Annotated in this window: 103 protein-coding genes and 3 tRNA genes (1 of these 106 running past the window's edge); 44 read left to right on the top strand and 62 right to left on the bottom strand. The window is 66.9% G+C overall.

Going from position 1 to position 115,343, the window contains the following annotated elements; genetic code table 11:
• Together mftB and mftA are read right to left on the bottom strand one after the other, a co-directional pair.
• On the bottom strand, positions 1-46 hold the start of the coding sequence (gene mftB, locus A5650_RS24880; protein ID WP_067298314.1) for a mycofactocin biosynthesis chaperone MftB. Its footprint begins 272 nt before the window's first position; 46 of the gene's 318 nt are visible here — the first part of the coding sequence; the start codon lies at positions 44-46; the stop codon falls past the left edge of the window.
• Positions 31-123 (bottom strand): mycofactocin precursor MftA, encoded by a 93-nt coding sequence (gene mftA / locus A5650_RS24875; protein WP_067090967.1) that lies wholly within the window; start codon positions 121-123, stop codon positions 31-33. Before mftA ends, mftB begins: the two co-directional genes overlap by 16 nt.
• Before the next feature lie 95 nt (positions 124-218).
• Between mftA and mftR the strand changes: the two genes are divergently transcribed.
• From mftR to A5650_RS24855, 4 genes are read left to right on the top strand one after another with little or no spacing between them, the layout of a single operon-like run.
• On the top strand, positions 219-818 hold the full coding sequence (gene mftR, locus A5650_RS24870; RefSeq protein WP_067298312.1) for a mycofactocin system transcriptional regulator MftR: 600 nt from the start codon (positions 219-221) through the stop codon (positions 816-818).
• Positions 819-876: 58 nt separating this feature from the next.
• Positions 877-2,532 (top strand): NAD-dependent malic enzyme, encoded by a 1,656-nt coding sequence (locus A5650_RS24865; RefSeq protein WP_067298310.1) that lies wholly within the window; start codon positions 877-879, stop codon positions 2,530-2,532.
• Between the two features lie 53 nt (positions 2,533-2,585).
• Positions 2,586-3,110 carry an RNA polymerase sigma factor gene (locus A5650_RS24860; protein WP_067298307.1) on the top strand — a complete coding sequence of 175 codons (525 nt, stop codon included), beginning with the start codon at positions 2,586-2,588 and terminating at the stop codon, positions 3,108-3,110.
• Positions 3,107-4,393 carry a VOC family protein gene (locus A5650_RS24855; RefSeq protein WP_067298305.1) on the top strand — a complete coding sequence of 429 codons (1,287 nt, stop codon included), beginning with the start codon at positions 3,107-3,109 and terminating at the stop codon, positions 4,391-4,393. Before A5650_RS24860 ends, A5650_RS24855 begins: the two co-directional genes overlap by 4 nt.
• Here A5650_RS24855 and A5650_RS24850 read toward each other — a convergent pair whose 3' ends face one another.
• Together A5650_RS24850 and A5650_RS24845 are read right to left on the bottom strand one after the other, a co-directional pair.
• Positions 4,394-5,569 (bottom strand): NAD(P)/FAD-dependent oxidoreductase, encoded by a 1,176-nt coding sequence (locus tag A5650_RS24850; RefSeq protein ID WP_067298303.1) that lies wholly within the window; start codon positions 5,567-5,569, stop codon positions 4,394-4,396.
• 57 nt (positions 5,570-5,626) lie between these two features.
• Entirely contained in the window at positions 5,627-6,073 is a 447-nt protein-coding gene (locus A5650_RS24845) for an Rv2324 family transcriptional regulator (protein ID WP_067298300.1), read from the bottom strand.
• Between the two features lie 114 nt (positions 6,074-6,187).
• On the opposite strand from A5650_RS24845, the gene ddaH reads away from it, so the two are divergent.
• Both ddaH and rocD read left to right on the top strand, forming a co-directional pair.
• Positions 6,188-7,039: a dimethylargininase gene (gene ddaH / locus A5650_RS24840; protein WP_067298297.1), complete on the top strand. Its 852-nt coding sequence runs from the start codon at positions 6,188-6,190 to the stop codon at positions 7,037-7,039.
• The gene (rocD, locus tag A5650_RS24835) at positions 7,012-8,241 is read left to right on the top strand and encodes an ornithine--oxo-acid transaminase (RefSeq protein ID WP_067298295.1); all 1,230 of its coding nucleotides are present in this window, start codon (positions 7,012-7,014) and stop codon (positions 8,239-8,241) included. Before ddaH ends, rocD begins: the two co-directional genes overlap by 28 nt.
• Before the next feature lie 16 nt (positions 8,242-8,257).
• Here rocD and A5650_RS24830 read toward each other — a convergent pair whose 3' ends face one another.
• The 5 genes from A5650_RS24830 to A5650_RS24810 all read right to left on the bottom strand — a co-directional run bounded on the left by A5650_RS24830 (position 8,258) and on the right by A5650_RS24810 (position 14,285).
• Positions 8,258-9,109: a mycofactocin-coupled SDR family oxidoreductase gene (locus tag A5650_RS24830; protein WP_197501979.1), complete on the bottom strand. Its 852-nt coding sequence runs from the start codon at positions 9,107-9,109 to the stop codon at positions 8,258-8,260.
• A gap of 66 nt (positions 9,110-9,175) precedes the next feature.
• Positions 9,176-10,420, bottom strand: coding sequence for an arginine deiminase (locus A5650_RS24825; protein WP_067298531.1), 1,245 nt, complete (start codon positions 10,418-10,420; stop codon positions 9,176-9,178).
• 20 nt (positions 10,421-10,440) lie between these two features.
• Complete coding sequence (locus A5650_RS24820) at positions 10,441-11,889, bottom strand: basic amino acid/polyamine antiporter (RefSeq protein ID WP_067298293.1); 1,449 nt, start codon at positions 11,887-11,889, stop codon at positions 10,441-10,443.
• Entirely contained in the window at positions 11,886-13,370 is a 1,485-nt protein-coding gene (gene nhaC, locus A5650_RS24815) for a Na+/H+ antiporter NhaC (RefSeq protein WP_067298290.1), read from the bottom strand. The genes A5650_RS24820 and nhaC overlap by 4 nt, the downstream gene beginning before the upstream one ends.
• Positions 13,371-13,445: 75 nt before the next feature.
• Positions 13,446-14,285: an SHOCT domain-containing protein gene (locus tag A5650_RS24810; protein WP_067298289.1), complete on the bottom strand. Its 840-nt coding sequence runs from the start codon at positions 14,283-14,285 to the stop codon at positions 13,446-13,448.
• Positions 14,286-14,533: 248 nt separating this feature from the next.
• On the opposite strand from A5650_RS24810, the gene A5650_RS24805 reads away from it, so the two are divergent.
• Positions 14,534-15,778, top strand: coding sequence for an MFS transporter (locus A5650_RS24805; protein ID WP_231992800.1), 1,245 nt, complete (start codon positions 14,534-14,536; stop codon positions 15,776-15,778).
• On the opposite strand, the gene A5650_RS24800 is transcribed toward A5650_RS24805, so the two are convergent.
• From A5650_RS24800 to A5650_RS24765, 8 genes are all read right to left on the bottom strand, one after another.
• A complete protein-coding gene (locus A5650_RS24800) occupies positions 15,726-16,598 on the bottom strand; it encodes a cutinase family protein (protein WP_067298287.1) in 873 nt (290 codons plus the stop codon). The two genes, A5650_RS24805 and A5650_RS24800, sit on opposite strands and share 53 nt — an antisense overlap.
• A gap of 207 nt (positions 16,599-16,805) precedes the next feature.
• Positions 16,806-17,996: an elongation factor Tu gene (gene tuf / locus A5650_RS24795; RefSeq protein WP_059165181.1), complete on the bottom strand. Its 1,191-nt coding sequence runs from the start codon at positions 17,994-17,996 to the stop codon at positions 16,806-16,808.
• A 164-nt stretch (positions 17,997-18,160) separates the two neighbouring features.
• Positions 18,161-20,266 (bottom strand): elongation factor G, encoded by a 2,106-nt coding sequence (gene fusA / locus A5650_RS24790; RefSeq protein WP_082950935.1) that lies wholly within the window; start codon positions 20,264-20,266, stop codon positions 18,161-18,163.
• Between the two features lie 73 nt (positions 20,267-20,339).
• Positions 20,340-20,810 (bottom strand): 30S ribosomal protein S7, encoded by a 471-nt coding sequence (gene rpsG / locus A5650_RS24785; RefSeq protein WP_067090928.1) that lies wholly within the window; start codon positions 20,808-20,810, stop codon positions 20,340-20,342.
• Positions 20,810-21,184, bottom strand: a complete 375-nt coding sequence (rpsL, locus tag A5650_RS24780; RefSeq protein ID WP_064345572.1) for a 30S ribosomal protein S12 — start codon at positions 21,182-21,184, stop codon at positions 20,810-20,812. Before rpsL ends, rpsG begins: the two co-directional genes overlap by 1 nt.
• Positions 21,185-21,518: 334 nt before the next feature.
• Positions 21,519-22,106, bottom strand: a complete 588-nt coding sequence (locus A5650_RS24775) for a TetR/AcrR family transcriptional regulator (RefSeq protein WP_067298285.1) — start codon at positions 22,104-22,106, stop codon at positions 21,519-21,521.
• Positions 22,107-22,183: 77 nt separating this feature from the next.
• Positions 22,184-22,711, bottom strand: coding sequence for a DUF3558 domain-containing protein (locus tag A5650_RS24770; protein WP_067298529.1), 528 nt, complete (start codon positions 22,709-22,711; stop codon positions 22,184-22,186).
• Between the two features lie 2 nt (positions 22,712-22,713).
• Positions 22,714-23,247, bottom strand: a complete 534-nt coding sequence (locus A5650_RS24765) for a DUF3558 domain-containing protein (protein ID WP_067298283.1) — start codon at positions 23,245-23,247, stop codon at positions 22,714-22,716.
• Positions 23,248-23,334: 87 nt separating this feature from the next.
• On the opposite strand from A5650_RS24765, the gene A5650_RS24760 reads away from it, so the two are divergent.
• Together A5650_RS24760 and A5650_RS24755 are read left to right on the top strand one after the other, a co-directional pair.
• Positions 23,335-23,769 carry a DUF3060 domain-containing protein gene (locus A5650_RS24760; protein ID WP_067298281.1) on the top strand — a complete coding sequence of 145 codons (435 nt, stop codon included), beginning with the start codon at positions 23,335-23,337 and terminating at the stop codon, positions 23,767-23,769.
• Between the two features lie 2 nt (positions 23,770-23,771).
• The gene (locus tag A5650_RS24755) at positions 23,772-24,179 is read left to right on the top strand and encodes a DUF3060 domain-containing protein (RefSeq protein ID WP_067298279.1); all 408 of its coding nucleotides are present in this window, start codon (positions 23,772-23,774) and stop codon (positions 24,177-24,179) included.
• A gap of 15 nt (positions 24,180-24,194) precedes the next feature.
• Here the strand turns inward: A5650_RS24755 and A5650_RS24750 are convergent, their stop codons facing one another.
• The 18 genes from A5650_RS24750 to A5650_RS24665 form a co-directional block, all read right to left on the bottom strand.
• Complete coding sequence (locus A5650_RS24750) at positions 24,195-24,959, bottom strand: crotonase/enoyl-CoA hydratase family protein (protein ID WP_197501978.1); 765 nt, start codon at positions 24,957-24,959, stop codon at positions 24,195-24,197.
• On the bottom strand, positions 24,956-25,693 hold the full coding sequence (locus tag A5650_RS24745; RefSeq protein ID WP_502687108.1) for a PaaX family transcriptional regulator C-terminal domain-containing protein: 738 nt from the start codon (positions 25,691-25,693) through the stop codon (positions 24,956-24,958). Before A5650_RS24745 ends, A5650_RS24750 begins: the two co-directional genes overlap by 4 nt.
• Positions 25,694-25,713: 20 nt before the next feature.
• On the bottom strand, positions 25,714-26,652 hold the full coding sequence (locus A5650_RS24740) for a crotonase/enoyl-CoA hydratase family protein (protein WP_067298275.1): 939 nt from the start codon (positions 26,650-26,652) through the stop codon (positions 25,714-25,716).
• Positions 26,653-26,764: 112 nt separating this feature from the next.
• The gene (locus A5650_RS24735; RefSeq protein ID WP_067298273.1) at positions 26,765-28,393 is read right to left on the bottom strand and encodes an acyl-CoA dehydrogenase family protein; all 1,629 of its coding nucleotides are present in this window, start codon (positions 28,391-28,393) and stop codon (positions 26,765-26,767) included.
• Positions 28,394-28,456: 63 nt separating this feature from the next.
• Positions 28,457-29,656, bottom strand: coding sequence for a phosphatase PAP2 family protein (locus tag A5650_RS24730; RefSeq protein WP_067298271.1), 1,200 nt, complete (start codon positions 29,654-29,656; stop codon positions 28,457-28,459).
• A gap of 74 nt (positions 29,657-29,730) precedes the next feature.
• The gene (locus tag A5650_RS24725; RefSeq protein ID WP_067298269.1) at positions 29,731-30,483 is read right to left on the bottom strand and encodes a deoxyribonuclease IV; all 753 of its coding nucleotides are present in this window, start codon (positions 30,481-30,483) and stop codon (positions 29,731-29,733) included.
• Between the two features lie 226 nt (positions 30,484-30,709).
• Complete coding sequence (locus A5650_RS24720) at positions 30,710-31,693, bottom strand: calcium/sodium antiporter (protein WP_067298527.1); 984 nt, start codon at positions 31,691-31,693, stop codon at positions 30,710-30,712.
• Positions 31,694-31,809: 116 nt separating this feature from the next.
• A complete protein-coding gene (locus tag A5650_RS24715) occupies positions 31,810-35,754 on the bottom strand; it encodes a DNA-directed RNA polymerase subunit beta' (protein WP_067298267.1) in 3,945 nt (1,314 codons plus the stop codon).
• Positions 35,755-35,802: 48 nt separating this feature from the next.
• The gene (gene rpoB / locus A5650_RS24710; protein WP_082950944.1) at positions 35,803-39,288 is read right to left on the bottom strand and encodes a DNA-directed RNA polymerase subunit beta; all 3,486 of its coding nucleotides are present in this window, start codon (positions 39,286-39,288) and stop codon (positions 35,803-35,805) included.
• A gap of 387 nt (positions 39,289-39,675) precedes the next feature.
• The gene (locus A5650_RS24705) at positions 39,676-41,661 is read right to left on the bottom strand and encodes an alpha/beta hydrolase (RefSeq protein ID WP_067298262.1); all 1,986 of its coding nucleotides are present in this window, start codon (positions 41,659-41,661) and stop codon (positions 39,676-39,678) included.
• A 58-nt stretch (positions 41,662-41,719) separates the two neighbouring features.
• Positions 41,720-44,041: a molybdopterin-containing oxidoreductase family protein gene (locus A5650_RS24700; RefSeq protein ID WP_286150404.1), complete on the bottom strand. Its 2,322-nt coding sequence runs from the start codon at positions 44,039-44,041 to the stop codon at positions 41,720-41,722.
• Positions 44,042-44,050: 9 nt separating this feature from the next.
• Complete coding sequence (locus A5650_RS24695; RefSeq protein ID WP_067298257.1) at positions 44,051-45,133, bottom strand: ABC transporter ATP-binding protein; 1,083 nt, start codon at positions 45,131-45,133, stop codon at positions 44,051-44,053.
• A 194-nt stretch (positions 45,134-45,327) separates the two neighbouring features.
• Positions 45,328-45,720 (bottom strand): 50S ribosomal protein L7/L12, encoded by a 393-nt coding sequence (rplL, locus tag A5650_RS24690; RefSeq protein WP_064345556.1) that lies wholly within the window; start codon positions 45,718-45,720, stop codon positions 45,328-45,330.
• Between the two features lie 66 nt (positions 45,721-45,786).
• Entirely contained in the window at positions 45,787-46,314 is a 528-nt protein-coding gene (rplJ, locus tag A5650_RS24685; RefSeq protein ID WP_059101516.1) for a 50S ribosomal protein L10, read from the bottom strand.
• A 345-nt stretch (positions 46,315-46,659) separates the two neighbouring features.
• Complete coding sequence (locus A5650_RS24680; protein WP_067298255.1) at positions 46,660-47,586, bottom strand: ROK family protein; 927 nt, start codon at positions 47,584-47,586, stop codon at positions 46,660-46,662.
• Positions 47,586-48,149, bottom strand: a complete 564-nt coding sequence (locus A5650_RS24675; protein WP_082950934.1) for a DUF7158 domain-containing protein — start codon at positions 48,147-48,149, stop codon at positions 47,586-47,588. The genes A5650_RS24680 and A5650_RS24675 overlap by 1 nt, the downstream gene beginning before the upstream one ends.
• The gene (locus A5650_RS24670) at positions 48,146-52,315 is read right to left on the bottom strand and encodes a glycoside hydrolase family 38 N-terminal domain-containing protein (protein ID WP_067298252.1); all 4,170 of its coding nucleotides are present in this window, start codon (positions 52,313-52,315) and stop codon (positions 48,146-48,148) included. Before A5650_RS24670 ends, A5650_RS24675 begins: the two co-directional genes overlap by 4 nt.
• Before the next feature lie 58 nt (positions 52,316-52,373).
• Positions 52,374-53,141: an endonuclease/exonuclease/phosphatase family protein gene (locus A5650_RS24665; RefSeq protein ID WP_067298525.1), complete on the bottom strand. Its 768-nt coding sequence runs from the start codon at positions 53,139-53,141 to the stop codon at positions 52,374-52,376.
• Positions 53,142-53,201: 60 nt separating this feature from the next.
• Here A5650_RS24665 and A5650_RS24660 point away from each other — a divergent pair, with 60 nt between their 5' ends.
• Positions 53,202-53,753, top strand: a complete 552-nt coding sequence (locus A5650_RS24660) for a hypothetical protein (RefSeq protein ID WP_156614132.1) — start codon at positions 53,202-53,204, stop codon at positions 53,751-53,753.
• Here A5650_RS24660 and A5650_RS24655 read toward each other — a convergent pair.
• Positions 53,743-54,699, bottom strand: a complete 957-nt coding sequence (locus tag A5650_RS24655) for a helix-turn-helix transcriptional regulator (protein ID WP_067298244.1) — start codon at positions 54,697-54,699, stop codon at positions 53,743-53,745. The genes A5650_RS24660 and A5650_RS24655 overlap by 11 nt on opposite strands.
• A 61-nt stretch (positions 54,700-54,760) precedes the next feature.
• On the opposite strand from A5650_RS24655, the gene A5650_RS24650 reads away from it, so the two are divergent.
• From A5650_RS24650 to A5650_RS24640, 3 genes are read left to right on the top strand one after another with little or no spacing between them, the layout of a single operon-like run.
• On the top strand, positions 54,761-55,291 hold the full coding sequence (locus tag A5650_RS24650) for a DinB family protein (RefSeq protein ID WP_067298242.1): 531 nt from the start codon (positions 54,761-54,763) through the stop codon (positions 55,289-55,291).
• 2 nt (positions 55,292-55,293) lie between these two features.
• Entirely contained in the window at positions 55,294-55,905 is a 612-nt protein-coding gene (locus A5650_RS24645) for a DinB family protein (protein ID WP_067298240.1), read from the top strand.
• Between the two features lie 10 nt (positions 55,906-55,915).
• The gene (locus A5650_RS24640) at positions 55,916-56,836 is read left to right on the top strand and encodes an alpha/beta fold hydrolase (RefSeq protein WP_067298238.1); all 921 of its coding nucleotides are present in this window, start codon (positions 55,916-55,918) and stop codon (positions 56,834-56,836) included.
• On the opposite strand, the gene A5650_RS24635 is transcribed toward A5650_RS24640, so the two are convergent.
• Entirely contained in the window at positions 56,817-57,413 is a 597-nt protein-coding gene (locus A5650_RS24635; RefSeq protein ID WP_067298236.1) for a TetR/AcrR family transcriptional regulator, read from the bottom strand. The genes A5650_RS24640 and A5650_RS24635 overlap by 20 nt on opposite strands.
• 104 nt (positions 57,414-57,517) lie before the next feature.
• Between A5650_RS24635 and A5650_RS24630 the strand changes: the two genes are divergently transcribed.
• The 5 genes from A5650_RS24630 to A5650_RS24610 all read left to right on the top strand — a co-directional run bounded on the left by A5650_RS24630 (position 57,518) and on the right by A5650_RS24610 (position 62,906).
• Entirely contained in the window at positions 57,518-58,513 is a 996-nt protein-coding gene (locus A5650_RS24630) for an oxygenase MpaB family protein (RefSeq protein WP_067298524.1), read from the top strand.
• Between the two features lie 61 nt (positions 58,514-58,574).
• Positions 58,575-59,975: an ABC1 kinase family protein gene (locus A5650_RS24625; RefSeq protein WP_067298234.1), complete on the top strand. Its 1,401-nt coding sequence runs from the start codon at positions 58,575-58,577 to the stop codon at positions 59,973-59,975.
• Complete coding sequence (locus tag A5650_RS24620; protein WP_067298232.1) at positions 59,976-60,878, top strand: alpha/beta fold hydrolase; 903 nt, start codon at positions 59,976-59,978, stop codon at positions 60,876-60,878. It abuts the gene before it with no gap.
• 121 nt (positions 60,879-60,999) lie between these two features.
• Complete coding sequence (locus A5650_RS24615) at positions 61,000-61,869, top strand: cyclopropane mycolic acid synthase family methyltransferase (protein WP_067298230.1); 870 nt, start codon at positions 61,000-61,002, stop codon at positions 61,867-61,869.
• Positions 61,870-62,009: 140 nt separating this feature from the next.
• Entirely contained in the window at positions 62,010-62,906 is an 897-nt protein-coding gene (locus A5650_RS24610) for a cyclopropane mycolic acid synthase family methyltransferase (RefSeq protein ID WP_067298228.1), read from the top strand.
• Position 62,907: 1 nt separating this feature from the next.
• Here A5650_RS24610 and A5650_RS24605 read toward each other — a convergent pair whose 3' ends face one another.
• Positions 62,908-64,764, bottom strand: coding sequence for a PE-PPE domain-containing protein (locus A5650_RS24605; RefSeq protein ID WP_067298226.1), 1,857 nt, complete (start codon positions 64,762-64,764; stop codon positions 62,908-62,910).
• 171 nt (positions 64,765-64,935) lie between these two features.
• Between A5650_RS24605 and A5650_RS24600 the strand changes: the two genes are divergently transcribed.
• Complete coding sequence (locus A5650_RS24600; RefSeq protein WP_067298225.1) at positions 64,936-65,232, top strand: hypothetical protein; 297 nt, start codon at positions 64,936-64,938, stop codon at positions 65,230-65,232.
• A 137-nt stretch (positions 65,233-65,369) separates the two neighbouring features.
• Positions 65,370-68,117: a helix-turn-helix transcriptional regulator gene (locus tag A5650_RS24595; RefSeq protein WP_067298523.1), complete on the top strand. Its 2,748-nt coding sequence runs from the start codon at positions 65,370-65,372 to the stop codon at positions 68,115-68,117.
• 3 nt (positions 68,118-68,120) lie between these two features.
• On the opposite strand, the gene A5650_RS24590 is transcribed toward A5650_RS24595, so the two are convergent.
• The 14 genes from A5650_RS24590 to A5650_RS24525 all read right to left on the bottom strand — a co-directional run bounded on the left by A5650_RS24590 (position 68,121) and on the right by A5650_RS24525 (position 76,385).
• Positions 68,121-69,488, bottom strand: coding sequence for a sugar nucleotide-binding protein (locus A5650_RS24590; RefSeq protein WP_231992805.1), 1,368 nt, complete (start codon positions 69,486-69,488; stop codon positions 68,121-68,123).
• Between the two features lie 71 nt (positions 69,489-69,559).
• Positions 69,560-70,558, bottom strand: coding sequence for a dTDP-glucose 4,6-dehydratase (gene rfbB, locus A5650_RS24585; RefSeq protein WP_067298220.1), 999 nt, complete (start codon positions 70,556-70,558; stop codon positions 69,560-69,562).
• Positions 70,558-71,427 (bottom strand): glucose-1-phosphate thymidylyltransferase RfbA, encoded by an 870-nt coding sequence (gene rfbA, locus A5650_RS24580; protein ID WP_067298219.1) that lies wholly within the window; start codon positions 71,425-71,427, stop codon positions 70,558-70,560. The genes rfbB and rfbA overlap by 1 nt, the downstream gene beginning before the upstream one ends.
• A gap of 139 nt (positions 71,428-71,566) precedes the next feature.
• A complete protein-coding gene (gene rplA, locus A5650_RS24575; RefSeq protein ID WP_064400457.1) occupies positions 71,567-72,274 on the bottom strand; it encodes a 50S ribosomal protein L1 in 708 nt (235 codons plus the stop codon).
• A 100-nt stretch (positions 72,275-72,374) separates the two neighbouring features.
• Positions 72,375-72,803 (bottom strand): 50S ribosomal protein L11, encoded by a 429-nt coding sequence (gene rplK / locus A5650_RS24570; RefSeq protein ID WP_059101294.1) that lies wholly within the window; start codon positions 72,801-72,803, stop codon positions 72,375-72,377.
• Between the two features lie 81 nt (positions 72,804-72,884).
• On the bottom strand, positions 72,885-73,715 hold the full coding sequence (nusG, locus tag A5650_RS24565) for a transcription termination/antitermination protein NusG (protein ID WP_067298217.1): 831 nt from the start codon (positions 73,713-73,715) through the stop codon (positions 72,885-72,887).
• 41 nt (positions 73,716-73,756) lie between these two features.
• The gene (gene secE / locus A5650_RS24560; protein ID WP_067298215.1) at positions 73,757-74,170 is read right to left on the bottom strand and encodes a preprotein translocase subunit SecE; all 414 of its coding nucleotides are present in this window, start codon (positions 74,168-74,170) and stop codon (positions 73,757-73,759) included.
• Between the two features lie 76 nt (positions 74,171-74,246).
• Positions 74,247-74,319, bottom strand: a tRNA-Trp gene (locus tag A5650_RS24555).
• Positions 74,320-74,498: 179 nt separating this feature from the next.
• Positions 74,499-75,059: a (3R)-hydroxyacyl-ACP dehydratase subunit HadC gene (hadC, locus tag A5650_RS24550; RefSeq protein WP_067298213.1), complete on the bottom strand. Its 561-nt coding sequence runs from the start codon at positions 75,057-75,059 to the stop codon at positions 74,499-74,501.
• 2 nt (positions 75,060-75,061) lie between these two features.
• Complete coding sequence (gene hadB / locus A5650_RS24545) at positions 75,062-75,490, bottom strand: (3R)-hydroxyacyl-ACP dehydratase subunit HadB (protein WP_064345531.1); 429 nt, start codon at positions 75,488-75,490, stop codon at positions 75,062-75,064.
• Complete coding sequence (hadA, locus tag A5650_RS24540) at positions 75,477-75,953, bottom strand: (3R)-hydroxyacyl-ACP dehydratase subunit HadA (protein WP_067298211.1); 477 nt, start codon at positions 75,951-75,953, stop codon at positions 75,477-75,479. The genes hadB and hadA overlap by 14 nt, the downstream gene beginning before the upstream one ends.
• Before the next feature lie 49 nt (positions 75,954-76,002).
• Positions 76,003-76,170 (bottom strand): 50S ribosomal protein L33, encoded by a 168-nt coding sequence (gene rpmG / locus A5650_RS24535; RefSeq protein WP_059101288.1) that lies wholly within the window; start codon positions 76,168-76,170, stop codon positions 76,003-76,005.
• A 35-nt stretch (positions 76,171-76,205) separates the two neighbouring features.
• Positions 76,206-76,279, bottom strand: a tRNA-Met gene (locus A5650_RS24530).
• Between the two features lie 33 nt (positions 76,280-76,312).
• Positions 76,313-76,385 (bottom strand) — tRNA-Thr (locus A5650_RS24525).
• A 132-nt stretch (positions 76,386-76,517) separates the two neighbouring features.
• Between A5650_RS24525 and A5650_RS24520 the strand changes: the two genes are divergently transcribed.
• The 10 genes from A5650_RS24520 to A5650_RS24475 all read left to right on the top strand — a co-directional run bounded on the left by A5650_RS24520 (position 76,518) and on the right by A5650_RS24475 (position 85,595).
• Positions 76,518-77,378 carry an NYN domain-containing protein gene (locus A5650_RS24520; protein WP_067298209.1) on the top strand — a complete coding sequence of 287 codons (861 nt, stop codon included), beginning with the start codon at positions 76,518-76,520 and terminating at the stop codon, positions 77,376-77,378.
• Positions 77,379-77,398: 20 nt separating this feature from the next.
• Positions 77,399-78,112: an MBL fold metallo-hydrolase gene (locus A5650_RS24515; RefSeq protein WP_067298206.1), complete on the top strand. Its 714-nt coding sequence runs from the start codon at positions 77,399-77,401 to the stop codon at positions 78,110-78,112.
• Positions 78,113-78,222: 110 nt separating this feature from the next.
• Positions 78,223-78,951, top strand: a complete 729-nt coding sequence (locus A5650_RS24510; RefSeq protein WP_067298201.1) for a DUF2510 domain-containing protein — start codon at positions 78,223-78,225, stop codon at positions 78,949-78,951.
• A 21-nt stretch (positions 78,952-78,972) separates the two neighbouring features.
• The gene (locus A5650_RS24505) at positions 78,973-79,647 is read left to right on the top strand and encodes a glycoside hydrolase family 25 domain-containing protein (RefSeq protein WP_067298199.1); all 675 of its coding nucleotides are present in this window, start codon (positions 78,973-78,975) and stop codon (positions 79,645-79,647) included.
• 28 nt (positions 79,648-79,675) lie between these two features.
• Entirely contained in the window at positions 79,676-80,725 is a 1,050-nt protein-coding gene (locus tag A5650_RS24500; RefSeq protein ID WP_067298198.1) for a phospholipase effector Tle1 domain-containing protein, read from the top strand.
• 140 nt (positions 80,726-80,865) lie between these two features.
• Positions 80,866-81,684 (top strand): DUF8453 domain-containing protein, encoded by an 819-nt coding sequence (locus A5650_RS24495; protein ID WP_082950943.1) that lies wholly within the window; start codon positions 80,866-80,868, stop codon positions 81,682-81,684.
• Positions 81,685-81,847: 163 nt separating this feature from the next.
• A complete protein-coding gene (locus A5650_RS24490) occupies positions 81,848-82,549 on the top strand; it encodes a crotonase/enoyl-CoA hydratase family protein (protein ID WP_067298194.1) in 702 nt (233 codons plus the stop codon).
• Between the two features lie 9 nt (positions 82,550-82,558).
• A complete protein-coding gene (locus A5650_RS24485) occupies positions 82,559-83,158 on the top strand; it encodes a TetR/AcrR family transcriptional regulator (RefSeq protein WP_067298192.1) in 600 nt (199 codons plus the stop codon).
• A 108-nt stretch (positions 83,159-83,266) separates the two neighbouring features.
• Complete coding sequence (locus A5650_RS24480; protein WP_502687107.1) at positions 83,267-84,004, top strand: hypothetical protein; 738 nt, start codon at positions 83,267-83,269, stop codon at positions 84,002-84,004.
• 31 nt (positions 84,005-84,035) lie between these two features.
• Positions 84,036-85,595 carry an HD domain-containing phosphohydrolase gene (locus A5650_RS24475; protein ID WP_231992798.1) on the top strand — a complete coding sequence of 520 codons (1,560 nt, stop codon included), beginning with the start codon at positions 84,036-84,038 and terminating at the stop codon, positions 85,593-85,595.
• On the opposite strand, the gene A5650_RS24470 is transcribed toward A5650_RS24475, so the two are convergent.
• Positions 85,587-86,723 (bottom strand): NAD(P)/FAD-dependent oxidoreductase, encoded by a 1,137-nt coding sequence (locus A5650_RS24470; RefSeq protein WP_067298179.1) that lies wholly within the window; start codon positions 86,721-86,723, stop codon positions 85,587-85,589. The genes A5650_RS24475 and A5650_RS24470 overlap by 9 nt on opposite strands.
• Before the next feature lie 60 nt (positions 86,724-86,783).
• Complete coding sequence (locus A5650_RS24465) at positions 86,784-87,185, bottom strand: VOC family protein (protein WP_502687106.1); 402 nt, start codon at positions 87,183-87,185, stop codon at positions 86,784-86,786.
• Between the two features lie 24 nt (positions 87,186-87,209).
• Between A5650_RS24465 and A5650_RS24460 the strand changes: the two genes are divergently transcribed.
• The gene (locus A5650_RS24460; protein WP_067298173.1) at positions 87,210-87,944 is read left to right on the top strand and encodes a DUF3060 domain-containing protein; all 735 of its coding nucleotides are present in this window, start codon (positions 87,210-87,212) and stop codon (positions 87,942-87,944) included.
• On the opposite strand, the gene A5650_RS24455 is transcribed toward A5650_RS24460, so the two are convergent.
• The gene (locus A5650_RS24455) at positions 87,941-88,837 is read right to left on the bottom strand and encodes a haloalkane dehalogenase (protein WP_067298172.1); all 897 of its coding nucleotides are present in this window, start codon (positions 88,835-88,837) and stop codon (positions 87,941-87,943) included. The two genes, A5650_RS24460 and A5650_RS24455, sit on opposite strands and share 4 nt — an antisense overlap.
• Positions 88,838-89,014: 177 nt before the next feature.
• Here A5650_RS24455 and A5650_RS24450 point away from each other — a divergent pair, with 177 nt between their 5' ends.
• Entirely contained in the window at positions 89,015-89,257 is a 243-nt protein-coding gene (locus A5650_RS24450) for a hypothetical protein (RefSeq protein ID WP_067298170.1), read from the top strand.
• Positions 89,258-89,330: 73 nt separating this feature from the next.
• Here the strand turns inward: A5650_RS24450 and A5650_RS24445 are convergent, their stop codons facing one another.
• The 3 genes from A5650_RS24445 to A5650_RS24435 are packed head-to-tail and all read right to left on the bottom strand — an operon-like array spanning position 89,331 to position 91,282.
• Positions 89,331-90,164, bottom strand: a complete 834-nt coding sequence (locus A5650_RS24445) for a sulfurtransferase (RefSeq protein ID WP_067298168.1) — start codon at positions 90,162-90,164, stop codon at positions 89,331-89,333.
• Positions 90,165-90,167: 3 nt separating this feature from the next.
• Complete coding sequence (locus A5650_RS24440; protein WP_067298166.1) at positions 90,168-90,776, bottom strand: HD domain-containing protein; 609 nt, start codon at positions 90,774-90,776, stop codon at positions 90,168-90,170.
• 14 nt (positions 90,777-90,790) lie between these two features.
• Positions 90,791-91,282: an LppP/LprE family lipoprotein gene (locus A5650_RS24435; RefSeq protein WP_156744328.1), complete on the bottom strand. Its 492-nt coding sequence runs from the start codon at positions 91,280-91,282 to the stop codon at positions 90,791-90,793.
• A 95-nt stretch (positions 91,283-91,377) separates the two neighbouring features.
• Here A5650_RS24435 and recC point away from each other — a divergent pair, with 95 nt between their 5' ends.
• The 7 genes from recC to A5650_RS24400 all read left to right on the top strand — a co-directional run bounded on the left by recC (position 91,378) and on the right by A5650_RS24400 (position 105,140).
• A complete protein-coding gene (gene recC / locus A5650_RS24430) occupies positions 91,378-94,647 on the top strand; it encodes an exodeoxyribonuclease V subunit gamma (protein WP_067298163.1) in 3,270 nt (1,089 codons plus the stop codon).
• Positions 94,647-97,934, top strand: coding sequence for an exodeoxyribonuclease V subunit beta (gene recB, locus A5650_RS24425; RefSeq protein WP_067298161.1), 3,288 nt, complete (start codon positions 94,647-94,649; stop codon positions 97,932-97,934). Before recC ends, recB begins: the two co-directional genes overlap by 1 nt.
• A 5-nt stretch (positions 97,935-97,939) precedes the next feature.
• The gene (gene recD, locus A5650_RS24420) at positions 97,940-99,628 is read left to right on the top strand and encodes an exodeoxyribonuclease V subunit alpha (RefSeq protein WP_231992804.1); all 1,689 of its coding nucleotides are present in this window, start codon (positions 97,940-97,942) and stop codon (positions 99,626-99,628) included.
• Positions 99,629-99,719: 91 nt separating this feature from the next.
• Positions 99,720-101,324 (top strand): SLC13 family permease, encoded by a 1,605-nt coding sequence (locus A5650_RS24415; protein WP_067298160.1) that lies wholly within the window; start codon positions 99,720-99,722, stop codon positions 101,322-101,324.
• Positions 101,321-102,400 (top strand): tartrate dehydrogenase, encoded by a 1,080-nt coding sequence (locus A5650_RS24410; RefSeq protein WP_067298159.1) that lies wholly within the window; start codon positions 101,321-101,323, stop codon positions 102,398-102,400. Before A5650_RS24415 ends, A5650_RS24410 begins: the two co-directional genes overlap by 4 nt.
• A gap of 124 nt (positions 102,401-102,524) precedes the next feature.
• On the top strand, positions 102,525-102,848 hold the full coding sequence (locus tag A5650_RS24405; protein ID WP_067090768.1) for a WXG100 family type VII secretion target: 324 nt from the start codon (positions 102,525-102,527) through the stop codon (positions 102,846-102,848).
• A gap of 9 nt (positions 102,849-102,857) precedes the next feature.
• Positions 102,858-105,140, top strand: a complete 2,283-nt coding sequence (locus tag A5650_RS24400) for a TPR repeat domain-containing protein (protein ID WP_067298156.1) — start codon at positions 102,858-102,860, stop codon at positions 105,138-105,140.
• A 55-nt stretch (positions 105,141-105,195) separates the two neighbouring features.
• Here the strand turns inward: A5650_RS24400 and A5650_RS24395 are convergent, their stop codons facing one another.
• Positions 105,196-106,149 carry a 2-hydroxyacid dehydrogenase gene (locus tag A5650_RS24395; protein WP_067298152.1) on the bottom strand — a complete coding sequence of 318 codons (954 nt, stop codon included), beginning with the start codon at positions 106,147-106,149 and terminating at the stop codon, positions 105,196-105,198.
• A gap of 182 nt (positions 106,150-106,331) precedes the next feature.
• Between A5650_RS24395 and A5650_RS24390 the strand changes: the two genes are divergently transcribed.
• A complete protein-coding gene (locus tag A5650_RS24390; protein ID WP_067298150.1) occupies positions 106,332-106,778 on the top strand; it encodes an SRPBCC family protein in 447 nt (148 codons plus the stop codon).
• Complete coding sequence (locus A5650_RS24385; protein WP_067298146.1) at positions 106,775-108,568, top strand: sulfatase family protein; 1,794 nt, start codon at positions 106,775-106,777, stop codon at positions 108,566-108,568. Before A5650_RS24390 ends, A5650_RS24385 begins: the two co-directional genes overlap by 4 nt.
• A gap of 4 nt (positions 108,569-108,572) precedes the next feature.
• Here the strand turns inward: A5650_RS24385 and A5650_RS24380 are convergent, their stop codons facing one another.
• The 3 genes from A5650_RS24380 to A5650_RS24370 all read right to left on the bottom strand — a co-directional run bounded on the left by A5650_RS24380 (position 108,573) and on the right by A5650_RS24370 (position 110,946).
• Positions 108,573-109,715 (bottom strand): fatty acid desaturase family protein, encoded by a 1,143-nt coding sequence (locus tag A5650_RS24380; RefSeq protein WP_067298143.1) that lies wholly within the window; start codon positions 109,713-109,715, stop codon positions 108,573-108,575.
• Positions 109,716-109,868: 153 nt separating this feature from the next.
• A complete protein-coding gene (locus A5650_RS24375) occupies positions 109,869-110,672 on the bottom strand; it encodes a transglutaminase-like domain-containing protein (RefSeq protein WP_067298140.1) in 804 nt (267 codons plus the stop codon).
• A gap of 70 nt (positions 110,673-110,742) precedes the next feature.
• Positions 110,743-110,946 (bottom strand): cold-shock protein, encoded by a 204-nt coding sequence (locus tag A5650_RS24370; protein ID WP_067298137.1) that lies wholly within the window; start codon positions 110,944-110,946, stop codon positions 110,743-110,745.
• 294 nt (positions 110,947-111,240) lie between these two features.
• Between A5650_RS24370 and A5650_RS24365 the strand changes: the two genes are divergently transcribed.
• Genes A5650_RS24365 through A5650_RS24355 form a run of 3 tightly spaced genes read left to right on the top strand, consistent with a single transcriptional unit; the run spans position 111,241 to position 115,069 of the window.
• Positions 111,241-112,692, top strand: coding sequence for an LLM class flavin-dependent oxidoreductase (locus tag A5650_RS24365; protein ID WP_067298521.1), 1,452 nt, complete (start codon positions 111,241-111,243; stop codon positions 112,690-112,692).
• Positions 112,693-112,703: 11 nt separating this feature from the next.
• Positions 112,704-113,873 carry an LLM class flavin-dependent oxidoreductase gene (locus A5650_RS24360; protein ID WP_067298135.1) on the top strand — a complete coding sequence of 390 codons (1,170 nt, stop codon included), beginning with the start codon at positions 112,704-112,706 and terminating at the stop codon, positions 113,871-113,873.
• The gene (locus tag A5650_RS24355) at positions 113,870-115,069 is read left to right on the top strand and encodes an SfnB family sulfur acquisition oxidoreductase (protein WP_067298131.1); all 1,200 of its coding nucleotides are present in this window, start codon (positions 113,870-113,872) and stop codon (positions 115,067-115,069) included. Before A5650_RS24360 ends, A5650_RS24355 begins: the two co-directional genes overlap by 4 nt.
• Positions 115,070-115,343: the final 274 nt, after the last annotated feature.

Here is a 115,343-nt window from a genome sequence, read left to right as displayed (position 1 = left end):
GCTCAGACGCCGCCGACGACGAGGTCACGATCAGTAGACCCCGCACATCCCGTCGATCGACACCTCTTCGACGAGCGTCTCGGTAACCAGCTCGTCGTTCTCCACCTGCTGCTTCGGTTCCATCTCGCTCCGCCTTTCAATATCACCGGTTCTCGACAACTGTGATCGAGGTCGCAATAATATGGCATCGAGTGCCTAAATGGAAAGGGGACCCCCACATGGGGCCGGACCAGCACCGGGCGGGCCGCCGGCGCTCGACGACGTGGGACCACATCAGCAATGTGGCGATCGATCTGTTCGCCGCGCGCGGTTTCGACGACGTCAGCGTCGATGACATCGCCGAGGCCGCAGGGATCGCCCGGCGCACGCTGTTCCGCTACTACCCGTCGAAGAACGCGCTGCCCTGGGGGGACTTCGACGCGCATCTGGCCCACATGCGGGATCTGCTCGCCGATCTCGACCCAGAGGTGCCGATCGGTGAGGCGTTGCGCAAGGCGTTGCTGGCCTTCAACAGCTTCGATGAGGCGGAGACCGCGCGGCACCGCATGCGCATGCGCGTCATCCTCGAGACGGCCGCGTTACAGGCCTATTCGATGACCATGTACGCCGGCTGGCGCGGCGTGGTCGCCGACTTCGTCGCCAAGCGCCTCGACGCCACCGCCGGCGACCTCGTCCCGCAGACGGTGGCGTGGACGATGCTCGGCGTGGCCCTCTCCGCCTACGAACACTGGCTGGCCGACGAGGCGGAGCCATTGTCAGTGGCGCTCGGCGCGGCATTCGACACCGTCGCCGACGGCCTGTGGGTCCTCGATCGCTGAATCACCGCGGCGTATTCGGTCACCGCGATAGCTTGGGGCCGTCGCGGAAAGGACACCGATGGCCGACGATCGCTTGGACAAGACGGGTCACGACCTGTTGTTCGACTCGCTGTGGACGAAGGGTACCGCCTTCACCCACCACGAGCGCCGCGAATTCGGTTTACTGGGGCTGCTTCCCACCGCTGAGAAGACTCTCGAGCAGCAGACCGAACATTCGTGGCGAGAGTTCAGCAGGCGTCGCGAGCCGCTCGACAAGCACATCTACCTACGAAACCTGCAGGACCGCAACGAGACGTTGTTCTATCGGCTGTTGCGCGACCACATCGCCGAAACCATGCCGATCGTCTACACGCCAACTGTCGGCGAGGCGTGCCAACGCTTCAGCGAGATCTACCAACGTCCGCGGGGGTTGTTCGTCTCCTATCCCGACCGCGAATATCTGCGCGAGGTGCTGCGCAACCGTCCGCGCCGGGAGGTCGACGTCATCGTCGTCACCGACGGACAGCGCATCCTGGGGCTCGGCGATCAAGGCATCGGCGGCATGGGCATCCCGATCGGCAAGCTTTCTCTGTACACCCTCATCGGCGGCATCGACCCGGCCCGCACACTGCCGATCGTGCTCGACGTGGGCACCGACAACGTCGAGCTGCTCGAGGACCCGCAGTACCTCGGCTGGCGTCACCGCCGGATAAGCGACGACGAATACTATTCCTTCATAGACGATTTCGTCGCCACGGTGCGTGATGAGCTGCCCGATGTGCTTCTGCAGTGGGAGGATTTCGCCACCGCGCATGCACTGCCGATCCTGCAGCGCTATCGCGATCAGGTGCTGACTTTCAACGACGACATCCAGGGCACCGCCGCGGTGACGCTGGGCGCGCTGCACGGCGCGGCCAAGGTGGCGGGACGCCCGCTGTCGGAGCAGGAGGTGGTGATGCTGGGCGCCGGCTCGGCCGGCATCGGGGTCCTCGGGATGGTGCACCGTCAGATGGTCACCGAGGGCCTGTCCGCGCACCAGGCGTACGAGCGGATCTGGGTGGTCGACATCAACGGACTGCTCACCGACGATCGCACGGATCTGTCGGCTGGTCAGCGCATGTTCGCGCAACCGGCCGATCGGGTCGCGGGCTGGGGATTGTCCGGACCCGCCCAGCTGGCCGAGGTCATCTCTCACGTCGACGCCGGTGTACTCCTCGGATTGTCCACCGCCACAGGGGCGTTCACCGAGGACATCGTGCGCGAGATGGCCGCCAAGGTCGACCATCCGATCATCTTCCCGTTGTCGAACCCGACCAGCCGCGCGGAGGCTCACCCGGCCGAGCTCGACGCCTGGACCGACGGACGCGCATTGGTGGCGACAGGTTCTCCGTTCGCGCCGTTGCAGCGCGACGGCGTCGAGCGGCCCATCGCGCAATGCAACAACGCGTACATCTTCCCCGCGATGGGGCTAGCCGTCACCGCCGCACAGGCGACCCGGGTGACCGACGAGATGATGCGCGCAGCGGCGGCCGCGCTCGGCGAGTCCTCCCCCGCCCTCGGCGATCCTTCAGCACCTCTACTGCCCGCGTGGTCGGACGTCCCGCAAGTGGCGGTGCGGATTGCCCAGGCCGTCGCCGAACAAGCCGTCGCCGACGGCGTCGCTCCCGCGCGCAACTCCGCGGAGCTGGCCCAGCGGATCGCGGACGTCCGGTGGACGCCCGAATACCGGGACTGAAAAAGTTTCGGCAAGACCGTCGGAGTTCGGCGCGCAATGGCGACGATAAGGGTGTGAGCGCCGAACCGCACGGCACCGACGCTCCACGGCAACTGCTGACGCTGTACGACGAAGCGTTACCGGTGGTGTACGGATACTTCGTCCGCCGCTGTGGTGACCGTGGAACCGCCGAAGACCTGACGTCGGAAACCCTTCTGGCGGCGATGGATGCCGCCAGGAAGACCGCTCCGCCGCCGATCACCGTGCCGTGGTTGCTCGGGGTGGCGCGCCACAAGCTGGCCGACCACTACCGGCGCCGCCACGACCGGTTCAGCACCCCGGTCGCCGACCTGCCCGAACCGGTCGAGCCGACGGACGACTGGGATGTCGAGCTCGACCGCATCGTCGCCGAGAGCGTGCTGGCCAAGCTGCCCGAACAGCACCGCACGGTCCTGGCGCTGCGCTACATGGACGACTGCTCGGTGCCCGAGTGCGCCGAACTGATCGGCCGCACGGTGCATGCCACCGAGGCGCTGCTGGTGCGGGCCCGCAGGGCGTTTCGCGCTCACTACCCGGCACCGGAAGGGAGGCAGCCGTGAACAACAGCCACGATCCGCTGGACGTGCTGCGCGGCGACGAGCTTCCGGTCGCCCCCGACCCGGCGTTCGCCGCCCGCCTGCGCGCGCGGCTGGAGTCGGCGCTTTCGCTGCCCAATCGAACCCAGGAGGTTGTCATGAGCGGCACGGACACCGCACTCGCCGAACTGTCCGACACCCCATCGATCACGCCGGACGCACGGCCTCGCTCCGCTGCGCTGCCGTACCTGGCCGTCGCCGATGCGCGCCGCGCCATCGCCTGGTACGGCGACGTGTTCGGCGCGACGGTGGTCGGCGAGCCCGTCGAGATGGACGACGGCCGCATCGGCCATGCCGAGTTGGCGGTCGGCGACGGGGTGTTCTACCTCGCCGATGAGTATCCCGAGATCGGCCTGAAAGCACCGTCACCGCAGTCGGTTTCGGTGAGCTTGCAGCTGAACGTCGGCGATACCGACGCGACTCTGGATCGCGCCCGGCGGCACGGCGCGCAGGTACAACGCGAACCGTACGAGAACTACGGGGCCCGTAACGCGGCGATCATCGATCCGTTCGGCCACCGCTGGATGCTCAGCGGGCCGGTGACGGGCACGGCCGTCCCGATTCAGCACGGCGACGTCGGCTACGTCTCGGTGTGGGTGCCCGACGCCGAGCGGGCCGCGGCGTTCTACGGTCACGTGCTCGGTTGGCGCTACGACCCGTCGACCCACCGGGTGACCAACACCGATCAGCGGATCGGCATCTTCAGCGTCGACAGTCCACAGGGCATGCTGTGCTGCTACGCGGTAACCGATCTCGACGGCGCACGGCGCTCGATCGTCGACGGCGGCGGCACGGTCGGCACCATCGGTGAGTTCGACTTCGGGACCGTGCTCGACGCCACTGACGCCGCCGGTACGGCGTTCGCGGTGTTCCGGCCGGCACCCGGAACGCCGCGCCCGGCGCTCAACGGCACTGGGCCGGGCGAACTTTCGTACATCACCTATCAGGTGCCGGACTCCGCGGCGTTCAAGGCGTTCTACAGCAGGGTGCTGTTCTGGACGTTCGAGCCCGGGCGCATCGACGACGGCTGGGGGGTGCGCGAGACGCACCCGATGTCCGGTGTCGCCGGCGGCAACTCCGAGGCGGTGACCGTGCCGATGTGGACCGTCGCCGACGTCGACGCCGCGGTGGCGCGGGTGCGCGAGGCGGGCGGCACCGTCATCGACGAGCCGTCACAGCAGCCCTACGGGAAGTCAGCGCTGTGTGCCGACGACCAGGGCATCCGGTTCTACCTCGGTGAGCACTAGTCACCCGAGAAGGTCGGCGATGGGCGCGCGCGCCGCGATCTTGGCGCGCGCTTTCATCACCTTGCCCGGCATGCCGCCGCCCACGACTCCTGCGACCAGGCCGTCACGCTCGTAGTAGGCGAGAAACTTGCGCCCGTCGTCCTCGACGATGTGGACGACGTCTCCGGCCTCCGGTTCGCCCAGACACTGGATCTTGACGTCGTACTGATCGCTCCAGAAGTACGGTACCGAGACCGCGGTCGGGGGTTCCTGCCCCAGCATGGTGGGCACCAGAACACGGGCCTGGTCGGCGACGTTGCTCCAATGCTCAACGCGCACTTGATGTCCGAGGTTGTGCCGCCACGAGGCGACGTCTCCGATGGCCCATACGTGCGGTGCGCTGGCGCGGCCGTGGTCGTCGCAGACGACGCCGTTGTCGAGCTTGATGCCGCTACCCTCGAGCCACTCGATCGCCGGATGCGAGCCGATGCCGACGACCACCAGATCGGCGTCGAGTTCGGTGCCGTCGCCGAGCATGACCTTTTCGACGCGATCCGCACCGCGCACCTCCGCGACGCTCACGCCGCAGCGGACGTCGACGCCCTCGGCGCGGTGCACCCGTGCCACCAGCTCGCCGATCTGCTCGCCGAGCACGGCCGCCAGCGGCGTCGGCTGCGGCTCCACGAGCGCCACCTCGACGCCGAGCTTGCGCAGGCTCGCCGCGACCTCGCAGCCGATGAACCCGGCCCCGACGACCACGGCACGCCGAGCCGACCCCGCCTCCTGGCGCAGGGCCACGCTCTCGTCGTAGTTGCGCAGGACGTGGATGCCCGCGAGGTCGGGGAAGGACGGAATCCGCTTGGGCACCAGGCCGGTAGCGATGATGAGCTCGCCGTAACCCAGCTCGGAACCGTCGGCGAGCGTGACCGTCTGCGCGGCCGTGTCGAGAGACCGTGCGCCGTTGCCGAGCCGCACGGTGATGTTGTTCTCCTCGTAGAACTCTGCGGGCTTGAGGGTGACGTCGTCGGTCTCGGCGCGCAGCACCTCCTTCGACAGCGGGGGCCGGTCGTACGGCAGATGGTCCTCGTCGCTGACGATCGTGACCGGGCCGGTGTACTCCGATCGCCGCAGCTGCTCGGCGGTACGGGCGGCCGCGAGTCCGCCGCCGACGATGACGATGCCCGCTGATGTGGTCATGGGCAGTTTCTTACACGATCCCTACGGCGATTTGTCCGCCACCCCGGCCAATGGTGCTCAGCCTCGATCGCGGTCGATCACGTTCGTCAACACCACGATGCTCTCGCTGCGCTCGACCTCCGCGGCCGAGCGGATCCGTTCCAGCGCCTCCTCGAGGTGCCGCATGTCGCGCGCGACGACGTGCAGGATCGCGTCGGCTGTTCCGGTGACGGTGGCGGCGCTGATCACCTCCGGGATGTCGATCCAGGCCGCCCGCAACCGTTCTGGGGCAATGGTTCCGTGACGGAACACCTGCACGTAGGCCTCGGTGGTCCAGCCCAGGGCGGTCCGGTCGACGACGGTGGTGAAGCCTCGGATGACTCCGGTATCGAGCATGCGGTCGACCCGGCGCTTCACTGCGGGCGCGGAGAGGTTGACCCGCTCCCCGATCTCGGCGTAGGTGGCGCGTGCGTCGTCCGTGAGGGCGGCGAGAATCTGCTCGTCGGTCGCGTCGAGGCGGTTCATACAACACCTTCGCACAATGAATCGCTGATTCAGCCGATTGTACGCAATGTTTCACTGGTAGACACGCAACAGACAACGATTGATTGCGCCAATGGCTGTCCCTACCGTGGATTCATGACGGTTATCGATGTCGCCACGGCACGTCAGCCGGATCGGCCCTCCCGGCGGCGGGCGCGCGTGCGTCACTACGTCATGACCCCGCCGACCTACTTCGCGGTCGTGTACGTGATCAACCCGTGGATGGATACCGCGACGGCCGTCGACACCGAGCTGGCCGTCGCCCAGTGGGAGACGTTGTGCCGGACGTACAAGGAGCTCGGGCACGTGGTCGACATCGTCGACCCGGTGCCGGGTCTGCCCGACATGGTCTACGCCGCCAACGGCGGCCTGATGGCAAGCGGCGTCGCGGTCGTCGCGAGGTTCGCCTACCCGCAGCGCGCGCCCGAAGCGTCCGCGTACGCAGACTGGATGACCCAGCACGGCTATCAGCCCGTGCAGACCCGCCACACCAACGAGGGCCAGGGTGACCTGCTCATCGCCGGTTCGATCCTGTTGGCGGGCTACGGATTCCGGACCGATCGCCGAGCCCACGACGAGATCGCGCAGTTGTTGGGACTAGCCACGTACAGCTTCGAACTGATCGACCCGCGGTTCTACCACCTCGACACCGCGCTCGCTGTGCTCGACGACACGACGGTCGCGTACTACCCGCCCGCGTTCAGCGACACCTCGCGGGTGAGCCTGCGGACACTGTTCCCCGACGCGATCGAGGTGGCAAGTTCCGACGCCTACGTCCTCGGCCTCAACGTGGTCTCCGATGGGTACAACGTCGTGCTGCCCGCCGCGGCCACCGGCTTCGCCGCCCAACTCCGCGAGGCCGGATTCAACCCCGTCGGCGTCGATCTCTCCGAACTGATCAAGGGCGGGGGATCGATCAAATGCTGCACATTGGAGGTGCATCTGTGACCACGCTGGAGGCGACGGGCGCCGCGATCGATGACCGCTGTGTGGCGCACAACTACGCGCCGCTGCCGGTGGTAGCCATCAGCGCCGAGGGCGCGTGGATCACCGATGTGTCGGGCCGTCGCTACCTGGACTGTCTCGCGGCGTACTCGGCGGTGAACTTCGGGCACCGCAACCCCGAGATCACCGCCGTCGCGCATGCCCAACTGGACACCGTGACGTTGGTCAGCCGAGCGTTCCACTCCGAGCGTCTGGCACCTTTCTGCGCGGCGTTGGCCGACCTGTGCGGCAAGGACATGGTGCTGCCGATGAACAGCGGCGCCGAGGCCGTCGAGAGCGGCATCAAGGTCGCCCGCAAATGGGGCGCCGACGTCAAGGGCGTTCCGGCACATGCCGCGAATATCGTGGTGGCGCACAACAACTTCCACGGCCGCACCACCACGATCATCAGCTTCTCCGACGACGAGACGGCCCGCCGCGGGTTTGGCCCGTACACCCCCGGATTCCGCGTCGCGCCGTTCGGCGTCGCCGATGCCTTCGCCGACGCGATCGACGAGAACACGGTCGCGGTGCTGATCGAACCGATCCAGGGCGAGGCGGGGATCATCGTTCCGCCCGACGACTTCCTGCCGCGGCTCCGATCGCTGTGCACGCAGCGCAACGTGCTGTTGATCGCCGACGAGATCCAGTCCGGCCTGGCACGCACCGGCAAGACGTTCGCCTGCGAGCACTGGGATGTGGTGCCCGACGTCTACCTGCTCGGAAAGGCCCTCGGCGGAGGCGTGTTGCCGGTATCGGCGGTGGTCGCCGACTCCGACGTCCTCGGCGTGTTGCATCCCGGAGAGCACGGCTCGACGTTCGGAGGCAATCCGCTGGCCGCGGCGATCGGCTCGACCGTGGTGGCGATTCTGCGGCGTGGCGAATTCCAGCGCCGCTCAGCCGAACTCGGCACACATCTGCACCGGCGACTGCGGTCGCTGATCGGTCACGGCGTCGTGGCGGTGCGCGGTAAGGGTTTGTGGGCCGGCGTCGACATCGACCCCCTGTCGGGTACCGCCAAACAAGTCAGCCTGCGCTTGGCGAAGCGCGGCGTCCTCGTCAAGGACACCCACGGTTCGACGCTGAGGTTCGCGCCTCCGCTGGTGATCACCGAGGCCGAAATCGACTGGGCCATCGACCAGTTCGCCGCTGTGCTGGTCCCCTGACCCGGCGAGAGAAAAGTCAGTGCTTCATGGCGCCGCGGTCGACGGCGATCTGGCTGCCGGAGAGCGTCTTCGAGCCGTCACCGGCGAGCCACGCGACGACGTCGGCCACCTCTTCGGGCTCCATGAACCCCTGAAGCCCCTTGTTCTCCTCGTCGAGCGGTTGGTACGGCATCGGAGCGAAGCTGTGCAAATAGCTCGGGTGCTTGGCGAAGATCGCCATCATCGCGTCCTTCTCGACCATCGGCGTCTCGATCGAGTAGGGGTGGATGGAGTTCACCCGGATCCCGAACTCGCCGGCCTCGATGGCCAGCGCGTTGGTCAGCGCGGTCAGTCCGTGCTTGGACGCCGCATAGTGCGCGTTGCCGGGCGTGGCCTTCAACCCGGCCGAGGAACTGACGATGATGACCGATCCGCCGTTGCCCGCGGCGATCATCGCCGGCAGGGCGGCGCGGATGGTGCGCCACGTCCCGTTGAGGTTGACGTCGATGACGGTGTCCCACTGCTCTTCCGACATCTCCCAGATGCGGCCCCAGCTGAGCACGCCCGCGTTGGCCACCAGGATGTCGAGCCTGCCGAATTGCTCGACGCCCTCGGCCACCACCTGCTGCAGGGCGGTCAGGTCGCGAATGTCGACCTCGCGGGCGAGCACCTTGCGGCCCGTCGCTTCGACCGCGCGAACCGTCTCGGCCAGATCCTCCGACGTCGCCATCGGGTAGGTGATGGTCTCTGATATCGGGGCGCAGACGTCGATCGCGATGATGTCGGCACCCTCGCCGGCCAGCCGCACCGCGTGCGCTCGACCCTGGCCGCGCGCGGCTCCGGTGATGAATGCCACTCGGCCTTCCAGGGGTCGGTCGATCGCCGTCACCGCTGCTCCTTCCGGGATCCTGCGGACAGGCTAACAGCCGAACTGGAACGTGTTCTAGCGGCTGATTCACTCAATGGGATCACGGATGATCGGGCAGGTCATGCAGTGCCCGCCGCCGCGGCCACGCCCCAGTTCGGCACCGACGATGGTGATGACCTCGATGCCGGCACGGCGCAGCAGTGTATTGGTGTGGGTGTTGCGGTCGTAGGCGAACACGACGCCGGGTTCGACGGCGACCAGGTTGTTGCCGCTGTCCCACTGCTGACGTTCCGAGTCGTAAGCCGTTCCGCCCGTCTCGACGACCCGTAGTTCACTCAACCCGAGGGCCGATGCCACGACCTCGACGAAGGGCTTGTGCGCCTCGACCACCTCGACACCCGCGGCGGTGTCGCTGGGGTAGAGCGTGAATATCTCCATGGCGTCTACGATTTCGGGATAGATGGTCACCACATCCCGGTCAGCGAACGTGAAGATGGTGTCCAGGTGCATGGCCGACCGCAGCTTGGGCATACCGGCGACGATCACCTGCGTCGCCGCGCCCTCGTCGAACAGCGTCGCAGCCACCTGCGTGATGGCCTGCCGCGACGTTCGCTCGCTCATGCCGATGATGACGACGCCGTGTCCGGGCACCAGCACGTCGCCCCCTTCGAGCGTGGCCAGGCCCCACGACTGCTCCGGATCACCCCACCACACCCGCGAGCCGACGAAGTCGGGATGGAACTCATAGATTGCCTTCATCAACAGCGTCTCGTCGTGGCGTGCAGGCCAGAACAGCGGGTTGAGCGTCAATCCGCCATAGATCCAGCAGGTGGTGTCGCGGGTGTACAGCGTGTTGGGCAGGGGCGGCATCAAATATTCGGTGATCCCGGCGTTTTCGCGGGCCAGGGACCGGTAGCCCGAGTGCAGTTCTCTCGGCAGGTCGCGGATCGACATACCGCCGATCAGCAACTCCGCAAGCCGTTGGGGCTTCAGCTCGTCGAGGAACCCGCGTGTGTCGTCGACCAAGCCGAGTCCCACTTCGTTGGCCACGATCTTGCGGTCCAGCAGCCATGCCTTGGCTTCCGGGATAGCCATCGTCTCGGCGAGCAACTCGTGCAGTTCGACGACCTCGACGTCGCGCTCGCGCATCTTGTCGACGAAGTCGAAATGGTCGCGCCGGGCGTTCTGCACCCACAACACGTCGTCGAACAGCAACGCGTCGCAGTTGGTCGGGGTCAGGCGCTCGTGGGCGAGGCCGGGCGAGCAGACCAGCACCTTGCGCAGCTTGCCCACCTCGGAGCGGACGCCGTAATCAGCAGATCGATTGGACACTTCGATTCCTCTCGTGCGCACTAGATTTCGATCGCGCCGGTTGACAGCGACACCACGGCGATGACCGCGCCGAGCACGATCACGCCGAAGAGGATGGTCTCAGCGGGACGGAAGACGCGCAGGCCCCGTTCCCTGCGGGCCTTGAAGTAGAGCACGGCGGCCGGGGCGTAGAGGATGCACGACAGCAGCAGCTTGTCCATGCCCGCGGCGTAGATCAGGAATAGGGTGTACGCGGTCGCGATCGCGGCGATGCTCATATCGCCGACGGGTGACCTGCCGTCCTCGTATGTTTCGCGCGTGGTGGTGAGCTTCAACGCGTACGCCGCCGCCAGCAGATACGGGATCAGCGACAGCGCGGCGGTGAGGTCCAACATGAAATCGAGTGCGTCCGCGGCGAACAGCAGCGCGATCAGCAGGAGGGTGATCAGAGCCGCGGCCATGATCAGCGCGGTGACGGGGGCGTCGTGGCTGTTGGTCCGGGCCAGGAACCGCGGCATGTCGTCCGATTTGGCGGGGATGAACAGCACCTCCGCGGCCATCAATGTCCATGCGAGGTAGGCCCCTAGCACCGAGACGATCACCCCGACCTTGATGAAGACAGAACCCCAGGGGCCGACGATGGATTCCAGTACCGCCGCCATGGACGGTTGGGCGACGTTCGCCAACTCGTTCTGCGGCAGCACGCCGTAGGACACCAGCGTCACCATCGCGAACACGCTGAGAACGCCGAGAAAACCGAACACCGTTGCCCGCCCGACGTCTTCGCGCCTGCGCGCCATGCGCGAGTACACCGCGGCGCCCTCGATGCCCAGGAACACGAAGACAGTGATCAGCATCGTGCCCGTGGCCTGATCCCAGATCGCGGAGAAGGAGTATCCCCCCGCGTCGCCCCAGAAGTTGTCCGCGAATACGCCGGCCTCGAACGCGACGATCGCGATCACGATGAACACCAGGATCGGTAGCACCTTGGCGACGGTGACGATGTAGTTGATCACCGCGGCGTCCTTGACTCCACGCATGACCAGCGCGGCAAAGAGCCACACTCCCACGGCCGACACCACCACCGCGAGCACGGTGTCACCCGCGCCGAACGCCGGAACCACCGCGCTGAGCGTCGTCGTGATCAGCACCCAGTACGACACGTTGCCCGCACAGGCCGACGCCCAATAGCCGATGGCCGAGTTGAACCCGACGTAATCACCGAAACCGGCCTTGGCGTACGTGAAGATGCCCGCATTGAGTTCCGGCTTGCGCACAGCCAGCCGCTGAAAGACGAAGGCCAGCATCAGCATTCCGGAACCCGCGATGGTCCAGGCGATGATCGCGCCAAGCACGCCGGTCTCGGTGCCGAAGCGCCTCGGCAGCAGGAAGACGCCCGAGCCGATCATCGACCCGACCACCATCGCGGTCAGGGTCGGCAGGCTGACTTTCTGTCCAGCCTGTTCGGTGCGGGTTTCGGCTGAGGTCATGTCGCTTCCGCTTCCTGGGTGGATGACGCCTTGACGATCTTGAAGCCGGTGTAGCCGTACGCCACGCTGAGCAGGGGGCTGGCGATGTTGAAGACCGCGAACGGCAGGTACGCCAATGTCGACACTCCGAGCACCGCGCTCATGAACGCGCCGCATGAGTTCCACGGCACGAGCGCCGACGTCACGGTTCCGCTGTCCGCGGCCAGCCGCGACAGATTCTGCGGGGCAAGCCCGCGTTTCTCGAACTCGAGGCGGAAGACACGGCTGGGCAGCACGAGCGCGATGTACTGATCGCCGGCGACGATGTTGAGCCCGATACCGGTTGCGAACACCGAAAGATAGAGTCGGCCCGTTGATTTCGCGGCGGCGATCAACGGATGCACCAGCCGGTCGATTAACCCGAACTGCTCCAACAGTGCGCCGAACGTCACCGCGCCGATGATCAGCCATATGGTGAGCAGCATGCTGTCCATACCGCCGCGTGACAGCAACCGGTCGATCTCACCGATCCCCGAGTTGATCGTGAAGCCGTTGGCCATCGCACGCCAGACCGCCTGTATAGATCCGACGATCACATTGGCGCTGCCGTGCATCTCGCGCACGAATCCGTCGACCACATCGCGTTGCAGGACGGCAGCCTGCGCACCGGCCCATAACGAAGCCGCCAGCAGGGCCAACGACGCAGGCGCCTTGCGGACGGACAAGAAGACGAGGATCGCCAGCGGTAGGAGGTTCAACGGCGTGATCGAGAAGATCTCGCTCAGCTTGGCGAGTTCGACCTCTTCGCCGACAGTGGCCAGCGGCGGTGGGCCGGCGACACCCAGGATCGCGAACACGATCGCCGCGATCACGAACGCCGGCACCGACGTCCACGCCTGATGACGAATGTGCGTATAGAGGTCGACCTCGACCATTTGCGCGGTCAGGATGGTCGTCTCCGATAACGGTGAGAGCTTGTCCCCCAGGTAGGCCCCGGAGATGACGGCGCCAGCGGTGATGGCCGATGACACCCCGAGCATCGTCGCGATGCCGACCAGGCCCACGCCCACCGTTCCCGCTGTCGTCCACGAACTTCCGATCGACATCGCCACGACTCCACAGATGACCGCGGTGGCAACGTAGAAGTAACCCGGCGAGAGCACTTGAATTCCGTAATAGACCAACGTCGGGATGGTGCCGGACAGATTCCACGTCCCGATCAATGCGCCGACAGCAAGCAGGATGAACAACGCGCTGGTGATCGACGACAGGGCGCCTTGCCCAGCCTCTTGCACTGCGCTCCAACGATGCCCGTTCTTCAGCGCTATCAGGGCCGCGACCGCGCAGCACAACACGAGTGCCACCTGAATGGGCCCGTCGAGGGCGTCGAGTCCGAAAAGCGCTATGGAGCTGCCGATCAGGACGGTCAGCGCGACTAGCGGAATGATGGCATCGCCCAGCGACGGACCTCGGATCGCCCTCTGCTCCAGCGAGTCCGTCATGGCTACACCCCCACGGGGGCGCGACACGGCACGACGAAACGGTATCAGCCCGCGGCGGGGCTGAAGGCCGAAAGGCTACAGGTCAGCGATTATCTGCTGGCGCTTCGCCGTGTATTCGTCCTCGGAGATCGAACCCATAGCGCGCAACGTCTCGAGTTCCTGGAGGCGCTGGGCGGTCGACGGTTCCGGGGGCGCGACCGAAGGGGCGGCGGTCGGTGCCGCGGCAGGTGACGGGGCGGTGCCGGCCGGTGCCTGATGTGCGGCCGCCGCCCGGCGCACAACCTGCTGAACCTGCTGAAGTGCAACGGGATTCGACCTCAGGTCGATCATGTTGTTGAGCCCTATGCTGTTCGCCTTGAGGATGTGCAGGATCTCCATCAGCGGCTCCGTCTGGCCGGTCAGGTCATATGTACGGTTGTCCTCGGCGATGGTGAAGTTGGCGGGCATCATCCCGCTCACCAGACTGCTTCGCTCCCAATCGATCTGATACTCGTTGGTCATCGGGTCGACCAGCGCGACCAGCTTGCGGTTGGTGATCATCGGCAGCCTCGAGATCGAGGCGATCACCCGGTCCTGGCTGGCGAACGGCGCGATGCCGGGCCCGGAGATTTGCAGGTCGAGTTTCACCAGCGGCTGTTCGTTGATCCGCGTGCCGGTTTCGTGAATTCCGGTGACCTGAGCCAGCGCCAGTACTCCGGTCTGTTCGAGGGCGGCGGTCTTGGCCGCCGACCGGGCTCCTCCGGCGGTGATCGCCAGCGCGATCAGCACGTCGGCGGCGGTGATCAGCAGGCCCGCCCAGAACATCCACTTCATCATCGGATCGGCGCCCGAGGCGAAGTAGATGACCAAGAAGATCGGCCCGACGATGCCACACAGCAGCACGAAGGCTTGAACCTTGATGTAACGCCACAACATGCCAGTCCGCTCCCGTCATCCCCGCCTGACCTGCGTGTCAGATTAGCGCCATTCGCCCGTCGGTGAGCCGTATCGTCGTGCGATGGCATCGGTGGCGAAGTCACGGTCGGGGTGGACCTTGGCCGCCGTCGCACTGGCGTTGTTCTGTGTGCAGATCGACTACTTCGCGATGAACCTCGCGGTCCCGCGCATGGCGGTCGAGTTGGGGCAGCAGTGCAACCGACCTGCAGTGGATCGTCAGCGTCTACATGCTGGCTCTGGGCGCGTTCATGGTGCCCGCGGGCCGCATCGGTGACATCTTCGGTCGTCGCCGCACGCTGCTCACCGGGGTCGCATTGTTCGGCGCGGCTTCGGTGGCGTGTGCGGTAGCGCCGACCCTCGGCGTGCTGATCGCCTTCCGGGTGGCGCAGGGTTTGGGTGCGGCGTTGGTCTTTCCGGTGTCGGTGAGTGTGCTGACCAACGCGTACGGCGTTGCGAGGGCCGGACGGTCGATCGGATTGGCTTACGGCATAGCAGCTTTGGGCAATGCAGCCGGTCCACTCGTCGGCGGGTTGCTGACCGACACCGTTGGCTGGCGATGGATCTTCTGGCTGAACATGCCACTCGCTGCGGCGTCGCTCGCCATCGGGGCGCGCGTCGTCACCGAATCATTCGACGAGTCGGCGCCCCGGCGCATCGATACGGCGGGGCTGGCGCTGATCAGCGTCGGGATCGGACTGTTCACGTTGACCTTCGATCGCGCGCCCGGCTGGGGCTGGCTGTCGGTGTCGACTTTCGTCGCGTTCGCCGGTTCGCTGCTCGCACTGGGCGCGTTCGTCGTCGTCGAGACCAGGGTTCGGTGGCCGCTGGTCGACCTGTCCCTCGTCCGCAACGCGAGGTTCACGATCCTGGTGGTGGCGGGCGCCGTCGCGAACATCGCTTACGCGGTGACCATCTTCTTGTCGACGGTGTTCCTGCAGACAGTCCGGGGACTCGACCCCTTGACCGCGGGACTGGCGTTCCTCGGCCCATCGGCGGGCGCGGCGATCGGCGGTGTGCTGGCGGGCAGGCTCGGCACTCGACGCTCGCCGGCGGCGGTGATGGGTGCGACGACGGTCGCCGCCGCGCTGGGCCTCGCCGCCGTCGCGGCATCGCGAGACTGGGCGCCCTACCTCGTCGCCCTCAGTGTGTGCGGGCTGACGCTGGGTCTGGTCTATGCATTCACCACCGTCGCGACGCAGGCGGTGGTGCGTCCGGAGCGGGCCGGCGAGGCCGCCGGGGTCACGCTGACGGTGTTGGTGTCGATGGCCGGCGTCGGCGTGGCGGTCGCGTCGACCGTGCTGGAGATGTTGCAGCACAACGGAACACCGGCCGCGGAGGCGATCGACGCGATCCTTGCGGTGCTGGCGATGGCACTGCTCGGCGCCGGAGCGGTCGTGCTGTGGGTCGCCCGGCGGGCGGCTACTCGGTCGGAGCCGTCGCTTCCGTCGGTGTCGCTGCGGCCAGCGGACTGATCGGAAGCGCCTCGGGCGCCTGCGGTGTCACCGTTGCGGGTCCGATGAGCTGATACAACGGCTGAGTCCAGCGGTACCCGCTCGAGGCCTTCGTGTAGCCGGTGTGGATGAGCGTCGAAACCTTCGACACTTCCTCGGCGTCGGGGTCATAGTCACAGACCGCATCGTTGAGTTCGCACACGCTGATCGTGCGGGCACCGATCGCGGGCGGAAGCGGTGCCGGTGCATGCGCGAGGATCGGCCAGTCCTGAGCCACGCCCTTTCCGGCGCCCGGGACGCTGGTGACCGAGCCGATGTTGATGGTCGGGTCGGCGGGCAGGCGGTCACCATCGGCGATGAGCAGCGCGGCGACCACGTTCGGGTTGGTTCCGGCCGCGTGCAGATTGCGGTGCACCACCATCGCGCCCTGCGAGTAGCCGGCGAGCACGACCTTCGACTCCGGGCAACGTTGGGTGAACGCCGTGTACTGCGACTCGAGCGCGGATGCGCCGGCGTCGACGCTGCCCATGAAGCCGAGCCACTCCCCGACGCCGCCGTCGTCATCGGGCACCGGGACGGCGGGGTACTCGACGGCCTCAGCCGTCATCGTGCGACCGTCGGCGGTCACCAAACGCTGCACGTCACGGTAGGACTGGTAGATGTCGTCGCCCATTCCGGCGTTCGCGGTCAGGTCGCCGTCACGCTGTCCCGATCCCGCCGCTCCGAACCAGTGCACATCCGGGCAACCGGGGGCGGCTTGAGCCGTGGCTGTGGACAGACCCGCGAATGTGGCACCCGCGATTGCGGCGGCGCTGGCGAGCGTGGTGAGACGACCGAACATGAAACCCTTACCCTTCTTCGCCCGACCAGGGCATACGCGAAGTACATCGCCCCGGCGGGCGCGGACGTTACCGGCCGAAACTTCGCGAGACGTACACCGGGGTCGCGGGCGCTGGGAAAATAACGACCCTCTTGTACGTTTCGCGAATAAAACGCGAAAGCGGCGCCCACCCGAAGGTGAGCGCCGCAATCGCGTACAGAGACTAGATCACTTGATGATCTTGGTGACCCGGCCGGCGCCGACGGTACGGCCGCCCTCGCGAATCGCGAAGCGCAGACCTTCGTCCATGGCGACGGGCTGGATGAGCTTGACGGAGATGTCGGTGTTGTCACCGGGCATCACCATCTCGGTGCCCTCCGGCAGCGTCACCACGCCGGTCACGTCGGTGGTACGGAAGTAGAACTGCGGACGGTAGTTGTTGAAGAACGGTGTGTGCCGGCCGCCCTCGTCCTTGGACAGGATGTAGACCTGGCCCTCGAACTCGGTGTGCGGCGTGGTGGTGCCGGGCTTCACGACGACCTGACCGCGCTCGACGTCCTCGCGCTTGATGCCGCGCAGCAGCAGACCGACGTTGTCGCCGGCCTGGCCCTGGTCGAGCAGCTTCCGGAACATCTCGACACCAGTGACCGTGGTCTTGGTGGTGTCGGGGCGGATGCCGACGATCTCGACTTCCTCGTTCACGTTGATCACGCCACGCTCGACGCGACCGGTGACCACGGTGCCGCGGCCGGTGATCGTGAAGACGTCCTCGACGGGCATCAGGAACGGCTTGTCGGTCTCGCGGACCGGATCCGGGATCGACTCGTCGACGGCCTCCATGAGCTCCTCGACGGACTTGACCCACTTCTCGTCACCCTCGAGCGCCTTGAGCGCCGACACGCGGATGACCGGGGCGTCCTCGTCGAACTCCTGGGCGGCCAGCAGCTCGCGGACCTCCATCTCGACGAGCTCGATGAGCTCCTCGTCGTCGACCGCGTCGGCCTTGTTCAACGCGACCAGGATGTAAGGCACGCCCACCTGGCGGGCGAGCAGCACGTGCTCACGCGTCTGCGGCATCGGGCCGTCGGTCGCCGCGACCACCAGGATCGCGCCGTCCATCTGGGCGGCGCCGGTGATCATGTTCTTGATGTAGTCGGCGTGACCGGGGGCATCGACGTGCGCGTAGTGGCGCTTGTCGGTCTGGTACTCCACGTGGGAGATGTTGATCGTGATGCCGCGCTGACGCTCCTCAGGCGCATTGTCGATCTGGTCGAATGCGCGCGACTCGTTCAATTCGGGAAACTTGTCGTGCAGCACCTTGGTGATTGCTGCGGTCAGCGTCGTCTTGCCGTGGTCAACGTGACCAATGGTCCCGATGTTGACGTGCGGCTTCGTCCGCTCGAACTTCGCCTTCGCCACTGTGTGGTCCTCCTGGACTGTGTTGGTGCTTGTCTAAAGCAGTGTTGATCTTTGCAGTTGTTTCTCGCCGCAGAACAACCGGGGCTACTGCCCGGTTGCTTTAGCGCCATTCATGGCTCGGCTCCGGATCAGCTCCGCACCTCCGGCCTGACGGCCGTCGATGCTCACTGACCCGTCGCCTTCGCGATGATCTCCTTCGACACGGCCGCCGGAACCTCGGCGTACGAGTCGAACACCATGGAGTAGTTTGCCCGGCCCTGGGTCTTCGACCGAAGGTCTCCGACGTAGCCGAACATCTCCGACAGCGGTACCTGCGCCTTGACGACGCGGGCACCCGATCGCTCCTCCATGGCCTGGATCTGACCACGGCGGGAGTTCAGGTCACCGATCACGTCACCCATGTAGTCCTCGGGTGTGGTCACTTCGACCGCCATGATCGGCTCGAGGATCACGGGCTGGGCCGCCTGCGCGGCCTTCTTCAGCACCTGTGAACCCGCAACTTTGAACGCCATTTCCGACGAGTCCACCTCGTGGTAGGCACCGTCGAGCAGAGTCACCTTGAGGTTCACCAGCGGATAGCCCGCCAGCACGCCGTACTGCATGGCGTCCTGGGCGCCGGCATCAACCGACGGGATGTATTCGCGCGGGATGCGGCCGCCGGTGACCTTGTTCTCGAATTCGTAGGTCGCCCCGTCCTCGCCGGTGAACGGCTCGAGGTCGATGAGCACCTTGGCGAACTGGCCGGAGCCACCCGTCTGCTTCTTGTGGGTGTACTCGACCTTTTCGACCTTGCGCTTGATCGTCTCGCGGTAAGCCACCTGCGGCTTGCCGACGTTGGCCTCGACCTTGAACTCGCGCTTCATCCGGTCGACAAGGATGTCGAGGTGAAGCTCGCCCATGCCGCCGATGACGGTCTGGCCGGTCTCCTGGTCCAGGTGGACCTTGAACGTCGGGTCCTCCTCGGCCAGCTTCTGGATCGCTGTGCCGAGCTTCTCCTGGTCGCTCTTGGTCTTCGGCTCGATGGCCACCTCGATGACCGGGTCCGGGAACGTCATCGACTCGAGCACGATCTGCTCGTTGGCGTCGGACAGGGTGTCGCCGGTGGTGGTGTCCTTCAGGCCGATTACGGCGTAGATGTGCCCCGCGGAGGCCCGCTCCACCGGGTTCTCCTTGTTGGCGTGCATCTGGAACAGCTTGCCCAGCCGCTCCTTCTTGCCCTTGGTGGAGTTGATCACCTGCGAGCCGGACTCAACGGTGCCGGAGTAGACGCGCACGTAGGTCAGCTTGCCGAAGAACGGGTGCACGGCGATCTTGAAGGCCAGCGCCGAGAAGGGCTCGTCGACCGACGGCTTGCGGCTGATCGCCTCGTCTTCCTTGCCGGGCACGTGACCCTGCACGGACTCGACGTCCAGCGGCGACGGCAGGTAGTCGATGACCGCGTCGAGCATGGGCTGCACGCCCTTGTTCTTGAACGCGCTCCCGCACAGCACCGGGTACAGCTCGGAATTGACGGTCAGTTTGCGGATCGCGGCCTTGATCTCGGCAACGGTGAGCTCCTCGCCGCCGACGTACTTGTCCAGCAGCTCCTCGTCGGTCTCGGCGACCGTCTCGAGCAGCGTGGTCCGGTACTCCTCGGCCTTCTCGGCGAGCTCGGCCGGAATGTCCTCGACCTCGTACTTCTCGCCGAGGGCGGTCTCGCCGCGCCATACCTTGGCCTTCATCTCGACCAGGTCGACGATGCCGATGAAGTCGTTCTCCGCGCCGATCGGCAGCTGGATCACTAAGGGAGTCGCACCCAGCCTTTCTTGGATGGTGCGCACGGTGAAGTAGAAGTCCGCACCGAGCTTGTCCATCTTGTTGACGAAGCAGATGCGCGGCACGTCGTACTTGTCGGCCTGGCGCCAGACCTGCTCGGACTGCGGCTCGACACCTTCCTTGCCGTCGAAGACGGCCACGGCACCGTCGAGCACGCGCAGGCTGCGCTCCACCTCGACGGTGAAGTCGACGTGGCCGGGGGTGTCGATGATGTTGATCTGGTTGTCGTTCCAGAAACACGTGACCGCCGCGGAGGTGATGGTGATCCCCCGCTCCTGCTCCTGCTCCATCCAGTCCGTGGTCGAAGCGCCGTCGTGCGTCTCACCGATCTTGTAGTTGACGCCGGTGTAGTACAGGATGCGTTCGGTCGTCGTCGTCTTGCCGGCATCGATGTGGGCCATGATGCCGATGTTGCGGACCTTGTTCAGGTCGGTAAGCACGTCCTTCTGTGCCACAGAAGTCTTCTCTCTCGCTTGGTAGTTGCTGTGTGGTCATTGCGCCGGCGGCAACACTGCACGCCGGCGGCTATCACCAGCGGTAGTGCGCGAAGGCGCGGTTTGCCTCGGCCATCTTGTGGGTGTCCTCACGCCGCTTCACGGCGGCACCCAGGCCATTGCTGGCATCGAGGATCTCGTTCGCCAGGCGCTCGATCATGGTCTTCTCGCGGCGGGCCTTGGAGAAGCTGACCAGCCAGCGCAGTGCCAGCGTGACCGAGCGATCCGGACGCACCTCCACGGGAACCTGATAGGTGGCGCCGCCGACGCGACGGCTGCGAACCTCGAGTGCCGGCTTGACGTTGTCCAGAGCGCGCTTGAGGGTGACCACCGGATCGGTGCCGGTCTTCTCGCGGGCCTGTTCGAGCGCACCATAAACAATGCGTTCGGCCAGCGATTTCTTCCCGTCCAGCAGAACCTTGTTGACCAGCTGGGTGACCAGCTGCGACCCGTAGACCGGATCGTTGACCAACGGACGCTTGGGTGCCGGTCCCTTGCGCGGCATCAGCTCTTCTCCTTCTTCGCGCCGTAACGGCTACGCGCCTGCTTGCGGTTCTTCACGCCCTGGGTGTCCAGGGAGCCGCGGATGATCTTGTAGCGCACACCCGGCAGGTCCTTCACACGGCCGCCGCGCACCAGCACCATCGAGTGCTCCTGCAGGTTGTGGCCCTCGCCCGGGATGTAGGCGGTGACCTCGACCGCGCTGGTCAGCTTGACGCGCGCGACCTTCCGAAGTGCCGAGTTCGGCTTCTTCGGGGTGGTCGTGTACACGCGGGTGCACACTCCGCGACGCTGCGGGCTGCCCTTGAGGGCCGCGGTCTTCGCCTTCGCGGGCTTGTCGTGGCGACCCTTGCGGACCAGCTGCTGGATGGTTGGCATCTACCGGCTTTCTGTGTTGCTACTTCTTAAGTTCTGGTCAAGTCTCTGTACTGCTGTTTTGCCCCGGTTGCGTACCCCGCGACCGGGTGTGTCGCACGCGCCCGCCCGAAGCAACTCGAAGGCATTGCCTCAATTCTCAGAGCATGGCGACATGCGAATTGGCCCGGCGTGCAGGCACGCTCCGCGGGTCCCTTCGGTAAACGCACCCGCAAAGCGCCTTATCTGCCAGGCACGATCGTCCACAATACCAGCACAGGAGCAGCGCTCCAAACCCGTCGGCTGCGCCCTAACCGCAGGTCAGGTTACCTTCTCCCGGAGGGGCCGACATGCGCAGCTACCGACGCTCCATCCCGGACGCCAGCCGCATCACCATGTCGCTGTACACGACGTCGGTGTCGATACCCTCCATCGCCCCGGTCATCTCCAGCAGCACGAATCCGTGCATCGCCGACCAGAACTCCAGCGCCGCATAGAACGCGTTCTCACCCTCGAGTCCATAGGACGCCAGGACCGCGATGACAGGCGCGGCGGCCGCGCGGGTGGCCTCGGTGAATTCGGGGTCGTCACCGCCCAGCGGCATCCGGGTGAACGCCGAATAGCGCCCCGGATGGTGATGGGCATAGCTGCGGTAGGCGCTGGCCATCGCGGTCACGGCATCGTCGCGGGTGCGGCCCTCAGCGACGTTGGTGAGCATGCCGATGATGTCGCCGACGACGCGCATCCGCACCGTTCTGCGCAGGTCCTCGAGGCTGTTGACGTGGTTGTAGAGCGACGGCCCCTTGGTGCCGAGCTGGGTGGCGAGCGCGTTGATCGTCAGCGCGTCCCAGCCTTCACGGTCCAGGAAGGTCAGCGCGGCGTTGACGATCGATTCGCGACTGAGCCGGGGCGCTCTCCTGGCCGGCGTGCTCGAGGGCTGGGCCATGCGCGCTTCGCCCCCTTGCCGTCGTCGATTTCGTCGTTGATTCCCGGAGAAAACTAACACCTCTAGTTCCCTTCGAGTCAGTTGACGCGCTCCTGGCTGAGCTCGGCGAGTTGTTCGGTGATCGAGCACAGATCCGCCAGCGTCGCGGGATTCATCGTCTGGATGGACCATGTGATGACGTCGCCGCCCTTGGCCACATAGAAACTGCAGGCGTTCGCGTCGAACGCCTTGAAGCCCTTGTTGCCGTCGACGGACAGTTCGGTCAGCGTGCGACCGGCCTGTTGTTCGAGCGTCCGCTCGGTGTCCATGTCGCTGCCGCGGTACCACCACGTCGAGATGCCCATCCCGGCGCCCACGGTGCCGAACACGGTGTTCTCCTGCCAGAAGCAACCCGCGTCGCTGACGACCGCCTTGGTGAACTCCTCCGAGCCGACCGCCGCGGCGATGTCGGCGTCGGTGATGCCGTTGCAGTCGCCGCTGCGAAATCCGCCGCCGGGTTTGGCGGTCGGTGAGGACGTCGGTGATTCGTCGGGCGATCCGCACGCCGTGAGCAGGGCGGCGCACGCGGCCAACGCGGCCAGTCGGCGACTCCACCGGGCGGGCACGGTCACATCTCCGATTTCAGCGTGGCTGACAACAGCTTTTGCGCCTCCTGGCACGGATCGCCCGCGCGTTGATCGCGGAACTGCACCCACCAGCTGAGGACCCCGCTGCCCGCCGCGGCGGTGACCGAGCACGCCGCGCCGGTGATGTCGCGCCGAGCCGTGAAGGCCGGGTGGCGCTCGATGTCGGCCTCGGTGATCTGCGCGCCACGCTCGTCGGCGAGCGCGCGCTCCCGATCGAGGCTTCCGTTCTCGAACCAGGAGTACGTCGCGTCGATCGTCACGTCGCCGCGGAAGAGGACGTACTGACAGACCGCACCGCTGTAGGGCCGCACGACGTTCTCGGCGGCCAGGATCTCCTGGATGGTCTGGTCGTCGAGCAACCCGCAGCGGTCGTCGACGTAGCCGTAGTCGCGGTCGGGATCGGGGACGCCGGGAGTGGCGCGTTGCGCGGTTCCGTTGACGGTCTCAGCACACCCCGCCACCGCCACCACCGCTACGACCGCCGCGACAGCAATCGGACCGAACCGCGAATGCATCGCCGCTCACGCTACCCAGCGCAACCGTTAATAGCGACTCGGGTGAACCATCCCACCAGCGGAACGCGGCAACGTACGCTCTTGTCCATGATGTGGACTGTTGCAGCCCGTTCACTTGCGGCATCGGCCACGGCGTTTCCGCTGATCCTCGCCGCTCCCGTCGCGCAGGCGGAGCCTGTGGTCTGCAACCCGTTGTTGCGTCAGTGTGCCGACAACAGCGTCGTCGGCGCGCACCGGGGAACCGACACCACTATCACCGGCATCGGCGTCGTCGAGACGATCGACTGCGCCGACTCCACGCTGCTCGTCAACGGCGCGAACAATCGAATCACCACATTGGGGAACTGTTGGGCGGTGACGATGCAGGGCAATGGCAACGTCGTCGTCGCCGACAACGTGATCAACGACATCACGGTGTACGGCTGGGATCAGACGGTGTTGTACAAAAACGGCAACCCGCTCATCTTGGACCGTGGACGCGAATTGGGGATGACCAACCGCATCAACCGGGTACCCGCATGAGCATGCGTGCCACATCCGTCGCCTATCCCCTCGTCGGTGCTGCCGTCGCCGCGCTTCTGCTCGCCGGCTGCGGATCGGAGAGTTCCGACACCAACACCCCGACCGCGACGGCGGGCTCGTCGGGCGCTCAGGTCGAAGTCGGCAACACAATCAACTACGGCTCGTTCGGCACGACGGCCGACATCGACTGCGCCGACGGCAAATCGCTGAACATCGGCGGGTCGAACAACACGCTGACCGTCAAGGGCATCTGCGCGAACGTGAACATCGGCGGCGCCGACAACAAGGTCACCTTCGAGAAGATCGACAAGGAGATCAGCGTCGTCGGCCTCAACAACACGGTGACCTATAAGGACGGCGACCCGAAGGTCAACGACACCGGCAACAACAACAAGATCTCCAAGGGCTGACGGAGCGCTCACCCACTAGGCGCTCGCGCCGTGTCTGCCCGCGCCGGCCGCGAAACGGGCGGCCCCTTCCAGGGATTCGGCGGCGACGCGGGACATGCTGCCGAACTCGAAGTCCATCGCCTCGGCCTCCGATCGGCCCCACTGGTTGAGCGCCGAGATTCGGTCGGCGCGCATGCACTGCTGCGGCAACCCCGCCAGTTCGGCCGCCAGTTCCTCGGCCCGTTGGCGCGCTTCACCTTTGGGCACCACGCGATTGGCCAGGCCCATTGCCAGTGCCTCGGGCGCGTCGACGGCGCGGCCGGTCAGGATGAGATCCATTGCCCGGCTGTGGCCGACGAGTCGTGGCAGCCGCACGGTTCCGCCGTCGATCAGCGGTACGCCCCAGCGTCGGCAGAACACACCCATGATCGCGTCCTCCTCAACGACGCGCAGATCGCACCACAACGCGAGCTCCAGGCCGCCGGCCACGGCATATCCGCTCACGGCGGCGATCACCGGTTTGGACAACACCATTCGACTCGGACCCATGGGCCCCGGACCGGTGCGATGAACCGGATTGGCGTCCGGCGTTCCGAACGCCTTGAGATCGGCTCCTGCGCAGAATGTTCCGTTGTCACCCCACAACACCGCGACGGCGGCCGACTCGTCCTTGTCGAACTCGTCGAACGCCGCGTACAACTCCGCGGCCGCCGGACCGTTGACGGCGTTGCGTGCTTCCGGGCGATTCATGATCACCGTCGTGACGGCACCGTTCTTCTCGACCCGCACTCCACCGGTCATGTCGCCTCCATCAGTTGGTCGCGTCGCGTGAGCGACGATCCAGTACTGTCGCGCCGCGCGGACAGCTCCGCGGCGAAGTCGTTGTAGGCCTGACGCAACGCGGCGCCGGGCCAGTCGTCGGGCAGCAGTTCTTCCGGCAGCACCGGGTCGGTGAGCAGGTGGCGGACGATCGCGGCCGCGACGGCGAACCGCGCGGGTATGTCGGGCGCCGAGGCGATTTCGTCGAGCAACCCCCAACCCGTGTGCGCCCACGCGGATAGATCCCACAACCGCGCCGCCAGCTCTGCGGGCTCGGTGTCGCGGGCCACGAGCACGCGCACGCGTTGCCCGACCTCCGGCGGCAGCGCCGTGTCCAGGTTGTCGGGCCGCAGCCACACTCCCTCGCGCAGTTCGGCGAACCGGCCGTCGTGCAACGTGCTTCGCAAGCCTGCCCTGGCCCGGGCGTCGGTGCCGACGCTGGTGATCACGACGGTGGTCCAGTCACCCTCCCATGGGTGCAGCCGCGGATTGATCGCGTCGTCCTGACGGCGTTGACGCGCCATCAGACGGTCCGACAATCGGTAGCCGTCCGCGGACCGCACCAAATCGCCTGCACTGACCATCCGCGTCAGCGCGACACGCACCGTCGACTCCCTGATGCCGAAATCGGCTGTGAGCCTGATGAGCTCGCTTGCGGTGGCCCAGGCCGGATGTGCGCCGAGCAGCACGCTCAGCACGACGGAGCGAGCGGGCATCCGCGACACCGACTTCGGCATCAGACCCCAGAAGCCTTGCGGCCGTAGTCGCCGAACGGTTCGTCGCGCTGGCGAACGGCTTCGCGGAACCCCTGCTCGCGCGACAGCGCGACGAACGCGTGCCCTTCCGGTGTGTGCCGAGCGATCCCGTCGAACACAGTGGAGATCATCGCGCTGTTCGCGGTGCCCTGGTTGTACAGCGCCGAATTCATTGCCAGCTTGACCATGATGAGCTGGTTGATCGGAACCCGCGCGATCCGCTCGACCAGCCGTTCGGTGCGCTCGTCGAGGTCTTCGGGCGCCGGCGCCTCCACCGCGAGCCCCCATTCGGCGGCCTGCGCTCCGGTGATCGAATCGCCGGTCAACAGAAGGCGTTTGGCTCGCTGATCCCCGAGCCGATGTGCCCACATCCCGGCCGCGGGCACACCCCAGACGCGGGTGGGCGGGTAGCCGATCTTGGCGTCGGCGGCGGCGATCACCTGGTCGGCGTGCAGAGCGATGTCGGTGCCGCCGGCGATGCAGTAGCCGTGAATCTTCACCACCGTCGGCTTGTCGCAACGCATCAGGCTGGAGAAGCCGCGGACGAACCGGCTCATCATCTGGTAGTCGATCATCGGATCCCACGGCTGGTCGGGCCGGCTGTTCTCCCCCTGCGTCCTGCCGGACAGCACCGTGTCACGGTAGGGGCTGCCGCCGCCCGCCGACGACGAACCCTCCGCGTACGCCGAGAGGTCGAAACCGCCGCAGAAGCCGTCTCCCCGACCGGAAACGAGGATCACGTGCACATTCGGGTCGAGGTCGGCCCGCTCCACCAACGCCGACAGTTCCAGCGGCGTGTCCGCGACGATCGCGTTGCCCTTCTCCGGACGGTTGAACGTGATGCGGGCGACCCGGTCCGTGACCTCGTAGGTCATCGTCTTGAGATTGTCGAAGTCGACCGGCCTGATCGCGTGCGTCATCGTTGCGTCACCTCACCCTCGCGAGCAGACGCAAACGTGACCAAAAGCCGCCCAAAATGGACAGTGTCGCCTTCCCCTGCTGGCGCGTGGGCCCAGCTCGCCGGAAAAAAAGTCATCCCTTGACCAACGCGCGCTCGATGATCGGCGCGAGGTCGAGCCCTGTGGGAAGCGTTCCGAACGCGCCGCCCCAGGCCCCACCCATCCGGGTGGCGAGGAACGCCTCCGCGACCGCCGGGTGTCCGTGGCGCACCAACAGAGAGCCCTGCAGTGCGAGGCTGATGTCCTCGGCGACCTTCCGAGCGCGGTACTGGATGGTCTCGAGATCGCCCAGCGCGGGGCGCAGCGCCTGGACGTGGGCGTCGAGACGCGGATCGGCACCCGCCGTCTGACCGAGTTCATCGAACAGCACGTCGATGCATTCCGGACGAGTGGCCATGGCGCGCAACGTATCCAGCGCACTGACGTTGCCGGACCCCTCCCAGATTCCCATCAGCGGCGCTTCGCGGTACAGCCGCGGCATACCCGACTCCTCGACATAGCCGTTGCCGCCCAGACATTCCATGGCCTCGGCGGCGTGCGGGGTCGCGCGCTTGCACACCCAGTACTTGCTGGCCGCCAGGCCGATGCGCCGCAGCAGTGCCTCCCGCGTGTCGCCGCGCACGGCGGCATCGGTCGCCCCCGCCATTCGCATCGCGACGATCGTTGCCGCCTCGGCCTCGACCGCGAGATCGGCCAGCACGTTACGCATCAGCGGCTGATCAATCAGATACTCGCCGAACGCCTTTCGGTGCTGGGCGTGATGGATCGCCCGCGCGAGACCGTTGCGCATGCTCGTGGCGCTGCCGAGCGTGCAGTCCAGGCGCGTCAGGTTGACCATCTCGATGATGGTCGGCACGCCACGGCCCTCCTCGCCGACCAGCCACGCGATCGCACCGTCGTACTCGACCTCGGATGACGCGTTGGCGTGATTGCCGAGCTTGTCCTTGAGGCGCTGCAGGAACATCCGGTTGCGGGTGCCGTCGGGCAGCACTCGCGGCAGCATGAAGCACGACAGCCCGCCGGGCGCCTGCGCGAGTACCAGGAAGATGTCGCACATCGGCGCTGAGGTGAACCACTTGTGTCCGCGAAGTGAGTAACTGCCGTCGCCGTTCGGCGTCGCCTCGGTGGTACCCGCACGCACGTCCGACCCACCCTGCTTCTCGGTCATCGACATGCCGGCGGTGATGCCGGCCTTGGTGGTGGCCACCTTGAGCTCGGGCTCGTACTCGCGGCTGACGAGCAACGGCTCGTACACCGCCGCGAGTTCGGGGTTGTGCCGCAATGCCGGTACGACGGCGTAGGTCATCGAGATCGGACAGATGTGGCCGGGCTCGGGGGTCCACACCGAAGTCTTGGCGGCGCGCACGACGTGGGCACCCGGCCGATCGTCGGCCCACGGCGCGGCGTGCAGCCCGTGCCCGATGGCCACCGTCATCAGGGAGTGGTAGGCGGGGTCGTACTCGACCTCATCGACGCGGTGGCCGTAGCGGTCGTGTGTGCGAAGGATCGGTTGGTTGCGGTCGGCCAACTCGCCCCAGCGCTGTGCCTGCTGCGAGCCCGACAGCGCGCCCAGTTCGGTGACCTCCTCGAGGCCCCATTCGCCGCCCTCGCGGATCAGCGCCTCGGTGAGCACCGGCGACGTGGCCGGGTTGTAGTCCTCCAGCGGCGGGACCTGGTTGGTGACGACATGCGTATCTGGCATGACACCACTATTACACTTTCACCAACAGCTGCACAATAGCTGTAATACTGCTGTGGTCATCGGTCAGCGGCTGTCGAGTTCGGCCACCACACGACGGCTCGGCTCGGACTCGACGAGGGTGTCGGCCTGGACGGGTTCGGGCACGACGGGCTCCTCCGCTGCGTCGGGTTCCTCGGGGCCGACGACTGCCGACGGGTCCGGCGACTGCGAGGTCCTGGCCCGGCGACGTTTCCCGAAACGATTGAGGACGGTGATCACCGCGGCGGCGAGCGCCCAACCCAACAGGATGTCGATGACGTAGTGCTCGGCGGTGTACACCAGCGTGAAGGCCATCACGAGTACATAAGCGGCGAGCAGTGGACGCCAGGCTCCGTGGACGCGGTGCCACAGGAAGGCAGCGATGGCCGCGGTCATCGCCGCATGCAGAGACGGGATCGCCGCCACCAAGTTGACGCTGGCTTGGCCCGCGTCGAGCAACGCGGTCGCCGAGTGCAGGTTCAGGTTGCCCCAGCCCCGTCCGACGATTCGCTCGATCCATGGGTTCGCGCCGTCCTGACTGGACTGCATCGCCCCGAGCACACCACCGTCGGGTACTCCGCGCGCGGAGCGGAACATGCAGCGGGCGTCGGCTGGTCCGCCCTCGATCTCGGCCGGAGTGCAGCGGGCCGCCGCCCACGGCGGGGCGGCGGGCACCAGGGCGTAGATGAGCAGGCCTGCGAAGTTCAACCCGACGAACAGCCGCACGAAAGCCTTCCACTCGTCCCGATTGCGCAGCCACAGCACCCCGGCGACCACGTAAGGAAGGATGAAGAAGGACATGTACACGCAGCTGCCCACGACCTCCCACCATGGGGGATGAGCCTGTTTGAGCTGCTCCTGCAGCCACACCGTGGGCACGGTGCCGCTGAACAGCCAACGGTCCACGTCGGCCGGCCACTCCCATAGCGTCGGTCTACCGACCATGTCCGCCGCGCCCCTGCTCAGGTCGTAGGCGATGAGTATCAGCGCGAACGGCAGCCAGTCCCAGACGACGTAGAGCATGCGGCGTCCCTGCCCGATGCTCGCGGCCAGCAGCCCGGTCGCGATGTAGAGCAGGACGAGTTCGCGGTTGAAGGCGAATCCCGAGGTAATGGTCCGGTAGACGATGACGGTGGCCCAGGTCAGAATGGCTACCCACCGCACGAGGGCGAGCCGACGTGCGCGGGCGTCGGACCGCTCAGCAGCGCTCGACACCGCGACAGATGACTGGTCGACCGCGGCCACCCGGATGAATCTAGTTCACCCCGAGGTCACCCACGGTTCGAGGACCGTTCGGTTAGCGGATCGTGACCAGCCAGCTAGTCGAGGTGTTCGCGCAGAAATGCGATGTCATCCTTGCGCCCCTCGTCCGCGGTCTCGCAGATCACCGGGGCTCCGGCGGCCTTGACGACCGCTACGAGCAGCTGAGGGTCGATCTGACCGGTGCCGAAGTTGGCGTGCCGGTCTGCGCCGGAACCGGCGGCGTCCCGCGAGTCGTTGCAGTGCACCAGGTCGATGCGCCCGGTGATGGCCTTGATGCGGTCGACGGCGTCGACCAGCGCCTCACCGGCGGCCCAGGCGTGGCAGGTGTCCAGGCAGAAGCCGATGCCTTTGTCTCCGATGTGGTCCCACAACCGGGCGATGACGTCGAAGTGCCTGGCCATCGCGTGGTCGCCGCCCGCGGTGTTCTCCAGGTACACCGGCACCTCGGTCTCGAGATAGTCGAGCGCCTTGACCCAGCGTTCGAAACCGGCGTCCCAGTCCTTGTCGTCGGCGTGACCGCCGTGCACAATAACCGCCGTCGCGCCGACCTCGGCGGCCGCGTCGCAGGTGTCCTGCAGGATCTTGCGCGACGGGATCCGGACCCGATTGTTCGCGGAGGCGACGTTGATCAGATACGGCGCGTGGACATAGAGCGGGATGCTCGACGCCTTCAGCACGTCGGCGTCCTCACGGGGCTTGGGCTTCTTCCAGCTCTGCGGGTTTCCGAGGAAGAACTGCACGACGTCAGCGCCGTCGGCCTGTGCCGCAGCGAGCGGGTCGTCACCGTGGACGTGAGAACCGATAAGCACGTAGGGAAGTCTAGGCGGGCGACGATCAAGCGGCGAGGGACGAGCCGCGTTGAGGAGCACGCCCGACCAACCACGCGGGCGACGATCAAGCGGCGAGGGACGAGCCGCGTTAAGGAGCCCGCCCAACCAACCACGCGGGCGACGATCAAGCGGCGAGGGACGAGCCGCGTTGAGGGGCCCGCCCGACTGGAGGCGTTCACCGCCCCCGAGCGCCAGCCGGCATAGGTCAGCTCTGGGTGGTGAGCAGGAAGGTCAGATACCCCAGATACGCCGTCACCATCAGCAGGCCCTCGGTGCGGCTGACCCGTCGGCCGGTGATGAAGATCGGAATGCAGAACAGCGCGACGATCACCATGATCGGAATGTCGATGCGCACCAGGCTCGACGGCAACTCCAGGCCATGCGCGGGCACCAGGCAGGTGACGCCGAGTATCAGCGCGATGTTGTAGATGCTGCTGCCCACCAGGTTTCCGATCGCGATGTCGCGGTCACCGCGCAGCGTCGACATCACCGTGGTCACCAGTTCCGGCGCCGAGGTTCCGATGGCCACCACGGTGAGCCCGATCAGCGCATCGGAGACGCCGAACTCGCGGGCCATTCCGACCGAACCGTCGACGAGCCATTCGGCGCCGATGACCACGAGCACGATGCCGCCGACGAGCATCGCGACCTCGCGCAGCGCCTGACGGTGACCGTCGGAGGGCTCTGCCTTTGCATCCTCGGCATACGACTCCGCGAACTCCCGGACGACCGCTTGCGATTCGCGGTGGCCCGACCAGATCACCGCCCCGGTGTAGACGACCGCCCCGGCGAGCAGGATGGCCCCGTCGACCCGCGTCATCACCCCGTCGGCCGCGAGCACGAACAACAACAGTGCGGCCGCCGCCATCATGGGCAGCTCCAGGCGGATGGTCCGTAGTTCCAGGACCAACGGCACCATCGCCGCACTCAACCCGAGGATCAGGAAGAGGTTGACGACGTTGGTTCCGGCGATGTTGCCGACCGCCAGCGCCCCACTCCCCTGACTGGCAGCCGTCACGCCGACAGCGAGCTCGGGCATGCTGGTCCCGATCGACACAACGGTCAGGCCCACGACGATCGCGCTGATGCCCAACCGGGCCGCCAACCGCGACCCGCCCTTGACCATCACCTCGGCGCCGACGATCAACGCGGTCAGCCCGGCGAGGAACCACGCGATATTCGCCAGCATCAGCTCGAATGATGACACCCCGGAAAGCGAGTGCTCGTGCAACCGCGTGACACGTCCATACGAAATGCCCCCGGGGCGAACCCCGGGGGCATTTGCGTGACTAGTTGGCGGTAGTCCTACCGATAATCCGAGTAGCCGTAGTCGTCCAACGGCACCGCGGCACCGGTGGCCTGGCCGAAGTCCGGGCTGTAGTACTGATCCTCGTAGGACGGGATCGTATATGCGGCTGCCCGTGCCTCTTCGGTTGGCTGCACCTGGATGTTGCGGTAGCGGTTGATACCGGTACCGGCCGGGATCAGCTTGCCGATGATCACGTTCTCCTTCAGACCCTGCAGCTTGTCGCTGCGGCAGTTGATCGCCGCATCGGTCAGCACGCGGGTGGTCTCCTGGAACGACGCCGCCGACAGCCACGAGTCGGTGGCCAGCGACGCCTTCGTGATACCCATCAGCACCGGACGACCGGCCGCGGGCTCGCCGCCCTCGGCGACCACCCGACGGTTCTCGGTCTCGAACTCGCCACGCTCGGTCAGCGAGCCGGGCAGGAACTCTGTCGAGCCCGAGTCGATGATCGTGACGCGACGCAGCATCTGCCGGACGATGACCTCGATGTGCTTGTCGTGGATCGACACGCCCTGAGCGCGGTAGACCTCCTGGACCTCCTTGACGAGGTGGATCTGCACCTCGCGGGGACCCTGGACACGCAGCACCTCGTGCGGATCGGCAGCACCTTCCATCAGCTGCTGGCCCACCTCGACATGGTCGCCGTCGGCGAGCAGGCGCTCGGTGCCGTCGTCGTGCTTGAACACCTTCAGGCGCTGACGACGAGAGAGCTTGTCGTACACCACTTCTTCGCCGCCATCGTCGGGAACGATGGTGATCTTGTAGAAGCGCTCGCCCTCTTCGAGGCGCACCCGGCCGGTGACGTCGGCGATCGGCGCCTTGTTCCGCGGGATACGGGCCTCGAACAGCTCCTGCACGCGAGGCAGACCACCGGTGATGTCCTCACCGACGCCGCCCTGGTGGAACGTGCGCATCGTCAGCTGCGTACCGGGCTCGCCGATGGACTGCGCCGCGACGATACCGACGGCCTCGCCGATGTCGACGAGCTTGCCCGTCGCCATCGAACGGCCGTAGCACATCGCACACACGCCGGTGCCCGTGGCGCAGGTCAGCACGGAGCGGACCTTCACCTCGGTGATGCCGGCGGCCAGCAGCGCCTCGATCGCCGGGTCGCCCAGGTCGTGGCCGCGCTCGACGACGACGTTGCCGTCCTTGTCGACCGCGTCCTGCGCCAGCGTCCGCGCGTAGGCCGACGTCTCGATGTGCTGATCGCGCACCAAGGAGTCGCCCTGCAGTTCGGCCAGCGTGACGTTGATGCCGCGCTCGGTCTCGCAGTCGGTCTCGCGAACGATGACGTCCTGCGACACGTCGACCAGACGACGGGTCAGGTAGCCCGAGTCGGCCGTCCGAAGAGCGGTGTCCGCCAGACCCTTTCGGGCGCCGTGGGTGTTGATGAAGTACTCCAGCACCGTCAGGCCCTCGCGGAACGAAGACTTGATCGGACGCGGGATGAACTCACCCTTCGGGTTGGTCACCAGACCCTTCATGCCGGCCAGGGTCCTGGTCTGCGTGAAGTTACCCGTGGCACCCGAATCGACGATCGTGATGATCGGGTTGTCCTTCGGGTAGTGCGCACGCAGGGCCTCGCCGACCTCTTCGGTGGCGTCCTGCCAGATCTTGACCAGGGCGTCGTTGCGCTCGTCGTGGTTCAGAGCACCGCGCTGGTACTTCTTCTCGATCTGGTCCGCTTCCTTCTCGTAGCGGTCCAGGATCTCCTGCTTCTGCGGCGGCACCAGCACGTCGGCCATCGACACGGTGACACCCGAGCGGGTGGCCCAGTAGAAGCCGGCGTCCTTGAGCTTGTCCACGGTCTGCGCGACCACGATCATCGGGAAGCGCTCGGCGAGATCGTTGACGATCCGCGCCTGGACCTTCTTGTGCATCTGCTCGTTGACGAACGGATATCCGTGCGGCAGAAGCTCGTTGAACATGACCCGGCCCAGCGTCGTCTCCGCGGTCCAGGCGTCGCCCAGCTTCCAGCCGTCCGGGAACAGCTCGGCCTCGATGTCGGCCGGCGGACGCAGCTGCGTCAACCGCACGCGGATCTTGGCGCGCACGCTCAGCGCACCGCGGTCCATCGCCATGATCGCCTCGGCAGGCGAGCTGTAGACACCGGTCTCCGGCTGATCCTTGGCGGCAGGGACGAATTCGCCCTTGTCGCCCTCGACCATCGTCGTCAGGTAGTACAGGCCGGTCACCATGTCCAGACGCGGCATGGCCAACGGCCGACCCGACGCCGGCGAGAGGATGTTGTTCGACGACAGCATCAGGATGCGAGCCTCGGCCTGCGCCTCCGCCGACAGCGGAAGGTGAACGGCCATCTGGTCACCGTCGAAGTCGGCGTTGAACGCCTCGCACACCAGCGGGTGCAGCTGAATGGCCTTACCCTCCACCAGTTGCGGCTCGAAGGCCTGGATGCCGAGGCGGTGCAGCGTCGGTGCACGGTTCAGCAGCACCGGGTGCTCGGCGATGACCTCTTCGAGGACGTCCCACACCTGCGGACGCTGGCGCTCGACCATTCGCTTGGCGCTCTTGATGTTCTGCGCATGGTTGAGATCCACCAGACGCTTCATCACGAACGGCTTGAACAGCTCGAGGGCCATCAGCTTCGGCAGACCGCACTGGTGCAGCTTGAGCTGTGGGCCGACCACGATGACCGAACGGCCGGAGTAGTCGACGCGCTTGCCAAGCAGGTTCTGGCGGAACCGACCCTGCTTGCCCTTCAACAGATCCGACAGCGACTTGAGCGGACGGTTGCCCGGTCCGGTGACCGGACGGCCGCGGCGGCCGTTGTCGAACAGCGCGTCCACCGACTCCTGAAGCATGCGCTTCTCGTTGTTGACGATGATCTCGGGAGCGCCGAGGTCGATCAGCCTCTTGAGCCGGTTGTTGCGGTTGATGACGCGCCGGTACAGATCATTGAGATCCGACGTGGCGAACCGGCCACCGTCGAGCTGCACCATCGGGCGCAGCTCCGGCGGGATCACCGGAACCGCGTCGAGCACCATGCCCATCGGCGAGTTGCTCGACTGCTGGAACGCGGCGACCACCTTGAGCCGCTTCAGCGCGCGGAGCTTCTTCTGCCCCTTGCCGTTTCGGATGACCTCACGCAGCTCCTCGGCCTCGGCCTCGATGTCGAAGTTCTCGATGAGCTTCTTGATGGCCTCGGCACCCATCGCACCGGTGAAGTACTCGCCGTAGCGGTCCTGCAGTTCCCGGTAGAGCACCTCGTCGACGATGAGCTGCTTGGGCGCCAGCTTGGTGAAGGTGTTCCAGATCTCCTCGAGCCGGTCCAGCTCGCGCTGGGCCCGGTCGCGGATCTGGCGCATCTCGCGCTCACCGCCGTCGCGCACCTTGCGGCGCACGTCGCTCTTGGCGCCTTCCTTCTCCAGCTCGGCCAGGTCGGCCTCGAGCTTCTGCGACCGCTCGGCCAGATCGAGATCGCGCTGATCCTCAACGGCCTTGCGCTCCACGGCCATCTCAGCCTCGAGCGTCGACAGCTCGTTGTGACGCATCTCGTCGTCGACTGCGGTGATGACGTAGGCGGCGAAGTAGATGATCTTCTCGAGATCCTTCGGCGCCAGGTCGAGCAGATAGCCCAGACGCGAGGGCACACCCTTGAAGTACCAGATGTGCGTGACGGGCGCGGCCAGCTCGATGTGGCCCATCCGCTCACGGCGCACCTTGGCGCGGGTCACCTCGACGCCGCAGCGCTCACAGATGATGCCCTTGAAGCGGACGCGCTTGTACTTGCCGCAGTAGCACTCCCAGTCGCGAGTCGGTCCGAAGATCTTCTCGCAGAACAGGCCGTCCTTCTCCGGCTTCAGCGTGCGGTAGTTGATGGTCTCCGGCTTCTTGACCTCGCCGTAGGACCACTGACGAATGTCGTCGGCGGTGGCGAGACCGATGCGGAGTTCATCGAAGAAGTTGACGTCTAGCACGTAACTCCCTTTCCCCTTGCGGGACTAGAAAAATTCAATCGGAGAGATCTAGGCAAGGTCTTCCACGGACGCAGATTCGTTGCGCGACAAGTTGATTCCCAAATTCGCCGCGGCGCGTTCCAGGTCCTCGTCGTCACCGTCGCGCATCTCGATCGCGGCGCCGTCCGAAGACAGCACCTCGACGTTGAGGCACAGCGACTGAAGTTCCTTGAGCAACACCTTGAACGACTCCGGAATACCCGGCTCGGGGATGTTCTCGCCCTTGACGATCGCCTCGTACACCTTGACGCGGCCGACAGTGTCGTCGGACTTGATGGTCAACAGCTCCTGCAGCGTGTACGCCGCGCCGTAGGCCTGCATGGCCCAACATTCCATCTCGCCGAACCGCTGGCCACCGAACTGCGCCTTACCACCCAGCGGCTGCTGGGTGATCATCGAGTACGGACCGGTGGAGCGAGCGTGGATCTTGTCGTCCACCAGGTGGTGCAGCTTCAGGATGTACATGTAGCCCACCGTCACCGGATACGGGAACGGCTCACCACTGCGACCGTCGAACAGCATCGCCTTGCCGTCCTCGTCGACGAGCGTCTCGCCGTCGCGGTTGGGCAGCGTGGACGAGAGCAGACCCTGCAGCTCCGCTTCACGGGCACCGTCGAACACCGGTGTCGAGACGATGCTTCCCGCCTCGGCCTCGAGCAACTCCTTGGGCAACGCGCTCGCCCAGTCGGGCGACCCGTTGATCTTCCAGCCGCTCTTGGCCACCCACCCCAGGTGGGTCTCCAGGATCTGACCGATGTTCATACGACGCGGCACACCGTGGGTGTTCAGGATGATGTCCACCGGGGTGCCGTCGGGCAGGAAGGGCATGTCCTCGACGGGCAGGATCTTGCCGATGACGCCCTTGTTGCCGTGGCGTCCGGCCAGCTTGTCGCCGTCGGAGATCTTGCGCTTCTGCGCGACGTAGACGCGGACCAACTCGTTGACGCCGGCGGGCAGCTCGTCGTCATCCTCGCGACTGAACACGCGGATGCCGATCACCTTGCCGGACTCACCGTGCGGCACCTTGAGCGACGTGTCGCGGACCTCACGCGCCTTCTCACCGAAGATCGCGCGGAGCAGCCGCTCCTCCGGAGTCAGCTCGGTCTCACCCTTCGGGGTGACCTTGCCGACCAGGATGTCACCGTCGCGGACCTCGGCGCCGATGCGGACGATGCCGCGCTCGTCGAGGTCGGCCAGCACCTCATCAGAGACGTTCGGGATGTCCCGGGTGATCTCCTCGGCGCCCAGCTTGGTGTCGCGGGCGTCGATCTCGTGCTCCTCGATGTGAATCGAAGTGAGCACGTCCTCTTCCACCAGGCGGTTGGAGAGGATGATCGCGTCCTCGTAGTTGTGACCCTCCCACGGCATGATCGCCACGAGCAGGTTCTTGCCCAGCGCCATCTCACCGTTCTCGGTGCACGGCCCGTCGGCGATGACCTGACCCGCCTCGACACGCTGGCCCGCGTCGACGATCGGACGCTGGTTGGCGCAGGTGCCGTGGTTGGAACGCGCGAACTTGCGCATCCGGTAGGTCTGCCGGGTGCCGTCGTCGGCCATCACGGTGATGTAGTCGGCGGAGACCTCCTCGACCACACCGGCCTTGTCGGAGACGACGACGTCGCCGGCGTCGATCGCGGCACGCAGCTCCATACCGGTACCGACCAACGGGGCCTCGCTGCGAACCAGCGGAACCGCCTGGCGCTGCATGTTGGCACCCATCAGGGCACGGTTGGCGTCGTCGTGCTCGAGGAACGGGATCATGGCCGTCGCGACCGACACCATCTGGCGCGGCGAGACGTCCATGTAGTCGACGTCGTTCGACGACACGAACTCGACCTCGCCGCCCTTGCGTCGAACCAGCACGCGGTCCTCGACGAAGCGGCCGTTCTCGTCGATCGGCGAGTTGGCCTGCGCCACGACGTGGCGGTCCTCCTCGTCGGCGGTCAGGTACTCGATGTCATCCGTGACAACACCGTCCTTGACCTTGCGGTAAGGCGTCTCGATGAAGCCGAACGGGTTGACCCGCGCGTACACCGACAGCGAACCGATCAGGCCGATGTTCGGGCCTTCCGGCGTCTCGATCGGGCACATGCGGCCGTAGTGGCTGGCGTGCACGTCACGAACCTCGAGGCCGGCGCGCTCACGGGACAGACCGCCCGGGCCAAGCGCCGACAGGCGGCGCTTGTGGGTCAGGCCCGACAACGGGTTGTTCTGGTCCATGAACTGCGACAGCTGGCTGGTGCCGAAGAACTCCTTGATCGCCGCCACGACGGGACGGATGTTGATCAGGGTCTGCGGCGTGATCGCCTCGACGTCCTGGGTGGTCATGCGCTCACGCACGACGCGCTCCATGCGGGACAGGCCGACCCGGATCTGGTTCTGGATCAGCTCGCCGACGGTGCGCAGGCGACGGTTGCCGAAGTGGTCGATGTCATCCACCTCGACCGGCACCTCGACACCACCCGGGACCGTCATCGTCTTGTCGCCCTGATGCAGACGCACCAGGTACTCGATGGTGGCGACGACGTCCTCTTCGGTCAGCGTGGTCGACGTGGTCTGAGCCGGGTTCTCGGTGATGCCCAGCTTCTTGTTGACCTTGTAGCGACCGACGCGGGCCAGGTCGTAGCGCTTCTCCTTGAAGAACAGATTCTCCAGCAGGGTCTGCGCGGACTCCTTGGTCGGCGGCTCACCCGGACGCAACTTGCGGTAGATGTCGAGCAGCGCCTCATCGGTGCCTGCGGTGTTGTCCTTCTCCAGCGTCGACATCATGATCTCGGAGAAGCCGAAGCGCTCCGTGATCTGCTCGTTGGTCCAACCGAGCGCCTTGAGCAGCACGGTGACCGGCTGACGGCGCTTGCGGTCGATGCGCACACCGACGGTGTCGCGCTTGTCGACGTCGAACTCCAGCCACGCACCGCGGCCCGGGATCACCTTGACGCTGTGCAGCGTCTTCTCGGTCGACTTGTCGATGCTCTCGTCGAAGTAGACGCCCGGCGAGCGGACCAACTGGCTCACCACGACACGCTCGGTGCCGTTGATGATGAACGTGCCCTTCTCGGTCATCATCGGGAAGTCGCCCATGAAGACCGTCTGGCTCTTGATCTCACCGGTGTTGTTGTTGATGAACTCGGCCGTGACGAACAGCGGGGCCGCGTACGTCATGTCCTTGTCTTTGCACTCGTCGACCGGGGCCTTGACCTCGTCGAAGCGCGGATCGGAGAAGGACAGCGACATCGAGCCGGAGAAGTCCTCGATCGGGCTCAGCTCGGAGAGCACCTCTTCGAGACCGCCGACGGGATTCTCCTCGCCGCGCTCCTTGGCCTTGGCACGCCAGGCGTCGGAGCCGATCAGCCATTCAAAGGACTCGGTTTGAACATCTAGAAGCCCGGGAACCTCGAGGGGCTCACGGAGCTTTGCAAAAGAAATTCGGTTTGGTGCTCCTGGGACGGAGTTTTTAGTAGCTTCTGCTGTCTTGCTTGGGCGGGACCCTGCCAAGATGCATCCTTCCAGCACCTCATGCGACTATCGTGCCGGTGAACACCGGTCCGCTCGTCGCGATATCTGCGTCGGTTCGGCTGGCCACTCACGACCACAAACTTCCCGAACGCACGGCACGCGACTAGATCACTGAGCTGGGCTCAGGCTAGGACTTCGGTGTCAGGTGCGGGTTTAGGTGGGCAGGATGCAGCCAGCGCAACGTCCAACAGTACCGCAGGACGGCGTATTCCTCAACATCCACAATCCAACTGCATGTATGGAACGCATCGAGGCGCTGGCTGGCGACTCAACCCTTCTCACCCGTCCATACATTGCTGCCCAACAGATTGACCCTTCGGCGGCCGTCCGTCAAGAGATAACACGGGTTGTTGTGGACTTTTACGTTCACGCGGCGATCGTGTCGCTGCAGTGTCCGCCCCCGGTCGAGCCGACGGACGCGCGTGCGCAGACCGGATCGAGGCTGAAGAGACCGTTGGCGAGCGACATGAACGGGCGCAGGAAGTTCAGCAGGTACGGCTTGGTCAGGGTGTTGGGCAGCGCGACGACGCTGGCCTTGCCTGCCGGGGTGTCGAAGCTGTACCGCTCACCGCGCTCGAGGTAGAGCCCTTCGTGGCTGGTGGGGTCGAACATGTCGTTGACCCAGCCGACCATCAACATCTGCGCGGCCGCGGCGTTCTCGGGCCGCGTGAACCCGGCGACCAGCTCCTGGGCGAACTGAATGAGGGGATTGCCGCCACGCATGGAGTCGACGTGCGAGCCGTTGACCAACGTCACGCCGATGAATCCGGTGGGGCGCGCTGCGGCGAGCGCGTCGAGGCCGGCGCCGAAGTTGTTCCACATGTAGACCGGCGCGGCGAGTTGGTAGACCGGGATGTCGAGCGGAACCTTCTTCAGCGCCTCCGTCATCTGCGCCGGATCTCCCAGGGCCACGCCGTCGAGCAGCACGACCCCCGCAAGCCGGTCGACGCGCGCGTCGCCGGCCATGTGGCCCGCCATACCGGACACCGCACCACCGCCCAGCGAGTGGCCCATCAGCACGACGCGATCCGGGATCGGTCCGTCGTAACCCGCCGCGTGTGCGCTCTCGGCCAGCGCCGTGTTCCCGGCGCTGAACAGGCCCGCCATCGCCTCGTGCATAGGCGCGCCTCCGAGCCAGCACCCGTCGAGGGCGAAGAAGTTCGAGGTGATCGTCGGGGCGACGACGATGCTGTTCGTGCGTTCGGCGAGCGCCGCCGCGGTGTGGCTGTACCAGGGGCCGCTGGCGAGGAAGCCGTGCTGGAGGTAGATGAGCCGGTCCGGCGGCGCGTCCTCGGCGGTCTTGGGGATGTACCAGTCGGCGGGGACCTCCTTGCCCTCCCCCTCGGCGCACGCGCAGTCGATCCGCAGCGTCGAGGAGCGCACGGTGACCGTGCTGTTCGCCGGGAGGATCGGCGGGCCGCCGAAGATCCGGGTGGCCAGCGCATAGAGGTCGAACACGATCGTGCCGATCACCCGGATGAGGGTGGGAATCTGGGGCGCGGTCGCTGTGGTCGCGGTCAGCGGAGCCGCATACGCCACCTGCTGGACCGCGAATTCCTGCTGAACGAGGTTCTCCTCCGACTGCTCGAGGACGACCGCCGTGCGCTCGTCGGTGGCCTGGGCGCCGGTGCCGACCGTCGTGTCGGCGACGGTCGTCGTGGCGCCCTTGCCGGTTTCGGTTCGGACGCCGGTGTGCTCGTCCGCCGCGATGCGGGTGACGTTGCGCGAGAGCGCGGCGGTCGTCTGCTCGGCGCCGTGGTCACGGCCCGAGCGGGAGTCGGCGACGACCTCTTCGACCGTCTCGTCGGGGGCCTGCTCTTCGACGGTGACGGTGTCGGTTTTTATCCCCTGGCCGGTGCCGGCGTCCACCGCGGCGTCTTCGTTGGCGGCGCCTCCGGTGGACGGGCCTTCGTTCGAGGGGCCTTCGTTGGCGGGGTTGTCGGCGAGAGTGCTGTCGTTTGCCTGCGCTGTTGTGGCGGCGGCGTCCTCACGGGCCGCACCGCGGCGCTTCCGGTCGGGCTGGCGGTCCGTCGCATCGCGGGCGTCGGACTTTCTCGGCGAGTCCGTTACATCGTCCGCGCGTCGAGCACCGACCCGGGTGCGTGGCGGGCCACCGGGCGCGCGCGTGGCGTTCGACCCGGGCGTTTGCGCACCGGTCACGGCGGCGGCCGGAGAATCGGTCGAATCCTTCGTACTGTCAGCCGAATTCGACGACTCGGAACTGCTAGTCCCACCGCCGTCCGAAGACGAGCCGTCCTCGGCGATCGCCACGCCCGCCCCGGCGACCATGGCCGCCGACATTCCCGCGGCGACGACACCCGCGCTCAACCACATCAGAAACCGGTCGACCATGACCTCTCCCGCTCGACGACGGGAGAAAGATAACGGGTTCGCCGGCCGCGAATCGGCCTTATGCGGAAGTTTGCGCGTGCTCGGCCTGCGCGGACGCGCGCTCGACGCGCACGGGCACGCCGGTTAGCCGGGCCATCCCGGCCAGGCTCTCGATGTCCGCGGGATCGCTGGACATCAACCGGTTGACGTTGGCACCGCCGGCGCCGTTGGCCACACGCCATCCGGCGGTGCCCTTGTGGCCCCACCCGTGCGGCACCGCGACCACTCCGGCAACGATGTCCTTGGTGACGAGGACCGGCAGCTCGATCTGGCCGTAAGGCGACGAGATGCGCACGGCGTCGCCGTCGACGATGCCGAGGGTGGCCGCGTCGTCGACGTGCAGGCGCGCCCGATGTATGCGCTCACCGCGCATCAGCAGCGGCGAGTTGTGCATCCACGAGTTCTCCGAGCGCGCCTCACGCATGCCGATCAGCCGCATCGAATAGCCATCGACGACGCTGCGGCGCGTCAGCTTGTCGACCTCGGCGGCGATCTCGTCGTGGCAGAGCCGCACCCGACGACTGCGGTAGACGACGGTGTCGCGCAGCACGCCGGCGCGCAGACGGCCGGCGAGGACGAGGCCGTGCGGATGGTCCGCCGTGAGCTTGGAGAAGCTCAACCCGCCCCGTCGGCCGAACCGGTCGCCACCCTCGGCCAGCCGGATCACCGCGTCGACCAGAATCCGGGGATTTAAGCGAAAGCCGAACGCGGATAATGTTTTTCGGACGACGGCGAGCATGGTCAGGCCTGGCGTCGACCGCCACATCCTGGCGGTCAGTTCGTCGATGATCTCCCACTCCGCGCGGGCCTGCCCCACCGGCGCGATGACGGCCTCGGTGGCCTGTCGGAACGGCGTGGGTTGGAGCGTCTGGAAGGGCAGCGGGAAGTCGTCACGCTCATACATCGACGTCGCGGGCAGCACGTAATCGCAGTGCGCGAGCGTCTCGTTGACGTAAAGATCGATCCCGACCATCAGCTCCAGAGACTGCAACGCGGTCTCCAATTCGTCGCCGTTGGGCACCGACAGCACCGGGTTGCCCGCGCCGACGAAGAGCGCCCTGACCTGTCCGCGTCCCGGCGTCGTGATCTCCTTGGCCATCACTCCCGCGGGCTCGGACCCGAGGACGGACGGAAAGCCGCCGATGCGCGAGCGCTTGCGCCGGTAAACGGTGCGCAGCAGGGCCCCGCCGGCCATGTTCAACCACCGCTCCCCTGGCAGTCCGAGCCGGCCGAACATACTGCCGCCGGGCACATCGAGATTGCCGGCGACCAAGTTGACCGCGTCCAAGAGGTACGTCGTCAGCGTTCCGTTCTCACCGATGCTGGTGCCGACGCGGCCGTACACCGCTGCTCGCTGCGTGCGGACGAGGTCGCGGGCCAGGCCGCGCACCGTCGAGGAATCGATCCTGGTGTGCACCTCGGTGACTTCGGGGCTGAACGGCACGGCCAACCGTTCGAGCCACCGTGCACCGTCGGCCTGCCGCTCCAGTCGAGCCCGATCGACGAGCCCTTCGCCGAACATCACGTGCAGCAGCGACAACAGTAGGTAGGCGTCGCCGTCCGGGACGATGCCCAGCCATTCGAACTGGGCCGCGGTCTCGGTCCGTCGGGGGTCGATCACCAGCACCCGGCCGCCGCGTTTGACGATGTCGTGCATGCGATCGCGGATCCGCGGCACGGTCAGCACGCTGCCGTGGGAGACGACCGGGTTGGCGCCCATGACCACAAGGAAATCCGTGCGCAACACGTCGGGGACCGGCAATGCGAGCGGCGACCCGTAGAGCAGCTGGCTGGCGACGAAGCGGTTGTTCACGTCCTGTGAACCGGCGGTGAAGACGTGCAGCCCGCGACCGGGGCCTGACAGACCGAGCCCGAATCCGGCCATCAGCATGTTGAGGGCCAGCGTGTAGGAGTAGCTGAACGCTCCCGGGTTGCCGAAGTACCAGCCGACCGCGCCGGCGCCGTGCCTGCGGTGGATGTCAGCGAGTCGGGCGGCGATGTCGGTCATCGCCTCGTCCCAGCTCACCGCTTCGAAGCCGCCTTCGGATGTGGGGCCACCTCCCGCTTGCGGGCTTGCGCGAAGACCGTCAGCGCGAGCGCGTCTGCGCAGCGGAGTGGTGACGCGGTCGGGGTCGTTGACTACCTCCGTGAACGCGATGCCCTTCTGGCATGCGAATCCCGCCGAGAGCGGATGGTCCTTATCGGGACGCAGCTCGGTCAGCCGGCCGTCTTCGACGGTCGCGATCATGCCGCAGAGCGGCTCGCAGATCCGGCAGAACGTCGCCTTCTCGAGGCGAGTCCTCGGGGCTTTCGGAACGCGAGCCGCGGGCTCGGCGTCCACGGTGGCGGCCTACTGCTGCGCGCGCGGGATGGCGCCGGTCGGGGCGTCGTCCTCGGCCGTGCGATGCCGGCTCGTCGAGTCGACGTCCGGGATCGAATGCGACTGGTACTGGTGCGTGCCTTCGAGATCGTCGCGGATGGCTTCCTGCGCCTTGGGCGGCAGGGTGTGCATGATCTCGCGCACCCGGGCCTGCCGGCGGTAGACGGCCTGGCGCTCGGGCATACCGGGCGTCGCCTGGATCTGCGGCGGCACACCCTCGATCTCCTCGACGCCACCGTCGTGGTGACCGGCGTCGATCATGGCCTGCTCTTCGGCCATCGTCGACTCGTCCTTCTCCTCGGACATGCCGATCGGGCCGATACGACGACCGTTGAGGAACTGCCGAACGACGGGTTCGTCGCTGGTCAACAGCACTTCGCGCGGCCCGAACATCACCAGGTGCTTGCGGAACAGCATGCCCATGTTGTCGGGCACGGTGCGGGCGATGTTGATGTTGTGGGTCACGATGAGGATCGTGCAGTCGATCTGCGCGTTGATGTCGATGAGCAGCTGGCTCAAGTAGGCGGTACGAACCGGGTCCAGACCCGAGTCGGGCTCGTCGCAGAGGATGATCTGCGGGTCGAGCACCAGCGAGCGCGCCAGGCCGGCACGCTTGCGCATACCACCGGAGATCTCGCCGGGGAACTTGTTCTCGTCGCCGGCCAGACCGACCAGCTCGAGCTTCTCCATGACGATCTGGCGGATCTCGCTTTCCTTCTTCTTGGTGTGCTCACGCAAAGGGAAAGCGGTGTTGTCGTAGAGGCTCATCGAGCCGAAGAGCGCACCGTCCTGGAACATCACGCCGAAGAGCGTGCGGATCTCGTAGAGCTCCTTGGCGGTGCACTGGATCACGTCGGTGCCGTCGACGATGATCTTGCCGCGCTCGGGGCGCAGCAGCCCGATGAGGGACTTCAAGAACACGGATTTACCGGTACCCGAGGGGCCGAGCAGAACGCTGACCTCACCCGGCGGCAAGTCGAAGGTGACGTCCTCCCAGATTCGCTGGGGGCCGAAGGACTTGGTCAGTCCTTCAATCTGGATACCAATGCCCACGCGAGATCCTTCCGCCAATCATCGTCACGCCACAGGTCTTCCCGCTTGTGGCTTGAGTCACTGTAGCCTACCTCCGCAGGCCACCACATGCGTCTGGGGTCAGATTGTGACCCATCAGGAAAACGACTGTGGGGCCGACCCATTTGCTGGATCGACCCCACAGTTGTGGTATTGCCGGACTGGCCGGCGGGGTGTTACTTGACGGTGACCGTCGCGCCCGCGGCCTCGAGCTTGGCCTTGGCATCGTCGGCGGCCGCCTTGTCGACCTTCTCGAGCAGCGGCTTGGGAGCGCCGTCGACGAGGTCCTTGGCCTCCTTGAGGCCCAGCCCGGAGACGATCTCGCGGACGACCTTGATGACGCCGATCTTCTTGTCGCCGGCACCCTCGAGGATGACGTCGAACTCGGACTGCTCCTCGGCGGCCTCGGCGGGGGCACCACCGGCGGCGGGGCCGGCAGCCGCGACGGCGACCGGGGCGGCGGCGGTGACCTCGAAGGTCTCCTCGAACTTCTTGACGAATTCGGAGAGCTCCAGCAGCGTCAGTTCCTTGAACGCGTCGAGCAGTTCGTCAGTGGACAGCTTGGCCATTTTTGGTCCTTTCCTTACTTACATCTGGTTGCGATCTGTGTGCGACAAATCGCAGGTCGGGGTGGGTTAAGCGGCTTCTTCGCCGGCCTTCTTCTCTTGCAGAGCGGCGGCCAGCCGGGCGACCTGCGACGCCGGAGCGTTGAACAGACCGGCGGCCTTGGACAGATTCGCCTTCATCGCGCCGGCCATCTTGGCCAGCAGCACCTCGCGCGACTCCAGGTCGGCGATGCGCTCGACCTCGGACACGCTCAGCGGGCGGCCGTCCATGTAGCCGCCCTTGATGACGAGGGCCTTGTTGTCCTTGGCGAACTTCTTGATCGCCTTGGCGGCGTCGACGGCCTCGCCCTTGACGAACGCGATCGCGGTGGGACCGACGAACAACTCGTCGAGCCCCTCGATGCCCGCCTCCGCCGCGGCACGCTTGACCAGCGTGTTCTTGGCGACCGTGTAGGTGGCGGAATCACCGAGCGAACGGCGCAGGTCCTTGAGGTTGGCCACCGTCAGCCCGCGGTACTCGGTGACGAGCGTCGCCGAAGCCTCCTTGAACTGCTCGGCGATGTCGGCAACCGCGGTGGCCTTGTCAGCCTTGGCCATGCATGCCTCCTCGTGGATGGGTGACCATCGGCCGGAGTGCAGGGCTTTCGGGGCCGGAAACGACGAACGCCCCGACGCAGACGGGTCGGGGCGCAGCAATAGCGTTAGCCTCGTCCTCCTGCGTGGGCCGCCGGGGATCTGATGAGCCGCTTGCGCGGAGAACAACAGACCCGTCCGGACCTTCAACCGATTGCTCGGTGACCGACGGTCTTCGGTGGAACGCCGCCCAGAATAGCCTGCCGCCCGCCGATCAGCCAAAACGCCGAGACTTCTCCCGGCGAGGGCCCACACGCCAGTAGGGGACAGACGCAAAACTGCCCAAAAAGTCGCGAAAAAGGGGCAGGTTTACGTCTGTTCGCGCAAGAGATCCTCGCGCAACAGAGCGGCCGCGCCGACCAGGCCCGCGTCGCCGCCGAGTTCGGCCGGCACGACCTGAACCCCACGAATGAAGTCGAGCCCGGCATAAGACCCGAGCGCCTCCCGGACGGGGTCGAACAGTAGCGCCCCGGACTTGGCCACGCCTCCGCCGATCACGACGCGGTCGAGGTCGCAAACCGCGCCGACCGCCGCGATCATCGCACCCACGGCCACCGCACCCCGGCGGAACGCCCGAATGGCGACGGCGTCTCCGGCGCCAGCGGCGTCGGCCAATTCCTTGGCGTCCGCGTCGGGGGGCGCATCCCACCCGTGCTCGCGCGCCCACTGCGCCATCCGAGGGCCCGCGGCGATGGTCTCCACGCAACCGCGCCCGCCGCAGGCGCACGGCGAGCCATCCGGATCCACGACGACGTGTCCGACGTGCCCGGCGTTGCCGGTCCGACCGTCGTAGGGCGCACCGTCGAGTACCAACCCGCCGCCGACGCCGGTCGAGACCACCATTCCGAGCAGGAAGTCAGCGCCGCGGCCCGCGCCGCGCCAGTGCTCTCCCATCGCCATGCACAAGCCGTCACCGGCGAGGCGCACCGGGGCGCCGACGGTCGTCGACACCCGTTCGACGATCGGAAAGCGTTGCCAGGCGGTGATGTTGATGGGACTCACGGTCCCAGCCGATAGGTCGATCGGCCCGGCCGAGGCGATCCCTGCGCCACGGACCCGCCCACCCGCGGTGGCCAGTGCCTCGGTGATGAGCGAATCCGCTACGGCCCAAATCGTTTCCGCATCACCACGGGGTGTCGGCAACTTCGCCTGGTGCACCAGCGTGCCCGTGTCGTCGACGAGGCCGACGGCGATTTTGGTGCCGCCGACATCGAGCGCGAGAGTGTGGTCGATCATCAGTGCCGGTGGGTGTTGTCGGGTTGTCGGGGATCGCCGGGGTGTTCGTACCCGGGCGCAAGCCGCACGTCTGCCGCACACCGCGCATCCAGCCAGAGCCGGAAGGCCCGACGGCGTGCGGCGGCGCGCAGATGCTCAGCGATCTGGGCTGTGGTGTTGAAGCGCAACGGGTTCCGTTGCCGGTACGACGCCACCTGGTCACCGCTGACGTCGACAGAGGCCGTCAACTCCGCGAACACCGCGCGGGCGAGCGGGTCGGCAAGTACCGACGCCGCCACGCTGCCGATCTCCATCCGCACGGTCATATCCGGCAGTACCTCCGCCTCAGTGGGCGCGCCGTCGGCGTGCAGTCCCCGCGCCGCGGCCTCGGCGGCCACGACGCGTTCGGCAACCAGGAGTTGGGTCAGCCAGCGCCGCAGCTGTCGACCTTCGCTGGTGCCGGGCTGCGGCAGGGCGGAGGCGATCCGTGAACCGCGCAGCGACGCTTCGCGCGCGTCGACCTCATCCAGCGGTACCGGCACTCCGTCCACCGTCGCCGCGATGCCGGCCCACGGGTGGCTCACCGAACCGTCACCTTCACTGCGGGCGAGTACACCAATTGGCCGGCGGCGGCCAACCGGACCAGCGCCCACCACTTCCCCGGCTCCGCCCATGCCGGCGGTGCGACGCCGAACTCGATCTCGGCGGTACCGCGCGCGGCGAGTTCGACGCCGGATACCGGAGGGCCCAACCATTCCCACGTACCCCATGGGCTGACCAAGTGCGCTTCGACGGCGATGTCGGCGTAGGCGTCGGTGGCGACGGTGACCGCCAGCCGCCCCGACTGACCGGCCACCACGTCGACGGGCTCGGGTCCGCTGACGAGCCGCAGCAGGCCGTCGTCCGGCGGCGCATCGACCGCGATGACGCAGACATCCTCGACCACCTGTCGCCATGAGGGCGGGATCGAGACGTGCGCGCCCGTCAGCGCCAGTTCGGCCCGGATCGGATACAACCCCGGCGACACCCCTTCCGGCGGTGTCACGCTCACGCCGGTGTCCAGGTGTTCGCCGGGCGGCAGCATGAACGGCAACACCGCAGGCTCCGCGGTCCAGCCGTCCGGACACAGCAGCCGCACCCGCCCGTGCAGGATCTCGTCGCAGCAGTCACTGGCCACGGTGAGCCGAAGCGGCACAGGGGAATCCGCCATTTCGACGTGTTGGGGATGGAGATGGGCCACTGCGGGCAGCCCGCCGAGCGGCGCCGGACCGCGGTTGTGCAGCCAGTACCGGGCGTAGAGCGGCTGAGCCTCCTCCGCATCCGGCGCCAGCACCGCATGGTCGGCCTGCAGCACCCGCGGCAGGTTGAACCGTGCCAGCACGGTGGCGATCTCGAAGCCGTGCAACGACAACCCGTCCGGGGTGACCTCCTGTACCCGCGGCCGCTCGAGCAGGTCCACCCGAATCGCGGCCGATATTCGGCGCAGCCCTGAGGTGACCGCGACTTCGGTTGTCGCTCCGGTGGTTTCGACCAGCCGCATCGCGACGCCGTCCGATGGGTGAACCGGTCGTGCGCTGCCGCCGGCCAGCGGATTGCCCGCAGCCTTGAGTGCGCCCAGCCGCACCGAGCCCGCCGGCTCGATCTCCAGCAGCGAACCCGACGAGGGAAGGGCGCCCGCCTCTCCCGTGTGGTCCGTCACCGCCAGCAGGGGGGCCGAGAACTCGGCGCTGCGCGCGGGTATCCCGGCCCGACGCCAGTCGCCACTCCCGGAGACCATCGCATAGTCGAACACGTGCGTCCAGTGCTGCAATTGGAAGTTGGACCCGTCCGCTGCGGTGCGTCGCGGCGGATCGATCCAGGTGCCCGACGGCCATCCGGTACACGATCGCATCAGGGAAAGGTTCAGCGTCCCATCGGCTTCGACCGCGAACCCCGGTAGACCGCGATTCAAGACCGCGACCGTACGGTTCTCGAACGGCTGCACGTCGGCCGGCGCGGTCTGCTCGACGACGATTTCCCAGTCGGCCAGGTCGTCGACGACGCCTGCCACGACGTCGTCGAGCGCCGTTCCCGCCAGCACGAGCACCGGCAGCGCCCGCACATCGCGCAGATCCGCGCTCGGCACCCAGGTTTTCGTCAGCGCTGCGGCGGCCGGGACCCAGACCCTGGCCGCGCCGGTCGCGTCGAGTTGCCGGTTCACCTCCTCGGCATAGTCAGCGTCCACGGCTTCGAGAAGGTCTGCGGTGAAGCGGTTTTGATCGGGTCCGCCGAGCGCGATCCGCACGTCGGGAAGGTTCGAGTCGACGGTGAGGTCGCCGTAGCGCGGCTTGTCGGCGCAGCCGCACGTGGCGGTCACCCCGGCGCGCGCGAGCGCGACCATCAGCGGCCGCGCCACCGCGGCCGCGTCTTCGGTCGGCGCGACCACCTCGGCGACCGACACCGCGCGACATCCGTCGCCGATTCGCACCCGCACCGCCGACGACAATCCGAACCAGCCGTACGCCGGGTTGTCGAGCGTCCACGGATGCGTCGCGGCGTCCACCGCCTCGCCACCGCGGTCGTGCAGCAGCGCGAAACCGCGTCCGATCACCGCGTCGCCGACCTCGCTGACCGGCATGGCGCCGGGTATCGGGCACGGCCAGCGCAGCCGCAATAGCTTGTCGGCGCCGGTGAATTCGTCGATCGTCGTCCGACAATCGACGCGGGCGACACCGTGCCACAGCGTGAGAACCTGCGTGTAGCGCAACATGTCGCCGACGGCGCCGTGAATCACCAGGCGCTCGCCGAGCGCTCCGCGATAGGCCTGCACGGTGGCCGCCGCCGCCGAGGAACGCACCACAGGCCCCTTGGGCAGCAGATGCCACGGCCCCTCCCCCGCCTGCGGGTGGGCCGGATATTCGTCGTACACCGCGAGCTCGTTGCCGACGTCACCGTCAGCGATCAGCGATCGCTCGGAGGCACATTCGATGAGCGACTCGACGGCACCACCCCGCGACGGATCCACCCGCAGCCGGTAATGGTCGTTGCCGATTTCGTTACCGCCCACCGCTTCCCACGCGGTCGGCGTATCCGCCTCCTCGAGCCGATACGACCGCCAACCCAGCGACGGCACATCACGGGCGATCCACGTGACCGTGCGACCGCCATGCTCGACGTGAGCCGGCACCTCGTCGCCTGCACAGTCGACCACCCGCATCGTCCCGATCGATTCCGGTAAATGGGCGCTGACGACGTCGGTGCGCTTGTGCGCGACCGGATTCCACACGACGACCGACTCCTCGACCGCACCCGACAGCACGGCCAGCGCGCTGTTGCGGGCCGCCCTGCCCAACTCCCACGCGTCGCGCCAGCCGGTCAGCAGGTCGAGATACACCTGATCGGACTCCGAACCGGTGATCGCGTCGTGGTGCGCACCATAGGCCAGCTGCACCCAGGCCTTGGCCAACGCCGCCTGAGGGTACGTCGCGCCACCGAGCAGTCCGGCGAACACCGCGAACTTCTCGGCGTCGAGCACGACGTCCTCGGCCGCCCGGTTGGCCTGCTTGGTGTCGATGTAGGAGACGTCCTTACCGGTGTAGATCGGGTTCATGTCCCGCGTCTGCGGCGGCGCCTCGACACGCCGCTCGTCCAGTTCGTCGCGCACCGCGGCGAAGAACTCCCTGGGCAGCGCGCACACGAACCGGGGCCAGGTGTAACGGGCGTTCCAGTTGCGGTGAATCTCGGTGACCCACTTGTTCGGTGGCGTGTAGTCGGTGCCCACCGGCAGCAGCACATTGCGGGTCAGCGCCACCTTCTTCAGCGACGTGAACAAGCGGTACGTCTCGTCTTCGGCGGCCTGCAGCGTCGGCGCCGAATCCATCCACCAACCTGCCGCGTAATGTGCGGGCATGTAATGCGTCAGCAGCCCGCGCCCCGACGGAGCAAGCCATTCGAACTCGCTGCTGAACTGCATGCGCTCAGGGTCGCCGCCGTCGGCCATCGGACCCCACTGGTGGTGCGGGCCGCGTGCCCATGAACTCGACGTTAGCCCGGCGTCTGCGGCCATACCCGGAAACTGCGGGTCATGGCCGAACGCGTCGAGCTGCCAGGCGGTCGCCGGGTCGGCTCCGAGCACGTCGCGCTGAAAGCCGATGCCGTGCACGAAGTTTCGGATGGTCGTTTCGGGGCTGGTGAGGTTGGTGTTCGGTTCGTTGTAGGTTCCGCCCATGATCTCGACGCGGCCCTCGGCGAGGAAGCGGCGCAGGTCGTCGCGATCTTCGGGGTGGGTGTCCCAGAACGGCTTGAGGTAGTCGACCTCGGCCAGCACGAACTTGTATTCGGGTTCCCGGCGGGCCATTTCGAGATGGGCGCTGACCAGATCGAAGCCGTTGGTCTGCCGGCACCGGCCCGGCGGGTCCTCGCTCCACACGCTGGTGTACGCGGCCTGGGTGTTCCACCACACCGGGTCGTAGTGGAAGTGGCTGATCATGTACATCGTCCAGCCGGGCTCGGCGACGGTGAACACGAACGGCGTGATGCCATCACCCGTCGCGACCCGTGCCGGTCGCTGCTCGCCTGGCCGCGGATCGGTCACCGCGACCGCCAGCTCGACGCTGCCGTCCGCGGCGACACTACGGGCGTGACCCGCCAGGCCGTCACCGTCGACGCGCACCTCGCCAGCGCCGTCGGCGTAGGTGACCCGCACAATCTGCAGCGGCGCATCCGCGGGCCCGACGAACAGATCCGTCGACTCCGCCGAGATGACCCGCACAACCAAACCCTACGTGCGGTCGACGCGGCAGTGATCGAAACCGCGGTGTCGAAGCAGGTCAGTCCCGGGAGATGTCGACGACGAGGGCGCGATGATCGGAGATCGGCAGTTTTGGGGCGCAGCACCGCTCCACCCGCAGGCCGCGGTCGTCGGTGACGATGTGGTCGAGTTGGCGATCGGGCTCGTCGGACGGGAACGTGATCGCCTCGGCGAGCGGATGCAGACGCGTCCACCGCCACACCGACCGCGGCACCATGTTCAGATCGCCCATCAGCACGCGCGGCGTCGGAAAGCCGCGCATGTCACGCAGCAGCCGCCGCAACTGCATCCGGTTCCACCCCGGCACGAACGACAGATGCGTGTTCGCCACGGTCAACGGGCCCAGCGGCGTGTTCAATTGGCCGATCACCGCCGCTCGCGGCTCCTCGTTGACGACCTTCACCCGATTCGGTCCGGGCAGATACATCGGAAACCGCACCGGGATTCGCGGCAACCGCAACACCTGCCACGACTCCGCGGGAAACCGCGACAACAGCGCGATGCCGTAGGCCGCGGTTCCGGGCTGCTCGTCACCGGTGGCCGCCATCCAGGTGGCGCCCGGTGTGCCGGAGATCGCAGCCACGAAGCGGTGGCTCACCGCGCCCATCGCCTCGGCGGCGACCGCAGTCAGGTCGGCCATCCCAGAACGCGGCTGGTCGAGGTCGACTTCCTGCAAAGCCAGGACGTCGGCGTCAAGTTCCCGGACCGCCTGCACGAGGCGATCCCGGTGAACCAGCCCGTCGTGCACGTTGCGCCCGTGCAAGATGTTGAAGGTGGCCATCCGCATCTGCATGGGTACTAGCTACCCACAATGTCCGCTAGGCGATCAGTCGGCCCCAGGAGAATAGTGCCACAGCGAAACGATGATCTGCGCGACGCGCTCAAGCGCGCGGCGTCGGCATTGCGCGCTTCGGGCCCGGATTTCGCACTGGGCGGTAGTTACGCGCTGTGGGTGTTCGGCGGCCCGGAGCCCGTTCACGACGTCGATTTCGTGGTCGCCGAGCCCGATACCGAGAAGGCGGCGGCGACGTTGGAGGAAGCGGGTTTCCGCGTCGAGCGCACCCCGGAGGACTGGCTGTTCAAGGCCTGCGTCGAGGACGACTTCGTGATCGACGTGCTGCACCGGCTCAACGGCGTTCCGGTCGACAAGGAGAGCATCCTGGCCGCCGAGGAGTATGACGTGCTCGCGGTGCGGATGCGCGTGCTCGCGCCGACCGAGGTCATGCGCGAGAAGCTGAACTCTCTCAACGAACACCACTGCGACTTCGCCGGGTTGCTGCCCGCGGTGCGCGCGGTGCGCGAACAACTGGACTGGGAGCAACTACGCGTCGACACCGCCGACAACCCGTTCGCGTCGGCGTTCCTGATGCTCGCGGACCGCTTGGAGCTCACCGGCTGACGCTGCGCCCCAGCCGCTCGGACACCACCTCGGCCGCCCGCACCACCTCCAGTGGCGAGAGCACCTCGAAGTCGCATCCCACCATCGCGAAGAAAAGCACCATGCGTTCGGGATCGTCGGCACCGGCGGTGACGATGCACGTGTCGGGGCCGTCGGACTCGATCGTCACCGATGCCGCTGAGAAGTGCTGCGCGACAACGCTTTCAGGCGCTTCGAAGCGGACGCGCGCGACATATCGGTACGGCGAGCTGCTGATCGACCGCTGCACGTAGGCCGCCGCGTCGGGCGCCTCGCGGGGCGTGAAGGTGCTGCCCTGCGCGCGCACGTCGTTCATCCGGTCGAGCCGCAGACTGCGCCAGTCCTGTTTGTCGCGGTCGTAGGCCAGCAGGTACCAGCGCCGCCCCGTGGTGACCAGCTGATAGGGCTCGAGCCGGCGCTGAGTGGCATTGCCGCGAATGTCGACGTAACCGGCGGAGACGTGCTCGTGGTCGCGGGATGCTCGGGCCAGCGTCATCAACACGTCGGGCGCGACCGGTGCATCCGGGGACGGCGACATCAGGGTGACGGTCGAGTCGTGCACCGCGGCCACCTGCGAGCGCAGCTTCGACGGCATCACCTGATCGAGCTTGCTCAGCGCGCGCAACGCCGATTCGCCGACGCCGGCGACCGTTCCGCCCGCGGCCAGGCGTAGGCATACCGCCATCGCGACGGCCTCGTCGGGGTCCAGCAGCAGCGGCGGCAGCGCCGCGCCGGCGCCGAGCTGATACCCGCCGCCGTGGCCCTTGCTGGCGTGGACCGGATACCCGAGGTCGCGCAGCCGCTCGACGTCGCGGCGCACACTGCGCGTGGTCACTCCCAGGCGTCCGGCGAGCTCCTCGCTCGTCCACACCCGGCGCGCCTGGAGCAAACCCAAAAGCTGCAGTACCCGGCTCGTCGTCTCCGACATGTACGCAGCCTGCCTCACTCATAGGACCGAAACTGTCCTATAACCCTGCCAGAGTGATCATATGCCCACGACGATCACCCACGAGCTGGCAGAACAGGCGGACTTCCACTGGACCAACTTCCTGCGCCCCCGGTTCCAGGGGCTCACCGACGACGAGTACTTCTGGCGGCCGGTCGCGGACTGCTGGACGGTCCACCCCGACGGGAGGATCGACTTCGCATATCCCGAACCGACGCCGCCGCCGTTCACGACGATCGCCTGGCGACTGGCACACCTCATCGTCGGGGTCTTCGCTATGCGCAACCACAGCCATTTCAACGCGCCGGCCGCCGACTACCAGTCGTGGCACTACGCCACCGACGCGACGACCGCGCTGCGACAACTCGACGAGCAGTACAACACCTGGATCGAGGGCGTACGAGAGTTGTCCGAAGAGGACCTGAACCGGCCGTGCGGACCCGCCGAAGGACCCTACGCGGACTATCCGCTCATCGCGCTCGTCCTGCACATCAACCGCGAGCTCATCCACCACGGCGCCGAAATCGCCTGCATCCGAGACCTTTACGCCCACACCAACCCGAAAGGAAATTGAGTATGCCCGCTCTGCCCCCACCCGTTGCCGACGAGCGCGAGGGCCTGCGCGAATACCTGGCCGCGCAGCAGTACGCCTTCCACGCCGTGGCCTTCGGCTTGACCGACGAACAGGCGCGGTCGACACCATCGGTCAGCGCGCTGTCGATCGGCGGTTTGATCAAGCACGTAACCAACTGCCAACGCGGGTGGATGGCGCGCGTGGCCGCCGCGCCGGAGATGACCGAGAGCGACCGCCGTCCGATGGCGAATCAGCAGGCCGACTACCAGAGCGAATTCGTCATGGGCAAGGACGAGACCCTTGCTGACATTCTCGCCAGGTTCGACGAGCAGAACGCCGAAACCGTCCGGTTGATCGAAACCGCGGACCTCGGTGCGGCGGTGCCGATCCCGCCGCACGTGCCGTGGTTTCCCAAGGACGTTCCGGCGTGGTCGGTGCGGTGGGTGATCTTCCACATGATCGAGGAGCTGGCCCGGCACGCCGGACAGGCCGACATCATCCGCGAAACCATCGACGGCGCAACGCTCTACGAGCTGCTGGCGGGCCTCGAAGACTGGGAGCCCACACCGTGGTTGACGCCGTGGGGCAAGCAACCGGTCGGCGGTCAGGTGTAGAAAGCACAGCATGCAGGTTCGAAGCGGCACCGCAGTCTGCGGGGACGTCGGGATCTTCTACGAGGACCTCGGTGACCCCGCCGACCCGCCGGTGCTGCTGATCATGGGCGTCGGCGCCCAGTTGCCGATGTGGCCCGACGGCTTCTGCGCCCGGCTGATCGGACAGGGATACCGGGTGATCCGGTTCGATCATCGCGACACCGGGTTGTCGACGAAGCTCGATGGGCAGCGTGCCGACGGTTCGGTGTATCCGCGGGTACTGCGCTACCTGCTGGGCCGCGGCAGCCCGGTGCCGTACACGCTCGTCGACCTCGCCGAGGACGTGCGCGGCCTGCTCGACAATCTCCGCATCGAGCGCGCGCACATCGTCGGCGCGTCGATGGGCGGAATGATCGCGCAGGTGCTGGCCGGCCGCCACCCCGACCGGGTGGCATCGCTGGGGCTAGTGATGACGAGCGCGGGCACGCCGCTTTCGTCGTTGCCGGCGCTGCGGGTGATTCGGTTGGCATTCGGCGCACCGCCCCGTGACGCCCCGCTCGAGCAGCGGCTGGCCCACGAGGTGCGCAACGTCGCAATCATCAACGGGCCCAACTTCTTACCGCCCACCGAACAGTTACAGCGTCGGGTGCGGGAATTGCGCGAGCGCAGCGACTACCCGCAGGGCATGCTGCGGCAGTTCGACGCCATCCTCGGCACCGGCAGCCTGCTGCGCTACACCCGTCGCATCGCCGCGCCCACGGTCGTCGTCCACGGCTCGAAGGACCCGATGGTGCGACCGCGCAACGGCCGCACGGTCGCGCGGGCCGTCGAGGGCGCGCGCTACGTCGTCGTCGACGGTATGGGCCATGACCTCCCCGAGCCGGTGTGGGCTCCGGTGGTCGGGGCGCTGACGGAGAACTTCGCCGCGGCCGCTACCGCAACACCTGACTGACGGCGTGTTCGACGACCGCGTCCAGATCCGTCCCCAGCCGGCCCGCAAGCCACTGTTGCGCCAGCTCGGCCATCGCGCCCGTATACATCGCGGCGCCGACGAGTGCGGCCACCGAGTCGGTGTCCGGCTGCAGCCGCCAGCCCTCGGTGAGCACGCCCTCGCGCAACAGGTCCTGCGTCGCCGCGCGGCGCGTCGCCAGCACGGGGTTCGACCGCGCATCGGTGAACAACACGCGACCGCGCCGCGGATCCTGGGAGCTGAACCCGAGCACGGCGGCGATACCCGCCCGGGTCCTGGCCCGTAGCGAATCGCCCGCCTGCGACATGGCCGCCTCGACCGCTTCGGCCAGCTGGGCGCTCACCTGGTCGTAGACCGCGCCGAGGAGGTCGTCGGTGTCGGCGAAGCTCTCGTAGAAGTAGCGTGTGTTCAGCCCGCATTCACGACATACGGAACGCACCGACACGGCGGATTCGCCACCGTCGCCGAACAACCGGAAGGCGGCGTCGATCAGCTGTGCACGGCGTTCGGCTCGGCGGTCCGTCAGCGGTATGCCGGCCCATCGCGTGGGACTGGTCACGGCCTCAGCGTAGGCCGACGCGTGCCGACTCTGGTCACATACGTGACCAAACGGTATTCTGGCTACAGCCGTGACCAGAATTCGGGAACTTAGGAGCCGACGTGATTCTGCTGCCGCACCAGTTCATCGGTGAGTTCCTCAACCAGCGCTTCGACAAGGACGTACGGCGTAACTACTTCCGGGGGATGGAGTTCGCCGCGCCGGTCGGAGATCCAGGCTGGTTCGGGCCCGGCAGCGCGGTGTGGCACGTGCATTCGCACATGCAGGCCCTCATCTTCGGCCTGCAGTGCGCGGCGTTCATGGAACGTCTTGACCCGTCGATCTACTGGATGGGCATGCACCACTCACGGCTGGTCAAACGTGACGAGAACGGTGTCGGCCGGCCGGAGATCGATCCGAAGGGGGCCGCGGTACGCCTCGGCCATTCGATCGCGTTCTTCATCGGCACCGCCTACGGGTCGACCGAGACCGCCGAGCGCCTGGCGAAGGCCGTGCGCTCAATGCACCACACGATCAAGGGCACCCGTCCCGACGGCGCCCGCTACGACGCAGACGACCCGGACTGGCTGCGATGGAACTACGCCACCGTGGTGTGGGGGCTGGCCACCGCGCACGAGCTCTACCATCCGAACCCGTTGCGCGGCAAGAAGATCGATCGCTACTACCGCGAATTCGTGCGGGTCGGCCACGCCTTGGGCGGCAGCGATCTGCCCGAGACCAAGGCCGAGGTCGCCGAGTGCCTGGCGTCGTACCTGCCGCGCTTGGCCGTCACGCACGGCACGGCGGTCGCGACCGGACCAGGCCTGCCGCTGGCGCAGAGCGCGATCAACTGGGCCATCCGCGACACCATGCCGCGCTGGGCCAAGCAGCTCATCCAGCACAAGGACCCCAACATCTTGGAGCAGACAACGAGGCGCGCGACCGTCTGGTCGGTCATCAACGGGCTGCACCTGGTACAGGGTCCGATCCCGGAGTTCCGGCAGGCCCAGGCCAGGGTCGCGTCGGGCACCGATCTGCCGCACACGCTGCCGTCGTACCGGTTGGGCGACGACGAGGTCCTCAGCCGCGAAGAGGTCGAGCGCAGCTTCGCCGAGGCCTGATCACTGTGAGCCCGTCCACACGTTTTTACGGGCCACCGCGGATTTTGAGACACTGGCCCCTATGAGTGCCACGCGAAAGCCGCAGCACCGCGACGGAGCCAAGCTGGACAAGGTTCCGCTGCCGATCGAGGCTGCCCGCATCGGCGCGACCGGTTGGCAGATGACCCGCACCGGCGCCAGGGTGGTTTCGAAGATCGCCGACCGCGGTTCGTTGCAGCAGAAGATCATCAAGCAAATCCCGCAGACGTTCGCCGACCTGGGCCCCACCTACGTCAAGTTCGGCCAGATCATCGCGTCGAGTCCGGGCGCGTTCGGCGAGCCGCTGTCCAAGGAGTTCCGCAGCCTGCTGGACCGGGTTCCGCCCGCGGATTCCAAAGAAGTGCACAAACTGTTCGTCGAGGATCTCGGCGACGAACCCTCGAACCTGTTCAAGAGCTTCGATGAGAAGCCGTTCGCGTCCGCATCGATCGCGCAGGTGCACTACGCGACGCTGCACAGCGGTGAAGAGGTCGTCGTCAAGATCCAGCGACCGGGCATCCGCAGGCGGGTCGCCGCGGACCTGCAGATCCTCAAGCGGGGCGCGCGCCTGGTCGAGTTCGCCAAACTGGGTCAGCGCCTGAGCGCGCAGGACGTCGTCGCCGACTTCGCCGACAACCTTGCCGAGGAACTCGACTTCCGGCTCGAGGCGCAGTCGATGGACGCGTGGGTGTCGCATATGCACGCCTCGCCGCTGGGCAAGAACATCCGTGTACCGCAGGTGTATTGGGACCTCACAAGTGAGCGGGTGCTGACGATGGAGCGCATCCAGGGCACGCGCATCGACGACGTCAAGGCCATCCGCCAGAAGGGTTTCGACGGCACCGAACTGGTGAAGGCGCTGCTGTTCTCCGTCTTCGAGGGCGGACTCCGGCACGGCCTGTTCCACGGTGACCTGCACGCGGGCAACCTCTACGTCGACGACGACGGCAAGATCGTGTTCTTCGACTTCGGGATCATGGGCCGCATCGACCCGCGCACCAGATGGCTTCTGCGCGAGCTGGTGTACGCGCTGCTGGTGAAGAAGGACCACGCCGCCGCGGGCAAGATCGTCGTGCTGATGGGGGCAGTCGGCACCATGAAGCCCGAGGCACAGGCGGCCAAGGACCTCGAGAAATTCGCGACGCCGCTGACGATGTCGACGCTGGGCGACATGAGTTACGCCGAGATCGGTAAGCAACTGTCGACGCTCGCCGAGGCCTACGACGTCAAGCTGCCGCGCGAACTGGTGCTGATCGGCAAGCAGTTCCTCTACGTCGAGCGCTACATGAAACTGCTCGCGCCGAGTTGGCAGATGATGTCGGATCCACAGCTCACCGGCTACTTCGCGAACTTCATGGTCGAGGTCAGCCGAGAGCACACCGACGAGCGCTTGCGCGAGGAGAATCCCACCGACGAGGAATTCGACAGCGAGGTCCGGGGCTGAATGCAGGTCCGAAGCGGGGTCGCCAAGTCGGGAGATCTCGACATCCACTACGAAGACATGGGCGACGCAGGAGATCCGGCGGTACTGCTCATCATGGGTCTCGGCGCACAACTTCTGATGTGGCGCAAGGACTTCTGTGAGCGGCTGACCAACCAGGGGCTGCGGGTCATCCGGTACGACAACCGCGACGTCGGGCTGTCGTCGAAGCTGCACGGTGTACGTACCGACGCCCCGCTGGTGCCGCGGATGCTGCGCTCGTTCCTCGGCATGCGCAGCCCGGCCGGCTACACGCTGGAAGACATGGCCGACGACGCGGCCGCGCTGCTCGACCATCTCGACATCGACCGCGCCCACATCGTCGGGGCTTCGATGGGCGGCATGATCGCGCAGGTGTTCGCCGCCCGACACAAGTCGCGAACACAGACGCTCGCGATCATCTTCTCCAGCAACAACCAGGCGCTCCTGCCTCCGCCAGGTCCGCGGCAGCTGCTCGCGATCCTGCAGCGGCCGAAGGACTCCACCCGCGAGGCGATCATCGACAATGCCGTCAGGGTCAGCAAGATCATCGGCAGCCCTGGGTTCCCCGCGTCCGAGGACCGACTGCGCGCCGACGCGATCGAGGGCTACGACCGGTCCTACTACCCAGCGGGTATCGGCAGGCATTTCGCGGCGATCCTGGGCAGCGGCAGCCTCCTGCGCTACGACCGCGAGATCGCCGCGCCCACCGTGGTTCTGCACGGCAAAGCGGACAAACTGATGCGGCCCTCCGGCGGGCAGGCGATCGCCAAGGCCATCGAGAACGCCCGGTTGGTGCTGTTCGACGGTATGGGGCACGAACTCCCCGAGCCGCTGTGGGACGACATCATCAGCGAGCTGAAAACCACCTTCGCGGCAACTATTTGACGCTCCCGCAAACATTCGCTCGACTGGTCAGCGGTATCGGCGGCGCGTACATTCGTTGCGAGTGCTTCGGGCTTGACACGCCTCAGGCGACGCGAGCTGATCCCGCCCAGAAAGGCACACCATGGCCGCAACCCGTAACTTGACGCCGCACTTTGCCGACGTCCAGGCGCATTACGACCTGTCAGACGAGTTCTTCCGGCTCTGGCTGGACCCGTCGCAGACCTACAGCTGCGCCTACTTCGAGCGGGACGACATGACGCTCGAGGAGGCCCAGCGCGCGAAGGTCGACCTTGCGTTGGGCAAATTGGGTCTCGAGGCCGGCATGACGCTGCTCGACGTCGGCTGCGGCTGGGGTTCGACGATGCTGCGCGCCGTTGAGACCTACGACGTCAACGTCGTCGGTCTCACGTTGAGCGAGAACCAGCACGCCCACGTCGAAGAGGTCTTCGCCGCATCGGACAGCCCCCGGTCCAAGCGGGTGCTTTTGCAGGGCTGGGAGCAGTTCGACGAGCCCGTCGACCGGATCGTGTCGATCGGCGCGTTCGAACACTTCGGCCGCGACCGATGGGACGACTTCTTCGCGATGGCTCACCGCGTGCTGCCCGACGACGGGGTGATGCTGCTGCACACCATCACCGCGCTCACGCTGCCCCAGATGGCGGAGAAGAAGATGCCGCTGACCTTTTCGGTGGCCCGGTTCGTCAAGTTCATCCTGACCGAGATCTTCCCCGGCGGTTACCTGCCGACGATCGAGCTGGTCGGCGAGCACGCCGAGAAGGCCGGCTTCGAGCTGACCCGCCGTCAGAGCCTGCAGCCGCACTACGCGCGAACGCTCGATTGCTGGGCAGCGGCGCTCGAGGCGCACAAGGACGAGGCGATCGCCATCCAGTCCGAAGTGGTCTACGACCGATACATGCACTATCTGACCGGCTGCGCCAACGGCTTCCGCGTCGGGTACATCGACGTCAACCAGTTCACGCTCCGGAAGTAACCCCGCCGGGGCAAATCGCCGCCGGAGTGGCGGCCTGCCGAATTAGGGTCTGGTCCATACCGACCGATAGTGTGTGACCAGATATCACGTGACGACGTGCAAGTTCGCGTCACGCATCGGAAAGGCCAAGCAGAGGAAACATGTCTGACAATTCAACCGGCACGAAGGATATGCGGCCTCATTTCGAGGATATCCAGGCGCATTACGACCTGTCGGACGACTTCTTCGGCGTCTTCCAGGATCCGACGCGCAAGTACAGCTGCGCATACTTCACCGGCCCGAATGCCACCCTGTCGGAGGCGCAGGTTGCCAACGTCGACCAACACCTGGACAAGCTTGACCTCAAGCCCGGTATGACACTGCTGGAGGTCGGCTGCGGGTGGGGCCTGACCCTGCAGCGCGCGATGGAGAAGTACGACGTCAACGTGATCGGGCTGACTCTGTCGAAGAATCAGCAGGCCTACTGCAATCAGCTGCTGAGCAAGGTCGATACGCAGCGCACCTACGACGTCCGGCTGGAGGGCTGGGAGCAGTTCCACTCCCCCGTCGACCGCATCGTCTCGATCGAGGCGTTCGAGCACTTCGGTTTCGAGCGTTACGACGATTTCTTCAAGACGTGTTTCGACATCCTGCCCGACGACGGCCGGATGACGATTCAGAGCAGCGTCGGCTACCACCCGTATGACCTGGCCGCCCGCGGTAAGAAGCTGACCTTCGAGATGGCCCGTTTCATCAAGTTCATGATCACCGAGATCTTCCCGGGTGGCCGCCTGCCGACCACGCAGATGATGATCGAGCACGGCGAGAAGGCCGGCTTCCAGGTGCCCGAGGCCATCTCGCTGCGCAACCACTACATCAAGACGCTGGGTATCTGGGCCGATCGCCTCGAGCGGAACAAGGATGCCGCGATCGCGGCCGCCGGCGAGGAGAATTACGAGCGCTACATGAAGTACCTCAAAGGCTGCCAGTGGTACTTCATCGACGAGGGCATCGACGTCAGCCTCGTGACGTACCTGAAGCCCGGCGCCGCGGCATAGGTCAGGCGGCCGCCTTGTCGTCGCCGCTGTTCTGAGCGTTGTCGGCGTCGTTCTTGTTGACGCCGCCGTTGGCGCGGGTGCCGCCGTTGCCACCGCTGTCATTGACGCCGCGGTTGCCGATTCCGTTGTTGACGCTGTTCTGCCTGGCGCCGGTGTCGACGCCGTTATCCCGGGTGTCGCTGTTGTTCGCGCTGACGCTGTTGTCGTTGACGCCGCTGCTCCTGTCGTTCCGGACGGCGCCGCTGGTGTGGTTGACGCTCCTGCTGTCAGTCCCGCTGTTCCTGCTGTCACCATTCCGGACGCCGTCGTCGACGCCGTTGTTGATCTTCTGGCGTTTCGCTGGGGCGTCCATCCCGTCGCTGTCCCGGTCGACGGTCACGCCATGGCGGACGGTCGGCTCGTTCGTCTCATCCCTGTCCTTGAGACTGGTGACGACGTCATCGGCCGTGGCCGCTACGTCCTGTCCGTCGTGACGGTCTGCGACGTCCGCGTCGCCACTGCGTCCCTCGTCCTCGACGACGGGTTCTTCGGAGTTGCCGACCTGATCGTCAATGGTGCCATCCGCATCGTCACCAATCAGACTGGAATCCGACGGCTCCTCGTTTGCGATCGAGCTGAATCGAAGCGGCTCTTCCGTTTCGATGACCTCAGCGGACCGTCCGAACCGCTGCAGTTCGGACATCCGCGCAGCGAGGGTCGACGCGTCCTCGTCCGCAGGCGCGATCGTCGTCGTCGCCCCATCTCCGAACGCGTCCTCAATGCCCTGAGCGACCGCTTCGATGAGGTCAACGCTCACCTGCTCCCAGTTCGTGGCGGGACTGAACGGAAGAAGCGACAAGTACCGCGTCTCGCCGGGATCACCGCTCCAGTCGTAGGCGAGGTCGATGATCACTTTCGCCGCGGGGCTGATGAGGTCGACGATCGGTTGAACGGCCGGCTTCAGCGAGTCCGGTACCTCGGACATGATGAAATCCATCAGCGGCAGGCTCTTCGCCGGGATCATCCAGTACTCGTTGTCGTACTGGTCGACGCGACAGTACTTGCTGGGACAGCCCTCCTGGAAGATGGCGGCAACTTCGGCGTTCGTGTAGCCGTAGGGCAGGGTGTCGTGGGGGCCATTCTGGTTGGGCGTCAGGTAGTAGCCATGCACGGTGTCGAACGCCGCGAGCGCGTTCAACATCGCCAGTGGATTACCCCAGTACAGCGGTGCGTACATGACCGGGTCGTACTCGAAGCCGATGCTGGTCATAGGGATACCGGTGTCGATGGGTGTCGCCGGTCCGAACGTGATGTCTAGAAAGGGGATCGTCGGCAGAAAACCGAGCCTCGTGAACAGACCGCCGTCGGGGTTGTACGCATTGCCGATCAACACGATCGACGAAATTTTGTCCAGCAGTTTGGGGTCCTCGGCGACGATGCGCCGGAGGGTGTCGGACACTACGGCACCGCCCTGCGAGTATCCGAAGACAACGAACTGACCGTCAGGGCTTGTGCCTTGCAGCGCCGTGTAGAGATTCTCGACGCCCGTACCCACAGAGGCGTTCCAGGTCTCGCACCGACCCGGAACGCACCAACCGGGGAAGATGACCAATGGGAAGAAGGACGCCGGGTACGGGATCCCGACGAGGTTGCAGTCCGCTGCAGTGTCACAGTTCGAGAAAGGCGCAAGGTAGCGGCTCTGCGCGTTCTGCATATATCCGCCGACGGCTTCGGCGTCCGGAGTACCGGTGCCCGGCACTATCAAGGCGGTGGTCGCCGCCAAGCTGACCGCCGACATCAGCGCCGTGACGACTCCCAGTACAGCCGTTCCCACCACGCTGAGGAAGAAGAAAACGACGACGCGAGCGGCTTCTCGCATGTGACTACTGTCACATAACGGGTTCGTCTGTGCGACGAAAACGACGCCGTTGATGATTCCGACGTCCGTGAATGGCCGAGACGCTCCGCAGCGGAATCGTGTCCGAGGCGAGACAAGACGTAGGGAAAACCCCGATTCACATAGCCCGACAAACCGCTACCGTGTCGACTCATGAGCGGGAGCGGGGAGTCCGCGTGCTACCTGGCGGAGTGGTACCTGCCTGAGCTCACGGAGCAATCCGTGGACGACCTGATCACGCGTCTTGACGCCGCCGCGGCCGTCGCCACCGGCGAGGGCACTCCCGTTGAGCTGCTGGTTACGCTGGCGGTGCCCAGCGACGAGGTGCTCTACGGCGTCTTCGGCGCGGACTCCCAGGAGATCGTGTCCCGCACGTGTCTTGCCGCGGGAGCACCGCATCAGCGGCTTACCTCGCAGGTCGGCACTCGAATCCGGCGTCATCGCACATGACGTTGCCAGCCAGCCATTTCTGCGCTGGCTACGAATTTCAGCGGCGCCCTTAGCTGCGGATCCCCGGACCTACGACTTCGGCCCCGCCTGTCGACGGGCTATCCTCAATTTGCTGTCGATGAGGGGTGTGGTCATACGTGTCCGGCGTAATCGAACGTCCGGCGGAATTTCGGGCGGTGAGCGATTTCCTGCGATCCGCCGACAGCGCCCCGTCTGCGCTCGTCATCGAGGGCGAGGCCGGGGCCGGCAAGACCACTCTGTGGCTGGCGGGTATTGCGGCGGCGCGTGAGCGCGGCTTCCGGGTGCTGACCGCGCGAGCCGGTCAGGCGGAGACCGCTCTCGCATACGCCGCGGTAGCCGACCTCCTCGGCGACATTCCTTCCGAGGTCGTCGCCGACTTACCAGAGGTACAGCGCCTCGCGGTCGACCGAGTGCTGCTACGCGTCGACGGAGACGGCCCACCAACGGACCAGGGCGCTGTCGCGGCGGCGTTCACCGCGGCCATCGAACGACTCTGCGGCGACGGGCCAGTGCTGGTCGCACTCGACGACGTGCAGTGGCTCGACCCGTCCAGCCAGGCCGTGGTGACCTTCGCCGCGAGGCGTTCCAACGGATGCGTAGGCATGCTGCTCACCGAGCGCACCGAACACGAGGGCCCCGGCGCGGTGAGTTGGCTTCAGATGGGCGACTCGTCTGATGTGCGCCGGGTTCATGTGGGACCCCTGAGTCTCGGCGGATTGCACGCGCTGATCTCAGCGCGGCTTGGTCGGTCCTTCCCCCGCCCAACGATGGTCCGGATTGCCGAAATCTCTGGAGGCAACCCCTTCTACGCGCTCGAGTTGGCGCGGGCGATCGACGCTGGCGGCTCCCAATCGGTGTTACCCGCGACTCTCGCAGAGTTGATGCGCAGGCGAATCGGTCGTTTGGAACCTGAGGCCCAGATCCTGTTGCTTGCCACCGCGTGCGCGGCCGCGCCTACCGTCGACCTGCTCGCACGCGTCACGCAGAGCACAGTCGATCGCACCGTCGAACTGCTCGGCGAGGCCAAGAATAAAGGCATCCTGACCATCGACGGGTACGACGTTGCGTTCTCCCATCCGCTGTTGGCGCGCAGCGTCTACACCGATGCGAAACCGTCTGAGCGAAGGGCCATGCACCGATCGCTGGCCGAGGCGGTGATCCTCCCCGAATCGAGAGCCAGGCATATGGCGCTGGCCGCCGCCAGTGCAGATCCGGCGACCCTGAAAGCCTTGGACATGGCCGCAGACACGGCGTGTACCCGCGGGGCACCTGCCGCGGCCGCCGAACTACTCGAACTGGCAATCGGTCTCGGCGGTGATACCCCGGCGCGGCGGATTCGCACGGCCGACCATTACCTACACGCGGGCGACCTGGAGCGTGCGCGTTTGCTGCTGGACGGGTTGACCGAACGAGTACCGCAAGGCTTACATCGGGCGATGGCTCTGAACCTTCTGGCCAGCATGCGGATTCAACACAACAGCTTCACCGATGCCGTTGGTCTCTTGGAACAGGCGCTCCAGCACGACGAGGGCGACCGGGAGGTGCGCGTCCGCACGCTATTGCTTCTGTCATACGCGCGCCTCAACACCGGTGAGTTCGCAGCCGCCCTGCAGAGCGCCGAACGAGCGGCGGCGTACGCCGAAGACGTTGGGATCCCTGATCTCACCAGTCAGGTTCTCGCGGTCCGCACCGTCGTTGCATGCATGTGTGGTCGCGGCGTCGACTGGATCGGCATGCGCCGGGCATTGTCACTTCAAGACCCCAACAGCGAGGCGCCAATCGCATTTCGGGCCAGATCCAACAACGCCTTGCTACTGGCGTTCGTCGGCCGGTTGGACGAGGCGGCAGAAGAGATGGCTTCGGTCCGACAGCGCTGCGTCGAAAGAGGAGCCGAAACCGATTTGATCTTCGTCGCGGTGTTCAGTGCGCTGATCGAAATCTGGCGGGGACGTTACGAAGACGCGACCCGCATCGCCGAGGAGACCGTCGAGCGGGCACAGCAACTCGGTGGCGAACACATGCGCGTGGTCGCCAAAACCATCCAGTCCGCGGTCGCGGCATACGCGGGCAGGCAGGAGGAGACCCGCGCGGTAGCAAGTAGGGCGATCGCCCTCGCCGAGAGTTGCGGTTCCCCCCGGCTGGCGGACTGGGCATCGGTAAACCTGGCATTCCTTGAGGTATCGCTGGGCAACTACGAGGATGCGCTGCTTATTCTGCAGCCGTTGGTTGACCGGCTTCCGCTGCTCCCCGGCACGGAGATCATCACCGTGGGATACGTCCCTGATGCGGTGGAGGCGATGGTCGCGCTCGGCCGCGCCTCCGACACCGAGCCGATGATTGAGGCGCTGGAAGCCAATGGCCGCCTGTTGGACAGGCCGTGGATGCTGGCGATGGGCGCACGGTGCCGCAGTCTGTGGCTGGCCGCACGGGGTGATGTCGACGGAGCCGCGGACATGGCGCGGACGGCGTTGACGCATCACGAGCGTCTGCCGATGCCGTTCGAACGAGCCCGAACGTTGTTGCTGCTCGGCCAGTTACAGCGTCGTCAGCGGCGGAAGGAGGCGTCGCGAACGACGATGACCGAGGCTTTGGGTGTGTTCGAGGAGTTGGGCACGCCGCTGTGGGTCCAGCGGGCGCGCGCCGAGATCGCGCGGGCCGGCGCGTCGAGCAACGACAGTATGGGCCTGACGCCGTCGGAGCTCCGCGTGGCCGAGCTCGCCGCGTCGGGAATGACGACCAAGGACGTGGCCACCGCGCTGTTCATCAGCCCTAAGACGGTCGAGACCAACCTGGCTCGGATCTACCGGAAGCTCCGGATCCGGTCGCGGGCTGAGCTCGGTCGCATGTTCGGCGAGAATCGTTGAGCTCTAGCGAGTTCCGATCGATCGTTGGATGTAGTTGACCAGAGACTCGTCCGCGTCGGCCGGCTCGAAACCGATCGACCGGATCTTGACGAGGTCGAGGACACTGTTGGCCGGACGGGGCGCCACGGGCTTCGAGGCGTCGGCGAAGTACTGCTCCGTGGTCACATCGGTGACCCGGCTCGGATCATGACCGGCGAGTTCGAATGTCCGTCTCGCGATATCGGCCCACGACGTCACCGATCCCGAACCGGTGACGTTGTACGTGCCGTAGGTTGCGCGGCTGTCCACCAGGTGGCGGATCGCCCTGGCGATCTCGGATGTGAAGGTCAGCCTGCCCCGTTGGTCGTTGACGACGGATGGGTTCACCCCACGCTCGGCCAGCGACAGCATCGTGCGCACGAAGTTGTGGCCCTCTCCGATCACCCAGGAAGTGCGCACGATGTAGTGCCGATCCACCGTCGCCACGGCGAGGTCGCCAGCGGCCTTGGTCTGGCCGTACACCCCGAGCGGAGACACCGCATCGTCCTCCCGGTAGGGGCCAGGGGAGCTGCCGTCGAACACGTAGTCGCTGGAGATGTGCACCAGGGTGATGTTGTTGTCGGACGCGGTACGCGCCAGCGCGGCCACGCCGGCGACGTTGGTCGCCCACGCCGCCGCACGGCCTTCTGGCGTCTCAGCCGCATCCACCCCCGTATAGGCAGCGGCGTTGATTATCGTCTCGTAGTCGCGCCAGCGGCGTGCAGACGCGATACCGGCGGCGGTGAGATCGATGTCGCCGCGTTCGGCGAACTCCACGCCTGCCACATCGGCATATGCCTCGCGCAGTGCGCGGCCCAGCTGTCCGCTTGCGCCGAGCACCAGTGTCTTTCGGGGCGGGATCGGCTTGACGTCCGCGAGACTCGGATGCTCGCGATCTTTCGCCGACATCTTGGCGCTATCCAGCGGGATCGGCCAGTCGATGGCGACGGTCTCGTCGGCGAGGTTGACCGATGTGTACTCCGCATTGGGTGAGTAATGGTCGTTGACCAAATAGATGAAGGCAGTGTTCGGCTCCAGATTCTGGAATGCGTTACCGACACCACGAGGGACGAACACCGCGCGGGACGGGTCGATCTCGGTGGTGAACGTGGTGCCGAAAGTGGAGCCTTCGCGCAGGTCCACCCATGCGCCGAAGACCCTACCGGTAGCGACGGACACGAACTTGTCCCACGGCTCGGCGTGAATACCCCGAGTAGTCCCTTCGGCCTCGTTGAGGGAGACGTTGTTCTGGACGGGTTTGAAGTCGGGCAAGCCGAGCGCGATCATCTTCTCGCGCTGCCAGTTCTCCTTGAACCACCCTCGGTTGTCGCCGTGGACCGCAAGCTCCCACATGACCAGACCTGGTATGGGAGTTGTGGTGGCGCGCAGGGGTTTACCGAATTCAGTCACTCAGCAGTCTTTCTTCACTGACCCAAGCGGGTGTAGAAGCTTTCGGTGGCGTCCTTGGCCGGGGACCACCAATCCTCGTTGTCGCAGTACCACTGGATCGTCGCGGCCAGACCCTCTTCGAAGTCACTGTATTGCGGCCGCCAACCGAGTTCCTCCCGCAACTTCGTCGAATCGATGGCATACCGCAGATCATGGCCCGCCCGATCGGTGACATGATCATATGCATCCGCTGGCTGACCCATGAGGGTGAGGATCAGCTCGATGACGGTCATGTTGTCCTTCTCGCCGTCCGCGCCCACAAGGTACGTGTCGCCGATGCGACCCTTCTCGAGGATGGTCAGTACCGCCGACGAATGGTCGTCGGCGTGGATCCAGTCCCGAACGTTTCGTCCCTCGCCGTAGAGCTTGGGGCGGGTCCCCCGAAGAATATTCGTAATCTGTCGCGGGATGAACTTCTCAACGTGCTGATACGGACCGTAGTTGTTCGAGCAGTTCGAGATCGTCGCGGCGACACCGAACGATCGAACCCAAGCCCGTACCAACAGGTCGCTGCCTGCCTTCGTCGACGAGTACGGAGAAGACGGGTTGTACGGCGTCTCCTCGGTGAACCTGCGCGGATCGTCGAGCGCCAGGTCCCCATACACCTCGTCCGTCGAGATGTGATGAAATCGCGTACCGTGCTTACGCGCCGTCTCGAGCAATGTGAAGGTGCCCGCGAGGTTGGTGTGCAGAAATGGATGCGGGTCGTCAAGCGAGTTGTCGTTGTGCGATTCGGCTGCGAAGTGCACGACCGCATCGACCGAACCGAACAGGTCGTCGACGAGCGCAGCGTCGGCAATATCGCCGTGCACGAACGTCATTCGGTTGTCGGGTAATCCTGCGAGCGAGGCGCGGTTGCCCGCGTATGTGAGTTTGTCGAGCACGGTGACGTGATGGTCGGTGTGGGCGATGACGTATCGCACGAAATTGGAGCCGATGAAGCCCGCCCCACCGGTGACGAGGAGTCGCGACATCACCGTCCTCTCTCCAAGAGGTTCAACAGATACCTGCCGTAGCCCGATTTCACCAGGGGTTCGGCACCTCTGCGCAATTCGTCGTCGGTCATCCAGCCTTGGAGCCAGGCAATCTCCTCGGGAGCCCCGATCTTCAAGCCGGTGCGCCGCTCCATTGTGCGCACGTACTCGGCCGCGTCGGTCATCTGGTCGAAGGTGCCGGTATCCAACCAGGCGGTGCCACGAGGCAGCACGTGCACCTGTAACCGTTCTTGCTCGAGATAACAGCGATTGACGTCGGTGATCTCGTATTCGCCACGCGCACTCGGCTTCAGGTCACGTGCGATCTCCACCACGTCGTTGTCGTAGAAGTAGAGGCCCGGCACAACGTAGTTGCTTCTCGGCCGCTCGGGCTTCTCCTCGAGAGATATCGCAAGGCCGCTGTCATCGAACTCGATGACCCCATATGCGGAGGGCTCCGCTACCCAATAGGCGAAGATCGCTCCGCCGTCGATGGTCTCGAAGCGTTTGAGTTGACTTCCCAGCCCCGGCCCGTATAGCAGATTGTCACCGAGTACGAGGGACACGTTGTCGGTGCCGATGAACGCCTCGCCGATCGTGAACGCTTGTGCGAGACCGTCGGGCGACGGTTGCTGAGCGTAGGTGATCGACACCCCGAACCGCGATCCGTCGCCCAGTAGACGTTCAAAGCCATGCGCATCGTGCGGGGTCGTGATCACCAGGATGTCGCGTATGCCGGCCAGCATCAGCGTCGAAAGCGGGTAATACACCATCGGCTTGTCATAAACAGGCACCAATTGCTTCGACACGCCCAGGGTTATCGGGTGCAGACGCGTACCGCTTCCGCCCGCCAAGATAATGCCCCTCACGCGCCCAATCGTGACACACGGCGAATGAGGCCAGAGACACGACGGTCTACACGCTTGTCCCGACAAGCACCCTTGGACGTCTTACGGTCGGCCGCCGACACCGTGGCGCGGCCCTGCGCGCCCCGGCCGGCTTCTCGCGTCAGGCCTCGGCGAAGTTGCGCGTCACCGAGGGATCGACGGGGATTCCCGGTCCGGTGGTGGTCGATATGACGACCTTTTTGAGGTAGCGCCCCTTCGACGACGACGGCTTGGCCCGCAGGATCTCGTCGATCGCGGCACCGTAGTTCTCCGCCAGCGCCTTCTCGTCGAACGAGGCCTTGCCGATCACGAAGTGCAGGTTGGCCTGCTTGTCGACGCGGAAGTTGATCTTGCCGCCCTTGATGTCGGAGACGGCCTTGGCAACGTCCGGCGTCACGGTGCCGGTCTTCGGGTTCGGCATCAGGCCGCGCGGACCCAGGATGCGCGCGATCCGACCGACCTTGGCCATCTGGTCGGGCGTCGCGATCGCCGCGTCGAAGTCCAGCCAGCCGCCCTGAATCCGCTCGATCAGGTCGTCGCTACCGACGGCGTCGGCGCCCGCGGCCTCGGCGGCCTCGGCCTTGTCCCCGACCGCGAACACCACGACGCGGGCGGTCTTGCCGGTGCCGTTCGGCAGGTTGACGGTTCCGCGCACCATCTGGTCGGCCTTACGCGGATCGACGCCCAGCCGGATCGCCACCTCGACGGTGGCGTCCTGCTTCTTCGACCCCGTCTCCTTGGCCAGCTTCGCGGCCTCCAGCGGCGTGTACAGCCGACTGCGGTCGACCTTTTCAGCGGCTTCGCGGTATGCCTTGCTCGTCTTGCTCATTCGTATCTCCTAGTTGCTGAGTTGTGGTCTGTGATGGACGCTCTTCGCGCGAGCGCTCATCGCCGAGCCGATGCCAGCTCTCCCACGGGATCCGGTCGAACTACTCGACCGTGATGCCCATCGACCGGGCGGTGCCGGCGATGATCTTGGCGGCCTGATCGATGTCGTTCGCGTTCAGGTCTTCCTTCTTGGTCTCGGCGATCTCACGCACCTGATCCCAGGACACCTTCGCGACCTTGGTCTTGTGCGGCTCGCCCGAGCCCTTCTGCACACCAGCGGCCTTCAGCAGCAGCTTGGCCGCGGGCGGTGTCTTGAGGTTGAAGGTGAAGCTGCGGTCCTCGTAGACGGTGATCTCCACGGGGATGACGTTGCCGCGCTGGTTCTCCGTCGCGGCGTTGTACGCCTTGCAGAACTCCATGATGTTGACGCCGTGCTGGCCGAGCGCCGGACCGACCGGCGGGGCGGGGTTGGCCTGCCCGGCCTGGATCTGCAGCTTGATCAGCCCGACGACTTTCTTCTTCGGGGCCATGGGTGTGGTGTTTCCTCTCTCGTTTCTCGGACTTCGGTGCGCTAACCGTCGCTGAGCGACCAGTAGTGCACCCAAATCGCTCTAGATCTTGGCGACCTGGTTGAAGGTCAATTCGACAGGTGTTTCGCGGCCGAAGATGGACACCAGCACCTTGAGCTTCTGCTGTTCGGCGTTGACCTCGCTGATCGAGGCCGGCAGCGTCGCGAACGGCCCGTCCATGACGGTGACCGACTCGCCCACCTCGAAGTCGACCTCGATCGGCGCACGCTCGATGCCCCCTGCCTCGGCGGCGGCCGCACCGGCCGCAGCGGCGGCCTTGCCCGGCTTCTTCGCCGCGGCGGGAGGCAGCAGGAACTTCACGACGTCGTCGAGCGACAGCGGCGACGGCCGCGACGTCGCCCCGACGAAGCCCGTCACGCCCGGGGTATTGCGGACCGCGCCCCACGACTCGTCGTTGAGCTCCATGCGGACCAGGATGTAGCCGGGCAGCACCTTGCGGTTGACCTGCTTGCGCTGGCCGTTCTTGATCTCGGTGACCTCTTCAGTCGGCACCTCGACCTGGAAGATGTAGTCGCCGACGTCGAGGTTTTGTACGCGGGTCTCGAGGTTGGCCTTCACCTTGTTCTCGTAACCGGCATAGGAGTGGATGACGTACCAGTCGCCGGGCTTGGTGCGCAGCTCCTTCTTCAGCGCGACCGCCGGATCCTCTTCCTCGGGCTCGGCCTCCGCCCCATCGGCGGGCGACTCACCGGCGGGGTCCTCGGCGGTGGCAGCCTCGTCGCTGACGGCGTCACCAGCGACGTCGGCGTCCTCGGTCGCGGGATCGGTGGTCGCGTCGGTCGTCGCCCCAGTCGTCTCGTCGATCAGGTCAACGCTCTCGGCCGAAGGCGTATCGCCCTCGAAGCTAGTCACTTGTCTGTCCTCTCAAAATTCTCATCCGTCGCGCGTACTCGTCAGCCGAACACCAGGGAAACCAGCTTGGCCAGACCGAAGTCGACGCCACCGATCATCGCCACCATGAAGGCCAGGAACAGCAGCACCACGCCGGTATAGCTGGCCATCTGCTTGCGGTTCGGCCAGATGACCTTGCGCAGCTCAGCGACAACCTGCTTCAGGAAGTTCCAGACGAACAGGAAGGGGTTGCGCGATGGACCGTCGCCGCGCTTGTTGGCGCTCTTCTTGCGGCCACCCGAGCCGTTCTTCGTGGGTGCAGCCGCGGTGCCGGTCGACAGGTCGACGGCATCGCCGGCGTCCTCACCGACCGCTGCCCTCCGGGTTCGCTTCCCCGACGGGCGGGCGGCCCGGGTCACGATAGCGCCGCGGCCGTTGTCGGTGTCGGAGCCCGCACCGTCGCGCTCGTCGCTCACCGCATGCTCCCTTGTCTGGTCATCTGGTTTGTGGGTCACCTTCCAGTGTCCACACTTGTCGAGTATTCACTTTGAGCAGGGGCGACAGGACTTGAACCTGCAACCTGCGGTTTTGGAGACCGCTGCTCTGCCAGTTGAGCTACGCCCCTTCGGGATGACACTGCGACAGTCCACCCGTTCGGGGCTCACACAATTCGCGCGCTCCCCGATCGGCAGATCTGCAAACCGATGGACAGCGCGCTGGACTGGGAAAACCCCGAGGTCCGAGTGTAGCGCGCCACCCGTCCGAGTTACTAATCCACCGGCGCTTCGACCGCTGCGCTGACCGCTATGCGGATGCCTCGCCATTCACCTCGCCGCCGTCGGGATCCTCCGCGGGATCATGGACGACGGGCTTTCGCACGACCTGACCCGTTTCCGGGTCCCAGCCGGCCGAGATCGAGTTGTCGCCCTCGTGTCCCATCAACGTGGTGAACGACTCCATCACCAGCTCGCCGTACTGGTCGACCAGCGTGTTGCGGGTGGTCACGATGTCGGCGCCGAAGCGTTCGTCCACCGACTGGATGTACAGCGTGCCGGTCAGCTCATCGCCGGCCTTGATCGGCCGATGAAACTTGAACTTCTGGTCGACCTGCACGATCTGCATCGTCTCGAAGCCGACGTCGTTGTGCTGGAAGAAGTGCCGCTGGATCATCACCGCGAAGATCGACATGAAGGTCGGCGGCGCGATCAGCGCATCATGCCCCGACGCTCTGGCCGCTTCCAGGCTGTGGCTCTGCGGGTCCTCGGCCTTGACGGCACGGGCGTACTGGCGGATCTGCTCGTGACCAACCACATAGGGCTCGGGATACTTCCAGACCATTCCCTTGATATCGATTTTCAGTGCCACGGTTACGCCAGCTTCGCAACGGCCACTGCGCGGCCGAAGATCTTCTTGCCACCGGTGGTGGCCGACAGCGCAATGGTCACCGATTTCGTCTCGGGCTCAACGGATTTCACGCGGCCGTTGAAGACGATCTCCGCGCCGATACCGTCGTTGGGAACCGGTACGACGGCGGTGAAGCGCACGTTGTACTCGGTGACCGCGGCGGGGTCGCCGACCCACTCGGTGACGTAGCCGCCGCCCAGCCCCATGGTGAGCATGCCGTGTGCGATCGCGGTGTCCAGGCCGACCTGCTTGGCGATGTCGTCGTCCCAGTGGATCGGGTTGAGGTCACCAGACACACCGGCGTAATTGACGAGGTCCTGCCGCGTCAGCGGAATCACCTTCTCGGGAAGCTCGTCACCCTTCTTCACCGATGCGAACTCACGCAGTGGCATCTGAAAAACCCTCTTCTCCGTCACCCGACCGACCCGCCAGGGTCGTGAATGTCTCCTGTACGACGTCACCGGCTTCGTTGGTGACGATGTTCTTGAGCACGACGATGTCGGTGCCGTGGGCTTGGCGCACGGAGTCGACGTACACGTCGCAGTAAAGCTTGTCGCCGGCGAAGATCGGCTTGGCGTACTTGAGCACCTGGTCGACCTGCACGATCTTCGCGTCTTTGATCCCGACCCCCGCGTAATCGAAGAACGAGGTCTGCGCCATGTAGCCGAAGACGCTGGTGAACGTCAGCGGGGCAGGAAGGGCCTTATGGCCGAGTTCGGCCGCGGCGTCCTCGTCGAAGAACACGCGAGCGTCGTTCTTGACCGCGGTCGCGTATTCGCGAATCTTCTCGCGGCCCACGACGTAATGGTCGGGGTAGCGATAGTGCATCCCGACGATCCGCTCGGTCAAAGACACAGTTAGTGAACCTACCTAGTCAGCCGGGCGACGCCCATGGGGGCTCGACTCAGCGCGATTCCTTGTGAGGCTGGTGCTTGCCGCAGTTCGGGCAGAACTTCTTGATCTCGAGCCGGTCCGGGTCGTTGCGGCGGTTCTTCTTGGTGATGTAGTTGCGGTGTTTGCACACCTCGCACGCCAAGGTGATCTTCGGCCGTACATCGGTACTGGAGGCCACGTTCTTTGTCCTTCGTCTACGCGTTCATTTGCCTGTAGCGGTGGGGGGGCTCGATCCCCCGACCTCACGATTATGAGTCGTGCGCTCTAACCAGCTGAGCTACACCGCCCCGGGATCCGGGCGGATGTCCGCCCGCTCACCGAGCCCCCTAACGGAATCGAACCGTTGACCTTTTCCTTACCATGGAAACGCTCTGCCGACTGAGCTAAGGGGGCCTGCCTACTTCGAGGTCCGCGCACGTGGCGCGAGCCTTAAAGAGGGTACAGTCTCGCCGATTGCCGCGCCAAACCGCTGATCACCTCAACCGCTACCGCCCGACTCTAGCCCTCGAGTGATAGGACGGAACAGTGACCGAACCCGGCGCGACCCGCGTGGCGGTGTACCTCGATTTCGACAACATCGTGATCTCGCGCTACGACCAGATCCACGGTCGTAACTCGTTCCAACGGGACAAGGCCGCCGGTTTTCACAAGCACCCGGGCCGGCTGACGCAGGCGACCGTGGACGTCGGCGCGATCATCGACTTCGCCTCGTCGTTCGGCACGCTGGTGCTGACCAAGGCCTATGCCGACTGGTCGACCGACGTCAACGCCGACTACCGCGATCAGCTGGTCGGCCGCGCGGTCGACCTCGTGCAGCTCTTTCCGGCCGCGGCGTACAGCAAGAACGGTGCCGACATCCGGCTTGCGGTCGACGCCGTCGAGGACATGTTCCGGCTGCCCGACCTGACCCACGTCGTCATCGTCGCCGGCGACTCCGACTACATTCCGCTCGCCCAGCGATGCAAGCGTCTCGGCCGCTACGTGGTCGGGATCGGCATCACCGGATCGATCAGCCGGTCGCTCACCGCGGCGTGCGACGAGTACGTCTCCTACGACGCGCTGCCCGGCGTTCCCCCGGTCCAGTCGGACGCGCCGAAGAGACGCCGGACCAAAGCCGACGCCGAGCAGGAGCCCGATGCTCCCGACCCCAAGGCCGCGGCCACCGCGCTGCTCGAGCGCGCGCTGCGCATCGCGCACGGCAAGGACGATTCCGACTGGTTGCACAATTCGGCGGTCAAGGCGCAGATGAAGCGGATGGACCCGTCGTTTTCGGAGAAGTCGCTCGGGTTCCGTTCGTTCAGCGACTTCCTGCGCTCGCACACCGACCTAGTCGAGCTCGACGAGAGCAGCACCATCCGCATGGTGCGGCTGCGCAGCCAGGACTGAGCCGCCGATACGCTGACGGTATGGCTTCGGATCGGCTCTACTTCCGTCAGTTGTTGTCGGGTCGCGACTTCGCGACCGGCGACATGATCGCCCAGCAGATGCGCAACTTCGCCTACCTGATCGGCGACCGCGAGACCGGCGACACCGTGATCGTCGACCCCGCCTACGCCGCAGGCGATCTCGTCGATGCGCTCGAGGCCGATGGCATGCGCCTGTCCGGCGTGCTCGTCACCCACCACCACCCCGACCACGTCGGTGGCTCGATGATGGGCTTCGAACTCAAGGGGCTGGCCGAACTGCTGGAGCGCACGAGCGTGCCGGTACACGTCAACCAGCTTGAGGCGGACTGGGTTTCGAAGGTCACCGGAATCGCTCGCAGCGAGCTCACCGGGCATCAGCACGGCGACGTCGTCAAGGTCGGCGAGATCGACATCGAACTGCTGCACACTCCCGGCCACACCCCGGGCAGCCAATGCTTCCTGCTCGACGGGCGACTCGTCGCCGGCGACACCCTGTTTCTGGAAGGGTGCGGCCGCACCGACTTCCCCGGCGGCAACGTCGACGACATGTTCCGCAGCTTGCAGGCCCTGGCGAAGCTTTCCGGTGACCCGACGGTGTTCCCCGGCCACTGGTACTCCGCCGAGCCCAGCGCGTCCCTGTCGGAGGTGCGCCAGACCAACTACGTTTACCGGGCGAGCAACCTCGACCAGTGGCGCATGCTGATGGGCGGCTGACCTTCGACCGCACAAGGTCCGGTTGACGAAAAAGCGCCGGTCCGAGCGCTGCTGCGCTATTCTCCCGTTTGCTCGGCGCCCCGCGGCGCGTACCGGGAGGACCGCTTGCGATGACGACGCCACCCACTCCCGCCGGCTGGTATCCCGACCCTGACGACGCTGCCGCCCAACGGTATTGGGACGGATCGACATGGACCGAGCACCGCTCACCCGATCCGGCACCGCGGCCCGCTGCGCCGGCGGCCCGGAACAACCGCAGACTGCTGACCGGTTACCTCGCCGCCTGCGGTGCGCTGCTGATCGTGTTGGTCCTCGCGGTGGTCTACGGCGTGTTTCTCAACGACGCCGACGACATCGCCGCCGCCACGAGCACCTTCTCGACCGAGACCACCACCGCGGCGACCACGACCGCCACCGACGAGGCGGATGCGGCCGAAGTCTCCACCCCCGCGCTGCCGCCGGCCGGTGCAGTGACCGTCGACGGGCCGCTGTCGTTCACGCTGGTCGATGTCGAGACTGGGACGACCGTGTCCTCGACCGAGGCGCCCGTCGAGAAGACCGCGACGGGCGAGTACGTCGTCGTGCGCCTGTCGGTGGTCAACAACAGTGACGCCGCCGCGCAATTCCTCGGCACCCTTCAAAAGCTGCACGCCGCCGACACGGTCTACTCCATCGACGACGAGGCGACGTTCTACGTCGGCGGCGGAGTCGTCGAGATTCCATCGGGCGCCGAGGCGCAGGTCGGCCTCGCATACGACGTGCCACCAGGAACGGTGCCGGACTTCGTCGAGGTGCACGCCGATCCGCTCAGCGTGGGTGTGCAGATTCCGCTGCCGTAGCTTTCCGTCAGACTGGCGGGCGTGGCAGACACGCTGTATGCCGACGTGTCGGAGTGGCAGGTCGGCGTCGACGACAGCTATCCGTATTCGGTGTTGTGCATCCGCTCCAACGATGGAACGTATCGAGATCGCCAGTGGCGCAACAACTATGACTGGTGCCGCCGCAATGTCGACAACGGGCGTCTGGCATTTTTCATCGTGTACTTTGTATGGCGGCCCAACTGGCGCGAAACCGTGGACACGTTCCGCGATCAGGTCGGCACCGCCCACCCGAAGATGGCGGTCATGCTCGACGTGGAGTCATGGGGCGGGCAGCTCGGCGGCAACCATTCGACGGGAATCAATGCGACCCACCGCGAGGTCGGGACGTTCGTCGGCAGCGCCGCGAAGGTGATCGGCTACGGCAACGTCAACGACCTGAACTCCCTGTGGCCTCACAAACCGCCGGGCATGCGCCTCGTGGTCGCCGCCTACGGCCACAATCCGCCGTGTCCGGGCAAGGTGGCCCATCAGTACACCGACGGCACTGGATACGGCGGTGGTTTACCGGAGGGTGCACCACCGTTCGGCAACTGTGACATGAACTCGGCCGACGGTCTGAGCCCTGGAGTGTTTGCACGTGCATGCGGCATATCTGCCGAAGATCTCGAATTTCTAGACAAGAGAGCCGCATGGGGGCAAACTTGTAGACCCTAGCGTCAAAAATTCGGGCCGGGGGGCCAAGATGAAGAAGCTAGTGCTGTCCTTCGACCGCAATCGTGGACATTCCGGACCCGAAATCGCCACGAACGCGCTCCGACTTCTCCATTCGCTCGACGAGGCCCCCGATCAAGTTGCGTGGTATCACCCGGGGCTCTCAGCAAATCATGGTTCACCGCTGCACCCCTTCAAGGACGCCGCCGACGACGCTCGCGCGGCCATCGCGGAGGCGTACCGATTTCTGGTCGACCATTGGGAGCCCGGGGACGCGATCTACTTCTTCGGCGTCGGTCGCGGCGGCTACTGCGCCCAAGCGCTGACCCGGCTGCTCGCGACCGTCGGCATCTTGCCCGACCTGGCCGACTTCGTGCTGGACGCATACGCGTTGCCGCGGACGGGTCGCACCGAACAGGACTGGACACGGGTCACGCAGATCGCGGCACGTCTGGCTCCTGAACGCGAAATCCCTGTCTCGGTCCGATTTTTGGGTCTCTGGGACGCGGTGCGCATGCCCGGCTTCACGCGCCGGGCGGTACCGGCCCCCATCGCGAACGTCGAATCCGGCAGGCACGCCGTGGCAATCGACGGCCGGCCCGGCGAACGGTTGACGACCTCGACGTCGGAACGCGTCGAGGAAGTCTGGTTCCGCGGCGCCCACTGTGATGTCGCCGGCGGACCGGGAGCCTGCAGGCAGTTGGCCGAGATCTGTTTCGACTGGGTGCTCGACGGAGCGGTCGGCGCGGGTCTGGCGATGTCCGACGAGCGCATCGACGCGCTGCCTGCGCCCGGGCAGTACGACGCGCTCGCAGAGACCGCCCACACGCTCTCGCTCCGCAGGCTGCCAGAGGACGCCGCCGTGCACGCCAGCGTCGAGCTGTACCTGCGTGACCATCCGCAGTACTGGAAGCGCCTACCGTTCCGCGTGACGTGGTCCGACCTCGACTGGGCGGCGCGCGGTGAGCGCCTGGTCCACGTCGCGGATACGCCGCCGACCGTCGCCGACGCGTCACTCGATGCCTCGTTCGGTGAGCTGGTCAGCAATATCCGAGAGTTGACCCCGGCAACCCGAGTGTGAGATATGTCCGCCGGTCACGATCGTTCCCGGCCAGCCGACTAATCGACGCCCACGCCAATTAGCAAAGGCTGTGGGATCCGCTGCTGCGTGATATACAGCGGTGCGTGGATTCGGATGGGGTTCTCGGCCTGTCGGCCGGTATGTGGACGGCGCTGGCCGCCTGGCTCGCCGTCGCGGTCGGGATAGCCGCGCTGGTGTACGCGTGGCGGCAGTATCAGCGGGTTCGGCGCCAAAGCGAAGAGCTGATGCAGCCCAACGTGGCGATGTTCATGGAACCGGCGGCCAACGACTGGCACCTCATCGAGCTCGTCGTCAAGAACTTCGGTCGCACACCGGCCTACAACATCCGCTTCGACTTCGCGCACCCGCCGACGGTGGCCAAGTACGAGAACGTCTACGACGACCGCTACGTCGACATCGCCCCTCTGAACCTGCCTGCCGAAATCCCTTATCTGGCACCAGGACAGGAATGGCGCATCGTGTGGGATTCGGCGCTGGACCGCCGCGAGCTCGGCGAGGCCATCGCGTCCCGGTTCGACGGCGCGATCACTTACTACGACAGGCACGGGCAGGCCAAGAAAAAAGATTCCCGACGCCGCTACCGCTCCACGGCGGTGCTGGACTGGTCCACGCTGCACCCGGTTGAGCGACTCGAGCTGTTGACGACCCACGACCTGGCCCGCCAGGAGAAGCAGAAGCTCGAACTGCTGCGCCATCTGCTGACCTACTACCAGTACGCGGCCGGCGAGAGCCGCGAAGACGTGCTGCGCCAGGAGATCAATCGCGTGCGGTCCGCGGTTGACGAGCTGCGTGACCGATACCGGACGGAATCCGAAGGCCCACAACGGAAGCCGCGCAACGGCGCCGCGCCCGGTCGACCGGTCGACATCGACGCGGAGTTCGAGGAAGCGCACACGCAGATCCTCAGGACCGATACGGCCCGGCATCGCATCGCCTGACACGCCGCGCGGTGGAGCCCGGTAACCCCTCGCTACCGGGCTGTCTCAACGGTAGAAAGGTGGCGACCAGACGTCGCGCGTAGCGAGCTACCCCAGTCTCTTGCATTCGTAGCGAGGTTTCGTAACATCGATACGATTAGCCGCCGCATTCAAAGGAGAAGCGATGAGCAACCTCGTTGGCTATGAACTCACGGATTCCGTCGCCACGATCACCCTGGATGACGGCAAGGTCAATGTCCTCGGCCCCGCCATGCAGACCGCGATCAACGAGGCGCTCGACCGCGCCGAGACGGACGGCGCGAAGACGGTGGTGATCGCGGGCAACGGGCGCGTGTTCAGCGGCGGGTTCGACCTGACCGTGTTTCAGTCCGGCGATGCACAGGCGGCCCACGGCATGCTCGCGGGCGGATTCGAGCTCGCGGTGCGGTGCTTGACGTTCCCCGTCCCGGTGGTCATGGCCGCGACGGGTCCGGCCATCGCGATGGGGTCGTTTCTGCTGCTTTCCGGCGACCATCGGGTGGGTCAGCCGAAGACGCGCTGCCAGGCGATCGAGGTGGCGATCGGCATGACGATCCCGATCGCTGCGCTGGAGATCATGCGGTTCCGGTTGACCCCCGCGGTCTATCAGCGAGGCGCTGCCCTCGCGTCGACATTCGTCGGCGACGAGGCCGTCAACGGCGGCTGGCTCGACGAGATCGTCGAGGCCGATCGTGTGCTGGCGCGGGCGCAGGAGGTCGCGACGGAGCTCGCGAACACTGTGCACGCCGGCGCGCACGTCGGGACCAAGCTGAAGGCCCGAGAATCGGCGCTGCGGGCCATTCGCGCCGGAATCGACGGCTTGGCAACCGAATTCAGCCTCGGCTAGGTCGGTCCGGTGCCGAGGGCGAAGCAGCGCACGCCCGAACTGAGGGACCATCTGTTGAAGGTGGCGATCGCGACCCTGTCCGAGGAAGGAATCTCTGGCTTCACCACGCGACGGGTCGCCGAGCGGGCGGGCACGTCGGTGCCCGCGGTGTACGAGCTGTTCTCCGACAAGGCCGGGCTGCTGCGGGCGATGGTGTTCGACGGGTTCCGGCTGCTGGGCGCCGAGCTGGAGACGGTGCCGCTGACCGACGATCCGCTCGCCGACCTGGAACGGCTGGTGCCGGTGTTCCGGTTATTCTGCCGGTCCTATCCGCGCCTCGCCCAGCTGATGTTCGCGCGGCCGTTCGCCGAACTCGAGCCCGGACCCGACGAAGCGGCGGCCGGCGCCTCGGTGCGTGAGGCGTTCACGGGACGCATCCAGCGCTGCGTCGACGCGGGGCTGCTGGCCGGCGACGTCGCCGACATCGCCCATGTGCTGCTGGCGCTCGCGCAGGGCCTCGCGGTCCAGGAACTCGGGCGGTGGTTGGGGTCGTCGGCGCCGTCGATCGAGCACCGGTGGAGGCTGGGCGTGCGGTCCCTGCTGGACGGATTGCGCCCCGCCCCATCGTGATTTCGGTGTCCTATCGGTCGCTGAGCGATAGTTAGAGCACCCAAACCCCCCACTTCTGGGGCGTTTGCCCCATGTGAGCGGCCGGCCGGGTGCCACACGATGACGACCATGACCAAAACACCACAGGCCTTCGCGGCCGCCACCAAGACCATGCCCTTACCCGACGGAGACGAGGAGCGCGTCGTCGGCTTCGGCGTCATGGGACTGCCCTTCGTCAACGGCGACTACCTCGCCTACCGCGACTTCCCCGAGACATCCTTCTCGCCTGCCTACAAATCGGTGTGGCACCGCACGCCGGACGGCGTGTGGACCTTCTACGCCACGACACCCGGCCCTCAGAGCTGCTCGCGGTACTTCAGCTCGGCGACACCGGTCGATCCGGTTGTATGCGCCATCGACGCCGAGTGGCTGACACCGTGGTCGCTCGCGATTTCGATTGCCGGAGTGTTGGATTGGCGTGTCGACATCGAGACGACCCCGGGCTCGCGGCTGATGAGCGCCATCGGGTCACACATACCCGCCGCGGCCGCCCGCAACCGACGGATGCTGCGGGTGATGAGCCGGATCGTCGGGCCGGTGCTCGGCATCGGCAGGGTGCGACTGACCGGCAACCTGCCCAACGGTCAGGAGTTCCGCATCGCGCCCAGGAGGGTGTGGGCGGTCGCCGACTCGTCGGCCGTCGTGCGGGGCGTCGACCTCGGCCCCGTCGGTCCGCATCCGGTGCAGGGCAACCTGGCCGACTTCCAACTGCCGCAGCGCGGCATCTGCGTGGTGGCGCAGGGCCGGTTCGAGGCGTTCGACGTCGCACGGCACCGCGATGCCGACCGTCTTGACCTAACGGGCTGATCCGGCCATGCCGACGGTGCAGAATCGGGCTGTGGCCGGTCCCAGCACCCCGCAGGCGCATCCGACCCGGGCGGAAGTGCTCGCGGCGCTGTCGGTCGCCGTCGACCTCGGCCTGGGCCAGCCCGCCGAACACATGCTGCGGTCCGCGCTGATCGCGACACGGCTGGCCGACCGCCTGAATCTGACTGCACAGCAGCGCGATTGCATCTATTACACGACGCTGATCATGTGGATCGGCTGTCATGCCGACTCGCACGAGTACGCCCGGTGGTTCGGCGATGACATTGCGGTGAGACGTAGCTCGTACCTCGTCGACTGGTCCGGACTGCCGTACCACCGCTTCCTGCTGGCCAACCTCGGCCGCGGTGAGTCGCTGCTCACCCGGCTGAAGACGGCGGCGACGCTGTATGCCAATGCGCGCGGACACATCTCGCAGCTGATCCACTCACATTGCACGTCTGCCGGACTGCTGGCCGAGCGCATCGGCCTCGGTGCCGACGTGCAGCACGCGCTGCGCCACACCTTCGAACGCTACGACGGCGGCGGGCTGCCGAACGGCGCCTCCGGCGACGGGATACCGATCGAGATGCGGGTGGCTCAGGTCGCCGACATGGTCGAGGTGCACCAGCGCGAGTACGGCGTCGACGGTGCCGTGGCGATGGCCCGCAGCAGACGCGGCGGCCAGTTCGACCCCGTGGTCGTCGACGCGTTCGTCGCCGATCCGGACGACGTCCTGTCGGTGCCGTCGACAGGAGACGCGTGGGCGACGGCGCTGCGGTACGCGCCCGATCGCGGCACACATCTCGACGGCGACGCGCTCGACACGCTGCTGATGGCGCTGGGTGAGTTCGTCGACCTCAAATGCCCGTTCACGCTCGGGCATTCGCGCGCGGTCGCCGAACTTGCCGCATCCGCCGCCGAGGTGCTCGGGTTCGACCCGGAGGCGGTCGCGACGGCGCGGCGCGCGGGGTACGTGCACGACCTCGGCCGGATCGGCGTCTCGAATCAGGTCTGGTCGAAACCGGCCACGCTCAGCATGGCGGAGTTCGAGCGGATGCGGCTGCACCCGTATCTGACCGAACGAATCCTCTCGCAGGTACCGGCCCTGAGGGAGATCGCGGCCGTCGCGGCCAACCACCACGAATGTCTCGACGGCTCAGGGTATCCGCGGGGCCTGGCCGCGCGACAGCTCGCGATGCCCGATCGCCTGCTGGCGTGCGTGGTGAGTTATCAGAGCGCGCTGGAACCGAGGCCCTACCGGGAGGCGCTGGGCCCCGCAGGCGCGGCCCGACGACTGCGGGAGCGGGTGTCGAAGGGGCAGTTGGACTCCGCCGCCGCCGACGCGGTGCTGCAGGCATCCGGGCACGCGTCGGGCAGGCGTGCGCCCAGGCCCGACGGGCTCACCGCCCGCGAGGTCGAGGTGCTGCGCCTGGTCGCACAGGGGGCGAGCAATAAGGACATCGCGGCCAGGCTGGTCCTCAGCGAGAAGACCGTGCGCAACCATGTCGAGCACGTGTACGCCAAGATCGGCGTCTCGAACCGGATCGGCGCAAGCATGTACGCGCTGGAACACGGGCTCGGGTCAGCCTGAGCCGGTGAGCAGTTCCCCCGCCCGGCGGTGATCGTCGTCGGCGTCGAGGGTGAGCACTCCGACGACGTCGCCGCCCGCTTCGTACCAGACGGTGAACCCGGTGTGGTGGTCGACGAACCGGGCACGGTCGTAGCCGACTCCCCACCCGCGGTACTTGAGCACGGAAGTGCCGATGGTGCAGGAGAACCCGGGCACGGTGTCCCAAGCTGCGGAGAAACCCGCGGCGGTCAGCCCGGCGACATGGCCCTGATGCGCGGCATCACGCCAGTGCTCGGCCGGGATCCGCCGGCCGGCGGTCACGTTGTGCGCCAGCGCGACATCGCCCGCGGCGTACACGTTGCGCGCCGACGCGTGCATGTGCTCGTCGACGACGATGCGCCCGTCGAGGGCCTGCAGACCGGCATTCTCGGCGAGGCGGATGTCGGGGCGTACCCCCGTCGCGCATACCACGAGGTCGGCGTCGACGGTCTCGCCGCTGCCCAGCGTCACGCGGGTGTCCTCGATCGCGGCCACAGTCGTCTCACCGGCGAACCGAACACCGTTGTCCGACAGCAACTTAGCGACACGTTCCCCGGCCTCGAGGCCGAACCTGCGCTGCAGCGGGACGTGTTCGGCGGCGACAATCATCGTGGCCACCCCGCGCGCGGCGAGGCACGACGCGGCCTCGCAGCCGATCAGTCCGGCGCCGATGACCACGGCGCAGTCGGAGTACCGCGCGGCCATCTTCAGCGCGACCGCGTCGGCGAACGAACGCAGCGTCAACGCGGACTCCACACCGGGGATCGGCGGCCGCACCGGGACGGAGCCGGAGGCCAACACGAGATGCCAGTAGGGGTAACGCTGACCGCCCGCCGTCACCACCTCCTGGCGGTCGACGTCGATGCGGTCGACGGTGACCCCCCGGATCAGATCGACGGCGTTGCGTTCGAACCACCGCTCGCTGTGCAGTGCGAGGTTGGTGTCGCGACCGCAGAGAAAGTCCTTGCTCAGCGGCGGCTTCGCGTACGGCAGCGCCGGATCGGTGGTCAGGATGCGCACCGGGATGTCGGGGTGTTTGCTCCGGAACGTTTCCGCAGCGCTCAGCCCGGCCGGCCCGCTGCCGACGGCTACAAACCCTGGAGCCACCACGGGTCCTGGGTACCAACTTCTGCGCCTCGATAACCGTGCGCCGGCGATTTGCCGCCGCGGCTAGTCGGTGATGCCCCAGACGAGGCAGAACGTATGCCCCGCCGGATCGCGGAACACCCGGAACTTCGAGTCCTCCTCGGCGCCGGCCACCCGCGTGGCGCCGAGGTCGAGCACCTGGTGTTCGGCCGCGTCCGGATCGTCGACCTGGATGTCGAGGTGGAACTGTTGCGAACCGTGCGGATCGGGGAAGCGTGGCGGCTCGTGCTCCGGTGAGTATTGGAACGCCAGCCGTCGGCCCTGCGGATCGGTGAGCACCACCCAGGTGTCGTCTTCCTTGGCGATGTCGCCGCCGAGGACGCCCGCGTAGAAGATGGCGAGCCGCATCGGATCCTTGCAGTCGACGACGGTTGATCGCAGCTTTCCGAGCATGCGTGCCGGGTTGCCGGTATCCAGGCGGCGCAAACGACGTTATGGCACCATCTGCGCATGAACCCCGAGGACGACCCGGAGGCGCGTATCCGGCAGCTGGAGCAACCGCTGGCCGACCGCGGCGCCGTCGAATTGGGCACATCGCAGCGGTCCGCAAATGACTACCAGACGTCAGCGCTACCCCCGCCGGTCTACGCGCCGCACCAACCTTTCCCCGCGCAGTCGCCGTACAGCGCGCCGCCGTTCGGGGTGTCCTTCCCGCCCGGGCCGGCGAAGAGCGGCGCACCACTCGGGTTGATATTCGGACTGGTCGCCGCGGTTGCGGTGTTCATCGTCACCGGCATCGGTGCGCTGGTGTGGACGCTGAATTCGAAGACGGAGGAGATCACCGGTCGCCCCGGCATTTCCATCGCGACCGGGGACGATCCCCGCGGCGGCAGCGTGACGATCGGCCCCTCCCGCGGGGCGCCAACCGTCGTGCTGCCCACTCAGCTGCCGAACGACGAACCCAAGGTCGCCGTCGCGCCGGCCGGCGGGAACTACAGCGTCTCCGGGGTCGAGAGGAACGAGACCGTCGAGTGCAATGGCAGCAACATCACCGTCAGCGGAGTCAACAACACGGTGACCCTGCTCGGTCACTGCCTGAGCGTGACGGTATCGGGCGTCGAGAATCAGGTGAGCATCGACAGCGCCGACGAGATCGGCGCGTCAGGGTTCGACAACCAGGTGATCTTCCACTCCGGTGATCCAGAGGTGAACGTGTCGTCGAGGAACACCGTCACCCGAGGCTAGGTGCGCCACTGCAGGATTCGCTCGGCCAGCTCGGGGCCGCAGTCCTCCTGCACGAAGTGGCTGCCGTCGATACGGGCATGGGGTTGACCGGACGCGCCCGGGACGTGCTCGATCAGCGGACGGTCGGCGCGGCCGAGGATGGGATCCTTCGCGCCGAAGATGCACAGGAACGGTTTCTCCCAGCGCCCCAGCGTATCCCACGCCGCGCGATTGGCCGGTAACGCGGGATCGTCCGGTTCCGTCGGCACCAAGGCGGGGAAGGCGCGGGCCCCGGCCTGAAAGCGCTTGTGGGGGAACGGCGCATCGTATCCGGTGCGAATGCGTGCCGGCACATCGGTGACCGTGCCCATCGCGACGATGCGTCCGGCCGGGAACACCGGCGTGTACCGCGCGAATGCGCGCCAGATCCGGAACGGAAGGTTCGCCCTGTTCTGTCCGGCCGGCAGGAAGCCGTTGGCGACGACGACGCGCGCGATGCGCTCGCCCTGCTCAGCGGCGATGCGCAGCCCGATCAATGAACCCCAGTCCTGCACGAAGATCGTGGTGTCGCGCAGGTCGAGCGCGGTGAACCAGGATGTGACCCACTCGACGTGGCGTAGATAGGTGTAATCCTCTGTGCGAGAGGGCTTGTCGGAACGACCGAACCCGATGAGGTCGGGCGCCAGTACCCGGAAGCCGCCAGCGGCCAGGGGAGGAATCATGGTGCGGTACAAGTAACTCCACGTCGGTTCGCCGTGCAGCAGGACGATGGGCCGGCCGTCGGCGGGGCCTTCGTCGACGTAATGCAACCGCAGCGGCTCGGTGTCGGACGCGGTGACGTCGACGTAGTGCGGCGCGAACGGATAACCCGCGAGGTTCGCGAAGCGGTCGTCGGGTGTGCGCAGAACGTCCATATGTGCTCCTCTCCGCCTCCTGCAGCTTAGGGCGTATCCCCCGATCGGTGGACACGCAATTCGACCGGCTCACCCTCCGGCCGGTCGACATACACAAGCCCCGCGGCGCAGCACTCTTGAGTCATCGCCGGAACACCGGCAGAGAACACGAACACCGAACTCAACGAGGAGATCGACATGAACGCCACCACCACCCGCCGCATCGCCCAGTTCTTCGCCCTGCCGGTCGTCGCCGCCGGAATCCTGGCCGGAGCCCTCGGCTTCGCCGGTGCCGCCAATGCCGGCACCTACTCGCAGGACACCACGCCGCGGCCGGGCCTCGTCGCCACGCCGAACGTCAAGGCACACCCGGCCACCGGTGCCCACCGCAACCACGGCATCAACCACCTGCAGCGGGTCCAGCCGGACTACCGCCGCTGATCACAAGCGCTTACCTCCACAGAGGCCCTCCCGGGCGGCGTATTTCCGGGAGGGCCTCCCATGTCAGCGCTGGTCAGCCCCGCGCCACCGGGCGCGACGGGTCCGAACTCCATTCCGACCACGAACCGGGAAACAGCGCGGCGTCCACTCCCGCCGCGGCCAGGCCGGCGATCGTCACGGCGGCCGTCACACCCGACCCGCAGTACACCGCGACATCGCCTGCGTCCTCGAACGCGCGGGCGAGGACGGCGTCGGCGATCAGGGTGCCGTCGTCGGCCAGCAGGCGGGTGCTCGGGACGTTGACAGCGCCGGGGATGTGCCCGGCGACCGGGTCGACGGGTTCGACGTCGCCGCGGAACCGTTCCGGCGCCCGCGCGTCGATCACGAGCCGCCCCGGGTCCTGCAGTGCGTCCGCGGTGACGGTCCGGCGGGCCCCGGCGTACAGGTCGAGGTGTGCGACGGTGACGTCGCCGGGTTGAGGGTCGACGGGACCGATTTGCAATGCGCCGCCGGCGCTCGTCCACGCCGCGAGCCCACCGTCGAGGATGCGGACGGCGTCGATGCCGGCCGCGGTCAGCACCCACCAGGCGCGCGCGGATCCGGCGCGATTCCAGTCGTCGTACACCACGACCGGCACCCCGGTCCGCACGCCCCAGCGACGGGCGGCCGCTTGGAGTGCGGTCCCGGACGGCAGCGGGTGCCGTCCACGGCCTTCGACGGTGTGATCGCTCAGCTCGTCCTCGAGGGAGACATACACCGCCCCGGGCAGGTGTCCCCGTTCGTAGGCTGCGCGGCCGTCGGGCTCGGCAAGCTGCCACCGCACGTCCAGCAGCGTCAGCGGTTCACCCGCATCGAGTCGCCGCGCCACCTCCGCGGCCGAGATCCACACCGTGTCGCGTGCGCTCATACCTCAGACGGTAGCGGCGATCGGAGGGCCGATCTCCTCGGCCAGCGTCTCGATGACGCGGGACAGCTCGTCGACCAGCCAACTGTCGCTACGCCGCCGGTACACCTCGAGCAGCGAGCGGTAGTACCACAGATGTTCCTGCGGATCGTCGGTGTTGAAGCGCTGCCACACCTTCGGGCCGAAGCGGCGCAGGTCCCGCAGGATCGCCCTGGCGTTGTCCAGTTTGTCGGCCATCGACACGCGAATCGTGCTGTCCGAGGCCGTATTCAAGTGTTCGATGTAGTTCTGCTTGCGCTCGCGCCACGGCGGTTTCGGCGTCACGACCGTATCGCTGCACTCCTCGACGATGCCGGCGACCTCTGGACCGAAGCGCTCTTCGATCGTCGCGAGTGTCGCGTCACCGCCCTGATCCTCGGCGGCGTCGTGCAGCAGAGCGGCGATCGCCTCGGTCTCGGTGCCGTCGGCCTCGATCACCAACCCGGCGACCGACAGTAGATGACCGACGTACGGCACCTCGGAGGCCTTGCGGGTCTGGGTGCGGTGCAGTTCGGCGGCGAACCCCAGCGCCTCATGGAATTTTGTGCCCAGGCGCGGTGATGTCGTTTCGCTCACCTCATACTCCTCCCTCAGGCCGTCGGCGGGGGCGGGTCGAGCATCACGGCCCGGTCGCCGTTCCAGCGATAGCGCGCGCTGTGAATCGCCGCGGGCGCACAGGCGTTGCACTCGCCGGGCACCTTGTAGTTGAGCACGACTGTGTCGTCGCTGCTGGCCGCGGAGTCCAGTGAGGTGAAGCCGTACGCCTTGGACGTACCAGTTCCGACGTACTCGCCGCGATGGAACAGCAGGGCCTGCACGGGCGAACTGCCGGTGCCGCCTTCGGTCGTCACCAAGATCGTGGAGAGTTCGGAGCACGGGTCGTAGTTGCTGTCCACGGGTGTGCTGTCCCATGGGGACCCGGTGAGTGGTTCGAACGGCAGCTGGGCGAACGCGAGGCGTATCGCGTCGTCCTGGTCGGGGCTACACGTCGGCTGGGCTGCCGCGACCGGTGTCGCGATCATCGGAATACAGGCGGCTGCGCTGGCGGCCATGGTCAACATCGCGGCCATCGAACGATTCATCGAAACGTGGCTTTCCCTGACTCGGTCGCTTGCAAACGTCCACCGCCACGGTAAACCCCCGTCCCCGTCGGACCCACGACCTATCGTTGGCGGCGATGGCGCTTCACATCCACCGGGCCGAACGCACCGATCTTCTCGCCGACGGGCTGGGCGCTCTGCTCAGTCATCCCCTGTCGGACCCGTTCGCCGAGGAGCTGGTCATCGTGCCGGCCAAGGGGGTCGAGCGCTGGCTGAGCCAGCGGTTGAGCCATGTGCTGGGGCGTGGCGCCGGCGCCGACGGTGTCTGCGCAGGTATCGCGTTCCGCAATCCGCGCTCGCTGATCGCGGAGTTGACCGGAACCGGCTCCGGCAGGACTGGCGGCACCGCCGCCGTAGAGGACCCGTGGTCGCCCGACGCGATGGTGTGGCCATTGATGGAGGTCATCGACGCCGCCTGCCCCGAGGACTGGTGTAAACCGCTGGCCACCCACCTCGGCCACTTCGAGGCCGGCGAGGAGCGGGAACTGCGCCAGGGCCGGCGCTACGCCGTCGCTCGCAGGCTCGCGGGGCTGTTCGCCTCCTACGCCCGCCAACGTCCACAGCTGCTGATCGACTGGGAAAACGGCGCCGACGGCGACATCGCGGCCGACCTCGCCTGGCAGCCGCCGCTGTGGCGCGCGCTCATCGAGCGCGTCGGCGCCGACACCCCGCACGTTCGGCACGCGAAAACCGTTGCGCGGCTGCGCGAATCGCGTGCCGATCTGCCCGAGCGACTGTCGCTGTTCGGGCACACCCGGCTGCCCCGCACCGAGATCGAACTGCTTGACGCGCTTTCCACACACCACGCCCTGCACCTGTGGCTGCCGCACCCGAGCGACGATATGTGGCAGCAACTCAAGGCGTTGCAGGGCCAGATCCCCCGCCGCGAGGACGACAGTCACCGCCGGGTCGGCCATCCCCTGCTCGCCACGCTCGGCCGCGACCTTCGCGAACTGCAGCGCGCACTGCCGACCGACCCCCGGACCGACGAATACCTCGGCGGCAGGCAGCGCCGCGACACCCTCCTCGGGTGGTTGCAGTCCGACATCGCGGCCAATGCGATCCGGCCGCAAGGCCGGGCACACCTCGCCACCGACCTCTCGGTACAGGTGCACAGCTGCCACGGACCGGCCCGCCAGATCGACGTGCTCCGCGAGGTGCTGCTCGGTCTGCTCGCCGACGACGAGACCCTCGAACCGCGCGACATCCTCGTCATGTGCCCGGACATCGAGACCTACGCGCCTCTGATCGTGGCCGGCTTCGGCCTCGGCGACATGATCAAGGGTGTGCATCCGGCCCACCAGCTGCGCGTCCGCCTCGCCGACCGGTCGCTCGTGCAGACCAATCCACTGCTCGGCGTGGCCTCCCAGCTGCTCGCGTTGGCGGGTGGCCGCGCCACCTCGAGCGAAGTGCTCAACCTCGCGCAGGCCGCGCCGGTGCGGGCCCGCTTCGGCTTCACCGACGACAACCTCGAAGACATCACCCGCTGGGTGCGCCAGGCCAACATCCGCTGGGGCTTCGACACCGAGCACCGCAAACCCTACTGTGTCGACTTCGTCCAGAACACATGGCGTTTCGGCATCGACCGGGTGCTGGCCGGGGTGGCCATGTCCGACGACTCGCACGCCTGGATCGACACCACGCTTCCCCTCGACGACGTGAGCAGCAACCGGGTCGACCTGGCGGGCCAGCTGGCCGAGTACGTCGACCGCCTGCGGTGTGCCGTTCAATCCCTCACCGGCACAAGGCCGCTTGTTCAGTGGCTGCAGGCGCTGAGCGACGGCATCGGCCTGTTGACCCGCGTGGGTGACGACGACGTCTGGCAGGCCGCCCAACTCGACCGCGAATTCGCCGACGTGCTCGCCACGGCGGGTACCCGCGCCCACACCGCGATGCGGCTCTCCGACGTCCGAGCACTGCTTGACCGCCACCTCGCCGGCCGGCCCACCCGCGCCAACTTCCGCACCGGCACGCTGACCGTCTGCACCATGGTGCCGATGCGATCGGTGCCGCACCGCGTCGTGTGCCTGGTCGGCCTCGACGACGGCGTGTTCCCGCGTTTGGGCGTGGTCGACGGCGACGACGCGCTGGCCCGCGAACCGATGACCGGTGAGCGCGACATCCGTTCCGAGGACAGGCAATTGCTGCTCGACGCCATCGGCGCGGCCACCGAGACACTGGTGATCACCTACACCGGCGCCAACGAATACTCCGGTCAGGAACGCCCGCCGGCCGTCCCGCTCGCCGAGTTGCTCGACACGCTCGACCGCACCACCGAGCATCCGGTCCGCGAGGCGATCGTGGTGAAACATCCGCTGCAACCGTTCGACACCCGCAATGTCATCCCCGGGAAACTGATTCCGAACGTGCCGTTCACGTTCGACTCCACGGTCAAGCGCGCGGCGCTCACCCGCGCCGCCGAACGCGCAGAGCGGCCGAGATTCGTCTCCGGCCCGCTGCCCGCTCCCTCGCCCGACGACGTCGTGCTCGCCGACCTGGTCGCGTTCTTCCGCGACCCCGTTAAGGGATTCTTCCGCGCCCTGGACTACACGTTGCCGTGGGAGGTCGACGGCGTCGAGGACGCGATGCCTGTTGATATCGACGCGCTCGAGCAGTGGGCGGTCGGCGATCGCATGTTGCGGGACATGTTGAGCGGTATGGATTCCGATCAGGCCCGCCAGGCTGAGTGGCGGCGCGGCACCCTGCCGCCCGGCCACCTCGGCTGGCGCCGAGCGAACGAGATCTGCGACCAGGCGTCGCTGATCGCGGACGCCGCACGGCCGTACCGGGGCGCCGACCCGACCGCGGTCGACATCGACGTCGAGATCGGCGCCGGCCGCCGGATCACCGGCACCGTCACGCCCGTCTACGGTGAGCGGCTGGTCTCGGTCACCTACTCCAAGCTCGACGGTCGCCATCTGTTGCAGCCGTGGATTCCGTTGCTGGCGTTGTTCGCTCACGATCCCAGCCGCGAGTGGAAGGCGATCAGCATCGGCCGCGCCCGCCGCGGCACCACGCCGCGGATCGAGTCAATGGGCAGGCCGTCGGAGCATGCGCGGGAGTTGCTCGCCGACCTGGTCGCGATGTACGACCAGGGTCGCCGCGAACCGCTTCCGCTGCCGGTGAAAACGTCTTACGCCTGGGCCGAAGCCGTGCACGGCCAGGGCGATCCGGAACAACGCGCGGGGTTCAAGTGGCGGTCGGGCATGTACCCCGGCGAGGAGGACGAACCCGCATACCAGCTGGCGTTCGGCAAGGGCACCTGGTTGAAGCACCTCGTGGAGCGGGGCCTGGATTCGTACTCGGGTCGACTGTGGCTGCCGATGCTGCGGGCGCTGGAGACGTGATGGAACCCTTCGATCTGCTGGGCGAGCTGCCCGCCGAACGTTCGACCACGGTGCTGGAGGCCAGCGCAGGGACCGGGAAGACGTTCGCGCTGGCCGGGCTCGTCACACGTTACCTCGCCGAGGGAGTCGCGACGCTCGACCAGATGCTGCTGATCACGTTCAGCCGCGCGGCCAGCCAGGAATTGCGTGATCGGGTGAGGCGCCAGATCGTCGACGCCGTCCAGGCTTTCATCGATCCGGCCGGCGTCGAGGTCAACGAGATCGTCGAGCACCTGCTCGACGGCACCGCTGAGCAGGTCGCCGCGCGCGAACGCCGTCTGCGCGATGCGCTGGCCGCATTCGACGCCGCGACGATCGCCACCACCCACCAGTTCTGCCAACTGGTTCTCAAATCGCTTGGTGTGGCGGGTGACAGCGACTCGCGGGTCACGCTCGTCGAGAGCCTCGAGGAACTGGTCATCGAGATCGTCGACGATCTCTACCTGCACCACTTCGGCCGTGAGCGTGACAACCCGGTGCTGACCTATCCCGATGCGCTGCGCCTGGCAAAGCAGGTCGTCGAGCATCCCGCGACCGAGCTGCGGCCAAAGGACCCTCCACCGGATTCCCGTGCCGCCGTCTGCATCCGGTTCGCGAAAGACGTTCTGGACGAACTGGATAAGCGCAAGCGGCAGCGAGGCATCCTCGGCTACGATGACCTGCTGAGCCGGTTGGCCGACGCGCTGGACGCCGACGACTCCGCGGCGCAGCTGCGCATGCACCAGCGTTGGCCGATCGTGATGGTCGACGAGTTCCAGGACACCGATCCCGTCCAGTGGCGCGTGATCGACCGCGCCTTCACCAAACGGTCGACGCTGATCCTCATCGGCGATCCCAAGCAAGCGATCTACGCGTTCCGCGGCGGCGACATCGTCACCTATCTGAGTGCGGCCTCCAAGGCCGACGTCCAGAAGACGTTGGCCATCAACTGGCGCAGCGACGAGGCGCTGGTGACGCGGTTGCAGGCGGTGCTGCGTGGTGCCCAACTGGGCCACGAGAAGATCGTCGTGCACGACGTCGCTGCCAGGCACACGGGCTCGCGGTTGGCCGGAGCGCCGTGCAACGATCCGTTCCGGCTGCGCGTCGTGTCCCGGAACACCCTGGGCCGCAGCCGAACCGGTGTCATACCGATCGACCAGCTGCGCACACACATCCCCAAGGATCTGGCGGCCGACATCGGCGCACTGATCGATGCGGAGGCGACGTTCGACGGTCGCCGCCTCGGGGCGGGCGACATCGCGGTCATCGTCGAGAACCACCGCGACGCAAGGGTCTGCTACCGAGCGCTGTGTGACGCGGGCATCCCCGCGGTGTACACCGGCGACTCCGACATCTTCAACTCCGACGCCGCCGAGGACTGGCTGGCGTTACTCGAGGCGTTCGACCAGCCGCACCGGCCCGGGGTCGTGCGCGCGGCCGCCGCGACCATGTTCTTCGGTGAGACCGCCGAATCGCTCGTCGCGGGCGGTGACCCGCTGACCGATCGCATCGCAGAAACGTTGCGGGAGTGGGCAGGTCACGCCCGCGAGCGCGGGGTGGCGGCGATCTTCGAGGCCGCGCAGCTCGCCGGCATGAGTGATCGCGTGTTGTCCTGGCGCAACGGTGAGCGCCAGATGACCGACCTGGCCCACATGACGCAGCTGCTGCAGGAGGCCGCGCACCGCGAGCACTTCACCCTGCCGGCGCTGCGCGACTGGCTGCGGGCCCAGCGCGAGGAGCGCAGCGGAGCAGCGGAGAGGTTCCGCCGCCTCGACAACGATGCCGCGGCGGTTCAGGTGATGACAGTTTTCGTGGCCAAGGGGTTGCAGTTTCCGGTCGTCTATCTGCCGTTCGCGTTCAACCGCCATGTGTGGGAGCCCGAGACCGTGCTCTACCACGAGGGCGACACCAGATGCCTGCACATCGGTGGCAACGACAGCCCCGACTTCCACGCGGTGTCGAAGATCGGCCGTGAAGAGGACGCCAGCGACGACAGCCGCCTGATGTACGTGGCGATGACGCGCGCGCAGTCGCAGCTGGTCGCCTGGTGGGCGCCGTCGCGCGACGAGCCCAACGGCGGGCTGTCGCGGCTGCTGCGCGGCAGGCGGCCGGGTGAGCCGATGGTGCCGGATGTGGTTGTGCCCAGCAAGGTTTCCGACGATGACGCGATGGCACGGTTCAAGGAGTGGGAGGTCGTCGGCGGTCCCGTGATCGAGGACTCGGTGCCGCGTCCGAGGCGCGCACCCCAAGAGCCGGCCGCTCCCGCCGAGGTCGATGCCCGGCACTTCCACCGATCCATCGACACGGCGTGGCGCCGGACGTCCTACAGCGGGTTGATCCGCGCGGTCGAGGCCACACCGGTCAGCAGCGAGCCCGAGACGGTCGAACTCGACGACGAGGTCGCCGAGATTCCGCTGACCACCGCGGCCGACGGCGCCGACGTGCCGTCACCGATGGCGGAGCTGCCGACCGGGGCGAAGTTCGGCTCGCTGGTGCACGCCGTGCTCGAGACGGCGAATCCGTTCGCCGCCGACCTCGCCGCGGAGCTGGAGGCCCGGATCCGTGAGCATTCGGTGTGGTGGCCCGTCAACGTGGAGGCCACCGAGCTGGCGGCGGCGATGGTGCCGATGCACGACACACCTCTGGGACCGCTGGCCGGAGATACGACGCTGCGGCAGATCGGATTGCGCGACCGGATGCGGGAGATGGACTTCGAATTCCCGTTGGCGGGCGGGGATCTGCGCGCGTCGAGGCCCGACATCCGGCTGAGCCATGTCGGTGAGCTGCTGCGTGCGCACCTGCCCGTGGACGATCCGTTGGCGTCGTACGCGGAACGGTTGACCGGAGCGGGTCTGGGACCGCAGCAGCTGAAGGGATACCTGTCGGGCTCGGTGGACGCGGTGCTGCGGATAGACGGCCGCTACCTCGTCGTCGACTACAAGACCAACTGGCTCGGCGATCCGAACCGGCCTTTGACCGCGGCGGATTACTCGCGGCCGCGGCTGGCCGAGGCGATGCTGCACTCCGACTACCCGCTGCAGGCCCTGCTGTACAGCGTTGTGCTGCACCGCTTCCTGCGGTGGCGGCAGCCGCACTACACGCCTGAACGACATCTCGGCGGCGTGCTGTATCTGTTCCTGCGCGGAATGTGCGGGCCCGACACGCCGACCGTGGACGGGCATCCCGCCGGCGTGTTCAGCTGGAACCCGCCGACGGCGTTGATCACCGCGCTGTCGGATCTGCTCGACTTCGGGAGGGCCGCGGCGTGACGAGCCTGGAATGGCGGCGGGCGGTCAGTGCCACCGGACTGCTGCGCAACTTCACCGAAGCCGAGGTCCTCGGTGCGTCGGATGTGCATGTCGCACAACGGCTCTGCGAGCTTGTCAAGGCACCCGACGAACGGGTCGCGCTCGCGGTCGCGCTCGTGGTGCGCGCGCTACGCAACGGGTCGGTGTGCCTGGACCTGCGGACCGTCGAACAGCAGGTCGGCCTCGACGGGCTGCCGTGGCCCAAGATCGGCGACTGGTTCGCCGCCATCGCCGGGCACCCGCTGACCGGGCAACCGCCGGTGCTGCACGTCGATGGCGACCTGTTGTACCTCGACCGGTACTGGCTCGAAGAACAGCAGGTGTGTGACGACATCCTGCGGATGACCGCCGCCCGGCCGGCCCAGCCGGTGCCCGATCTCGACAGGTTGTTCCCGCCGGGCTTCGAGGAGCAGCGCGCCGCCGCGGAACTCGCGCTGTCGCAAGGGTTGACGGTGCTCACCGGCGGTCCGGGCACGGGTAAGACGACGACGGTCGCGCGCTTGCTGGCCCTGCTCGCGAGCGGTACGCGGCTGCGGATCGCGTTGGCGGCGCCGACGGGGAAAGCGGCGGCGCGACTGCAGGAGGCGGTGCAACTGGAAGTCGACAAGCTCGACGCGTCCGACCGCGAGGCACTGTCCGGCCTGCACGCGACGACGTTGCACCGGCTGCTCGGCAGCCGCCCCGACACGTCGGCGCGGTTCCGCCACAACCGCGCCAACCGGTTGCCACACGACGTGATCGTCGTCGACGAGACGTCGATGGTGTCGCTGACGATGATGGCGCGACTGCTCGAGGCGGTGCGGCCGGATGCGAGGCTCATCCTGGTCGGCGATCCGGACCAGCTGGCGTCGGTCGAGGCGGGTGCGGTACTCGCGGACCTGGTCGACGGTCTCGGCGCAGGTCGCATCGCGGAACTGAAGACGTCGCACCGCTTCGGCGAGTCGATCGGCCGGTTGGCCACGGCGATCCGCACGGGCGACGCCGACGCTGTTGTCGAGGCGTTGCGCGCCGGCGATGAGCACATCGAGTGGGTCGACACCGAGGAGCCGTCCGAACACCTTCGTAAGGTGTTGGTGCCGAACGCGATCGCGCTGCGCACGGCGGCGATTCTCGGCGACGCCGACGCGGCGCTGGCCATCTTGACCGAGCACCGGCTGCTGTGTGCGCATCGTCGCGGGCCGTACGGGGTGCGGTACTGGAATCACCAGGTGGAGCGGTGGCTGTCGGAATTGACCGGCGAGCCGATCTGGTCGACGTGGTACGCGGGGCGACCGGTCCTGGTGACGGCGAACGACTACGGACTCAACCTCTACAACGGCGACACCGGCGTCACGGTGCTGCGCGACGGCGTGCTGCGCGCGGTCATCGCGGGCACCGAACGGCTGGAGTTCGCGACCAGCCGGCTCGCCGAGGTCGACACCATGCACGCGATGACCATCCATAAGTCACAGGGCAGCCAGGCCGACGAGGTGACCGTGTTGCTGCCGCCGGACGATTCGCGGCTGCTCAGTCGCGAGCTGTTCTACACCGCGGTCACCAGGGCCAAGAAGAAGATCCGCGTCGTCGGGCCGGCGGCATCGGTGCGCGCCGCCGTCGAGCGGCGGGCGGTACGCGCCTCGGGCCTTTCGCGCCGCCTCTCATCCAGCGCCACCTGACCCGCTGATGTTTAGCGTCGCCTGAGTCCAGGGCACTCCTCCCAGCGATTGTGGTGTAGCGCACACGCCACCCGGGTGGACGGAGCCTGTGATGACTGCGGAGAACCAGGTCACGCCGACCGACGTCGACAAGGCACTTCTCGGCAGCGCGACGTACCGAAGCCTAGGCGAACAGCGACTCTCGCCGCGAGAGGAACGCTTCGAGAAGGGCCGCCGCACAGTCGGCCTGTTCCTCGCCCCGCTGCTGACCGTCGTCTTCCTCGTCCTGCCGCTGGACATCCCGCGTGAACAGCAGGTGCTCGGCGCGGTCCTGCTCGGCGTGATCGCGCTGTGGATCAGCGAGGCGGTGCCGATCCCGATCGGCGGCCTGCTCGGCGTCGCGGTGGCCGTGTTCCTCGGAGTCGCACCGGTCGACGACGTGCTCGGTCCGTTCGGGTCATCGACGATCTTCACGTTCATCGGCGCCTTCATCCTCGCCCAAGCGATGCTCAAACACGGTGTGGCGCGGCGTTTCGCGTTTCGCATCCTGGCCCTGCCGCGGGCGGGCCGCTCGACCACCGGCGTCATCCTCGCGTTCGGCGCGATCACATGCCTGCTGTCGGCGTTCGTCTCGAACACCGCAACGGTGGCCATGCTGCTGCCGACGGCGATCGGCATCCTGTCCGTCATCGCCAAACTGCTGCAGCAGCGCGGCGACGTCGACGCCGACTTCGACCCGCAACGGCTGCGGGTGGGCGCCGCGCTCATGCTGATGCTCGCCTACGGCGCCAGCGTGGGTGGCCTGCTCACGCCGGTCGGTAGCCCGCCGAACCTGATCGGGCGCGGGCTGATCGAAGAGGCCACCGGCGAGCGGATCAGCTTCGGCCAGTGGATGGCGATGGCGATCCCCATCTGCCTGGTGATGTTCCTGTTGCTGGCGCTGATCATGTTGCGGCTCAACAAACCCGAGATCAAACGCATCGACGGGGTGGCCGAGTATGTGGCCAGCGAACGCGAGAAACTCGGTTCGCTGTCGCGGGCGGAGAAGAACACGCTCATCGCGTTCGCCGTGACCGTGACGCTGTGGATCCTGCCCGGCGTCGTCGCCTTGATCACCGGCACCGAGTCCAACGTGTACGAGTTCGTCAGCGACCGCCTCGACGAGGGTGTCGTCGCGGTGTTCGGCGCGTCGCTGCTGTTCCTGCTGCCGACCGACTGGCAGAGTCGCGAGTTCACGCTGCGCTGGAAGGACGCCGCCGAAATCGACTGGGGCACAATCATCTTGTTCGGCACCGGCATCATCTTCGGCTCACTGATCTCGTCGACCGGGCTGGCCGAGACCATCGGTACCTCCGTCAACGACGCTCTCGGCCTGACCAGCAGCGTCGCGATCACCATATTCGCCGTGCTGCTGGCGATCATCGTCTCCGAAACCACCAGCAACACCGCATCCGCCGCGGTGGTCGTCCCGATCGTGATACCCGTGGCGGTGGCCGCGGGCGTCAACCCGTTCGTGCCCGCATTGGCGGCCACGTTCGCGGCGTCGTTCGGCTTCATGCTGCCGGTGTCCACGCCGCAGAACGCGATCGTCTACGGCTCGGGCGTCGTGCCGATCACGAAGATGATCCGCTCCGGCGTCACGTTCGACATCGCGGGCGCTATCCTGATCATCGTTCTGTTGCCGTTGATGATCAGCCTTCTGGGATTGGGTACATGACCGAGTCTGATGCTCTTCACGCAGGCGGCTCATCGTATATCGCCGTCATCCCCGGCGACGGGATCGGCACCGAGGTGATCGCGTCGGCGCGGGCGGTGCTCGACGCCGCGGCACGCAAGCACGGGATCTCGTTGTCCTACACCGAGTTCGACTGGTCGTGTCAGCGCTACGCGGAGGCGGGCGCGATGATGCCGGCCGACGGCCTCGACACGCTGAGCAAGTTCGACGCCATCTTCCTCGGCGCGGTCGGATGGCCGGGGGTGCCCGACCACGTCTCGTTGTGGGGCCTGCTCATCCCGATCCGCCGCGCGTTCCGCCAATACGTGAACATGCGGCCGATCCGCGTCTTCGACGGCGTCGCAAGCCCGCTGCGCACGGCGAACGATGTCGACTTCGTCGTGGTCCGCGAGAACGTCGAGGGCGAGTACAGCGAGATCGGCGGACGACTGAACCGCGGCTTCTCCGACGAAATGGCGGTCCAGGAGTCGGTTTTCACCCGCAACGGCGTCGGCCGCATTGCCGACTTCGCGTTCGAACTCGCACGCACCCGTCGCAAGTACGTGACGTCGGCGACCAAATCCAACGGCATCGTGCACACCTTGCCGTTCTGGGACGAGGTAGTCGCAGAACGGGCGTCGCACTACCCCGACGTCAAGCTCGACAGCGAGCACATCGACGCTCTGGCCGCGAAATTCGTCCTGCAGCCCCAGCGATTCGACGTCGTCGTCGGCTCCAACCTGTTCGGCGACATCCTCAGCGACCTCGCCGCCGCTGTGGCGGGCTCGATCGGCATCGCCCCGTCTGCCAACCTCGACCCCACCAAGCAGTACCCGTCGATGTTCGAACCCGTGCACGGGTCGGCGCCCGATATCGCCGGGCAGGGCATCGCCAACCCGGTCGGCGCGGTGTGGTCGGCGGCGCTGATGCTCGAGCATCTGGGGCACACCCAAGCCGCCGATGACGTGATGGCCGCCGTCGAGGCGACGCTGGCCGACCCGCAGACCCGAACCGGAGACCTGGGCGGTCAGGCCTCGACCCCGGAGGTCACCGACGCGCTCGTCGCTCGGTTGAGCTAGCAAACTCGCTCCAAAGGCCCGCGCAGCCCCCCGGGCCTCCCAAATTAGTGCATTAGGGGGCGTCGCGGCGATGGTAGGGTTGGCCAGCAAACACTTGACCGCCGGCGAGCGTTTGGAAAGGTGTATGAGCGAAGAACTGCGGGTCGACCCGCTCGAGGTACGGATGGCCGCCGATCACGTCAACGCGGCCGCCGACGGCCTGAGGTCCGCGCACGGCACGGCCCACGAGCGCATGGGCGCCGCCCAGACCGGCTGGATCGGTACCAGCGCCGCGGGGCTCTCAGCAACCATCGCGAAGTGGGAACAGGAGTCCGCCGCGCATTACAGCGGGCTGGTCAAACACGCCGAAGACCTCAGCTCCGCGGCGGCGAAATACGTCCGCACCGATGACAATGCCGCCACCGAAATCGACTCTGCGGGATCGAATCTGGGCACCATGGGGCTCTGACCCGTGGGGATGACGTTGGCCGACGTCCAGCGTTGGCAGCCCGAGCAGATCGACGAGGTCTCCAAGGCGGCCGCCCACCGCGCCCGCACCAGCGGGGAGACGGCCGAGGCGCTGCGCAACCTCTCGGTGTTCGGGACGTGGAAAGGTCAGGCGGCAGAGGCCGCTCAGCAGGCCATCGCGCAGTCGGCCACCAAGCTCGACATCACGCAGAAAGAGGCGATCCTGGTGTCGCTGGGCGCTCAGCGCGCCGCCGCGGACGCCCGTTCGGTCAAGAACGACCTCACCAACCTCATCGACTACGCGGCCGCGGCGCCGGCGGTGCAGCTCGACCTGAACACCGGCACGGTCACTCCTCCCGACACGACCGGCTGGACGGATGAGGAGATCGCGCAGCTCGAGAAGAAGATGGCCGAGGTGGAGAACCGCGCGGTGGCGGTGCTGGCCGCCGCTGAGGAGGTCGACGGCGACCTCGCCCGGGTCTTGTCCGCGGCCACCGGCGGTGACCCCGGCACCCCCGCCGAGCAGGGCAGCGCCGACGGGGAGTCGCTCCAGGACGGGGAGCTCACCCCCGAGGAGCTCGCGCGCCTGGAGGAGAACACCACGCTGACCCCGCAGGAGCAGGAGGCGTTGGCGCGCGGCGAGCTGGTGCTGCCGGCCAGCCAGATGGACTACCTGAACCAGCTGTCGCGGTCGCTGGATGGCAAGAGCCCGGCCGAGATTTGCGCGATGATCGACAGGCTCGGCCCGAACGGCGGACGGCTCGCCGACGCGCTGCAGCTGGTGTCCAACGAGAACATCACCGTCGCCGGCGTCGATCCCGACGCCAAACCCGGCGACGCCGGATTCGTGCCCACCCGCGGCGGCATGCAGAACCTGCCGTCGGGCATTCGAGAAGCGTTCGAGGCGCCGCTGCGGGGGCCGACGGCGCCCACCGCCGGAACCAACGAGGAGGGCAACCCGACCCTCGAGTGGCCCGATTGGTACAAGCCGTTCCCGCATCTCGACGAATACCGCGATGTGGCCGCGATCGTGTCCGCCGGCGACGCCAAACTGCAGCAGGGCACCGCGCTGGACAATGCGCTGCTGGACAAGTCCGAGCAGATCCTCCAGAACATGCACGACGCTCCCGATATCGCCTGGAAGGAAAACATCGACCTGGGGCAACGTCTCATCGACCCGGCCGTGCAGGACATGCTCAGCGCGGCCGGACGCGACCCGATGGCCGTGCACGACGCGCTGGCGGGGGCGGACGGCAACACCGCCAACGACGGTTTCATCGAGGACCTGTTCACCCACCAGTGGGCCGACAACGGCGTGGCGGCCGGCAATCTGCTCCACGGCACCGGTGCGGTCCCGACCGACCTGACCGACCCCACCCAGCTGTTCCAGGCCGAGCAGAACGGGCAGACGATGCACGCAGTCGACCAGTGGGCGGGAGCAAACTCGCCGCGGTTGCTCGACATCCCGGGCACCGACGGCCAGTCGCTCGGACAGGTGAACCCCGAACTCGCCCGCGCCCTGGCCGACGCCAACAAGCCCTACATCGACGACATGCTGGGCAACCCGCTCGACAACAGCCGCGGGTTCGCACCGCTCGACGATCTGAGCAATCCCCAAATGCCGGTCACCCGTGACCTTTTCGCCGTCATCGACACCGATCCGGAGGCCGCGGCGGCGCTGAACAGCCAGGCCTACGTCAACGGCCTGCAGTACCAGAACAATTTTCAACAGTCGATCATCGACGGCGGTACGGTGAACACCGCGGATCTGCAGTCGGCGGGCACGCTGCGCGGCATCATCGACTCCGGTGCGAACGTCGCCGACAACGACGCCATCAAGTACGGCAACATGCAGGACGTCAAAGCGTACGAGAGCCGTGGCCAGTGGTTCGACATCGCCAAGACGCTCGGCAACGAGATCCCCGGCGTCAAGGCGTTTCTCGACTACGCCGGCAAGGGTCCGGTCGACCCGCTACAGGAGATCTTCGTCGGAGAAGCGCCGACGCCCAACGACCCGACCTACATCGTCCAGGAGAGCTCCGAGGCGCTGCAACACACCGTCGCGCAGCGGTTGCTGGACAACAACATCGGCGATCCGCGGTTCTTCGCCGAGGCAGGCCTGCTCGATCCGGCCACCGGCCAACTCAAGCCGCTCGAAAACGGCTTCTCCGACTTCCGGACCGCGCTCACCAACTACTTCAACGGAATCGATCCGTCGGTCAAGGCCGGCATCGAGGATTACGAAGACGCCTACCGCGACGCGCTGCCGCGACCCCCGGCTCATACGGGATAGCGCCCCTGCGCCGAGCGTCGCAAAGATGGTGAAATCACGCCGATTTCCGTCATCTTCACGACTCTCGGCACTCGGGCACCGGGGTGACCAACCGGCCCGTCTTCAAGAAGCTGTCCAAGTTGCGCAACGTCAACGCCGCCATCGCCGCGCGGGTCTGCACCGTTGCGCTGCCGACGTGCGGTAGCACCACGACGTTGTCGAGCCCGAGCAGCGGCTCGGGGACATGCGGCTCGTCGGCGTAGACGTCGAGGCCCGCCCCGCCCAGCCGTCCGGACGTCAAGGCCTCGACCATCGCCTGCTCGTCGACCACGCTGCCGCGTGCGATGTTGATCAGGTACCCGTCGGGGCCCAGCGCGTCGAGTACGGCCCGGTCGACCAGGTTCGCCGTATCGCCGCCGCCGGCCGTCGCCACGATCAGGACGTCGACGCCGCGCGCCAGCTCCTCGGCCGACGCGGCGTAACGGTATGGCGAATCGGCGACCGGACGGCGGTTGTGATACGAGATTTCACAGCCAAACGCGTTCAGCCGTTTGGCGATCGCGCTCCCGATCCGGCCCAGCCCGAGGATGCCGACACGAGAGTTGCTCACCTCGCGGGTCAGCGGGTACATCCCCGTAGGCCAGCGGCCCGCCCGCACGAACCGGTCCGCGGCCGAGAACTGCCGCAGCGTGTCGATCATCAGACCGACGGCGGTGTCGGCGACGGCGTCGGTCAGCACGTCAGGGGTGTTGCTGACCACGATCCCGCGTCGGACGGCGGCATCGATGTCGACGGAGTCGTACCCCACGCCGAAGTTCACGATCACCGCGAGGTTCGGCAGCGCGGCGATCAGCTCCGCGTCCGCCCCGCCGACCACCGACGTCACGACGGCGGTGATCTCGTCGCCGTGCTCGTTCAGGAACGGCTCGCGCTCTCCCGGGTCGCTGGGCAGCACGACCGCGCCGTAGTCGTCGCGCAGGCTCTGCGCGAGCGTCGGCATCATCGGCCCGACCTGCAGGATGTTGCTCATGCCGTCCGACGGTAGGGACGCGCGACGTGCGCGTCTACAGGAAAGCGCGCTCTTTCCGGCTAGCCGGTACGACATTGTGCAACCAGCGCGACCACGGTGGCTGAGAGTTCGGTTACCACACCGCAATCCGCGACGACGCGAGATTACCTGACGGCGACGTCAGTTTCACGTACGGTGGGGCCGTGGCCGAACTCGACCGCAGCCGCGTGATCGCGGCGAGCCCGACGCAGATCTGGGATGTGCTCGCCGATTTCGGCGCCATCGCCTCGTGGCTCGACGTCGACCACTCCTGCATCCTGGTGCACGGGCCCGACGGCGCGCTGATCGGCACGGCACGACGGGTGCAGATCGGGCGCAACACGTTGGTCGAGACCGTCACCGAATGCGATCCGCAGTACGTCCTCGCGTACGAGATCGAGGGTCTGCCCAAGGTCCTTGGCACGATCAGCAACCGCTGGACCCTGGAGCCGACGAGCGGCGGCGAGACGATCGTGACGATCACCACCACCGTTCGCAAGGGCAGGGGCAAAACGCAGCAGCTCGTCGAACGCCTGACCTCTCAGGCGTTGGCCCGCGGATCCGACACCATGCTCGCCGCGTTGGCGAAGCGATTGGAGAACACCCGATGACGAACCGACCCGACATCATCATCGTGATGACCGACGAGGAGCGCGCGGTGCCGCCGTATGAGGCGCCCGAGGTCCTCGCCTGGCGCCGGGACACGCTGACCGGCCGCAAGTGGTTCGAGGAGCACGGCGTGAGCTTTGCGCGGCACTACACGGGCTCGCTGGCCTGCGTACCGAGCCGCCCGACGATCTTCACCGGCCAGTACCCCGACCTGCACGGCGTCACCCAGACCGACGGGATCGGCAAGACCGCCGACGACTCCCGCATGCGCTGGCTGCGCCCCAACGAGGTGCCGACGCTGGGCAACTGGTTCCGCGCGGCCGGTTACGACACCCATTACGACGGCAAGTGGCACATCTCGCATGCCGACCTGACCGACCCCGCCACCGGTGAGCCGCTGGCCACCAACGACGACGACGGCGTCGTCGACCCGAAGGCGGTGCAGCGCTATCTCGACGCCGATCCACTTGCACCCTACGGTTTTTCGGGTTGGGTCGGTCCGGAGCCGCACGGCGCACCGCTGGCGAACGCGGGGATCCGGCGCGACCCGCTGATCGCCGACCGGGTGGTGGCCTGGCTGCGGGACCGCTACGACCGTCGCCGCGCGGGCGACGTCGACGCGATGCGGCCGTTCCTGCTGGTGGCCAGCTTCGTCAACCCGCACGACATCGTGCTGTTCCCGGCGTGGCAGCGGCGCAGCCCGGTGCACCCGTCGCCGCTTGACTCGCCGAAGGTGCCGCCGGCGCCGACCGCCGACGAGGATCTGTCCACCAAACCCGCCGCCCAGATCGCGTTCCGCGAGGCCTATTACTCGGGCTACGGTCCGGCGCCGGCGATCGACCGCACCTACACGCGTCAGGCGCAGCGCTACCGGGACCTGTACTACCGACTGCACGCCGAGGTCGACAACCCGATCGACCGTGTGCGGCGCGCGGTCACCGAGGGCGGGTCGGAGAACGCGGTGCTGGTCCGCACGTCGGACCACGGCGATCTGCTCGGCGCGCACGGCGGCCTGCACCAGAAGTGGTTCAACCTGTACGACGAGGCGACGCGGGTGCCGTTCGTGGTGGCCCGGATCGGCGAGCAGGCGACCGAACCGCGGACGGTGACGGCGCCGACGTCGCACGTGGACATCGTGCCGACGCTGCTGGGCGCCGCGGGTGTCGACGTCGAGGCCGCCGCTGCGAGGCTGGCCGAATCCTTCTCCGAGGTGCACGACCTGCCGGGCCGCAACCTGATGCCCGTCGTGGACGGCGCGCAGGCCGACGACTCGCGGGCGGTGTACCTGATGACCCGCGACAACGTGCTCGAGGGCGACACCGGCGCGTCGGGTCTGGCGCGCAAGATCAAGCGGGGAGCGAATCCGCCTGCACCACTGCGCATTCGGATACCGGCACACGTCGCGTCGAACTTCGAGGGTCTCGTGGTCCGCGTCGACGAGGCCGGCGGTCAGGGCCATCTGTGGAAGCTGGTCCGCACATTCGACGATCCGGCGACGTGGACCGAGCCCGGGGTCCGTCATCTCGCGGCCAACGGCATCGGCGGCGAGGCCTACCGGACGTCACCGGTCGACGACCAGTGGGAGTTGTACGACCTGACCGACGACCTGGCCGAGGCCCGCAACCGGTGGACCGACACCGAATTGCACGACCTGCGACAGCACCTGCGCACCCAGCTCAAGCAGGCGCGTGCGGAGTCGGTGCCCGAGCGCAACAACCCGTGGCCGTACTCGCCGCGCCGGGCGCCCGCAGCGCGCCCGGGTTTGTTGCAGCGGGTTCTCCGACGCGACTGAACCGCTAGGACGCCCGCCGGATTTCGTGCTTGCGTTCCGACGCCGTTTCCGGTGCATCATCGCTGGTGGCCGTCAGGAACTCATCCGGCAGCGCCAGCTTGTGAATGGTGCGCAGCGTCAGAAGATATTGGCGCACAAGCGATCCTGAAGTATAGGGCAGGCCGTACTTCTGGCAGACGCCCCGGACCCGTACCGCGACCTGCGCCAGGCGATTGCTCGGCAGATCGGGAAACAGGTGGTGTTCGATCTGGTAGCACAGGTTGCCGCTCGAGAACGCCAGCAGCCGGCCGGCCTTGAAGTTGGCGGCGCCCAGCATCTGGCGTAGATACCACTCCGCGCGGCTCTCCTCGTTGATCACGTCGGCGGTGAACTTCTCGGCGCCGTCGGGAAAATGACCGCAGAAGATCACGACATACGCCCACAGGTTGCGCAGGAGGTTGGCGACCACGTTGGCGCCCAGTGCGCGGCGCCAGCGCCGTCCGCTCAGCGCCGGGACGACCGCGTAATCCTTGACGGCCTGGCGGGCGATCTTGCGCACCAATATCTTTCTCTCGCGGGTCACCTGCTCGGTGTCGCCATCCGCGCGGTCACGCTCGGAGTGAACGCCGTGCAGCGCGATGCCCCATTCGAAGATGCTCGCCAACAACATGTTTCGCAGCGGTTGCAGCAGGTGTACGGGTCGCCACGGGATGTCACGGGTGATCCGCATGATGCCGAAGCCGAGGTCGTCGTCGACGCCGACGACGTTGCTGAACACGTGGTGGCGGTAGTTGTGCGAGTACCGCCATTGCGCCGAGACCGCGACCATGTCCCATTCCCATGTGCTGGAATGGATCTCGGGGTCGTTCATCCAGTCCCACTGACCGTGGCTGACGTTGTGGCCGATCTCCATGTTCTCGACGCTCTTGGCGTACGCCAGCGCGGCGGTTCCCACCAGCCAGCCGGTGCGGGACCGGCTGGTGCCGATGAGCACACGAGCGAGCACTTCGAGCGCACGCTGAAACTTGATGGTCCGGCGGATGTAGGCGGCGTCGCGCTGCCCGAGCGAGTCTTCGACATCGCTGCGGATGGCGTCCAGCTCGGCGCCGAGAGCTTCGATGTCCGCTGCGGTCAAATGGGTGTACGCACCGACGTCGGTGATGGCCAAGAGAAGTCCTGTGGGCGTTCGGGGTGGTCGGGCGGGCTCGTGGGTGAACCCGTCGTGATCACGGACCACCGGCCGAAATCAACGGAGACGACGCAGGGCGTCGGCGTTGTGGCCAGTGTAGTGGGAGCCCGGTGGCGGTGTCGACGCCGCTGGTCAGCCGATCGACACCAGCTGGTCGATCGAGTCGTTGGGCAGGTCGCCGTCGACCACCGCGGTCACCGAGAGCGTGTTCAACGTGATCGCGCCCCGGTGGTTGGTCAGGAACGCGGTGTCGGCGGCGTCGCGGCCGGTGGCGATGCGCACCAGCGACTGGCGGGGTGCCAGCAGCGTCGCATCGACGACCCGCCAACAACCCTCGATGAGGGCCTCGGCGACGGCGTGGAAATCCATCGGCGACAGCCCGGGCGCATACACCGACACCAGCCGGGCCGGGACGCCGACGGCCCGCAGCAGCGCGACGACCAGGTGCGCGAAGTCGCGGCACACGCCCTCGCCGGCCAGCAGGGTGTCGGCCGCGCCGTCGATCGGATCGCTGGAGCCGGGGACGTAGTTCAAGCGGGTGCCGACCCAGGAGGACACCTTTTCGAGCAGGGTCGTCGAGTCGGCGTAGCTGCCGAATTCCGTTGCGGCGAAGCCGTAGAACTTGTCGGCTTCGGCGTATCGGCTCGGGCGCAGGTACGCCAACCGGTCGTAGTCGGTGACCGGCGCGGGTTCGGTCCGGCCGACGATCGTCGCGGCGTAGTTCACAGTGAGTGTCCCGCTGTCCACCGGCAGCGTGTGCAGACGGTTCCCGTGCACACCGCTGATCTCCACGGGTTCGACGGGCTCACCGTCGAGAATGAACGAAAAGCCCTCGGAGACTTCGGCGTTCAGATGCGGTGCCACCGCGATCTGGAACTCCAGTTCCGTCGGCTCGGTGACCTCGATCTGGAGTTCGACGCCGACCTCTCGCTTCATTTCTTCTCCCCCGATAAACGAGATGTGGGCTGGTGGGGATCCCCACCAGCCCACTGTCGATCGTGCAAGCTTAGACGGCGGTTACGCCAACTGCCTGAGGTCCTTTGGCGCCCTGTTCGATGTTGAACTCGACGCGTTGGTTCTCCTCCAGCGACCGGTATCCATTTCCCTGGATCTCCGAGTAATGGACGAAGACGTCCTTATCGCCGCTGTCGGGAGCGATGAAGCCGAAGCCCTTTTCGCTGTTGAACCACTTCACAGTTCCCTGTGCCATACTTTTTCAACTTCTCTCATCCTGAATGGATGTAGATAAACATCCACGTAGAGGCTAGCACGCCGCAGGTCATCCAATTTCCACGCGACTTTCCCGCCGGCCTGCGCCCAGCGCCCCCTTCTTTTGCGCGAGCGTGCGTGTCTGCACACGACACGCCGCGAAATGTCGACGCTCGGCGCACGCTCAACGGCCACGAGCGCCCCACATTCGCGCATCAGCGCCCCCCAAGCGGTGGTTCTGATCGCGCTGAACCTAACCGGTGACGGCGTTGCGCACGCCGGGCAGCATTTCGGGGTGACTCGTGTGATCCGCTTCAACGCCTTCGACATGAACTGCGTCGCCCACCAATCCCCCGGGCTGTGGAAGCACCCCGACGACCAGTCGTGGCGTTACAAAGACCTGGAGTACTGGACCGAGCTGGCCACGCTGCTCGAGCGCGGCCGCTTCGACGGGTTGTTCATCGCCGACGTGCTCGGCACCTACGACGTTTACGGTGCCAGCGACGAGGCCGCCATCCGGCAGGCCGCACAGATTCCGGTCAACGACCCGATGCTGCTCGTATCGGCGATGGCGCTGGTGACCGAGCACCTCGGTTTCGGCATCACCACCGGCACGGGCTTCGAGCATCCCTATCCGTTCGCCCGCCGGATGTCGACGCTCGACCACCTGACCAAGGGCCGCATCGGCTGGAACGTCGTCACCGGGTACCTGCCCGCCGCGGCCCGCAACATGGGCCAGACCGACCAGCCCGCGCACGACGCCCGTTACGACCACGCCGACGAGTACCTCGAGGTGCTCTACAAGCTGTGGGAAGGTTCGTGGGAGGACGACGCGGTGGTCCGAGACGCCGCCCGCGGGGTGTTCACCGAACCGGACAAGGTGCACCACATCGGCCATCAGGGGACGCATTTCAGCGTCCCAGGTGTCCACCTGTCCGAACCGTCCCCGCAACGCACACCGGTGATCTACCAGGCCGGGTCGTCACCGCGCGGTGTGCGGTTCGCCGCGGAGAACGCGGAGGCGATCTTCACCGCATCCCCGACGAAAGAGATTCTGCGCCAGACGGTCAGCACCATTCGCCAGGAGCTCGAGATCGCCGGCCGCGACCCGTACAGCGTGAAGATCTTCAACCTGTCGACGATCGTCACCGCCTCCACCGACGAGGAAGCCCATGTCCGCCACGCCGAATACCTGTCCTACGGCGACCCCGAGGGCGCGCTGACGTTCATGTCCGGCTGGATGGGCGTCGACCTGTCGCGCTACGGGCTGGACGAACCGGTCGGCAACGTCGACTCCAACGCGATCCTGTCGGCGGTCGCGGCGTTCCAGTCCGCCGACCCCGATGGCCGCGAGTGGGCCATCCGCGACATCGCCGAGTGGGGCAAGATCGGCGGCATGGGCCCGCGCTTCGTGGGTTCCGGTGTACGAGTGTCAGATACGTTGCAGGAGTGGGTCGAGGAGACCGACGTCGACGGGTTCAACCTCGCCTACGCGATCACGCCCGGCTCGTTCGCGGAGTTCGTCGACCACGTCGTTCCGGTCCTCACCGAGCGCGGCGCATACCAGACGTCATACACGCCAGGTACGTTGCGCCACAAACTCCTCGGCAACGGAGACCGGCTACCGGAGGACCATCGCGGTTCCCGCTATCGTGTCGGCGGGCCCCACTCGACCATCATCGACCGGCCGTCCACGGTGCCCTCGTCCTCGGCATCGGTGGCGTCCCAGCCGACCCGCGGCCGTTAAGGAGTTATCGCGTGACCATCCAATTACATTGGTTCCTACCGACTTATGGTGACAGCCGCCTGATCGTCGGCGGCGGCCACGGCATGCCCGCCGGCGCGGCACACGGTGACCGTGACGCCTCGATCGACTACCTGGGTTCGATCGTGCGCGCCGCCGAGTCGTTCGGTTTCACGGGCGCACTGATCCCGACCGGCGCGTGGTGCGAGGACGCGTTCATCACCGCGTCGCTGCTCGCCCGCGAGACGACGTCGTCGGCCTTCCTGGTCGCGTTCCGGCCCGGGCTGGTCAGCCCGACGCTGTCGGCGCAGATGGCCGCGACGTTCGCGCGGCACGCCCCCGGCCGCATCCTGCTCAACGTGGTGGTGGGTGGCGAAGCGCACGAACAGCGCTCGTTCGGCGACCATCTCGACAAGGACGGCCGCTACCAGCGCTGCGACGAGTTCCTCGAGGTGGTGCGCAGGTTGTGGGCCGGGGAGACGGTCTCGCTGGAGGGTGAACACATCCGCGTGGAGGACGCCGCGCTGCCCACGCTGCCGAATCCGGTGCCGCCGTTGTACTTCGGCGGAAGTTCAGCGGCCGCGGGGCCGGTCGCGGCCCGCCACGCCGACGTCTACCTGACCTGGGGTGAGCCGCCGTCGGCGGTGCGCCAGAAGATCGAGTGGATCCGCGACCTGGCGGCCAAGGAGGACCGACAGGTCCGCTTCGGCATCCGGCTGCACACGATCTCGCGGGACAACTCCGACGAAGCGTGGGCACAGGCCGACCGGCTCGTCTCCGCGCTGGACGAGGAGACTGTGCGCAACGCGCAGAATGGGTTGCACCGCAGTCAATCCGAGGGTCAGAAGCGGATGCTGGCGCTGCACGAGGAGCATCGCCGCAACGGCAGTTGGCACGACGCCCGCTCACTGGAGATCGCACCGAACCTGTGGGCGGGTGTGGGCCTGGTCCGCGGCGGTGCGGGCACCGCGCTGGTCGGAAGCCACGCCGAGGTCGCCGAGCGCATCGCCGAATACGCCGACATCGGCATCGACGAGTTCATCTTCTCCGGCTATCCCCATCTGGAGGAGCTGTACTGGTTCGGTGAGGGCGTCGTGCCGATCCTGCGTGAGCGCGGGCTGTACAAGGGTGCGGCGACGACGGCCGCCCCGGCATCGATCCCGTTCATCGGCGCCACGCGATGACCCTCATCGCGTCGGTGGACGAGGCGCTTGACGTCGCGGCGAAACTCGCTGCCGAGTTCGAGGCCGAGGCCTCCGCGCGCGATGCCGACCGCCGGTTGCCGCACGACCAGGTGCAAGCGCTCAAGGAGTCGGGCCTGCTGGCGTTGACGGTGCCGGCCGACTATGGCGGCATCGACGCACCCGCGACGGTGTTGGCCGAGGTCTTCCGGCGCATCGCGCACGCCGACCCGTCGCTCGCGCAGATTCCCCACTCGCACTTCGTGTTTCTTCAGGCGCTGCGACTGCAGGGCACGGATACGCAGAAGTCGTACTTCTACGACCGGGTGCGCAGCGGCGCGCTGTTGGCCAATGCGCAGTCCGAGCGGGGTCCGCACACCATCGACGTGGATACGACGACGTTGGTGCGCCAGCCGTCGGGCGATTACCTGCTGTCGGGGCGCAAGTTCTATTCGACGGGTGCGCTGTTCGCCGACTGGGTGCTGGTGCGGGCGTCGCTCGCCGACGGCGGTGAGGTCCCGACGGCGCAGACGCCGAAGGCGGTCGCGTTCGTCGCGCGCGACGCCGAGGGGTTGTCGGTGGTCGACGACTGGGACGGTATGGGCCAGCGGACGACGGCGTCGGGCACGGTGACGCTCGACGACGTGGCGGTGCCCGTCGAGCATGTGGTGCCGTTCTCGCCGATCTTCAGCGGGCCGTCGGTCTACGGGGCGCGGGCGCAGTTGTTGCACAGCGCAATCGACGTCGGCATCGCGACGGGAGCGCTCGCGGCCGGTGTGCGTCAGGCCGAGCGGGCACGGCCGCATTTCGAGGCGAATGTGGCCGCAGCGGTCGAGGACCCGACACTGATCACGGTCGCCGGCGAGCTGGCCGTGACGGTGCGCGGCGCGCAGGCGCTAGTGAACGAGGCGGCGCGGGTGGTCGACCACGCGGAGGCTCATCTGTCCGACGAGACGGCCGCCGAGGCGTCAATCGCCGTCGCGGCGGCGAAGGTCGCGGCGGTGAGGGCGTCGCTGGACGCGTCGAACGTGTTATTCGAATTGGGCGGTACGCGAAGCGCTTCGGCGTCAGGCAACCTGTCGCGGTACTGGCGCGACGCCCGCACGCACACGCTGCACGACCCGACGCGCTGGAAGGTTCAGCACATCGGCCGCTACACCCTGACAGGCACACCCCCACCCCGCCACGGCCAGATCTAGGTCTGGCGGGCCGCGGCCCTTCATGCGCCGCGAGCGTGCGTGTCTGCACACGACACGCCGCTGATTCCCGCGACTTCTGCAGGAGGGTCGTGATTTTCGACCGATCGCAGCCTTCCCGCAGATTTCGATGACGCTGGCAGCAGCTGTCGTCATGCACGCTCAGCCGGCCGCGAGCGTGCGCAAAGTGCTGACAATGCGCGGCGTGTCGTGTGCAGACACGCACGCTCGCGGCGCATGAAGGGCCGCGGCCCGCCAGACCTAGATCTGGCCGTGG

The organism is Mycobacterium sp. 1164985.4 (assembly GCF_001668575.1).
Lineage (GTDB): Bacteria > Actinomycetota > Actinomycetes > Mycobacteriales > Mycobacteriaceae > Mycobacterium.
Note: the sequence above shows the minus strand (reverse complement) of the source record. Positions and strands in the feature narration are given on the sequence as shown.

Coding starts and splice junctions, on each gene's coding strand:
- rfbB (WP_067298220.1), bottom strand. CDS start 70,558: ATGTCGCGACTCCTCGTCACCGGTGGGGCGGGCTTCATCGGCTCCAAT.
- A5650_RS24765 (WP_067298283.1), bottom strand. CDS start 23,247: ATGCATTCGCGGTTCGGTCCGATTGCTGTCGCGGCGGTCGTAGCGGTG.
- A5650_RS24735 (WP_067298273.1), bottom strand. CDS start 28,393: ATGCCAGATACGCATGTCGTCACCAACCAGGTCCCGCCGCTGGAGGAC.
- A5650_RS24460 (WP_067298173.1), top strand. CDS start 87,210: ATGAACCCCGAGGACGACCCGGAGGCGCGTATCCGGCAGCTGGAGCAA.
- A5650_RS24820 (WP_067298293.1), bottom strand. CDS start 11,889: ATGACCTCAGCCGAAACCCGCACCGAACAGGCTGGACAGAAAGTCAGC.
- A5650_RS24480 (WP_502687107.1), top strand. CDS start 83,267: ATGACCAAAACACCACAGGCCTTCGCGGCCGCCACCAAGACCATGCCC.
- A5650_RS24650 (WP_067298242.1), top strand. CDS start 54,761: ATGCCCACGACGATCACCCACGAGCTGGCAGAACAGGCGGACTTCCAC.
- recB (WP_067298161.1), top strand. CDS start 94,647: ATGGAACCCTTCGATCTGCTGGGCGAGCTGCCCGCCGAACGTTCGACC.
- A5650_RS24615 (WP_067298230.1), top strand. CDS start 61,000: ATGGCCGCAACCCGTAACTTGACGCCGCACTTTGCCGACGTCCAGGCG.
- hadB (WP_064345531.1), bottom strand. CDS start 75,490: ATGCCACTGCGTGAGTTCGCATCGGTGAAGAAGGGTGACGAGCTTCCC.
- A5650_RS24600 (WP_067298225.1), top strand. CDS start 64,936: ATGAGCGGGAGCGGGGAGTCCGCGTGCTACCTGGCGGAGTGGTACCTG.
- A5650_RS24500 (WP_067298198.1), top strand. CDS start 79,676: ATGAAGAAGCTAGTGCTGTCCTTCGACCGCAATCGTGGACATTCCGGA.
- mftR (WP_067298312.1), top strand. CDS start 219: ATGGGGCCGGACCAGCACCGGGCGGGCCGCCGGCGCTCGACGACGTGG.
- A5650_RS24705 (WP_067298262.1), bottom strand. CDS start 41,661: ATGGTCGACCGGTTTCTGATGTGGTTGAGCGCGGGTGTCGTCGCCGCG.
- A5650_RS24665 (WP_067298525.1), bottom strand. CDS start 53,141: ATGCGGATGGCCACCTTCAACATCTTGCACGGGCGCAACGTGCACGAC.
- nhaC (WP_067298290.1), bottom strand. CDS start 13,370: ATGACGGACTCGCTGGAGCAGAGGGCGATCCGAGGTCCGTCGCTGGGC.
- A5650_RS24805 (WP_231992800.1), top strand. CDS start 14,534: ATGCTGGCTCTGGGCGCGTTCATGGTGCCCGCGGGCCGCATCGGTGAC.
- A5650_RS24370 (WP_067298137.1), bottom strand. CDS start 110,946: ATGGCACAGGGAACTGTGAAGTGGTTCAACAGCGAAAAGGGCTTCGGC.
- A5650_RS24740 (WP_067298275.1), bottom strand. CDS start 26,652: ATGACGCACGCGATCAGGCCGGTCGACTTCGACAATCTCAAGACGATG.
- A5650_RS24455 (WP_067298172.1), bottom strand. CDS start 88,837: ATGGACGTTCTGCGCACACCCGACGACCGCTTCGCGAACCTCGCGGGT.
- A5650_RS24850 (WP_067298303.1), bottom strand. CDS start 5,569: ATGACCACATCAGCGGGCATCGTCATCGTCGGCGGCGGACTCGCGGCC.
- A5650_RS24800 (WP_067298287.1), bottom strand. CDS start 16,598: ATGTTCGGTCGTCTCACCACGCTCGCCAGCGCCGCCGCAATCGCGGGT.
- A5650_RS24680 (WP_067298255.1), bottom strand. CDS start 47,586: ATGATCGACCACACTCTCGCGCTCGATGTCGGCGGCACCAAAATCGCC.
- A5650_RS24405 (WP_067090768.1), top strand. CDS start 102,525: ATGAGCGAAGAACTGCGGGTCGACCCGCTCGAGGTACGGATGGCCGCC.
- ddaH (WP_067298297.1), top strand. CDS start 6,188: ATGACGGTTATCGATGTCGCCACGGCACGTCAGCCGGATCGGCCCTCC.
- A5650_RS24760 (WP_067298281.1), top strand. CDS start 23,335: ATGATGTGGACTGTTGCAGCCCGTTCACTTGCGGCATCGGCCACGGCG.
- A5650_RS24845 (WP_067298300.1), bottom strand. CDS start 6,073: ATGAACCGCCTCGACGCGACCGACGAGCAGATTCTCGCCGCCCTCACG.
- A5650_RS24395 (WP_067298152.1), bottom strand. CDS start 106,149: ATGAGCAACATCCTGCAGGTCGGGCCGATGATGCCGACGCTCGCGCAG.
- rplL (WP_064345556.1), bottom strand. CDS start 45,720: ATGGCCAAGCTGTCCACTGACGAACTGCTCGACGCGTTCAAGGAACTG.
- mftA (WP_067090967.1), bottom strand. CDS start 123: ATGGAACCGAAGCAGCAGGTGGAGAACGACGAGCTGGTTACCGAGACG.
- A5650_RS24865 (WP_067298310.1), top strand. CDS start 877: ATGGCCGACGATCGCTTGGACAAGACGGGTCACGACCTGTTGTTCGAC.
- A5650_RS24645 (WP_067298240.1), top strand. CDS start 55,294: ATGCCCGCTCTGCCCCCACCCGTTGCCGACGAGCGCGAGGGCCTGCGC.
- A5650_RS24410 (WP_067298159.1), top strand. CDS start 101,321: ATGACCGAGTCTGATGCTCTTCACGCAGGCGGCTCATCGTATATCGCC.
- A5650_RS24605 (WP_067298226.1), bottom strand. CDS start 64,764: ATGCGAGAAGCCGCTCGCGTCGTCGTTTTCTTCTTCCTCAGCGTGGTG.
- rpsG (WP_067090928.1), bottom strand. CDS start 20,810: ATGCCGCGCAAGGGACCGGCACCCAAGCGTCCGTTGGTCAACGATCCG.
- rplA (WP_064400457.1), bottom strand. CDS start 72,274: ATGAGCAAGACGAGCAAGGCATACCGCGAAGCCGCTGAAAAGGTCGAC.
- A5650_RS24610 (WP_067298228.1), top strand. CDS start 62,010: ATGTCTGACAATTCAACCGGCACGAAGGATATGCGGCCTCATTTCGAG.
- rplK (WP_059101294.1), bottom strand. CDS start 72,803: ATGGCCCCGAAGAAGAAAGTCGTCGGGCTGATCAAGCTGCAGATCCAG.
- A5650_RS24745 (WP_502687108.1), bottom strand. CDS start 25,693: ATGCCCGCTCGCTCCGTCGTGCTGAGCGTGCTGCTCGGCGCACATCCG.
- A5650_RS24400 (WP_067298156.1), top strand. CDS start 102,858: ATGACGTTGGCCGACGTCCAGCGTTGGCAGCCCGAGCAGATCGACGAG.
- recC (WP_067298163.1), top strand. CDS start 91,378: ATGGCGCTTCACATCCACCGGGCCGAACGCACCGATCTTCTCGCCGAC.
- A5650_RS24515 (WP_067298206.1), top strand. CDS start 77,399: ATGGCTTCGGATCGGCTCTACTTCCGTCAGTTGTTGTCGGGTCGCGAC.
- A5650_RS24375 (WP_067298140.1), bottom strand. CDS start 110,672: ATGAAGCGAGAGGTCGGCGTCGAACTCCAGATCGAGGTCACCGAGCCG.
- A5650_RS24755 (WP_067298279.1), top strand. CDS start 23,772: ATGCGTGCCACATCCGTCGCCTATCCCCTCGTCGGTGCTGCCGTCGCC.
- A5650_RS24490 (WP_067298194.1), top strand. CDS start 81,848: ATGAGCAACCTCGTTGGCTATGAACTCACGGATTCCGTCGCCACGATC.
- A5650_RS24750 (WP_197501978.1), bottom strand. CDS start 24,959: ATGACCGGTGGAGTGCGGGTCGAGAAGAACGGTGCCGTCACGACGGTG.
- A5650_RS24450 (WP_067298170.1), top strand. CDS start 89,015: ATGAACGCCACCACCACCCGCCGCATCGCCCAGTTCTTCGCCCTGCCG.
- A5650_RS24495 (WP_082950943.1), top strand. CDS start 80,866: ATGTGGACGGCGCTGGCCGCCTGGCTCGCCGTCGCGGTCGGGATAGCC.
- A5650_RS24415 (WP_067298160.1), top strand. CDS start 99,720: ATGACTGCGGAGAACCAGGTCACGCCGACCGACGTCGACAAGGCACTT.
- A5650_RS24625 (WP_067298234.1), top strand. CDS start 58,575: ATGAGTGCCACGCGAAAGCCGCAGCACCGCGACGGAGCCAAGCTGGAC.
- rpsL (WP_064345572.1), bottom strand. CDS start 21,184: ATGCCAACCATCCAGCAGCTGGTCCGCAAGGGTCGCCACGACAAGCCC.
- A5650_RS24435 (WP_156744328.1), bottom strand. CDS start 91,282: ATGAATCGTTCGATGGCCGCGATGTTGACCATGGCCGCCAGCGCAGCC.
- A5650_RS24810 (WP_067298289.1), bottom strand. CDS start 14,285: ATGTTGTGGCGTTACATCAAGGTTCAAGCCTTCGTGCTGCTGTGTGGC.
- A5650_RS24385 (WP_067298146.1), top strand. CDS start 106,775: ATGACGAACCGACCCGACATCATCATCGTGATGACCGACGAGGAGCGC.
- A5650_RS24590 (WP_231992805.1), bottom strand. CDS start 69,488: ATGTGGGAGCTTGCGGTCCACGGCGACAACCGAGGGTGGTTCAAGGAG.
- A5650_RS24510 (WP_067298201.1), top strand. CDS start 78,223: ATGACGACGCCACCCACTCCCGCCGGCTGGTATCCCGACCCTGACGAC.
- A5650_RS24655 (WP_067298244.1), bottom strand. CDS start 54,699: ATGTCGGAGACGACGAGCCGGGTACTGCAGCTTTTGGGTTTGCTCCAG.
- rplJ (WP_059101516.1), bottom strand. CDS start 46,314: ATGGCCAAGGCTGACAAGGCCACCGCGGTTGCCGACATCGCCGAGCAG.
- A5650_RS24355 (WP_067298131.1), top strand. CDS start 113,870: ATGACCCTCATCGCGTCGGTGGACGAGGCGCTTGACGTCGCGGCGAAA.
- A5650_RS24775 (WP_067298285.1), bottom strand. CDS start 22,106: ATGGCCCAGCCCTCGAGCACGCCGGCCAGGAGAGCGCCCCGGCTCAGT.
- A5650_RS24620 (WP_067298232.1), top strand. CDS start 59,976: ATGCAGGTCCGAAGCGGGGTCGCCAAGTCGGGAGATCTCGACATCCAC.
- A5650_RS24640 (WP_067298238.1), top strand. CDS start 55,916: ATGCAGGTTCGAAGCGGCACCGCAGTCTGCGGGGACGTCGGGATCTTC.
- A5650_RS24720 (WP_067298527.1), bottom strand. CDS start 31,693: ATGCTGGCGAATATCGCGTGGTTCCTCGCCGGGCTGACCGCGTTGATC.
- rocD (WP_067298295.1), top strand. CDS start 7,012: ATGCTGCACATTGGAGGTGCATCTGTGACCACGCTGGAGGCGACGGGC.
- A5650_RS24445 (WP_067298168.1), bottom strand. CDS start 90,164: ATGAGCGCACGCGACACGGTGTGGATCTCGGCCGCGGAGGTGGCGCGG.